General features: G+C 50.6%; 98 protein-coding genes, 3 tRNA genes, 3 rRNA genes and 3 pseudogenes (2 of these 107 only partly in view). 67 read left to right on the top strand and 40 right to left on the bottom strand.

Translation table 11 applies throughout. The annotated features are described in order from the left end of the window. Positions 1 to 883: the 5' end (the start) of a penicillin-binding protein 1B gene (gene mrcB / locus METH11B_RS0107165; protein ID WP_026601437.1), read on the bottom strand. 1445 nt of this gene lie to the left of the window's left edge; only the first 883 of its 2328 coding nucleotides appear in the window; its start codon is at positions 881 to 883; its stop codon lies beyond the left edge, outside the window. Between the two features lie 159 nt (positions 884 to 1042). Between mrcB and METH11B_RS0107160 the strand changes: the two genes are divergently transcribed. Together METH11B_RS0107160 and METH11B_RS0107155 are read left to right on the top strand one after the other, a co-directional pair. Next, on the top strand, positions 1043 to 2284 hold the full coding sequence (locus tag METH11B_RS0107160; protein ID WP_026601436.1) for a glutaredoxin family protein: 1242 nt from the start codon (positions 1043 to 1045) through the stop codon (positions 2282 to 2284). Between the two features lie 86 nt (positions 2285 to 2370). After that, positions 2371 to 2640: a PilZ domain-containing protein gene (locus METH11B_RS0107155; protein WP_026601435.1), complete on the top strand. Its 270-nt coding sequence runs from the start codon at positions 2371 to 2373 to the stop codon at positions 2638 to 2640. On the opposite strand, the gene METH11B_RS0107150 is transcribed toward METH11B_RS0107155, so the two are convergent. Together METH11B_RS0107150 and queG are read right to left on the bottom strand one after the other, a co-directional pair. Next, entirely contained in the window at positions 2641 to 3162 is a 522-nt protein-coding gene (locus METH11B_RS0107150) for a putative metalloprotease CJM1_0395 family protein (RefSeq protein ID WP_026601434.1), read from the bottom strand. 233 nt (positions 3163 to 3395) lie between these two features. Further along, positions 3396 to 4472, bottom strand: a complete 1077-nt coding sequence (gene queG / locus METH11B_RS0107145; RefSeq protein ID WP_036275690.1) for a tRNA epoxyqueuosine(34) reductase QueG — start codon at positions 4470 to 4472, stop codon at positions 3396 to 3398. A gap of 326 nt (positions 4473 to 4798) precedes the next feature. Between queG and METH11B_RS0107140 the strand changes: the two genes are divergently transcribed. The 5 genes and pseudogenes from METH11B_RS0107140 (at position 4799) to METH11B_RS0107110 (ending at position 8780) form a co-directional block, all read left to right on the top strand. Then, complete coding sequence (locus METH11B_RS0107140; RefSeq protein WP_026601432.1) at positions 4799 to 5494, top strand: DUF3047 domain-containing protein; 696 nt, start codon at positions 4799 to 4801, stop codon at positions 5492 to 5494. 2 nt (positions 5495 to 5496) lie between these two features. After that, entirely contained in the window at positions 5497 to 6462 is a 966-nt protein-coding gene (gene arsS / locus METH11B_RS0107135; RefSeq protein ID WP_026601431.1) for an arsenosugar biosynthesis radical SAM (seleno)protein ArsS, read from the top strand. A 157-nt stretch (positions 6463 to 6619) separates the two neighbouring features. Then, positions 6620 to 7784 (top strand): annotated as a pseudogene (locus METH11B_RS26355) (IS3 family transposase); the annotation flags it as partial. A 364-nt stretch (positions 7785 to 8148) separates the two neighbouring features. Next, positions 8149 to 8379 carry a DUF2281 domain-containing protein gene (locus METH11B_RS0107115; protein WP_026601427.1) on the top strand — a complete coding sequence of 77 codons (231 nt, stop codon included), beginning with the start codon at positions 8149 to 8151 and terminating at the stop codon, positions 8377 to 8379. Then, positions 8376 to 8780, top strand: a complete 405-nt coding sequence (locus METH11B_RS0107110) for a type II toxin-antitoxin system VapC family toxin (RefSeq protein ID WP_026601426.1) — start codon at positions 8376 to 8378, stop codon at positions 8778 to 8780. Before METH11B_RS0107115 ends, METH11B_RS0107110 begins: the two co-directional genes overlap by 4 nt. A gap of 298 nt (positions 8781 to 9078) precedes the next feature. Here the strand turns inward: METH11B_RS0107110 and METH11B_RS29060 are convergent, their stop codons facing one another. Further along, complete coding sequence (locus tag METH11B_RS29060; protein ID WP_155931087.1) at positions 9079 to 9252, bottom strand: hypothetical protein; 174 nt, start codon at positions 9250 to 9252, stop codon at positions 9079 to 9081. 225 nt (positions 9253 to 9477) lie between these two features. Here METH11B_RS29060 and METH11B_RS0107095 point away from each other — a divergent pair, with 225 nt between their 5' ends. The 4 genes from METH11B_RS0107095 (at position 9478) to METH11B_RS0107080 (ending at position 13733) form a co-directional block, all read left to right on the top strand. Continuing rightward, positions 9478 to 11628, top strand: a complete 2151-nt coding sequence (locus tag METH11B_RS0107095) for an FAD-dependent oxidoreductase (protein WP_026601424.1) — start codon at positions 9478 to 9480, stop codon at positions 11626 to 11628. 3 nt (positions 11629 to 11631) lie between these two features. Next, positions 11632 to 12309 carry a TIGR04282 family arsenosugar biosynthesis glycosyltransferase gene (locus METH11B_RS0107090; RefSeq protein WP_026601423.1) on the top strand — a complete coding sequence of 226 codons (678 nt, stop codon included), beginning with the start codon at positions 11632 to 11634 and terminating at the stop codon, positions 12307 to 12309. Positions 12310 to 12723: 414 nt separating this feature from the next. After that, the gene (locus METH11B_RS0107085) at positions 12724 to 13059 is read left to right on the top strand and encodes a DUF1508 domain-containing protein (protein ID WP_020482603.1); all 336 of its coding nucleotides are present in this window, start codon (positions 12724 to 12726) and stop codon (positions 13057 to 13059) included. Between the two features lie 56 nt (positions 13060 to 13115). Beyond that, a complete protein-coding gene (locus METH11B_RS0107080) occupies positions 13116 to 13733 on the top strand; it encodes a hypothetical protein (RefSeq protein ID WP_026601422.1) in 618 nt (205 codons plus the stop codon). Between the two features lie 67 nt (positions 13734 to 13800). Here METH11B_RS0107080 and METH11B_RS0107075 read toward each other — a convergent pair whose 3' ends face one another. Continuing rightward, positions 13801 to 14313 carry a YgjV family protein gene (locus METH11B_RS0107075; protein WP_026601421.1) on the bottom strand — a complete coding sequence of 171 codons (513 nt, stop codon included), beginning with the start codon at positions 14311 to 14313 and terminating at the stop codon, positions 13801 to 13803. 43 nt (positions 14314 to 14356) lie between these two features. Beyond that, positions 14357 to 16099, bottom strand: a complete 1743-nt coding sequence (locus METH11B_RS0107070) for an NAD-dependent malic enzyme (RefSeq protein WP_026601420.1) — start codon at positions 16097 to 16099, stop codon at positions 14357 to 14359. Positions 16100 to 16367: 268 nt separating this feature from the next. On the opposite strand from METH11B_RS0107070, the gene METH11B_RS0107065 reads away from it, so the two are divergent. Next, the gene (locus METH11B_RS0107065) at positions 16368 to 17714 is read left to right on the top strand and encodes a peptide MFS transporter (protein WP_026601419.1); all 1347 of its coding nucleotides are present in this window, start codon (positions 16368 to 16370) and stop codon (positions 17712 to 17714) included. 497 nt (positions 17715 to 18211) lie between these two features. Here METH11B_RS0107065 and METH11B_RS0107060 read toward each other — a convergent pair whose 3' ends face one another. Further along, positions 18212 to 19255, bottom strand: a complete 1044-nt coding sequence (locus tag METH11B_RS0107060) for a methyltransferase domain-containing protein (RefSeq protein ID WP_026601418.1) — start codon at positions 19253 to 19255, stop codon at positions 18212 to 18214. A 705-nt stretch (positions 19256 to 19960) separates the two neighbouring features. Continuing rightward, the gene (locus METH11B_RS0107050; RefSeq protein ID WP_026601416.1) at positions 19961 to 20401 is read right to left on the bottom strand and encodes a cupin domain-containing protein; all 441 of its coding nucleotides are present in this window, start codon (positions 20399 to 20401) and stop codon (positions 19961 to 19963) included. Positions 20402 to 20779: 378 nt separating this feature from the next. Here METH11B_RS0107050 and METH11B_RS0107045 point away from each other — a divergent pair, with 378 nt between their 5' ends. Continuing rightward, entirely contained in the window at positions 20780 to 21421 is a 642-nt protein-coding gene (locus METH11B_RS0107045) for a methyltransferase (protein WP_197026934.1), read from the top strand. A gap of 116 nt (positions 21422 to 21537) precedes the next feature. Beyond that, entirely contained in the window at positions 21538 to 22245 is a 708-nt protein-coding gene (locus METH11B_RS0107040) for an endonuclease/exonuclease/phosphatase family protein (RefSeq protein ID WP_020482579.1), read from the top strand. A gap of 95 nt (positions 22246 to 22340) precedes the next feature. Here the strand turns inward: METH11B_RS0107040 and ylqF are convergent, their stop codons facing one another. After that, entirely contained in the window at positions 22341 to 23273 is a 933-nt protein-coding gene (ylqF, locus tag METH11B_RS0107035) for a ribosome biogenesis GTPase YlqF (RefSeq protein WP_026601414.1), read from the bottom strand. A gap of 279 nt (positions 23274 to 23552) precedes the next feature. Here ylqF and gap point away from each other — a divergent pair, with 279 nt between their 5' ends. Further along, positions 23553 to 24566 carry a type I glyceraldehyde-3-phosphate dehydrogenase gene (gap, locus tag METH11B_RS0107030; protein WP_020482577.1) on the top strand — a complete coding sequence of 338 codons (1014 nt, stop codon included), beginning with the start codon at positions 23553 to 23555 and terminating at the stop codon, positions 24564 to 24566. Positions 24567 to 24574: 8 nt separating this feature from the next. After that, positions 24575 to 26008, top strand: a complete 1434-nt coding sequence (pyk, locus tag METH11B_RS0107025; RefSeq protein WP_036275681.1) for a pyruvate kinase — start codon at positions 24575 to 24577, stop codon at positions 26006 to 26008. Between the two features lie 66 nt (positions 26009 to 26074). Here the strand turns inward: pyk and uvrD are convergent, their stop codons facing one another. Beyond that, complete coding sequence (uvrD, locus tag METH11B_RS0107020) at positions 26075 to 28240, bottom strand: DNA helicase II (RefSeq protein ID WP_026601412.1); 2166 nt, start codon at positions 28238 to 28240, stop codon at positions 26075 to 26077. Positions 28241 to 28341: 101 nt separating this feature from the next. Between uvrD and METH11B_RS0107015 the strand changes: the two genes are divergently transcribed. Further along, entirely contained in the window at positions 28342 to 28575 is a 234-nt protein-coding gene (locus METH11B_RS0107015) for a YgaP family membrane protein (protein ID WP_026601411.1), read from the top strand. A 63-nt stretch (positions 28576 to 28638) separates the two neighbouring features. Here METH11B_RS0107015 and METH11B_RS0107010 read toward each other — a convergent pair whose 3' ends face one another. Continuing rightward, a complete protein-coding gene (locus METH11B_RS0107010; protein ID WP_026601410.1) occupies positions 28639 to 29079 on the bottom strand; it encodes an FxsA family protein in 441 nt (146 codons plus the stop codon). A 72-nt stretch (positions 29080 to 29151) separates the two neighbouring features. Between METH11B_RS0107010 and cutA the strand changes: the two genes are divergently transcribed. From cutA to grxD, 19 genes are all read left to right on the top strand, one after another. Next, a complete protein-coding gene (gene cutA / locus METH11B_RS0107005) occupies positions 29152 to 29469 on the top strand; it encodes a divalent-cation tolerance protein CutA (protein ID WP_026601409.1) in 318 nt (105 codons plus the stop codon). Then, on the top strand, positions 29451 to 31667 hold the full coding sequence (locus METH11B_RS0107000; RefSeq protein ID WP_026601408.1) for a protein-disulfide reductase DsbD: 2217 nt from the start codon (positions 29451 to 29453) through the stop codon (positions 31665 to 31667). The genes cutA and METH11B_RS0107000 overlap by 19 nt, the downstream gene beginning before the upstream one ends. Next, positions 31664 to 32191 carry a TlpA family protein disulfide reductase gene (locus METH11B_RS0106995; RefSeq protein ID WP_026601407.1) on the top strand — a complete coding sequence of 176 codons (528 nt, stop codon included), beginning with the start codon at positions 31664 to 31666 and terminating at the stop codon, positions 32189 to 32191. Before METH11B_RS0107000 ends, METH11B_RS0106995 begins: the two co-directional genes overlap by 4 nt. Before the next feature lie 112 nt (positions 32192 to 32303). Beyond that, positions 32304 to 32765 (top strand): type II 3-dehydroquinate dehydratase, encoded by a 462-nt coding sequence (aroQ, locus tag METH11B_RS26350; protein ID WP_036275680.1) that lies wholly within the window; start codon positions 32304 to 32306, stop codon positions 32763 to 32765. Continuing rightward, a complete protein-coding gene (gene accB / locus METH11B_RS0106985; RefSeq protein ID WP_026601405.1) occupies positions 32755 to 33192 on the top strand; it encodes an acetyl-CoA carboxylase biotin carboxyl carrier protein in 438 nt (145 codons plus the stop codon). Before aroQ ends, accB begins: the two co-directional genes overlap by 11 nt. 20 nt (positions 33193 to 33212) lie before the next feature. After that, positions 33213 to 34556, top strand: coding sequence for an acetyl-CoA carboxylase biotin carboxylase subunit (gene accC / locus METH11B_RS0106980; RefSeq protein ID WP_026601404.1), 1344 nt, complete (start codon positions 33213 to 33215; stop codon positions 34554 to 34556). Between the two features lie 65 nt (positions 34557 to 34621). Beyond that, positions 34622 to 35506, top strand: coding sequence for a 50S ribosomal protein L11 methyltransferase (gene prmA / locus METH11B_RS0106975; protein ID WP_026601403.1), 885 nt, complete (start codon positions 34622 to 34624; stop codon positions 35504 to 35506). Between the two features lie 4 nt (positions 35507 to 35510). Further along, positions 35511 to 36155 (top strand): zinc-ribbon and DUF3426 domain-containing protein, encoded by a 645-nt coding sequence (locus METH11B_RS27685; RefSeq protein WP_026601402.1) that lies wholly within the window; start codon positions 35511 to 35513, stop codon positions 36153 to 36155. 6 nt (positions 36156 to 36161) lie between these two features. Further along, positions 36162 to 37358, top strand: coding sequence for a class I SAM-dependent rRNA methyltransferase (locus METH11B_RS0106965; RefSeq protein ID WP_026601401.1), 1197 nt, complete (start codon positions 36162 to 36164; stop codon positions 37356 to 37358). 179 nt (positions 37359 to 37537) lie between these two features. Next, a complete protein-coding gene (locus tag METH11B_RS0106955) occupies positions 37538 to 38065 on the top strand; it encodes a hypothetical protein (RefSeq protein ID WP_020482562.1) in 528 nt (175 codons plus the stop codon). A 187-nt stretch (positions 38066 to 38252) separates the two neighbouring features. Then, a complete protein-coding gene (gene xrtD / locus METH11B_RS0106950; RefSeq protein WP_026601400.1) occupies positions 38253 to 39854 on the top strand; it encodes a VPLPA-CTERM-specific exosortase XrtD in 1602 nt (533 codons plus the stop codon). An 81-nt stretch (positions 39855 to 39935) separates the two neighbouring features. Continuing rightward, a complete protein-coding gene (gene gmd, locus METH11B_RS0106945; protein WP_026601399.1) occupies positions 39936 to 41057 on the top strand; it encodes a GDP-mannose 4,6-dehydratase in 1122 nt (373 codons plus the stop codon). A 4-nt stretch (positions 41058 to 41061) separates the two neighbouring features. Further along, complete coding sequence (gene fcl / locus METH11B_RS0106940) at positions 41062 to 42036, top strand: GDP-L-fucose synthase (protein WP_026601398.1); 975 nt, start codon at positions 41062 to 41064, stop codon at positions 42034 to 42036. A gap of 456 nt (positions 42037 to 42492) precedes the next feature. Further along, positions 42493 to 44026: ribosomal RNA gene (locus METH11B_RS0106935) — 16S ribosomal RNA — on the top strand. Between the two features lie 60 nt (positions 44027 to 44086). Continuing rightward, positions 44087 to 44163: transfer RNA gene (locus METH11B_RS0106930), tRNA-Ile, on the top strand. Positions 44164 to 44281: 118 nt separating this feature from the next. Continuing rightward, a tRNA-Ala gene (locus METH11B_RS0106925) sits at positions 44282 to 44357 on the top strand. A gap of 315 nt (positions 44358 to 44672) precedes the next feature. After that, positions 44673 to 47568, top strand: a 23S ribosomal RNA gene (locus tag METH11B_RS0106920). Positions 47569 to 47721: 153 nt separating this feature from the next. Beyond that, positions 47722 to 47837, top strand: a 5S ribosomal RNA gene (gene rrf / locus METH11B_RS0106915). The 16S, 23S and 5S rRNA genes sit together here with 2 tRNA genes alongside, the layout of an rRNA operon. A gap of 132 nt (positions 47838 to 47969) precedes the next feature. Beyond that, positions 47970 to 48290 carry a Grx4 family monothiol glutaredoxin gene (gene grxD / locus METH11B_RS0106910; protein ID WP_026601397.1) on the top strand — a complete coding sequence of 107 codons (321 nt, stop codon included), beginning with the start codon at positions 47970 to 47972 and terminating at the stop codon, positions 48288 to 48290. Positions 48291 to 48481: 191 nt separating this feature from the next. Here the strand turns inward: grxD and rnt are convergent, their stop codons facing one another. After that, positions 48482 to 49108 carry a ribonuclease T gene (rnt, locus tag METH11B_RS0106905; RefSeq protein ID WP_026601396.1) on the bottom strand — a complete coding sequence of 209 codons (627 nt, stop codon included), beginning with the start codon at positions 49106 to 49108 and terminating at the stop codon, positions 48482 to 48484. A 91-nt stretch (positions 49109 to 49199) separates the two neighbouring features. On the opposite strand from rnt, the gene METH11B_RS0106900 reads away from it, so the two are divergent. Next, complete coding sequence (locus tag METH11B_RS0106900) at positions 49200 to 49982, top strand: MlaA family lipoprotein (RefSeq protein ID WP_036275677.1); 783 nt, start codon at positions 49200 to 49202, stop codon at positions 49980 to 49982. Positions 49983 to 50047: 65 nt separating this feature from the next. Here METH11B_RS0106900 and mtaB read toward each other — a convergent pair whose 3' ends face one another. The 5 genes from mtaB to METH11B_RS0106875 all read right to left on the bottom strand — a co-directional run bounded on the left by mtaB (position 50048) and on the right by METH11B_RS0106875 (position 55612). Next, positions 50048 to 51334 (bottom strand): tRNA (N(6)-L-threonylcarbamoyladenosine(37)-C(2))-methylthiotransferase MtaB, encoded by a 1287-nt coding sequence (gene mtaB, locus METH11B_RS0106895; RefSeq protein WP_026601394.1) that lies wholly within the window; start codon positions 51332 to 51334, stop codon positions 50048 to 50050. Positions 51335 to 51399: 65 nt separating this feature from the next. Continuing rightward, the gene (locus tag METH11B_RS0106890) at positions 51400 to 52629 is read right to left on the bottom strand and encodes a nucleoside recognition domain-containing protein (RefSeq protein WP_026601393.1); all 1230 of its coding nucleotides are present in this window, start codon (positions 52627 to 52629) and stop codon (positions 51400 to 51402) included. 16 nt (positions 52630 to 52645) lie between these two features. Next, complete coding sequence (gene purB, locus METH11B_RS0106885) at positions 52646 to 54004, bottom strand: adenylosuccinate lyase (protein WP_026601392.1); 1359 nt, start codon at positions 54002 to 54004, stop codon at positions 52646 to 52648. A gap of 61 nt (positions 54005 to 54065) precedes the next feature. Next, on the bottom strand, positions 54066 to 55160 hold the full coding sequence (gene mnmA, locus METH11B_RS0106880; RefSeq protein WP_026601391.1) for a tRNA 2-thiouridine(34) synthase MnmA: 1095 nt from the start codon (positions 55158 to 55160) through the stop codon (positions 54066 to 54068). Then, complete coding sequence (locus METH11B_RS0106875; RefSeq protein ID WP_026601390.1) at positions 55157 to 55612, bottom strand: NUDIX hydrolase; 456 nt, start codon at positions 55610 to 55612, stop codon at positions 55157 to 55159. Before METH11B_RS0106875 ends, mnmA begins: the two co-directional genes overlap by 4 nt. A 125-nt stretch (positions 55613 to 55737) precedes the next feature. Here METH11B_RS0106875 and clpS point away from each other — a divergent pair, with 125 nt between their 5' ends. Both clpS and clpA read left to right on the top strand, forming a co-directional pair. Next, positions 55738 to 56061: an ATP-dependent Clp protease adapter ClpS gene (gene clpS, locus METH11B_RS0106870; RefSeq protein ID WP_020482550.1), complete on the top strand. Its 324-nt coding sequence runs from the start codon at positions 55738 to 55740 to the stop codon at positions 56059 to 56061. A 9-nt stretch (positions 56062 to 56070) separates the two neighbouring features. Then, on the top strand, positions 56071 to 58347 hold the full coding sequence (clpA, locus tag METH11B_RS0106865) for an ATP-dependent Clp protease ATP-binding subunit ClpA (protein WP_026601389.1): 2277 nt from the start codon (positions 56071 to 56073) through the stop codon (positions 58345 to 58347). Between the two features lie 33 nt (positions 58348 to 58380). Here clpA and infA read toward each other — a convergent pair whose 3' ends face one another. The 3 genes from infA to METH11B_RS0106850 all read right to left on the bottom strand — a co-directional run bounded on the left by infA (position 58381) and on the right by METH11B_RS0106850 (position 61663). Continuing rightward, complete coding sequence (gene infA, locus METH11B_RS0106860; protein ID WP_013819653.1) at positions 58381 to 58599, bottom strand: translation initiation factor IF-1; 219 nt, start codon at positions 58597 to 58599, stop codon at positions 58381 to 58383. 92 nt (positions 58600 to 58691) lie between these two features. Then, positions 58692 to 60806 carry a RelA/SpoT family protein gene (locus tag METH11B_RS0106855; protein WP_026601388.1) on the bottom strand — a complete coding sequence of 705 codons (2115 nt, stop codon included), beginning with the start codon at positions 60804 to 60806 and terminating at the stop codon, positions 58692 to 58694. 383 nt (positions 60807 to 61189) lie between these two features. Beyond that, positions 61190 to 61663 carry a hypothetical protein gene (locus METH11B_RS0106850; RefSeq protein ID WP_020482547.1) on the bottom strand — a complete coding sequence of 158 codons (474 nt, stop codon included), beginning with the start codon at positions 61661 to 61663 and terminating at the stop codon, positions 61190 to 61192. A 358-nt stretch (positions 61664 to 62021) separates the two neighbouring features. On the opposite strand from METH11B_RS0106850, the gene METH11B_RS0106845 reads away from it, so the two are divergent. The 20 genes from METH11B_RS0106845 (at position 62022) to METH11B_RS0106745 (ending at position 79624) form a co-directional block, all read left to right on the top strand. Further along, a complete protein-coding gene (locus tag METH11B_RS0106845) occupies positions 62022 to 62744 on the top strand; it encodes a hypothetical protein (protein ID WP_026601387.1) in 723 nt (240 codons plus the stop codon). Between the two features lie 58 nt (positions 62745 to 62802). After that, the gene (locus tag METH11B_RS0106840; RefSeq protein WP_026601386.1) at positions 62803 to 64074 is read left to right on the top strand and encodes a cobyrinate a,c-diamide synthase; all 1272 of its coding nucleotides are present in this window, start codon (positions 62803 to 62805) and stop codon (positions 64072 to 64074) included. A gap of 79 nt (positions 64075 to 64153) precedes the next feature. Then, positions 64154 to 65206 carry a recombinase RecA gene (recA, locus tag METH11B_RS0106835; RefSeq protein WP_020482544.1) on the top strand — a complete coding sequence of 351 codons (1053 nt, stop codon included), beginning with the start codon at positions 64154 to 64156 and terminating at the stop codon, positions 65204 to 65206. Further along, positions 65181 to 65672: a regulatory protein RecX gene (locus METH11B_RS0106830; RefSeq protein WP_026601385.1), complete on the top strand. Its 492-nt coding sequence runs from the start codon at positions 65181 to 65183 to the stop codon at positions 65670 to 65672. Before recA ends, METH11B_RS0106830 begins: the two co-directional genes overlap by 26 nt. Positions 65673 to 65734: 62 nt before the next feature. After that, positions 65735 to 66592 (top strand): hypothetical protein, encoded by an 858-nt coding sequence (locus METH11B_RS0106825; RefSeq protein WP_026601384.1) that lies wholly within the window; start codon positions 65735 to 65737, stop codon positions 66590 to 66592. 186 nt (positions 66593 to 66778) lie between these two features. Then, positions 66779 to 66988: a hypothetical protein gene (locus METH11B_RS0106820; protein WP_026601383.1), complete on the top strand. Its 210-nt coding sequence runs from the start codon at positions 66779 to 66781 to the stop codon at positions 66986 to 66988. Then, a complete protein-coding gene (locus tag METH11B_RS30135) occupies positions 66985 to 67251 on the top strand; it encodes a type II toxin-antitoxin system RelE family toxin (protein WP_026601382.1) in 267 nt (88 codons plus the stop codon). The genes METH11B_RS0106820 and METH11B_RS30135 overlap by 4 nt, the downstream gene beginning before the upstream one ends. A gap of 53 nt (positions 67252 to 67304) precedes the next feature. Next, positions 67305 to 69914: an alanine--tRNA ligase gene (gene alaS, locus METH11B_RS0106810; RefSeq protein ID WP_026601381.1), complete on the top strand. Its 2610-nt coding sequence runs from the start codon at positions 67305 to 67307 to the stop codon at positions 69912 to 69914. A 52-nt stretch (positions 69915 to 69966) separates the two neighbouring features. After that, on the top strand, positions 69967 to 70158 hold the full coding sequence (locus METH11B_RS0106805; RefSeq protein WP_026601380.1) for a hypothetical protein: 192 nt from the start codon (positions 69967 to 69969) through the stop codon (positions 70156 to 70158). Beyond that, positions 70158 to 70337, top strand: coding sequence for a type II toxin-antitoxin system HicA family toxin (locus tag METH11B_RS0106800; protein WP_026601379.1), 180 nt, complete (start codon positions 70158 to 70160; stop codon positions 70335 to 70337). Before METH11B_RS0106805 ends, METH11B_RS0106800 begins: the two co-directional genes overlap by 1 nt. A gap of 425 nt (positions 70338 to 70762) precedes the next feature. Beyond that, positions 70763 to 72367: an HNH endonuclease gene (locus tag METH11B_RS0106790; RefSeq protein ID WP_036275675.1), complete on the top strand. Its 1605-nt coding sequence runs from the start codon at positions 70763 to 70765 to the stop codon at positions 72365 to 72367. Positions 72368 to 72694: 327 nt separating this feature from the next. After that, positions 72695 to 72880: a hypothetical protein gene (locus METH11B_RS0106785; protein ID WP_026601376.1), complete on the top strand. Its 186-nt coding sequence runs from the start codon at positions 72695 to 72697 to the stop codon at positions 72878 to 72880. 145 nt (positions 72881 to 73025) lie between these two features. Continuing rightward, complete coding sequence (locus tag METH11B_RS0106780; RefSeq protein ID WP_026601375.1) at positions 73026 to 74246, top strand: aspartate kinase; 1221 nt, start codon at positions 73026 to 73028, stop codon at positions 74244 to 74246. A gap of 276 nt (positions 74247 to 74522) precedes the next feature. Next, on the top strand, positions 74523 to 74732 hold the full coding sequence (locus tag METH11B_RS0106775; protein ID WP_026601374.1) for a hypothetical protein: 210 nt from the start codon (positions 74523 to 74525) through the stop codon (positions 74730 to 74732). Between the two features lie 174 nt (positions 74733 to 74906). Then, entirely contained in the window at positions 74907 to 75092 is a 186-nt protein-coding gene (locus METH11B_RS26335; protein ID WP_036275673.1) for a heavy metal translocating P-type ATPase metal-binding domain-containing protein, read from the top strand. A 63-nt stretch (positions 75093 to 75155) separates the two neighbouring features. After that, positions 75156 to 75407 (top strand): hypothetical protein, encoded by a 252-nt coding sequence (locus tag METH11B_RS26330; protein ID WP_225587427.1) that lies wholly within the window; start codon positions 75156 to 75158, stop codon positions 75405 to 75407. Positions 75408 to 75497: 90 nt separating this feature from the next. Continuing rightward, positions 75498 to 76112, top strand: a complete 615-nt coding sequence (locus METH11B_RS0106760) for a hypothetical protein (protein WP_026601373.1) — start codon at positions 75498 to 75500, stop codon at positions 76110 to 76112. 69 nt (positions 76113 to 76181) lie between these two features. Continuing rightward, the gene (locus METH11B_RS0106755) at positions 76182 to 78632 is read left to right on the top strand and encodes a heavy metal translocating P-type ATPase (protein WP_026601372.1); all 2451 of its coding nucleotides are present in this window, start codon (positions 76182 to 76184) and stop codon (positions 78630 to 78632) included. Beyond that, a complete protein-coding gene (locus tag METH11B_RS0106750) occupies positions 78633 to 79475 on the top strand; it encodes a sulfite exporter TauE/SafE family protein (RefSeq protein WP_026601371.1) in 843 nt (280 codons plus the stop codon). A gap of 73 nt (positions 79476 to 79548) precedes the next feature. Then, positions 79549 to 79624 (top strand) — tRNA-Thr (locus METH11B_RS0106745). 39 nt (positions 79625 to 79663) lie between these two features. Here METH11B_RS0106745 and METH11B_RS0106740 read toward each other — a convergent pair. The 4 genes from METH11B_RS0106740 to METH11B_RS0106730 form a co-directional block, all read right to left on the bottom strand. Next, positions 79664 to 80671 carry a tyrosine-type recombinase/integrase gene (locus METH11B_RS0106740; protein ID WP_442919029.1) on the bottom strand — a complete coding sequence of 336 codons (1008 nt, stop codon included), beginning with the start codon at positions 80669 to 80671 and terminating at the stop codon, positions 79664 to 79666. Beyond that, a complete protein-coding gene (locus METH11B_RS30130; RefSeq protein WP_442919023.1) occupies positions 80572 to 80919 on the bottom strand; it encodes a helix-turn-helix domain-containing protein in 348 nt (115 codons plus the stop codon). Before METH11B_RS30130 ends, METH11B_RS0106740 begins: the two co-directional genes overlap by 100 nt. Further along, a complete protein-coding gene (locus tag METH11B_RS0106735; protein ID WP_026601369.1) occupies positions 80909 to 82306 on the bottom strand; it encodes a hypothetical protein in 1398 nt (465 codons plus the stop codon). Before METH11B_RS0106735 ends, METH11B_RS30130 begins: the two co-directional genes overlap by 11 nt. 88 nt (positions 82307 to 82394) lie before the next feature. Continuing rightward, entirely contained in the window at positions 82395 to 83246 is an 852-nt protein-coding gene (locus tag METH11B_RS0106730) for a hypothetical protein (RefSeq protein WP_026601368.1), read from the bottom strand. A gap of 200 nt (positions 83247 to 83446) precedes the next feature. On the opposite strand from METH11B_RS0106730, the gene METH11B_RS27680 reads away from it, so the two are divergent. After that, a complete protein-coding gene (locus tag METH11B_RS27680; RefSeq protein WP_026601367.1) occupies positions 83447 to 85555 on the top strand; it encodes a tetratricopeptide repeat protein in 2109 nt (702 codons plus the stop codon). Between the two features lie 6 nt (positions 85556 to 85561). On the opposite strand, the gene METH11B_RS0106720 is transcribed toward METH11B_RS27680, so the two are convergent. The 3 genes and pseudogenes from METH11B_RS0106720 to METH11B_RS29395 all read right to left on the bottom strand — a co-directional run bounded on the left by METH11B_RS0106720 (position 85562) and on the right by METH11B_RS29395 (position 88211). Further along, entirely contained in the window at positions 85562 to 86791 is a 1230-nt protein-coding gene (locus METH11B_RS0106720; protein ID WP_026600850.1) for an IS256 family transposase, read from the bottom strand. 449 nt (positions 86792 to 87240) lie between these two features. After that, a pseudogene (locus METH11B_RS30125) lies at positions 87241 to 87849 on the bottom strand (tyrosine-type recombinase/integrase); the annotation flags it as partial. A gap of 200 nt (positions 87850 to 88049) precedes the next feature. Further along, positions 88050 to 88211 carry a hypothetical protein gene (locus METH11B_RS29395; RefSeq protein ID WP_197026933.1) on the bottom strand — a complete coding sequence of 54 codons (162 nt, stop codon included), beginning with the start codon at positions 88209 to 88211 and terminating at the stop codon, positions 88050 to 88052. A 215-nt stretch (positions 88212 to 88426) separates the two neighbouring features. On the opposite strand from METH11B_RS29395, the gene METH11B_RS0106710 reads away from it, so the two are divergent. From METH11B_RS0106710 to METH11B_RS0106700, 3 genes are all read left to right on the top strand, one after another. Next, on the top strand, positions 88427 to 88729 hold the full coding sequence (locus tag METH11B_RS0106710; protein WP_026601365.1) for an integration host factor subunit beta: 303 nt from the start codon (positions 88427 to 88429) through the stop codon (positions 88727 to 88729). A gap of 51 nt (positions 88730 to 88780) precedes the next feature. Then, positions 88781 to 89083, top strand: coding sequence for a hypothetical protein (locus tag METH11B_RS0106705; RefSeq protein ID WP_026601364.1), 303 nt, complete (start codon positions 88781 to 88783; stop codon positions 89081 to 89083). A gap of 484 nt (positions 89084 to 89567) precedes the next feature. Continuing rightward, positions 89568 to 90224, top strand: coding sequence for a hypothetical protein (locus METH11B_RS0106700; protein ID WP_026601363.1), 657 nt, complete (start codon positions 89568 to 89570; stop codon positions 90222 to 90224). Between the two features lie 785 nt (positions 90225 to 91009). Here the strand turns inward: METH11B_RS0106700 and METH11B_RS26310 are convergent. Continuing rightward, positions 91010 to 92159: pseudogene (locus METH11B_RS26310) on the bottom strand (IS3 family transposase). Between the two features lie 515 nt (positions 92160 to 92674). Here METH11B_RS26310 and METH11B_RS0106680 point away from each other — a divergent pair. Next, positions 92675 to 94126: an alkaline phosphatase PhoX gene (locus METH11B_RS0106680; protein ID WP_026601362.1), complete on the top strand. Its 1452-nt coding sequence runs from the start codon at positions 92675 to 92677 to the stop codon at positions 94124 to 94126. A gap of 131 nt (positions 94127 to 94257) precedes the next feature. After that, positions 94258 to 95007, top strand: coding sequence for a PEP-CTERM sorting domain-containing protein (locus METH11B_RS0106675; RefSeq protein WP_026601361.1), 750 nt, complete (start codon positions 94258 to 94260; stop codon positions 95005 to 95007). Between the two features lie 317 nt (positions 95008 to 95324). Here METH11B_RS0106675 and purM read toward each other — a convergent pair whose 3' ends face one another. Further along, the gene (gene purM, locus METH11B_RS0106670; RefSeq protein WP_026601360.1) at positions 95325 to 96368 is read right to left on the bottom strand and encodes a phosphoribosylformylglycinamidine cyclo-ligase; all 1044 of its coding nucleotides are present in this window, start codon (positions 96366 to 96368) and stop codon (positions 95325 to 95327) included. A gap of 96 nt (positions 96369 to 96464) precedes the next feature. Between purM and METH11B_RS0106665 the strand changes: the two genes are divergently transcribed. Further along, positions 96465 to 97280: a DUF2066 domain-containing protein gene (locus METH11B_RS0106665; protein WP_231499593.1), complete on the top strand. Its 816-nt coding sequence runs from the start codon at positions 96465 to 96467 to the stop codon at positions 97278 to 97280. On the opposite strand, the gene METH11B_RS0106660 is transcribed toward METH11B_RS0106665, so the two are convergent. The 9 genes from METH11B_RS0106660 to putA all read right to left on the bottom strand — a co-directional run bounded on the left by METH11B_RS0106660 (position 97266) and on the right by putA (position 111784). Continuing rightward, positions 97266 to 97766 (bottom strand): hypothetical protein, encoded by a 501-nt coding sequence (locus METH11B_RS0106660; RefSeq protein ID WP_026601358.1) that lies wholly within the window; start codon positions 97764 to 97766, stop codon positions 97266 to 97268. The genes METH11B_RS0106665 and METH11B_RS0106660 overlap by 15 nt on opposite strands. A 19-nt stretch (positions 97767 to 97785) precedes the next feature. Next, positions 97786 to 99153: a hypothetical protein gene (locus METH11B_RS0106655; protein WP_026601357.1), complete on the bottom strand. Its 1368-nt coding sequence runs from the start codon at positions 99151 to 99153 to the stop codon at positions 97786 to 97788. A 177-nt stretch (positions 99154 to 99330) separates the two neighbouring features. Next, positions 99331 to 100752 carry a nitrogen regulation protein NR(I) gene (gene ntrC / locus METH11B_RS0106650; RefSeq protein ID WP_026601356.1) on the bottom strand — a complete coding sequence of 474 codons (1422 nt, stop codon included), beginning with the start codon at positions 100750 to 100752 and terminating at the stop codon, positions 99331 to 99333. Then, positions 100739 to 101794 (bottom strand): nitrogen regulation protein NR(II), encoded by a 1056-nt coding sequence (gene glnL / locus METH11B_RS0106645; RefSeq protein ID WP_020482512.1) that lies wholly within the window; start codon positions 101792 to 101794, stop codon positions 100739 to 100741. Before glnL ends, ntrC begins: the two co-directional genes overlap by 14 nt. A gap of 594 nt (positions 101795 to 102388) precedes the next feature. Further along, positions 102389 to 103165, bottom strand: coding sequence for an exodeoxyribonuclease III (locus METH11B_RS0106640; protein WP_026601355.1), 777 nt, complete (start codon positions 103163 to 103165; stop codon positions 102389 to 102391). Between the two features lie 130 nt (positions 103166 to 103295). Further along, on the bottom strand, positions 103296 to 104279 hold the full coding sequence (locus tag METH11B_RS0106635) for an alpha/beta hydrolase (protein ID WP_036276993.1): 984 nt from the start codon (positions 104277 to 104279) through the stop codon (positions 103296 to 103298). A 204-nt stretch (positions 104280 to 104483) separates the two neighbouring features. Further along, complete coding sequence (locus tag METH11B_RS0106630; RefSeq protein ID WP_026601353.1) at positions 104484 to 105278, bottom strand: ParB/RepB/Spo0J family partition protein; 795 nt, start codon at positions 105276 to 105278, stop codon at positions 104484 to 104486. Between the two features lie 167 nt (positions 105279 to 105445). Then, entirely contained in the window at positions 105446 to 108526 is a 3081-nt protein-coding gene (locus tag METH11B_RS0106625) for a hypothetical protein (RefSeq protein WP_026601352.1), read from the bottom strand. 177 nt (positions 108527 to 108703) lie between these two features. Further along, the gene (gene putA / locus METH11B_RS0106620; protein WP_026601351.1) at positions 108704 to 111784 is read right to left on the bottom strand and encodes a bifunctional proline dehydrogenase/L-glutamate gamma-semialdehyde dehydrogenase PutA; all 3081 of its coding nucleotides are present in this window, start codon (positions 111782 to 111784) and stop codon (positions 108704 to 108706) included. 123 nt (positions 111785 to 111907) lie between these two features. Here putA and METH11B_RS0106615 point away from each other — a divergent pair, with 123 nt between their 5' ends. Then, positions 111908 to 113266 carry a type VI secretion system contractile sheath domain-containing protein gene (locus tag METH11B_RS0106615; protein WP_026601350.1) on the top strand — a complete coding sequence of 453 codons (1359 nt, stop codon included), beginning with the start codon at positions 111908 to 111910 and terminating at the stop codon, positions 113264 to 113266. Here the strand turns inward: METH11B_RS0106615 and dctA are convergent. Together dctA and METH11B_RS0106605 are read right to left on the bottom strand one after the other, a co-directional pair. Continuing rightward, positions 113249 to 114559 (bottom strand): C4-dicarboxylate transporter DctA, encoded by a 1311-nt coding sequence (gene dctA / locus METH11B_RS0106610; protein WP_051426994.1) that lies wholly within the window; start codon positions 114557 to 114559, stop codon positions 113249 to 113251. The two genes, METH11B_RS0106615 and dctA, sit on opposite strands and share 18 nt — an antisense overlap. 245 nt (positions 114560 to 114804) lie before the next feature. Further along, positions 114805 to 115343, bottom strand: the 3' portion of a protein-coding gene (locus METH11B_RS0106605; RefSeq protein ID WP_026601348.1) for a hypothetical protein. Its footprint extends 43 nt past the window's final position; only the last 539 of its 582 coding nucleotides appear in the window; its start codon lies off the right edge, out of view — the gene reads right to left on this strand; its stop codon occupies positions 114805 to 114807.

The raw sequence follows: 115343 nt of genomic DNA, 5'->3' as shown, positions 1-115343 counted from the left end.
CGAAATAAAATTCGCTAGCCAAGCCAAAGCCATGCACTGCACTGGCGCCGTCCTGGCCCAGGAAGATTTCGTTCAGATAGGCTTCCAGAATTTCGTCCTTGCTATACCGGTATTCCAGAATAAACGACATCAACGCTTCCTTGAGCTTGCGACGCAAGGTACGTTTGGGATTCAGGAAAAAGTTTTTCACCAACTGTTGGGTGATGGTACTGCCGCCTTGCACCATGCCGCCGGCTTTCACGTTCGACCACATGGCCCGGACGATGCCTTTGGGCGAGATGCCGAAATGGTTGTAAAAATCTTTGTCCTCGGTAGACAGCAGGCCTTGCACCAGGGTTTGCGGCGCTTCGTCCAGTTTGATCAGAATCCGGTCTTCCTTGCGGGTCGGGTAAAAACTGCCGATTTGCACCGGGTCCATGCGCACGATAGCTAAGCTCTCGCCGGTGCCGGAGTCGGTAATACTGCCGATGCCGCCAGTAGTGAAACTAACGCTGATTTTGCGGCTGTCCTGAGGCGTGTTGCCAAAATTGAAGGCGCGGGTACGGATATTGATCTGGCCGCCCTTGATGTAATACGAGCCTTCGCCAGCCAGTTGATTGTCCTGACGGTAATGCAATTCAAGCAATAAGTCTTCCAGGTTTTTGCTGGAGATTTCATAACCGGCGTACAACTCGACCGGGCTGGCATATACGCGGGCTGGAATGGACCAACGCTTGCCCTCGAATTGCTGACGCACCGTGTAATCTAGGTAGCTGACATACACCGCCAATACGAAAGCCCCAATTAGCACCAGCGAAACCAGCGAGCGTTTCAGCCATGATGCTTGGGGTTGCGATTTTCTGCGTCTAACGGTCGATTTGCTGCTTCTGGGTCGTCTAGGCATTAAGTCGGTATCTGATCTCGCCAGCAGCAGTTAGCGGCGGCTGTGTGAATGGGGCGAAAATGGCACCGGCTGGTTCGGCGCAGTTCATTTAACTTGTTATTATCTAATAAAATGCGTACTTCCGCACAGATTGCTGGAGTTATTGAGGAGGATAGGCGAGTGCTGATACTAAAACTGTTTCCGGAGTGCTTGGCTCAGCTACCGTCGATACTGATGCGTTTCGGTTTGGTGCTGCTGCTTGCGTTGGCAACCATGCCGACTGTCGGCGCGGTCGAAAACCGGGTTGATATTGAAGCCTTTGTGCGTAACGGTTGTCCGCATTGCCAACAAGCCGAACAATTTTTGGCGTTGCTGCAAGTCGAGCAACCCGATTTAAGGATCGTTATTCGCAATATCTCTGCCGAGCCGGCCGCTTTGGAACGATTGCAACAGATTGCCGAATCCCGGCAAGCCGGGCCAATCAGATTGCCGACATTTTTGGTGCGTGGCGAATATATCGTCGGTTATTCCGCAGAAGCTGGTAGTAGCGGTTTGATTAGGAATGCCTTGCTTGCCGGTGCGCCGCCGAATGAAGCGTCCGATGCGGAGGCCGGTAGCTGCGAAGTACAGGTCAGCGAGTCGTGCGACGTGCCGGTTAGCCAGCCGGCGCCGCCCGAACCGGAGGTGTTTGCCGTGAATTTGTTCGGCCGGCGGATCGGTCTTGACGAGGTCGGCTTGCCAGCCTTCACGCTAGCCATGGGCTTGCTGGACGGCTTCAATCCCTGTTCGATGTGGGTGTTGATTTTGATGATTTCGATGTTGGCGCCTATGCAAAACCGGCCCAGGATGTTGGCGGTGGCCGGCACGTTCGTTGTGGTCGAAGGGTTGGCTTATTTCGTGTTTATGGCGGCCTGGTTGAATCTGTTTTTGCTGATAGGCTTATCGCGGGCGTCGGAATTGGCTATTGCCGGCATTGCCGTGTTGGCCGGTGCGATCAATCTGAAAGATTTTTGGGCGTTTGGTGTGGGCGTTTCCCTGTCGATTCCCGCCGCCGCCAAACCCGGCATCTACAACCGGATCCGGCGGATCCTGCAAGCCGACAATTTGGCGGGCGCGATGTTGGGTGCCGTGGTGTTGGCTCTGTTGGTACAGATCGTTGAGTTGCTGTGTACCTCCGGATTTCCAGCCCTTTACACGCGCATACTCACCTTGCGGGAATTGAACGGCTTGGACTATTACGGTTATTTATTGTTGTACAATCTGGCCTATATGCTGGATGACGTCGTTGTGCTGGGTGTGGGGGTCGTGACACTGAGTCAGCGCCGCTTGCAGCAAAAAGAAGGTCGTTGGCTGAAATTGCTTAGCGGCTTGGCGATGGTAAGTTTGGGATTGTATTTAATTATGCGCGGTTTAGGCGAGTAGATGGCAGGTTGGCGCGGGTCGCTAATTATCAGCGGTTGCCTTTATCACTACACTTGCGATAGAACCGAAACGAGATAGGAGAATTCGTGATTGATAACAAGCGCCGGCACCCGCGCCTAAAGCATCGTGCCAAAATTAAAATGACGGTGCCGGCTTCAGCGCAGGGTGTGGTTTTGGATATGCGGGATTTTTCCGAAACAGGCTTGTTTTTACTCTGTGCCAACGAATTGATCCCGCCGATAGGCGCGCTAGTGGAAGTGCAAACCACCGAATTCGAAGATGCGCCGGTACAAACCGCAATAGTGGTGAGGGTAGAGCCGGATGTGGGGTTTGGCTTGGAATTTTCGCCGCGTTGATCAGGCCGTGAGGTCGAGGAGTTCGCCGTTACGGCTGGGTTGTTTTTGCGAATTTAACAATTCCCCGCGGGCTTTATTTGCCATTGCCGCAGCCTTGGCGGCGATGCTTTGATCCGGGCCTGATGGACTGGCCGGCGCTAATGCCGCGCGGCGGATAGTTTCCGCTTTACGCAGGGTGGCTTCCGGGTTACCGGAAACCTCCGAGACATCAATACTCACTTCACCGCCGGTAGCGTAACGTTGACCATCCGGCCCCGTCACAAACGTAAAACGCGCCCCGCTGACGGCGATACCGCCGGCGGCACTTAAATGAGCTTGTTCGTGAGCTCTAACTTCCTGGTCGCGGGCTTTAAGCTCGGCAATTTGGCTTAGCTGTTCCGGACTGTATTGGCCGGATTGGGCGCTTCCGCTTTTCGCGGCTTGGGCGAGGGGTTCGGCAGACGCTGGTTCGCCGGTCGCGGCTAGGCTGCGGCCGGTCAGCCGATATAGCGAGGTTTGATTGGAAGAGGCGGTGACCAGCATGTTTGGCCTCGGGCGGATTCTGTTAGCTGGGTCTAAGAATACACCTTGACTTCATTTGACTTCAAGTAATCAAAGCATGTTTAGCCTGAGTTTTTGCGGTAAGGGGCGGCTATCAGTCTGGCTTGTTAATCTCTCGTACTCGCCATTCCGGTGGCTGCGGGCATCCCGTTTGTTAATTGCACTGGGCTCCGGCTTGTGCTGGAAAGACGATTATGAATTATCAGAAGTTCCCGCTAAATGCTCAGACTGGCCAATTTCTGCAAAGCCCATTGTGTATGCTCGCGGACCATCTCCGAATCGTTACTCAATCTGCCGCTCAATGCCGTCTTAGCCGCGTCGGTTGCTTTGCCATTACCCAGTGCCACGGCGATATTGCGCAGCCAACGCTGATGGCCGATGCGGCGAATGGCCGAGCCTTCGGTTTTTTGCAGAAATTCGGCTTCAGTCCAGCTAAATAATTCAAGCAAAGTCGCCTGATCCAAACGATGCCGGGGTTTGAAATCGCTTTCTGTGCTGAGTTTGGCGAAGCGATTCCACGGGCACACCAACTGGCAATCATCGCAACCGTAAATCCGATTGCCCAGCAAAGGCCGCAATTCCACTGGAATACTGCCGTGCAGTTCGATAGTTAAATACGACACGCAACGGCGGGCATCGACCTGATAGGGGCCGACGATGGCCTGCGTCGGGCAAATATCCAAACAAGCCCTGCATTGTCCGCAGTGGTTGCCGACTGGCTGATCGCTAGGTAAGGCCAAGTCGGTATAAATTTCCCCGAGAAAAAACCAGGAGCCGGCGCGGCGATTGATTAGATTGCTGTGCTTGCCTATCCAGCCCAAGCCGGCTTTCTCGGCGATGGCTTTTTCCAAAACCGGTGCGCTGTCGACAAACGCCCGATAGCCGAACGGACCAATCTCCTCGGCGATTTTGTCCGCCAGTTTTTGCAATCTATTCCGCAGCAGTTTGTGGTAATCGCGCCCCAAGGCATACCGGGATACGAAGGCGGCGGCCGGGTCGTCTAATAATTGCTTGCTGGTTGCCGATGCTTCCGGCAAATAATCCATTCGTGCCGAGATAATACTGCGCGTACCTTCCTGTAACAAAGCCGGGCGACTGCGTTTCAAACCGTGTGCGGCCATGTATTGCATCTCGCCGTTAAAGCCCTTATCCAGCCAGTGGTGCAGATGCTCTTCGGCGGTATTCAAATCCGTATCGCTGATACCAATCTGCTGAAATCCCAATTCCTCGCCCCAGTGTTTGATGCGTTCCACAAGTGCTTTAAGATCTTCAGCTGGGGGGGGAGTGTTCAATTAGCAGCGCCTTGGGAAATAGTGGGGGACATTGTCGTGGTCTAATAAGGAAGGGCACCCGAAGAGGTTGATAAGCTAACCTTATCACCCATGAAGATCAACCGCATCGGCGCTAGTTTTCGCTTATTCACCCCGCCCAGAAATAGGGACGGGTGAATAATAGTGTGTCGCGCTCCAAGTGCTACATTACTTAAGTCACTTGCAACGAATCCCCGTCAGTCACGACAGATTGCGTAGAAAAAATAAGTTGGCTTGCCGCGCTCGTTTTATTATTGACTGGAAAGGCGTGGTGACATCCGCATCAAGTAAAACTTGGACGACCGACTATGACAATTCTCCTGTATCCGGCTCATATCAGCGCCAGATTGACATTAGTGATGCATAAACTATTGCTGTGCCTGGCAATTTTGCTGCCGCATCATCCAGTGATTGCCGATAATAAACTACCTATCGGCGAGTTCAGCCAGAATCGCCTGGAGGGTTGGGAACATAAAAGCTTTAAAGGCGAAACCCAATACCGATTGCAAACACTCGACGGCGTGACCGCGCTGGTGGCCGATAGCCACGCCGCCGGTTCCGGCCTGTTCAAGGCGCAACGCATCGACCTAACGCAAACGCCATTCCTGAACTGGTCGTGGCGCATCGGTAATCGTTTATCCGGCTTGAACGAACAAAGTAAGGCTGGTGATGATTATGCGGCGCGGGTGTATGTGGTGGTCAAAGGCGGGTTGGCGTTTTGGCAAACCAAGGCTATCAATTTTGTCTGGGCCGGCAACAGCAAAAAGGACAGTGTCTGGCCTAATGCGTTTGCCGGCGATCATGCGATGATGATGGCTTTACGCGATCAGGAAGCACCGTTGAATGTCTGGGAACACGAAAAACGCAATATTAGGGCCGATTTCAAGCAATTCTTCGGTGAAGACCTCTCCGCCATCGATGCCGTCGCCATCATGACCGATACCGACAACAGCGGCGGCCAAGTCTCCGCCGCTTATGGCGACATCTGGTTTTCCAAGGATTAAGCATGCACGATACGAAACCTTTGCTGGTCAACAGCGATTTTCCGGCCATTTTTCGCAAGCCGTTGGAGATTTTGCAAATCAATCTGGGTTATCGGTGCAACTTGAGCTGTGTGCATTGCCATGTCAACGCCGGCCCCAATCGCATCGAGATGATGAGTCGGGAGACTATAGATGAAGTACTTGCGCTTGCCGAAACAGCCTACATTCATACGCTGGATTTGACCGGCGGCGCACCGGAAATGCATCCGGATTTTCGCTATTTGGTGCGAACTGCGCGTGATCGAGGCATCGAGGTGATTGATCGTTGCAATCTGACCATTCTGGAAGACCCGGAATACGCCGATCTCGCGGCGTTTCTGGCCGCACAGCAGGTCAACATCGTCGCCTCGCTGCCGTGTTATCTGGAAGAAAATGTCGACAAACAACGCGGTAAAGGTGTTTTCAAGGATAGCTTGGCAGCCTTGCAACGCTTGAATCGGCTGGGTTATGGCCAGCCGGACAGCGGATTGGAGTTAAACTTAGTCTTCAACCCGCAAGACGCCGTGTTACCGCCCGACCAGCAGCAACTGGAGCAGGCTTATAAACAGCACTTGCAGCAACATTACGGTATCGTCTTCAACCGTTTGTTTGCCATCGCCAATATGCCGATTCAGCGTTTCGGTAGCACCTTGGTCAGTCATGGTCGCTTCGAATCTTATCTGAGTTTATTGAAAAACAGTTTTCGCGCCGAGAACCTTGAAAACTTGATGTGCCTGAATACTCTCAGCATCGACTGGCAAGGCTATGTCTACGATTGCGATTTCAATCAGATGCTGGATTTGCCCTTGGGCGCCGCAGCCAAACCCAAAATACATATCGGCGAGTTGCGCTTGGAACAACTCAATGATGCACCAATCGCCACCGCAGCCCATTGTTACGGTTGCACGGCCGGCCAAGGCAGCAGTTGCGGCGGGGCTTTGGCCCGATGAATCATTCCTTTTCGGCAATTGCTTGACACATCGGACGGAACTGGCCGCCAAAGTTTTGAATTGTTGACGTCCAAATACCAGCGAAGCAACAAGATGATCTTGCCCGGATTTCACAGACATCCAGTTAAGAGATTATTCTCTGACCCTGAGGAGTCTTATGAAAACGAACAAACCTGAAACTGAATCCACCAAACGCAATCGCTACACCCTTCAGTTTAAAGAGCAAGCCATCGATCGGGCGAAACGAGATGGTGTTCCGCAAGCAGCCAAGGATTTAGGCATTGCTCAATCGATGCTGTATGGCTGGCAATCTAAAAGCCGACAAACAGGCCAATCCTTCGAAGATCAAAAGCTGCAACAAGCTGAACTTGCGCGACTCAAACGTGACATGCGCGCCTGGAAGAAGAAGTCGCTTTTTTAAAAAAGGCGGCGGCGTATTTATGCCCTGTGGGTACTTTGCGAAACAGCCCCGGTGAGGTAAGCCATGATTCAGCAACACGAACAGGAATTTTCGGTGGGTTTGATGTGCCGACTTTTATCGGTTTCCAGGAGCGGTTATTATCAATGGAAAAAGCGCTCACCGTCGAAACGCTACCAATTTCGCGAGGCATTGGCGGTCGAAGTGGAACGTATTTTTGAGGACGAAAAAAACCGTGTCGGTTCGCCCCGAATCGCCAAGCGATTGAACGACGAAGGGCACCGAGCCAGTCGACATGCTGTCGCCAAGATTATGAGAAGGCATGGCTGGCGAGCCAAAGCCGCTTAAAAATACAAAGCCACCACCAACAGCAATCACAGCTTACCGGTGACGCCAAACCTATTGGCGCAGAACTTTGAGGCGACGGCTCCCGATCAAAAATGGGTATCCGATATTTACCTATATCTGGACTGAGGAAGGCTGGCTGTATTTGGCTGTCGTCCTGGAATTGTATTCACGGCGGGTGATCGGTTGGGCCATTGCCGAACGAATGACCGTAACGCTCGTATGTGATGCCTTGACCATGGCGCTCTGGCGACACCATTTGCCCAAGGGCGTTATCGTTCACTCGGATCGCGGAAGTCAGTATTGTTCGGCGGCTTACCAAATACTGCTCAAGAAACACCAGCTGATTTGCAGCATGAGCAAGAAAGGCGATTGTTACTACAATGCCGCAATGGAAAGCTGGTACCACAGCTTAAAAGTCGAGGCGGTTCATGGCGAACGCTTTATGACTCGTGCAGAGGCCAAGCAACAGGTCTTCGACTATATCGAAGTGTATTACAATCGAAAACGGCTTCATTCCAAATTGGGCTATCTATCCCCTGAAGCTTTTGAACTTAAAAATGTCGCTCAGCAATGTGTCTGTGAAAAACGGGCGAGATCAATGGGTTACCGCAACCGATTGCATTATTCCAATCTACCCGGAAAACCGGAGTTTTGGAAAAAGAAACTTGCAGATAATCAGAGCAGAGATAGTAGGAATATTATCGACCTTAAGAAACTAGGTTGGAACGCTTTAGTTATTTGGGAGTGTCGAATTGGAGATTTACAGTCGCTGGCTGAAAACTTGCATTCTTACCTGCAAGCCAAAAATGAATAGTCTTTTTGAGAAAATGTAACTACATTTCTACGCCAACCTTCGGGAATGATAAAAAATTCGAATCCTGCAAACGCCTTATCGTGGCTACCATTAGGAGACCAATCAAATGAACATCGCCGACACCATTTACCAACACGTCAAAACCCTACCCCAAGACAGAGCCTTGGAAGTGCTGCATTTCGTCGAGTTTCTGGAATCAAAATCCGATTCAACAATCGAACCCGGAGCAAACGAGGCTGCGTTGAGTTTCCTGCAAAGTCTGCCGGTCGCCCAACGCAGCGACTCGGAAATTAACGCTGAATTTCACGCCTTACGCGAGGAATGGGACAGGTCATGAAGCTGTTCTTGGATGCTTGCTGCATCATTTATTTGATCGAATCGCAGCAAGAACAAGGTCGGAAAACCCGTGCGCTGGTTCATGAAGCGCTGAAATCGAACGCACAACTGGTCGTATCGCGTTTGTCTTTTCTGGAATGCCGGGTATTGCCGTTGAAATCAAAAAACTCTGCATTGTTGGATTCTTATGACCGTTTTTTTCAGTTGCCGGGCTTGGAAGTGGTCGAACTTGATGCCAACGTTATCGACGTAGCCACCGAGTTGCGCGCCAATCATCCCGGTTCCTTACGCACACCCGATGCCATTCAACTGGCTTGCGCTATAACGTCCGGCGCCGATCAGTTTCTGACGGGCGATAAAAATTTGGCGGCTATTCAGGAAATTAAAGTCACTGTTGTTTGACCATCACCTAAATGCTGAAAATTTGAGCATAGGTTATCCTTTTAAACTTCAAAGACAACCGACAGCTTTTTGGCGATTTGGGCGGTTTTGACAATGTCCGCATTGCCAAATCAGCATATCCGCACGTTCCAGGTCTCGATCCAGTTCCTCCAAATCCTCCAACAATCCCCGTATTCCGGTACGAAAATCAGTCTGGAGCGGCTGCATAACCGCTGATGCTACTTTGCCGGAAGCACATTACCGCCGCGTTTGGTTGAGCTTTTGAGCCGATTACAGTTCGATGGACACGGCCAAGCTGCTAAGCGATAGCCATGCGTTTCAAATCTTTCCGGGCATAAAGACGTGTGCCGCCCTCGTTACGGTCGGGAGCGGCCAGTTCGCCGATTTTAAGAACATCGCGGTGTTTAGGCGGCAGGCGCATAATGAGCGACAAAATATAAGTAGACGTCGTATCGTGTAGGTATTGCGCCAACCGAATACAAATTCCGGCTCCCGGCAACCACTGCCGGTTGCTTGATCTACCGGATGGCGATGTTTATTAAATCAGGGTAAGTAGCGGTTCTGAGGCTTTTGTCAGGCATTACCGGCAAATGCGACTAACAGGCAAGCGCAATTGTATTTAAGGAACACAGATGTTTAGCCATTCGACATGCAAATACCCAACTAAACCTAGCCTGCCCGGAATCGGTAGTTCAGTATGAAAACCCCCAGAACATTATTATTGCTGGGTATTGCCGTATTGGTGGCGACGTTTTTTGCGCTGGATTTGCAGCATTATCTGACGCTGGAACATTTAAAAGCGCGGCAGACCGGTATCGCTTATTACCGTCAGTCTCACCCGGTACTGGCTATGGCACTGTATGCTGCGTTGTATATCGCGGTCACTGCGCTGTCATTACCGGGGGCGACGATATTGACACTGGCCGGCGGCGCGGTCTTCGGTGTGTTATGGGGAACCTTGATCGTCTCGTTTGCCTCCAGCATCGGCGCTACCCTGGCGTTTCTGGCCGCGCGTTTTATGTTGCGCGACTGGGTCAAATCCCGCTTCGGCAACCGCTTGCAGGCCATCGACGACGGCCTGAGCCGTGATGACGCATTCTATTTATTTACCTTGCGCCTGGTGCCTTTGTTTCCGTTTTTCATGATCAATTTGGTTATGGGGTTGACGCCGATCAAGACCCGCACCTTTTACTGGGTCAGCCAGGTCGGGATGTTGGCCGGCACACTGGTTTATGTCAATGCCGGCACCCAGTTGGCGAAAATCGATTCACTCTCCGGCATCCTGTCTCCAGCCTTGCTCGGTTCGTTTGTCTTACTCGGCATGTTTCCATTGGGAGCAAAAAAAATGCTCGAAGTCGTTCAACAACGCAAAGTCTACGCCGGCTGGACTAAACCCGACCGTTTCGACAACAACCTGGTGGTGATCGGCGCGGGCGCCGGCGGCTTGGTATCGGCTTATATCGCCGCAGCCGTCAAAGCCAAAGTCACGTTGATCGAAAAGCACAAAATGGGCGGCGACTGCCTGAACACCGGTTGCGTGCCGTCGAAGGCGCTGATTCGCTCGGCCAAGCTGTTGTCGCAAATCAAGCGCGCCAAGGAATTCGGCATTGCCAAAGCCGAAGCCGAGTTCGATTTCGCCGAAGCGATGGAGCGGGTGCAGCGGGTGATAGAAACGATAGCGCCGCACGATTCCGTGGAGCGTTATACCGCGCTGGGTGTGGAAGTGATCGAAGGCAGTGCCAAAATCGTCTCGCCCTGGGCGGTGGAAGTCACGTCAGCCGACGGCGTCAAAACCATATCCAGCCGCGCTATCGTCATCGCCGTCGGCGCCCGACCGTTTGTGCCGCCGATCCCAGGACTAAAAAATATCGATTACCTAACCTCGGATAACGTCTGGAACTTGCGCGAATTGCCCAAGCGCCTGCTGGTGCTGGGCGGCGGGCCGCTTGGCTGTGAACTAGCGCAAACCTTTAATCGTCTAGGTAGTCAAGTCACGCAGGTGGAAATGACCCCGCGCCTGATGCTACGCGAAGATCCGGAGGTATCAGACATCGTCCATGCCCGTTTTCAGGCAGAAGGCGTGGTGGTCAACGTCAATCACACCGCCAGGGAATTCATCGTCGAAAACGGCGAACACATTCTACTGGCGGAAACTGAAGGGCAAATTGTCAGAATCCCGTTCGACAAAGTGTTGATCGCCATTGGCCGCACCGCCAACGTGGCAGGCTATGGCGTCGACGAACTGGGCCTTGCCTTGTCGCCGCGTCTTACCCTGGAAACCAACCCCTTTCAGCAAACCAATTATCCTAATATCTTCGCCGTCGGCGACGTGGCGGGGCCGTATCAATTTACCCACACCGCCGCGCATCAGGCCTGGTATGCAGCGGTCAACGCCTTGTTTGGCCAATTCAAGAAATTCCGTACCGATTATTCGGTGATCCCCTGTTCGACCTTTACCGACCCGGAAGTGGCCCGCGTGGGTTTGAACGAGCAGGAAGCGCAAGCGCAGAATATCGCTTATGAAGTCTCTCGCTATGGCATGGCCGATCTGGACCGGGCGATTGCCGATAGCGAAGCTCACGGCTTTGTTAAAGTGCTGACCGTGCCCGGCAAGGACAAAATCCTCGGCGTCACCATCGTTGGCGAACATGCTGGCGACTTACTGGCTGAATTTGTGCTGGCGATGAAATACGGTATCGGTTTGAATAAAATCCTTGGCACTATTCATGTCTATCCCACCCTGGCGGAAGCCAATAAATACGCGGCGGGCGTCTGGAAGCGCAATCATGCGCCCAAGACTTTGCTGGCATGGCTGGGGCGTTATCATACTTGGCGGCGCAAGGTTTAAGCCATGCAAACGCTCTGTCCCGACAGCGTACTGCTGATTTTTTGCAAAGCGCCGATTCCCGGCCAAGTCAAAACCCGATTGCAACCGGCCTTAAGCGCCGAACAAGCTGCCGCAGCACACCGGCAATTGACTTATATGACCCTGGATCGCGCCTTCCAGCAGCCTTTGTGTGCGGTTGAGCTGCACTGCGCACCAGACGCCAGCCATAACTTTTTTCAGGATTGTGCGCGGCGTTTTCCGCTGACATTCAAGGTGCAACACGGCGCCGACTTGGGTGAACGCATGCACCGTGCCTTTGCTGATGCGTTGGGCCGATACCGCCATGCCTTGCTGATGGGTTGCGATTGCCCCAGTCTTTCTAGTGACGATTTGCTTCGCGCATTGACGGTGTTACGCGAAGGTCATGATGCGGTTATCGCACCAGCCGACGACGGCGGTTATGTGATGATCGGCTTAAACGAGATACAACCGAGACTGTTCAGCGATATGAGCTGGGGCCATGATCAGGTCATGGCCACCACGCGCAGCCGGGCAAAAGACATCGGTTTGAACCTTTACGAACTGGATAGCCAATGGGATGTGGACACTTACTCCGACTGGCTGCGTTATTCAGCTATGCGTCATACCCGCATGGAAGCGGGTATCCAGTGCCATGGATGGTGGGCTTCGAATCATCCCTGAAGCCTGGATTCGGGCAATCCCTGCCGGAATGACGATCTCTCGGGCGCCAGCTGAAATCAGGAAAAATTATGAGCGGACCCCACCTTGATGCGCATTATTGCCGAGCGGAATTTGTCGGCATTCAGGCATAGGCTGTAAAGCGAATTGGCCGCTACTTGATGAGAACGGTTCACTGGCTATCAGATCGCCCAATGTCGTGTAGCAAAACCGACAATTGAACATCTACTGAGCTGTTTCTGGCTGATTTTTAAGGATTTTTTGTTGGCATAACGCTTGCTTTTGGATTTATAGCCTCTGCCGGTCACGCTTTAGTTCCTCTGCAATCGCGCTTTTCCGATAGCTTGGGAGTAATCGGGAGACTGAAAATTGATCGGCCACGATCTTCCATTCAACTGTTAACTTCCGGGACAGAATATGCCAGCCACTTTTCAACTTAAAGCCAACGACGACAATCAGTATTCCTTTTCTTTTGTGAACAGTAAGGGCGAACTGATTCTGATCAGCGGCGATTACGACAACAAAGAAGAAGCTCTCCAGGGCATTAAAGAAGTGCGAACCGGCTCCTTAATGAGCAACCAGATTGCCGCCAGCAAGGTTCCTGAAGGCGATACTTTTTTTGTGATTAAAGATGCGGCCGGCGCCATCATTGTCAAAAGCGTTTTATTCAACTCGAACATGGTATTCGACAATGCGCTGCACACGGTTAAAGACAATGCCTGCGTTGCCGAAATCGTCGATCTGACGCTGTAAACTTGGGCTGAAAGCGCGGCTTTAATTTTTACATAGCGAAAATAGGTAAAGACAATATGGGTGTCGAGCTAAAAATTGTTCGAGAATTGGCCACGGTATGCGTTACTGCAAGCGAACTGGTGGCAATTGAAAATCTGATTAAAGGCGAACTGGCCAAGCCGGCATTCATCGAGCAATTCGACAAAATGGCAAACTCAATCAAGGAGTGCTACAGCGTAAGCACCGCGAGTTTGCAGACTTGGCTGGCGATGACCACCGAAACCGAATTTTGCGAAAAATTCGATGCCGCCTATGCCCACCACAAAGCCACTTACCTCAGTATTACCAACCGGCCGCGGGTGGCATCGGAGCGGGCTTACCTAGACTACATACTGCTCCGGGAATTTAAGGAAACCCAAACCGCTTATCCGCTACTAAAACTGACCTTTGCACGGCTGGATGAGTTTATCGACAAATGGATTACAAATGATGCCTGGCTGGCGATGTCCATCGAGAATTTGGTAAAAATGCTGTATCGATTTCTGACCGAAGTCGCCGAGCTTAAGCAAAAAGACCCAACCGATGCATTCACTATTTATCAAACGCTGATGGCCGCGTTGCGCCCTTATTGCGCCTTGCTTGAAAATAACTGGAAAGTCCTGGAAGAACCCGTTGCGGAGACAGAAACGGTATAAAGCCATTTCAGAAACGCCGTCACGGGGTAGGGGACGGCTCAAGTGTTTATATTGAAGGGGCGCGTTGTTATTGGGCGAACAGCTTGCGTATCGTCCGCAGATTAAGGCCCAGCGCCACGGTTTCGGCTACAAACGCCGGCCAGGCTTGCCAGATATAATCGTTGCTTATCCATGCCACACTGGAAGCCAACAGCACGACGCGCATGCGGCGATTATCCAGATAAAACAAAGCCAGTGTAGTGTTGATTACCGCAAACGCCGGCAATAAAGAAACCGGGCCTTGCCAAGAGAATGCCGTAAGCCCGCTAAACAAGGCTACGAACCCTGCCGCCGCCCAGTGCCGGTAAAAACCTTTCTCCAGACGGTTGGACAGCAGGGTGCGCAGGGCGGTGCTGGCCATGGTCAAGCCGGCGGTCCAGGCATCCAGCAACAGGTATTGCACGGCCCACAGCACGGCCCCGGCCGCGGACCAGCGCCGAAACGCCAGGCCATCCGGCAGACAATAAGCCCGCCATTCCACCAGAATGCCAATCCCGCCAATCAGGTAAGCGAGATTCAGCAGATTCAAATCTAATTGCAAGTGCTAAGTCTTACCGCTGAGCCTTCTTAGTGGGGAAATTCCATCAATTTGTTACCGCTGCCCCGGCATATTTGCAAGGCAGATACTCGGCTTTCCAGAGATTGGCTTTAACGTAGGCTTCCAGATCAATGCCCACTAAATCCTGCCGCGTCGCGGAGCCGTCTTCCAGGGCTTTAGCCAATACCCGATTAGCCACAAATAAACTGACTTGTTTTAGATCGCCCACCGGCGGGAAGATCAGGCCGGCAGTCAAACAATTCTCCGCGATGTAGTCGGCCAAGGCATAGGCAGACTCCAAGACCATCGCGTCGCTAATCCGGCTGCACTCGCCCAACACCGCGGCAAGGCCCAAGCCAGGAAATATAAAGGCATTATTGCCCTGCCCAATCGGATAACGCCGGCCTTGATATTGTACGTCGGCGAATGGGCTGCCGGTTGCAACCATTGCCGAGCCTTGCGTCCACTCCAAAATGTCTTCCGGCGTGGCTTCGCAATTGGCGGTGGGGTTGGATAAAGGGAAAATAATGGGGTGAGCGTGGTTTGCCGCCATGGTTTTAATCACGGTTTCGGTGAACAATCCCGGCACGCCAGTTAGTCCGAGCAATACGGTGGGCTTGGCATGAGTGACCACTTCCAGCAGGTTGGGTACCCTATCATCGGGAATATCCCAATCGTGATAACTTTCCTGAGTATGCGACAGCGGCAATTTGTAGGCCTCGGTGGTGGCTTCCTTGACCACCAGACCGTGGGCATCGACCACGAAAATCCGCTGCAGAATTTGCTCCATGGTTAATCCTTCGCGCAGCATGCCTTTCTTGATGGTACTGGCCACGCCAAATCCGCCGGCACCGGCGCCTACCACTACCACGGTTTGCTCTGCCAGGGTTTCGCCTTTCTTACGGCAAGCCGACAGCAGGCCAGCCAAGGCCATCGCTCCAGTGCCTTGGATGTCGTCGTTAAAACAGGGCATAACATCTTTGTATTTCGCCAATAAATCGAAGGCCACGTTTTTGGCAAAATCTTCCCATTGGATAATGGCTTTCGGCCAGACTTTCTGTACCGCAGTGACAAATTTATCGACCAATTCGAAATAAGGCTGGTCGTGCAAGCGCTGGGTGTGTGCACCTAAATAAAAAGGATCGTCCAGCAATTCGGCGCGGTTGGTACCCACGTCCAGATTGACCGGCAAGGTTTGAAACGGACACATGCCGCCGCCGACGGTATACAGCCCCAATTTGCCGATGCAAATCGCCAAGCCACCCATGCCTTGGTCGCCGATACCCAGAATCGACGAGGAATCGGTCACCACAATCATGCGAATATCGTGCAAGGGGTAGTTTTGCAAAATGGTTTCGGCCCGGTCAATATTGGCTGCCGAAAAAGTCAATCCGCGTGTGGTGGTAAAGTTGGAGCTGAACTGCTGTACCGCCAAGCCTATCGTTGGGGTGTAGACGATGGGCACCATTTCGTCCAGATGCCGTTCCAACAGCGCGTAAAACAGTACTTCGGTGCGGTCTTGCAGCGCCCGGAGAAATTGATACTTGGAAATATCATCCGCTTGCTTTTGATAATTGGCATATAGCCGGTCGAGCTGCTGCTCCATATCCGTCACTTGCGGCGGCAGTAAGCCGTCCAAGCCCAGTTCGATGCGTTCCTGCACACTAAACGCTGTGCCTTTATTGGTTGCCGGCAACCTGAGTAAAGTCACGCCCCGAATCGAAACTTCTACATATTTGTTACCGTCGGCATCTAGCCGGTAGTCGAAATAATCGCTTAGCGTTGTCATTAAGTTTCCTTGAAAATATTTAATCGAAATCCAGGGGCTAACCAGGAGTTCGAATAGCGCAAACTATGGCGCGTGTTCCCTTTATAACAGCCTAATCGGCGATGCGGTAGCCGAAAACATGCTGAATGGGCACTTTTTTTGTCGCTAATAGTTGCCGTGTTTCAAGGCGGTGCATTTACTGGGGGTTTACCGTAAAAATGCCCCAGATTGGCGCTTGTGAGATGATGTTCAACACGCTTTCCAAAGAAACAAACAACACTTTTCCCACGTGAATCAAAAAAAACTGTTTGGTCATCCCATCGGCTTGTTCGTGCTGTTTTTCACCGAAATGTGGGAGCGATTTTCCTATTACGGGATGCGCGCCTTGCTGGTGTTGTACATGACCCAACATTTAATTCAAGCCGCGCAAACCAATACGTTGGTATTCGGATTTGCGCCGCTACAGACGGGTTTGCAGGGATTGTTCGGGCCTTTGTCCACGCAAGCCTTGGCCTCGCAGATTTACGGTTTATATACCGGCCTGGTGTACTTCACCCCGCTGTTCGGCGGGATTTTGGCCGACCGGGTTTTGGGGCCGCGCAAATGCGTGATAGTAGGTAGCGTGTTGATGGCCATCGGTCATTTCCTGATGGCCTCCGAAGCGTTTTTCCTGTTGGCGCTGCTGTTTTTGATTCTGGGTAATGGCTGTTTCAAGCCCAATATTTCGACCCAAGTGGGTAGTTTATATCCGCCCGGCGATCCGCGACGCGACGGCGCGTTTACGATTTTTTATATGGGCATCAACCTGGGCGCGTTTTTCTCGCCATTGATCTGCGGTACCTTGGGGCAACGCTATGGCTGGCATTACGGCTTCGGCGCCGCCGGCATGGGTATGTTGCTGGGCTTGCTGGTGTATTTGCTTGGGCAAAAGTATTTGGGTGCGGATCAATTTGTTAAACGTGCGACCGACGTGATCAAGCCTGAGCCGCTGACTATCAAGGAGTGGCAGGCCCTAGGTGGATTAATGGCTTTAGCGGTACTGAATATCCTGTTCTGGGCAGTTTATGAGCAACAAGGTAATACTTTGCAACTGTTCGCCGAGCACAATACCGATTGGCATATCCTGGGTTGGGAAATGCCCTCCACCTGGTTTCAATCCCTGAATCCGGCCTTCATATTCCTGTTGGTGCCGCTAATCGACCGAATATCCAGGTACCGTGCCAGCCAGGGCCGGCAAAGTTCCAGTGTCGGCAAAATGGCATTCGGCTCGATATTGTTGGGCGCATCGTTCTTGGTGCTGATTTTCGCGATTAGCGATGTGCAATCCGCCGAAAAAATCAGCTTTCTGTGGTTGGCGCTGTGTACCTTGATTTACACGCTGGGCGAACTTTATTTATCGCCTGTCGGTTTGTCGCTGGTCAGCAAAGTCTCGCCACCACGTTTGGTGGGGATGTTGATGGGCATGTGGTTTTTGTCGACGTTTTTCGGCAATTATTTGTCGGGCTACATCGGCAGTTTTTACGAGCAAATGCCAAGACAGGATTTCTTTCTGCTATTGGCAGCGATGGGCGGTGCTACCGGCTTGGCGATTTTTGCTTTCAAACCGCTGTTAAAAAAGGCGGTCGGGGCGGATTAACTATTGCGGATCAGTGTTGGCTGGACAGTCGCCATTGACAGGTTTGGGGTCAGGCTGCTTTTAGCCGGTACTTGGCAATTATTTTGATTCTTCTCAGAATTCTTTATCCAACCGGTTTTGCAACTGTCGGTATAGCGATGCTCGCCTTATTGCGGCAACTCGAGCACATCATCACATGAACACCAGTCGCTACCCGTTCGCTCAAACAGAGCGGCTTGTCCAAACCCACTGAAACCAGGTCGGTAAAGTTTACTGTTAACCCGGTTCCTGAACTGCAGCCGACAACAAAGCTTCAGCTATAACCTGTTGGGCCGCAAAACCGCCGCCAACAAAACCGGCTCCGCCATCGGCTATATCTGTGGCAACGCCGGCGGCAAACTCCTGGCCTATCTGTATGATCCGGCCGATATCCGCTCCCGCACACCTGGCTGGAAGCCACAGCGTTCCGAGTCGCCGCCAGGCACTACACTCTCACTGTTTGATCGGATGAGCCCATCTCAGCAACAGGCGCTGTCAGTCTTGATGGCTTCGCTGCCGGGTCCGGGCGAGCAATCGAATAAGCCGAAATGCCGGGTCTTGTCGCCCAATACTCGGAAGTGTTCGCCATAGCGGCTACCGGCCAGCATGTCGGCGGTGTTACCGCAGACTCTTAACGGCCGGCCGGTTTCGAAATGATGATGATCGTCCAAGTCGAAACTGTGCGGGTGTTGCTCAATAGTGCCCAAATAAGTCGCGACTTGGCCGAAGTCCTCGCAACGATCTTCCAATGGCATTTTAAAGGCGCGCACTGTCACTGAATCGAACTTGACCATGCCGATTTTTGCGAACACTTCCGGGTCGTCGATGCTGATGGGATTTTGTTTGACCTTGCGGACATCGGGGCAGCCTAAGTCCTGCAAAATGCGCCGGAAGTCTTCCCAATACAAAGCGCCACCCAGGCATTCGCCCAATAAAACCGGGTCTTGGCGCAGTTCGAATGGGATGCGGCGGTCGGCAAATACATCGGAAAAATACAGTTCGCCGCCGGGTTTCAATACCCGGAATATTTCCGCCAGCACACTGGGCTTTTCCGGCGATAGATTGATCACGCAGTTGGAGACTACTACGTCGATACTGTTGTCGGCGATACCCACGGTGTGCAGGTTTTCGATGTGACCGTGCAAAAACTCAACATTGGCAAACCCAAAGCGTTCGGCGTGCCAGTTGCGATGACGCACGGCAACTTCCAATTGCTCGGGTGTCATATCCACGCCAATTACCCGTCCTGTCGCGCCGACCAGTTTCGACAGCAGATAGCAGTCGCGGCCGGTGCCGCAGCCCAAATCCAGCACCGTTTTACCAGTCAACGCGGGGGGTAATGGTGATCCACAGCCGTAAAACCGTTCCAAGATTTCGGGATGCAGGTTGACCAGCAAGGCTTTTAAATAGCTCGGCATGGCGTCGATGCTGCAACAGGCGCTGGTTTTTAGATCGTTGCTGGATTGCAAGACCTGGCCGTAGTAATGGCGGACCGATTCGCTGATTTCGATACTGGTAGTCATGAAAAGCCTCGTATTTTTATTATTGAAGATAAGTGCTAGGCGTATGAAATGGCAGCGGAACAGATAGCCATGCAGGGTAAGGTCAGCAGCCAGGATAAGGCAATCGATGCGATCACTCCAGTATTGGCCTTGCCGCGGCCAAGCCGATACCGAATAAAGAACCCACCGAAACGTGGGGGGGGGGGGGGAAACCGGCATCCCAAATTTGCTGGCGAAAATTACCAATAATGCGCTGACCAGGTTGGCCGGCAAACCTTGAAGTTGTCATGGTCACCGTTAGCATAGGCGTCTGCCGAGTAAGCTTGTGCACAAATCGGCGGTTTAACCGCTAGATTTTTCATCGACTCTGGAAGACGCGATGGGATGAATTCTCAGCGAGGCCTAGCTTAGCAGATACCCGTCGACGTCCCTCCATCCCGACACCGAACGTCCCATCGATTCTCTTTAACTTTACCATACAAGCCTATCGAAGGGCACACCCGCCCGGGCTTCGACGAGCTCAGCCTGAACGGAATGCTCGTGATAAATAGGGCCGGGTTAATACATAGTTAAACCCCCAAGCCATGAATAGATGTGGCTGAGGCGAGATGACAGCATTAAAGCCTTGAGCAACTGGTTATTGCCGGTACAGCCCAATGCCTCAGCAAACGGTAACCGGGTGTGGGGGGCATTGCACAGGTTCAAAATTCCGACATCGCGCGATTTTTATCCCGTTTGCCCGGACTGTGCTTGGTGTAATGCTACGAAGTCGGACATCGCCAGGCTACCGATAACGTTGGCATCGTCGTCCAGTATGTCGTAAAGCACCCCGGTGCCGCGGATGCTGAACAACAGGATGACGTCAATGTCGCCGCCGCCTTCCCGGTGCGGCACGTCGCTGGCCGGGCTGAGGGTGTAGCTGCCGACCGGTCTGATTTCCTTCAATGTGCCGTCGGCGTGGTAGATTCTATGTTCGCCTTGGATGACAAAAATGTGGTTTGGCGCTTTGTGTCGGTGCAGCACTATTTGTTGGCCGGCGGCAAATTTGAACAAGACGTCGGCAATGTTGGCGTCGGCGTCGATGTTCAGAATGAAATAGCGTAAATGCTCAAATCCCTCCAGGGTTTGCCAATCGATACGGCGGTCGTCGAAAAGATATGTGTTCATGGCGATGTTTTCTTTTTGATAGTGGCTGGGTGTGAGACTGATACGCAGGCTGATGTTTGGGCTCTGAATATCGCGAACTGTTGCAGTTTAGGCGAGACGGCGGCTTGGGTAAGCTGATATTTGCCCGAAAAAGTCGGGCAAATTGCCCGCGCTTACGTGGCTGTCGAGCCGCTTGGCCGACATCAAAGGCGGGCAGTTAGCCAACGCTGCGGACCCTGCGCGGCTGGCGATAACGGCATAGGGTTTGGCTGCCAGCGGCTGTTTGTTGTAGGATTTAAGTGTGAACCGGCCAGCCGTTTACGGCAGGCTCCTAAAATAAACGCGTCCATAAGCGTGGCGCAACTCAACTCAACATAGTGAATTATGAAACAGCCGGAGATGAGCATCGATGCTCGCAAGCAGGAATTGGCCCACTATTTGGATAAACAACCTTATATGACGGAGTTGGATGGCATTAACTTGAAGATTGCCAAAAATGTGTTTCCGTCCGATTTTGGACTAACCAGCTCTTTTTTCGGGAATTTCATTCTGCAACAGCCGCCCGCTGAAATGGCTTTGGATATGGGCTGCGGCAGCGGCTATTTCGCGTTTTTGTTAAAAAAAATGGGCTGCGAAAGCGTGATGGGTGTGGACTTTAATCGGGATGCGGTGCATTGCACCTTGGAAAACACGCGTTTGAATCCTGAATTGGCGCCTATCGATTTTCTGCACAGCGATTTATTTGCCGATGTGCCGCACACGCTGTTTGACCTAATTGTTTTTAATTTCAATTATTATCCGTCCGACGGCACCTTCGGGCTGAACGAAGACGGTGGGCGCGATATATTGAAACGGTTTTTCCACCAAGTTAAAGACTACATTAGCGAGCATACGCGGATTTATATTCCCTATTCGGAATTTGTCGGCGAGGAGCACGATCCGAAAAATATCGGCCCGGATTTCGGTTTCTCGGTTACCGTGGAAGAAAGCACCGTTAATCATGCCGGCGCGCATCATATTTATAAAGTCATGAAAGCGTAATTCTTTCGTGACATCTGTAATGTCATTTTCGATGGCACGGGGCCAGCATTTAGCGATAGCGGTTTGCCAGGTGCTTTTAGGAATTCCTTTAACGTCTTTTATCTAATGGTGGAACAATGATTGTCGCTAGCTGGAACATCGAAAAGAACGGGCAGGGCTCGGCAATAGAAAAGCAGGCTTTGGTTTCAGGTTTTATCGACAATATGCTCAAACCTGCGATAGTGGATGTGCTTTTTATTTGCGAGGTGCACGGGGCTCGGGAAGATGCTTATGTCAATTTCCTCGATAAAGTATACAACCAGACCGATTGGCCCAGTTATTGTGTGCAGTGCTTGCACGGTGGGCATAGCAATAGCTATGTTGTGGCGATTCGTCGCAAACCTGGCCTGGACTTTGGCTTTCAGGGGGATTTTCTAGGCCTGAACCGAGGGTTGTTTTCGGTCCACGCACATGCATTCGCTCACTATAACGGTTACCTTCATTTTGGTCACTTCAAGTCCGGTCAAACCGGATTGACAAAGTATCAATTGAAAACAGCCGCAAGTATGCAGGATGCAACCTGGGCGATCACCGGGGATTTGAATTGGGAAATCGGTAACCACGCGAATTTGGACATTCAGGGATCTCATCCACACGATGTCTGGCAGGGGCAAGGTACGCATAAAGCCAATAGCGGATTGGTTAATACCTTAGACTGGGTTTTGGCTAGCAATTTGGTGCGGATTGAGCCGATTCCGCTCGATCCGAGAGTTTATGATATGGATGCGCCCGATCATCGTCCGTTGCTCTTCAATATAACCTCTGCGGACCAAGTTATCTTCTAAAGCACCGGTATCGAAAAATATGCGGCTTGCGGATTCGAGGTGGATAGCTCCCGTTCTCGGCATTAAACATCTTGTGGCCGATTTTTTGAGTGATGCTATGTCGGCGGGGCTAAATGCGGCCCTGCGCCGCGCCGCCTAGCGGCCTGTTTGGCGGCTTTTTGCTCGCGGATGACGGCCAGTTCCAACATTTCCGTTTCTATCATCTCGGGGGTCTCCAGGGTGATTTGGCCCAAGATGCCGGCGCGCAGTTCGTTCATTAATAGCTTGGCGGCTTTGTCCAGTTCGACGATGCCGCCGCTACGCAAACAGCCGCGTTTCGCGCCGATGGCTTCTAGCAGTGCAAGTGGTTCTTCGGGCAAGGGTGTCAAACGATAGCGCTGGCTTAACTGGTCTGGATAGGCTGTACGCAGATATTCCAGTGCATACAGTGCGATGTCGTCGTGTTGGAAAGCCGTATCCTTGATGGCGCCGGTTACCGCTAGTCGGTGGCCACTGTGGCGGTTTTCCACATTGGGCCAGAGTACGCCGGGAGTGTCGGATAGTACGATGTTATTACCCATATTGATGCGTTGCTGCTGCTTGGTGACGGCGGGTTCGTTGCCGGTCTTGGCGATGGTACGCCCGGCCAGCACATTAATAATGGTGGATTTGCCGACGTTAGGGATGCCCATGATCATGGTGCGGATGACCTTGTTGGCGGCGGTTTTCTCCGGCAGCATCTTGGCGCACAAGTCAATAATCTGTTTGATCTTGTCCGGTTGTTGGGTAGTGACGGCCAGGGTTTTGACGGCCTGTTCCCGTTCCAAATAGGCTTGCCATTTTTTAGTCAGTTCAGGATCGGCCAAATCGGTTTTGCTGAGGACGCGGATGGTGGGTTTGTCGCCGCGCAGACTGGCCAGCATGGGGTTTTGGCTGCTGTAAGGAATGCGTGCATCGAGTATTTCAATCAGCAAATCGATGTCGGGCAAGGCGTGCTTGATCTCCTTGCTGGCCTTGTGCATGTGGCCGGGATACCATTGAATCTGCATGGGTTGTGCTGCGGTAAGTGGAAAGTTGACAGCATTGTACCTTTTATTGAGCCGGCGCTATTGATTACTCGTGTGCCTTTAGGGCTTATAGATGCCGGATGGTTAAGCGCCCTTTAACAGGGATAGCGCCCCGCCATGTTTAAAGGCGGGATTTCTGCACGCCGCAGCGCGCCGCGGCGGTAGACGTAGAGGGCCGGTTGTTGCTACAATCCAGTCTATTTTTGGTGCTTTTGGCACATCTCGACGCAAGTCTTTCACACTCATCCCGGAGAAAACTCTATGGCAATTAAAGTTGCAATTAACGGTTATGGTCGTATCGGTCGCAATGTCATGCGCGCTTTGTACGAGTCAGGTCGCACCAACGAGATCCAAGTTGTCGCTATTAACGATTTGGGCGATTCCAAAACCAACGCGCACTTGACCAAATACGATACCGTACATGGTAAATTTCCATTCGATGTGTCTGTCGACGGCGATTACATCGTGATCAACGGCGACAAAATTCGCGTATTTGCCGAAAGAGATCCTGCCAAATTGCCTTGGGCTGAGTTGGGTATTGACGTTGTGCACGAGTGTACCGGTTTCTTTACCAGCAAAGCTAAAGCGTCCGCGCACATCACTGCCGGCGCAAAAAAAGTCATCATTTCTGCTCCTGGCGGCAATGATGTCGATGCAACCATTGTTTACGGTGTTAACCACCAAACCCTGAAAGCATCCGACACCGTTATCTCCAATGCCTCTTGCACCACCAACTGCTTGGCGCCATTAGTCAAGCCTTTGATGGACACCATCGGTGTTGATCACGGTTTGATGACGACCATCCACTCGTATACTAACGACCAAGTGTTGACCGACGTATACCACAGCGACTTGCACCGCGCGCGTTCCGCTACGCAATCCATGATCCCCACCAAAACCGGTGCGGCAGCGGCGGTTGGTTTGGTATTGCCGGAAATGAAAGGCAAACTCGACGGTTTTGCGATGCGTGTACCGACCATCAATGTTTCTGTGGTGGATTTGTGCTTTCAGGCATCACGTAACACTACTAAAGAAGAAATCGACGGCATTTTGCGCGAAGCGGCTGCCGGTCCATTGAAAGGCATTTTGGCGATCAACGACGAGCCATTGGTGTCTATGGACTTCAACCACAACCCACATTCTTCAATCTACGAAGCGGGTCTGACCAAAGTCACCGGCGGCAATTTCGTGAAAGTCCTGTCCTGGTACGACAACGAATGGGGTTTTTCAAACCGTATGCTCGATACCACGGTTGCTTTGTTCAACGCTAAATAAGGGTTTACATGCTGCTACGAAGAACGAAAATCCTGGCTACGCTGGGACCTGCTACGGACAAGCCCGGTGTACTTGAAGAGTTGTTCGAGGCTGGAATCGATGTTGTAAGGCTTAATTTCTCGCACGGTTCGGCGCAGGATCATATTGATCGCGCCAACCGCGTTCGCGAATTAAGCAAGAAAACCGGCCGCAGGGTCGGTATTCTGGCTGATTTGCAAGGTCCCAAAATCCGTATCGAACGCTTCAAAGACAACAAAGTCTGGCTGGAAGAAGGTCAGGATTTTGCCTTGGATATTAATCTGGGCAAACTTGACGGAGATAATACCCAAGTGGGTATCAGCTACGAACCTTTGGCTCGCGAAGTTAAACCCGGTACCCGTTTGTTGCTGGACGATGGCCGGGTAGTCCTGGATGTGGTCGATGTGATCGACAATACCCGCGTCAACACGAAAGTGGTAGTGGGCGGCGATTTGTCCAACAACAAAGGTATCAATTTGTTGGGCGGCGGCTTGTCTGCAGCGGCCTTGACCGATAAGGACAAGGAAGACATCAAAACCATTGCGGTGATTCAAGCCGATTACGTGGCGATCTCCTTCCCGCGCACCGCAGCTGATATGAACGAAGCCCGTGAGCTTTTGCAAGCAGCCGGTTCTTACGCCGGCTTGGTTGCCAAGGTAGAGCGTGCGGAAGCCATGGAAGTTATCGACGAAATCATCTTGGCCTCTGACGCGATCATGGTCGCGCGTGGCGACTTGGGGGTTGAAATCGGCGACGCCAATCTGCCAGCCGCTCAAAAACTGCTGATCAGTCGTTCGCGCGAACTGAACCGGGCCGTGATTACCGCGACACAGATGATGGAATCGATGATCGAGAATCCGATCCCAACCCGTGCGGAAGTATTTGATGTGGCCAACGCTATTGTCGACGGTACCGATGCGATCATGTTGTCCGCGGAAACTGCCTCCGGCAAGCATCCGGTGAAAACCGTGCAAGCCATGGTGCGTATCTGTCTGGAAACGGAAAAGCAACCTAGCGTGACCAAATCCATGCACCGGATGACCGACAAGTTCGAACGGATGGACGAAGCCATTGCGATGTCTGCAATGTATATGGCGAACCATACCAAAATCGCCGGGATAGCGTCTTTGACCGAATCGGGCTCCACGCCGCTATGGATGTCGCGGATTAGCTCGGATATTCCTATCTTTGCCTTCAGCAGCCAGGAACGCACCCTGGGTCGTGTGACCCTTTACAAAGGTGTATTCCCCATTCCGTTTGCCAAAGAGAAGATGGAATCGGTCAGCGTAACCGACAGTCTGATTAAGGCTTTGAAAGTCCGTGGTGTCGTAAAAGCGGGCGATGCGCTGATTCGCACCAAAGGCGATTTGACCGGCGCCAGCGGCGGCACTAACTCCCTGAAAGTTATCATCGTCACCGACTAATTTTTTAGTCGGCTTGCCTTGTTTCGCGGCGTTCGGTTTATCCGGACGCCGCGTCTTCAACCTATTCTAAGCAGCATCCAGTTTGGCATAAGCCAGCATCAGCCATTTGATGCCCGCGTTGCGGAAGTTGATTTGCACCCGTTCCTGTTCGCCTTCGCCTTCCATTTGCAGGACCACGCCTTCGCCGAATTTCTCGTGCCTGACAGGCTGGCCCAGTTTGTAAGTACCCTTGCTGCCCAGGCTTTTGGTTTGCGATGCGCTATTGGTCGCCGGTCTGCTGACGTTGGCGCGTAACCTGATTTCCTGAATTGATTCCTGCGGTAGTTCGCGCAAAAACCGTGAGGCGCGCGGATAGCTGTCTTTGCCGTACAGGCGCCGGGATTCGGCGTGGGTCAGATACAGCTGTTGCATCGCTCGAGTTATGCCGACGTAGCACAGGCGGCGCTCTTCCTGTAACCGGCTGGCGTCGTCCAGCGCTTGCTGAGAAGGGAATAGGCCTTCTTCTAAGCCCACTAGAAATACCAGCTTGAACTCCAAACCCTTGGCCGAATGTAGCGTCATTAACTGCACGCAATCTTCATCGACTTCGCCTTGCATTTCACCGGCTTCCAATGCGGCGTGCGCTAAAAACATGTCCAACTCGCCCATGTTCTCGGCGTTTTCACTATCGTAGTCGAACAAGCGCGCGGCGTTGACCAGTTCCTCCAGGTTTTCTACCCGGGCTTCGCCTTTGTCTTGTTTTTCTTTCTTATAAAGTTCGATCAGGCCGCTGGTCTCGACTACTTGTTTGACGGTTTCATGCAGACTCAGCTCTTTCGTCGTTTCGCCGAGCGCAAGAATCAGGTTTAAAAAGCCGCGCAAAGCATTCGCTGCGCGGGCCGGCAACTGATTTTTCTCCAACATCACCAAGGCTGCTTGCCATAGCGACAGCTGTTGTTCGCGGGCCAGAATCCGCATGTCGTCTAGGGTCTTGGCGCCGATGCCTCGGGTTGGCGTATTCACTACCCGTTCAAAGGAAGGATCGTCGTGTGGATTAGTCGACAAACGCAGATAGGCGAGGGCGTTTTTGATTTCCATGCGCTCGAAAAAGCGTAGGCCGCCGTAAACCCGGTAGGGCGTGGCGGTGGTCATCAAGCGTTCTTCGAATTGCCGCGATTGGGCGTTGGAGCGATACAGAATCGCTGTGTCGCTACGCAAGCCGCCATCCTTAACCCATTGCCGAATTTTCTCGACCACGAAATAGGCTTCGTCTTGCTCGTTAAACGCCGAATATAGAGAAATGGCCTGGCCTTCACCGGCATCGGTCCATAATTCCTTTCCCATCCGGTTGTCGTTGTTGGCGATCAAGGTATTGGCGGCTTTCAGGATATGGCCGCTGGAGCGATAGTTCTGCTCCAGGCGGACGATGCCGTGTTCGGGATAATGCTTTTGGAAATTGAAGATGTTTTCGATTTTGGCACCGCGCCAGCCGTAGATCGATTGATCGTCGTCGCCGACCACGAATAGATTGTTGTTGCCTTCGGTGAGTAAGCGCAGCCAGGCGTATTGAATGGTGTTGGTGTCCTGGAATTCGTCGACATGGACTTGTACGAAGCGCTGCCGATAAAACGCCAATAAATCTTCGTTATCGCGCAGCAATTCGTGAGCTCTGAGCAGTAATTCGGCAAAATCCACCAGGCCGGAGCGTTGGCATACTTCTTCGTACGCCAGATAAACTTGCTTCATCTGCCGGTTATAAAAATCGCCGCTGTCCTGCATGTGCTTGGCGCGGATGCCTTCGTCTTTTTGCGCATTGATAAACCATTGCGCTTGCTTGGGCGGCCATTTGCTGTCGTCCAGATTCAGGTTTTTCATCAGCCGTTTGATGATGCGCAATTGGTCGTCGCTGTCCATTACCTGGAAGGTTTCCGGCAGATTGGCTTGCTTGGCGTGTTGCCGCAGTAAACGGTGAGCCAGGCCGTGGAAAGTGCCTATCCACATGGCGCGGGCTGGAGTCTCCAGTAACTCTTCGATACGGTTGCGCATTTCGTTGGCGGCTTTGTTGGTAAACGTTACCGCCAGGATGTTATAAGGCGAAATCTGGTTGACCTGGATGTGCCAAGCGATGCGATGGACCAGCACCCGGGTTTTGCCGCTACCGGCGCCGGCCAGTACCAGCATGGCTTGCATCGGGGCAGAAACGGCCAGACGTTGATCGTCGTTTAGAGAGGTGATGATAGAAGAGACGTCCATTTTTTATAACTTGCAGATTTTGAAGAGCTGTGTATATTTGCTTGCCTTTAAGGGAAAGCCGTGCGTCGGGACTAATAACTACAACACAGAGAGGATTGGAAATGAGCTTCGATTATAAACGTTTGATCAAATTTGAGCACAACATCGGCGAGAAAGATAAGAAAGTCCGCATGGTTTCAGGGGTGGTACTGCTGAGCGTTTCGCTGTTTACCGCCAGCATATTGATGTTGTTGGTTGGTTTGGCCTTGGTTGCGACCAGTTATTCAGGCTGGTGCCCGGCATATTCGAGTTTGGATAAAAATACCTTGGGTAGCAATACGGCTTCCGAGGGCTAATCAGCCTTAGTTGCTGGCTCCGAATCCGCGATTCCGGCGCGGATTCGGATTCAAGAGACTTTGTTAATCTTGTTTGTTGTATTCGCCTTCGATAATAGTCTGCGAATTGCGTGCTTGTTGAAATACCGGGCCCACCTGGGTTTGCAGCAAATGGTGCTCGATGATGTACTGAGCAATCTTTCTGCGTAAGGTCGGGATTAGGCAAGCGAAGCCGAGCATGTCGGTGAAAAATCCCGGTGTCAATAACAGCGCTCCGCCTACCAGCAAAATGGGGCCTTCGATCATTTCATAAGCCGGAATTTCGCCTTGCGCCAACCCGGACTGGAAGCGCTGCCAGGTGGCGAAGCCTTGACGACGCAGCAGCCAAGCACCCAGTACCGCCGTAAACACCACCAATAGAATAGTGGGGAAGGCGCCGATCAAGCCGCCAACTTGCAATAGCACGTAAATTTCCACAAACGGCACGATCAAAAAAGCGATAAACATAATTTGCATGGTTTTCATGGTCAGCTCGGTTGCGGTAAAAAGCCGCTAATACTAAGAGCATCTTGGTGCAATTTCCAGGATAATATCGCGATGTATCAATTGATTCTTTGTACCTGCCCGGATGTAGAGGTTGCCGACAAGCTTGCCGGCGTTCTCATCAGCCAAAAATTAGCCGCCTGCGTCAATATACTGCCGGGTGTGCGTTCGGTTTATGAGTGGCAGGGCCAAATCGAAACCGCTCAGGAACATTTGCTACTCATCAAAAGTCATCAAGACCGTTATGCGGCGATTGAGGCGACCTTGAAAAGCCTACACCCCTACCAACTCCCGGAAATTATTGCGGTTGCGATAGAACGCGGCTCGCTGGACTATTTGAAATGGATAGACTCATGCCTTGGCATCGACTGATTTTATTATGTTTGTTGGCTGTTTTTTGGCGCACTGCGGCGGCGCTCGATAGTCAGGATTTTTTGCCACCGGAGCAAGCATTTAAGTTAACGGCCACAGCAGGCACCGCCGATAAAGTCGAATTGCACTGGCAGATAGTCGAAGGCTACCACCTGTATCGGGATAAAACCAAGTTTCAATCGCAGACCGAAGCGATTCAACTGGGTCAGGCAGTCATGCCGGATGGACTTGTTGAGCATGATCCGAGTTTGGGCGAAGTGTCGGTCTATCGAAATGCGCTCGACGTGGTGTTGCCGTTGATTAATCCAAACCGTCAAACCCAACTGAAGCTGTTGGTTAAATATCAGGGGTGTGCTGATGCCGGCGTCTGTTATCCCCCGCAAAAAGTGCTGCTGGATGTTGCCTTGCCGTTAGCGCCGCCCGCTGCAAATAGCGGAGCGCTTAATCAATTTGTGAAAGGCTTAAAGGGCTTGACGCCGGGTTTGTTTTCAGAGGAGTTGTTGCCGCCGGAGCAAGCGTTTCAGTTCTTCGCCAGTCTGAAAGATCCAAATACCGTGCAAGCGAGCTGGCAAATAGCCGAAGGTTATTACCTATACAAAGATAAGTTGTCGCTTAAATTGCAGGGTGTTTCGCAGACGCAATTGACGCCTTTGCAGCTTCCGGAAGGGGCCGCCTACCACGATGCGGAATTTGGCCAGGTGCAAATCTACCGCAGTCAGATCAGCATCGACGTACCGCTACTACGCGGAAGCTCGGCGGCCGAAACGATCAAATTGCTGGCAAAGTTTCAAGGTTGTGCCGACCGTGGGGTCTGCTATCCGCCGATGCAAGCCGAAGCGAGTTTGGACTTGCCGGCTGCGGACGCCTTGGCACCAGTCAAGCCGGCTGCGGTAGCCGAGTTGTCGGAGCAGGACAAAATCGTCAATGCTTTGCGACATGATAGTTTAGCGCTGACTTTATTCAGTTTTTTTGGATTCGGTTTGCTGTTGGCCTTTACGCCCTGTGTATTTCCGATGATCCCCATTTTATCCGGGATCATCGTCGGTCACGGCGACCAAATCGGCACCCGTAAGGCATTTTTGTTGTCCTTGAGCTACGTGTTTGCCTCGGCTTTGATGTACACCGTATTTGGTGTGCTGGCAGCCTTGTTCGGCAGCAACCTGCAAGCCACATTTCAAGAGCCTTGGGTGATCGCGGTGTTTTCGGGCTTGTTCGTGCTGTTATCGCTATCAATGTTTGGTTTTTACCATTTGGAGTTGCCCAAGTCCTTGCAATCAGTCTTGCATCACTCTAGCGATAAGCATCGCGACGGCTCTTATCTTGGCGCTGGCATTATGGGGGCGCTATCGTCGCTGATCGTAGGGCCTTGCGTGGCAGCTCCGTTGGCGGCGGCACTGATTTATATCGGTCAGACTGGCGATGTGGTGTTGGGCGGTTCGGCTTTGTTCTTGATGGGGCTTGGCATGGGGGCACCCTTACTGCTGTTGGGAGCGTCTGCCGGCAAGCTGTTGCCAAAAGCCGGGTCTTGGCTGAATTCCACTAAGGCGGTGTTCGGCGTAGCCATGCTGGCCGTGGCGGTGTGGATGCTGTCGCGGATTTTGCCGGCAGCGGTGACGATGTTTTTATGGTCTTTGTTGTTGGTTATTCCGGCTATCTTTCTGGGCGCCATCGATCCTCTGCCGGAATCGGCCTCGGGTTGGCGCAAGCTTTGGAAAGGGCTGGGTATCATCATGCTGGTGTTTGGCGTCTTGCAATTGATCGGCTTGAGTGCTGGAAACAGCAATCCGCTTCAGCCGCTGCAAGGAATGGGCTTTAATGCCCAGGCCCAGCCCGCTGCAGGTCTAAGCTTTCAGCGGGTGGCTTCGGTCGCAGAATTAGAGCAACGCATCCAGCAGGCGTCGGCCAGCGGCAAACCGGTGATGCTGGATTTCTATGCCGACTGGTGTATTTCCTGTAAAGAAATGGAGGCTTATACCTTTACGGATCCACAGGTAAAGCAGCAATTGGCGAACTTCGTGGTGTTGCAGGCCGACGTGACGGCGAATAATGAGGCAGATAAAGCCTTATTAAAACGCTTCGCACTGTTTGGGCCACCTGGCATTATATTTTTCGGCGCCGATGGGCAGGAACGGGCAGGGCAGCGCGTGATTGGCTATCAGGATGCCGCTACTTTTTTAAAAACCTTGCAACAACTATGAATAAGAAAATTATACTTACGGTGGTCGCCATAGCTTTTATTGGTTTAGCGGCGGGTCTGTTTGCCAGACAATATTTTTCTGCTACCGAGACCAGTCAACCGGCGCCGCAACTGAATTTCAGTTTGCCTGATCTGGCGGATCAGCCGCAGTCGGTCTCGCAATGGCAAGGCAAAATTTTAATTATCAATTTTTGGGCAACCTGGTGTCCGCCATGTTTGAAGGAAATTCCCGAGTTCATAAAACTTCAGGACGAGTATAAAGACAAAGGCGTGCAATTTGTCGGCATAGCCATTGAAGAGAAGCAGCCAGTAGAAGATTACCTGAAACGTATCAAGATCAATTATCCGGTATTGATTGGTGGCGAAGGGGCCACGATGTTGGCTCAACAGCTGGGTAATGTAATCAATACTGTGCCGTTCACAGTAATCATTAACCAACAAGGGCAAATTGTGCATCATCAGTTGGGCGAATTGACGCGAGAGAAAGTGTTGGAAGTGATTGGGCCGTTGTTGACGGCAAAATGACTGAAAAATCGGTAAAACGCTGTCTAATGAAGTGAAAAGCGGTTTATCTGGACAAAAACCTACAAATTAGGCAGAATTCCTTTTTGTTTAGTATTTTTGTTCAGCATCGGCAATGGCAAACCTCACTGTTCTCAATGGACCCAATTTAAATCTGTTAGGCATTCGAGAACCAGGGTTATACGGTAATAAAACATTGCAGAGTATCCAGCAGGCAATGGAGCAATTGGCCCAAACCCTTGGGCATCAATTAAGCTTTATGCAAAGCAATGCCGAGCACGAAATTATTGAACACATACATCAAGCTTATCGGCAGGGTGTCGATTTTATCATTATCAATCCTGCCGCATTTACTCATACCAGCGTGGCTATTCGTGATGCCTTGCTGGCAACCAAGATTGCATTCATAGAAGTACATTTATCGAACGTGCATGCCCGTGAGCCTTTCAGGAAGCATTCGTATTTTTCGGATATCGCCGTTGGCGTTATTTGCGGATTGGGGGCGAACGGTTACCAATTGGCTTTGCAAGCCGCTCATCAGATATTACTAGAGAGAACTCAGAACAATGGATATTAGAAAAATAAAAAAACTGATTGATCTTATCGAGGAATCCGATATTGCAGAAATTGAGATTCGTGAGGGCGAAGAATCAGTAAAAATCAGCCGTTATTCGGCGGCTGCGCCCGTGCAATATGCAGCGCCGGTTGCTGCGCCCGTGGCCGCCGCAGCGCCGGTTGTTGCGGCCGCTCCAGTTGAAGAAAAAGTCAGTGGTCATGTGGTTAAGTCGCCCATGGTCGGTACCTTTTACCGTTCGGCGTCGCCCGGTTCTGCGTCGTTTGTCGAGATTGGTCAGTCGGTTAGCAATGGTCAAACCTTGTGCATTATCGAAGCCATGAAAATTTTGAATCAGATCGAAGCGGATAAAAGCGGCAAAATCAAACAAATTCTGGTTGAAAACGGCCATCCGGTCGAATACGGCCAACCTTTGTTCATCATCGAATAACCGACAAAGGGGCTGGACTAATGTTTGAGAAAATTGTTATCGCCAATCGCGGCGAAATTGCTTTGCGTATTTTGCGGGCCTGTCGCGAATTGGGCATCAAAACCGTGGCGGTGTATTCCGAAGCGGACCGCGATTTAAAACACGTAAGATTGGCCGACGAAGCTGTCTGTATTGGGCCTGCCGCGTCCGCCGGCAGCTACTTGAATATCCCGGCAATTATCAGTGCCGCCGAAGTGACAGATGCCGAAGCCATCCATCCCGGTTACGGATTCTTATCCGAAAACGCCGATTTTTCGGAGAAAGTCAGTCAAAGTGGCTTTGTTTTTATCGGTCCGAGGCCTGAAACCATTCGGATGATGGGTGACAAGATCGCCGCAAAAAAAGCCATGCAGGCAGCGGGTATCCCTTGTGTGCCGGGTAACGGCGATCCTTTGGGGGAAGATGATGAAACCAATCTGAAAATGGCGCGGGAAATTGGTTACCCGGTCATTATCAAAGCGGCTGGTGGTGGAGGCGGTCGCGGTATGCGCACTGTGCATACCGAAAGTGCTTTGGTGAATGCGATTGCAATGACCAAGGCTGAAGCCGGTACCGCGTTCGGTAATAGCACCGTCTACATGGAAAAATTTCTGGAAGATCCGCGTCATATCGAATTTCAGGTGTTGGCGGACTCGCACGGCAATGCGATACATTTGGGTGAACGCGATTGCTCAATGCAGCGCCGCCATCAAAAAGTCGTCGAAGAAGCCCCTGCTCCTGGCATTACCGAAGAGCAACGTAAGCAGATGGGTGAGCGTTGCGCGCTGGCTTGTCAGGAAATCGGTTATCTAGGTGCGGGGACTTTCGAGTTTCTCTACGAGAAAGGTCAATTTTATTTCATAGAAATGAACACGCGGGTGCAAGTCGAGCATCCGGTCACCGAGATGATTACCGGTTTCGATATTGTCAAGGAGCAACTTCGGATTGCTGCTGGCGAGCCTTTGTCCATCACGCAAGAGCAGGTGAAGTTTACCGGTCATGCAATCGAATGTCGGCTAAATGCCGAAGATCCGAAAACCTTTATGCCTAGCCCAGGGGTGATCGATCAATTCCATATGCCAGGCGGGCCTGGCATCCGTTGCGAAACGCACATTTATAATGGCTATAAAGTGCCGCCGTATTACGATTCCATGATTGGTAAGTTGATTGCGCACGGCGACGATAGGGCGAGCGCGATCGCCCGGATGAAGACCGCGCTGAGCGAAATGGTGATAGACGGCATCAAAACCAATATCCCATTGCAACAAAGCATCATGGCTGACGCGGCGTTCGCCCAGGGTGGGCAAAATATCCATTATCTGGAAAAGAAATTGGGTATCCATTAATTCGGCTTGGGCGAGGAGATTAATAAAGTGGCGTCTCCTTTCCCAGCTAAAAGCTTTTTATAACTATGGCCTGGCATCAGCTTTCCGTTATCACCGACGAAACCACCGCTCCCGACATATCGGAGTTTTTCAGCGAACTGGGCGCGGTTTCGGTGACTTACAGCGACGCCGATGATGAGCCGGTGTACGAGCCGGCCATCGATCAAACAAAAATCTGGACCCGTACCCGGGTCACCGCCTTGTTCGAGCTCGATACTGATCCGGATATCGTACGCAACTTGCTGTTCAATCAATTCATAGGTCAGCCCTTGCAGGAATGGATAGCTGAGGTTTTGCAGGATCAGGCATGGGAACGGGCGTGGATGGAGCATTTCCAGGCAATGAAGTTTGCCAATCGTTTGTGGATTTGTCCCAGTGGTCAGGAACAGCACGAGCCCGGCACGGTTTGCATGACTTTGGATCCGGGCTTGGCGTTCGGTACTGGAACGCATCCGACTACTGCATTATGTTTGGAGTGGTTGGCCGGTAACGATATTAAAGACAAAGTATTAATCGACTACGGTTGTGGCTCGGGGATTCTTGCCGTGGCCGCGCTGTTATTGGGCGCCAAGCAGGCGCATGCGGTGGATATCGATCCGCAAGCGTTGACCGCCAGTCAATACAACGCCGAAAAAAACCAGGTACAGCAACGAATCGATTATTATCTGCCCGAACAGTTTTCCGCGTTTGCAGCTGATCTGGTACTCGCCAATATTCTCGCTAAACCGCTGATTGAGCTGGCCGCAACTATTGGCGCATTTGTCAGGCCGGGCGGGCAGTTGGTTTTGTCGGGAATTTTGAACGAACAAGCCGAATCTGTAGCAGCAGCTTATCGCGAGCAGGGCTTCGTTGTTGCGCCGCCGGTCAGTCAGGAAGACTGGTGTCGATTGGACGCCTATAAAACTGACTGAATAGATGTATAGCCGATGTCCGCATTGCGCTAAGCAGCACGAAGTTACCGTCGAGCATTTGCGGCAATCGCGTGGGTTGTTGGATTGTAAGGTATGCGGCAATTCTTTCGATGCGTTGCGATTCCTTAGTGAAGATGAGGATGTGGTGCTAGCGGATGAGTCGCCATATCCGGATGATCAAATTTCAGAAAAGCGGCCGCAGACTCCGGCGGTTTGGTTTGTCGCAACCAACTTGGCGTTGCTGTTATTGCTGGCGCAAATCCTGTATTTCGAGGGCTATCGTTTAACTATGCAGCCGCAGTTCAGGGCGGGTTTGGATAAAGTCTGTGCAGCCTTTGCTTGCCGGTTAGCGACGTATAAAAATATTGAGGAATTCAGCGTTTCGCATAGCGATTTGCGGGTTCAGAGCGATAGCAGCTATTTGTTTAGCGCCGTGCTTAGCAATCAGGCACCATTTGCGCAAGTGGCGCCGGATTTGAAGTTGAGTGTGTTGAATTTTAATGGACAGGTTATTGCAGAGCGGGTGTTTCGCACTACAGAGTACCTGTTAAGACCAACGGGACTAGCCCCAGAGCAGACGGTCGAAATCCGTTTGGCTATTGTGGCGCCTGCCGCGTCAATTGGCGGTTACACCTTTACCTTACTTTAGGGCAATATGAGCTACCCGGAACTGTTTCTGAAAAAAAACGAAGACAAACGCCTGCGGCAAGGGCATTTGTGGGTGTTCAGTAACGAGGTTGATAGCCAGCGCAGCCCATTGGAGCATTTTACGGCCGGCGACCTAGTCCTTGTCCACGATTCCGGCGGTAAGGCTTTGGGCATAGCTTATGTCAATCCTCATGCACTCATTTGCGCGCGCTTGTTGACGCGTAAAACCAATATCAAAATCAGTGAAAGTTTTTTTAAAGCGCGCTTGATTCAAGCTTTGGGTTTACGCGAGCGCTTGTTCGATAGACCCTATTATCGCTTGGTGTTTGGCGAAAGCGATGGCCTACCGGGCTTGGTGGTTGACCGCTTCGGCGCTGTGCTTTCCGTGCAAATTACTACTGCGGGAATGGAGCGGTATAAGGATTTGCTGGTCAAGGTTCTACTTGAGCTGCTGGCGCCAACCGCTATTCTGCTGAAAAACGATAATAGTCAGCGCCAGTTGGAAAGTCTGTCCTTGGAACCGGAACTGGCTCACGGTGAATTGCCTGAGCAGTTAATAATCGAAGAAAACGGCCTACGTTTTATAGTCAATGTCGCAGAGGGCCAGAAAACCGGCTGGTTTTACGATCATCGCAACAGCAGGGCGCAGCTTGCGCAAGCTTGTCATGGTTTAAAGGTGTTGGATTTATTCAGTTATGCTGGCGCCTGGGGTATTCCCGCCGCAGTGGCAGGCGCTGCGGAAGTGTGTTGTGTGGATAGTTCAGAGAGCGCGTTGGCTTTAGCCGCGGCTAGTGCCGAGTTGAATCAGGTGCGGGATAAAATGCAATTCGTGCGCAGTGACGTCTTCGAGTTTTTGAAGCAAGCACGTGAACAGCAGCAGCATTACGACGCGATCATACTGGATCCGCCAGCGCTGATTAAACGCAAAAAGGATTTCAAAGCCGGGTATGAAGCCTATCGACGCTTGAATCATTTGGCGCTACAAGTTTTGTCGAATAATGGTATTTTGGTCTCGGCGTCATGTTCGCATCATTTGAGTAGAGATAATCTGCATGAAATTCTGCGCTCTTCGGCGCGCCACATTGATCGACACCTGGTGTTTTTCGGTGCCGGTAGTCAAGGCCCGGATCATCCGATTCATCCCGCCTTGCCGGAGACCGATTATTTGAAAACCTTTTTTTGTGCAGTATCCAGCCGGCTATAGTCAATCATGGTGGATTCCAAGCCCCAATGCGGTTTGTGCGGTCAGCGGGTGTTGATTCCCGGTTTTGAGCTCAATACTTTGCTGGGCGAAAAAAAATTCTGTTGCGAAGGTTGTCGCAGCATTTTTCAACTGCTCAATAGCGAGCAAATAATAATAACGACTCCAGAGGAGAAAGAAACATGAAAGCCTGCGAATCTTGTGCAGACCGCGTCAATATCGGCTGCCATCATAAACAGATGCCGGTAATATCCAGAGCTATCGGTTTGCTGTTTATCTATTTGCCGATTTTGACCTTGCCGTTTGTGATTACCAGTGCTTATTTGACTTATTTCAGTCTGAAATTGGTCGGTGCGGAAAATGTCAAAAAATGGGGAGATTTTTTACCGGCCAGGGCGAGTCACCGGTATGATTTAAAAAATCAGATTACGATGGACGGATCATTCAAATTCAGCATGGCGCAATCGAAATTATTCTGGATTTTGAATTGCACTTGGTATTGTCCGGTGAGCGTGGGCTTATTCGAATGGCATGCTTACTTGGTGAAGGTGGTGGAAAACTGGTGGTGTCCATTTACCCATGACCGTAAAAACAGCTACACAGACGGTGCTATCGATCAATCTTTTTGGCATATTTACCCTGAAGAAAAAGCTAAATTGAATGAAGAAGACAAAAGAAACCCGATTTTCACTGTCGACCCCGATGCCTAAAGGTATGTTATTTGCCCGTAATGATGTGTCACTTGGCTTTAATAAAGCTCGGGGATAATGGTTAGATTTACCGGTCAGCGCTATTGCGATTGCTCGGGTTAGTAAGTAGGACCAAATTTCCATACCGCGTAACAAATAGTGCCGGTATGGGAGAAATTTAAACATCAATTCTTATTTTCGACACGGAATGAATACAGAGAATACGAAACCGGCCATTGTCTGGTCATTATGGGGTGCGGCTTTATTGCTGCTGTGCGTGGTGTTCAGAGATAGCCTTATCGAAATGGCGACGACATGGACTAACGTCGAAGAATACAGCCACGGCTTTTTCATCCCTGTCATCACCATTTATCTGCTGTGGGCGCGGCGCGGCGAACTGGTTTTGGTCGAAGGATTTAATGCATCGCTGCCCGGGCTTGGCATTATAGGCTTAGGATTGATTCTTTTTATTCTGGGCGGGTTGGCAACCATAAAAACCATGGAGCAGTATGCGTTTCTGGTGGTTTTGACGGGGATGTTTGCCAGTGCTTTTGGTCTACGCGGGTTGCGGGTTGGCGCTATCCCCCTGTTGTTTCTAATTTTCATGGTGCCGTTTCCATCCTTCATACTGAATAACTTGTCTTCAAAGCTGCAATTGATTTCGTCCTGGCTGGGCGTGGAATTCATACGGGCTTGCGACATCATGGTTTACCTGGAAGGGAATGTTATCGATTTGGGCAGCTATAAGTTGCAAGTGGTCGATGCCTGTAGCGGATTGCGTTATTTGTTTCCGTTGGCCAGTTTGGCTTTTCTGTGCGCATATTTGTTTAAAGGCCCTTTCTGGCAGAAATTGCTGATTTTTCTGTCCTCGATGCCGTTGACTATTTTCATGAACAGTTTCCGGATAGGTGTCATCGGGGTCCTGGTCGATAACTGGGGTACGGAGATGGCTGAAGGGTTTCTACATGATTTCGAAGGCTGGGCGGTGTTTTTACTCTGCATGCTGCTGCTATTTATCGAGATGTGGGTGTTTAGCCGAATTAGCGGTAGGAAACTGGCAATGGGCGAACTAGTGCAGATTCCGGAAGAATGGAGCCACACGGCAAGTCGAAATATTGCCGCGATATTGAACAAATCGGTTTTCGCTGTGCTGCTATTGCTTTGTATAGGCGCAGGCGCTTCAGAGGTCTTTAAGGGGCGAGAAGACATCATTCCAGCGCGAAAAGCGTTTTTAACATTTCCGACAACGTTGGGAAGTTGGCAAGGACGGAATGACTATTTAACCCAATTTTATCTAAACGAGTTGAAATTGACGGATTATGTCATTGTCAATTTCGTTCAGCCTGAAACCCGGAACAGCGTTAATTTTTACAGCGCGTATTACCAGTCTCAACGTAAGGGCGCCGTGGTGCATTCGCCACGCAGTTGTATTCCTGGAGATGGTTGGCAGATTAGCAGTTTCGAACAGCGAGAGTTCGCTGATTTGCAACTGGATGGCCAGGCATTGCAGCTTAATCGGGCCATCATCCAAAAAGGCGAAAGCAGGCAATTAGTGTATTTTTGGTTTCAACAGCGCGGCCGGATGATAACCAACGAATATATGGTCAAATGGTATTTATTTTATGATGCCATCACTATGAATCGCACCGACGGGGCGTTGATTCGCTTGGTAACCCCTGTGGACAAGGCGGAAGATATTGTCGTCGCCGACAAACGGCTGCATCTATTTTTAAAAGATTTGTTGCCTGAGTTGCCCTCCTATTTGCCGGGTAAGGTCATTGAGCCCGTTTATTCGGCTTTGCCGGGCTAACCAATCAAGACGTCGGTTTAATTGACCGACGACTTTAAGGCCGTTTTACGTCGAATTGACTCAAAAGAAAAGGAGCTGTAAATGAGTAGAAAAAAAGCATTGATCACTGGCATAACCGGGCAAGACGGATCCTATCTTGCCGAGTTTTTGTTGGAAAAAGACTATGAAGTGCATGGCATCAAACGGCGCTCTTCATTATTTAATACCGAGCGCGTCGATCATATCTATCAAGACCCGCATATCAAAGATCCGCAATTTTTTCTTCATTATGGCGATTTGACGGATAGTTCGAATCTCACCCGTATCCTTAGCGAAATTCGTCCGGATGAAGTCTACAACTTGGGTGCCATGAGCCACGTCGCTGTATCGTTCGAATCTCCCGAATATACCGCAGACGTTGATGCTATGGGTACATTACGGCTTTTGGAAGCCATTCGTTTTCTCGGTATGGAGAAAACTACGCGTTTTTACCAGGCATCAACTTCCGAATTGTACGGTTTGGTCCAGGAAATACCGCAAAAAGAGACTACGCCGTTTTATCCCCGTTCGCCTTATGCGGTAGCCAAACTCTACGCCTATTGGATCACCGTTAATTACCGTGAAGCCTACGGTATGTATGCGTGTAACGGTATTTTGTTCAACCACGAATCGCCGCGCCGAGGCGAAACTTTCGTGACACGTAAGATTACTCGCGGTCTCAGCAACATCGCTATTGGCTTGGACAAATGTCTGTATATGGGCAATATGGATTCGCTCAGGGATTGGGGGCATGCCAAGGATTATGTACGGATGCAATGGATGATGTTGCAGCAAGACCAGCCCGAGGATTTTGTGATAGCCACTGGCGTGCAGTATTCGGTAAGACAATTTATCGAAATGTCGGCTAAAGAATTGGGTGTGTCTATTCGTTGGGAAGGCGTGGGAGTAGACGAAAAGGGTTATATCGATGCTATTGCCGGTGACAAAGCGCCTGGAATGGCGGTTGGTCAAAACATCGTCGCTATCGATCCGCGCTATTTTAGACCGGCCGAAGTGGAAACGCTGTTGGGTGACCCTAGTAATGCTAAGAACAAATTAGGTTGGGTACCGCAAATTACCTTACAGGAAATGGTATCCGAAATGGTGGCTTATGATCTTGAGCAAGCGCAGAAGCATGCTTTGCTGAAAAATCAGGGCTATAACGTGGCGGTCAGTAGGGAGTAACGGTATGCTCGATAAGCAAGATAAAATTTATCTAGCGGGCCATCGAGGTATGGTAGGTTCGGCTATTTATCGGCAATTGATTGAGGCCGGTTATCAAAATATTGTGGTGCGTACGCATGCTGAATTGGATTTGACCGATCAAACGGCTGTGCGGGTCTTCATGGAACAAGAACGTCCGGATCAGGTGATTCTCGCGGCGGCCAAGGTCGGCGGTATTCATGCAAACAATGAATATCCTGCCGAATTTATCTATCAAAATCTGATGATGGAAGCCAATGTGGTTCATCAGACTTGGCGGGTTGGATGCAAGCAACTGCTGTTTTTGGGTAGCTCTTGTATCTATCCGAAATTCGCTGAGCAGCCGATGCGAGAAAGTGCGCTGTTGACAGGCGTTTTAGAGTCGACCAATGAGCCCTATGCAATTTCCAAGATTGCCGGGATTAAGTTGTGTGAGTCATATAACCGGCAGTACGGCGTAGATTATCGGTCGGTGATGCCGACCAATTTGTATGGTGAAAACGATAATTTTCACTTGCAAAATAGCCATGTTATCCCGGCATTAATCAGAAAGTTTCATGATGCCAAGATTAGTAATTCTCCGACTGTCACCGTGTGGGGAACCGGCAAGGCTATGCGCGAATTTTTGCACGTCGAGGATATGGCGGCTGCTTGTCTGCACGTGATGGCCTTGGGCAAAGAGCAATATCAATCTTGCACTGAACCCATGCTGTCGCATTTGAATGTTGGAACGGGCGATGATGTAACTGTTCGCGAATTGGCTGAAACGGTCAAAGCTGTTGTTAGTTATCAAGGTCAAATTAGCTGGGACAGTACCAAGCCGGATGGTACTCCGCGAAAACTGATGGATGTCTCAAAGCTTAAATCTTTGGGTTGGCAACCAAAGATACCACTGAAAAAAGGTTTGGAGCTTACCTATCAATGGTTTATAGAGCATCAAGGCCAGTTTAAGGCAGAATAGTCTTGCCCAAATCCCTGCGCCGGCCACGCATGTTTATCAGGTAGGCAAAAGAAAATTTGCGCGGATAGAAATAATATCTTGACGCGGGGTGTATGGGTGATTAAAATGCGCGGCTCTTCACTGCTTTAGCTTTTTGGGTTTGGCGGTGAAGGAGTCGGCTGGGTTCGGCGGGTTTAAGGTTGTGAGTGGCGGGTTTGTTTTGAGTGTTTCGGTTTTTGAAATGGCTTAAAAATAAATTTGACAGGAACTGAAAACGCTGTAGAATATGTCGGCTCAACAGGGCGAAATGCTCTGGCTCTTTAACAAACGAAATCGAAATAATTTGTGTGGGTATGTGTAGCGACTATGTGCTGTTTAAAAATAGTCGACACAGAAACCACGTCAATTCGCAAGAAAAGATGTTCTGTAGTCGAGCCAAGATTGGTCACTAATCTTATTTAGTGACAAGTTAAAATTAAACTGAAGAGTTTGATCATGGCTCAGATTGAACGCTGGCGGTATGCTTAACACATGCAAGTCGAACGGTAGCAGGCCTTCGGGCGCTGACGAGTGGCGGACGGGTGAGTAATGCATAGGAATCTGCCTATTAGTGGGGGACAACGTGGGGAAACTCACGCTAATACCGCATACGCCCTACGGGGGAAAGCTGGGGATCTTCGGACCTGGCGCTAATAGATGAGCCTATGTTGGATTAGCTAGTTGGTAGGGTAAAGGCCTACCAAGGCGACGATCCATAGCTGGTCTGAGAGGATGATCAGCCACACTGGGACTGAGACACGGCCCAGACTCCTACGGGAGGCAGCAGTGGGGAATATTGGACAATGGGCGAAAGCCTGATCCAGCAATACCGCGTGTGTGAAGAAGGCCTGAGGGTTGTAAAGCACTTTCAATAGGAAGGAATACCTGCCGGTTAATACCCGGTAGACTGACATTACCTATACAAGAAGCACCGGCTAACTCCGTGCCAGCAGCCGCGGTAATACGGAGGGTGCAAGCGTTAATCGGAATTACTGGGCGTAAAGCGTGCGTAGGCGGTTGTTTAAGTCAGATGTGAAAGCCCTGGGCTTAACCTGGGAACTGCATTTGATACTGGGCAACTAGAGTTTAGTAGAGGGGAGTGGAATTTCAGGTGTAGCGGTGAAATGCGTAGAGATCTGAAGGAACACCAGTGGCGAAGGCGGCTCCCTGGACTAAAACTGACGCTGAGGTACGAAAGCGTGGGTAGCAAACAGGATTAGATACCCTGGTAGTCCACGCCGTAAACGATGTCAACTAACTGTTGGGTTCTTAAAGAACTTAGTAGTGGAGCTAACGTATTAAGTTGACCGCCTGGGGAGTACGGCCGCAAGGCTAAAACTCAAATGAATTGACGGGGGCCCGCACAAGCGGTGGAGCATGTGGTTTAATTCGATGCAACGCGAAGAACCTTACCTACCCTTGACATCCAGAGAATCTGTTAGAGATAGCGGAGTGCCTTCGGGAGCTCTGAGACAGGTGCTGCATGGCTGTCGTCAGCTCGTGTTGTGAAATGTTGGGTTAAGTCCCGTAACGAGCGCAACCCTTATCCTTAGTTGCCAGCGGGTCATGCCGGGAACTCTAGGGAGACTGCCGGTGATAAACCGGAGGAAGGTGGGGACGACGTCAAGTCATCATGGCCCTTATGGGTAGGGCTACACACGTGCTACAATGGCCGGTACAGAGGGCTGCGAACTCGCGAGAGTAAGCGAATCCCAAAAAGCCGGTCCCAGTCCGGATCGCAGTCTGCAACTCGACTGCGTGAAGTCGGAATCGCTAGTAATCGCGGATCAGAATGCCGCGGTGAATACGTTCCCGGGCCTTGTACACACCGCCCGTCACACCATGGGAGTGGGTTGCAAAAGAAGTAGGTAGTTTAACCTTCGGGAGGGCGCTTACCACTTTGTGATTCATGACTGGGGTGAAGTCGTAACAAGGTAGCCCTAGGGGAACCTGGGGCTGGATCACCTCCTTACAAAGACGGCACACCGTTACACGTACTCACAACAAATTATTTCGATTGAAAGACGCACCTGGGTCTGTAGCTCAGTTGGTTAGAGCGCACCCCTGATAAGGGTGAGGTCGGAGGTTCAACTCCTCCCAGACCCACCAACGCATAAAAGGCGAAAGCAATAAGGCGGAAAACGATCAGACAACACTCCTGGTTAGAAATGGGTAGGGTTGTGCATAGTTGGATTCCGGCTTGAGTCTTGGTCTTTAGTCTGTTTTAGGGGCCATAGCTCAGCTGGGAGAGCGCCTGCCTTGCACGCAGGAGGTCGGGAGTTCGATCCTCCCTGGCTCCACCATCACGCTGAACGCTGAGGGTAAACCAGTTCGTCAAATGTAAGCACTTGGATGTGGACATCAGCGCTATACGGTTTTATCGCATGATAAAGACTGTATAGCATTGGTATTCGTACCGATAGCTCTTTAACAATATGGAAATCTGTAACTATAGTAACGATCAGCAATGATCGAAACTGAAACGAGTTGCGGTTTGAATGAAGTCAATGTCGAAAGATAAAGATGGAAAGCAAGCAGCATGTCGTTCTCAAGCAGAAAAAATCAGCGAAAATGTCAGCTGACAGTATAACCAAAGTACAGACGTATTCGGGTTATATGGTCAAGTGAATAAGCGCATACGGTGAATGCCTAGGCAGTAAGAGGCGATGAAGGACGTTGTAGCATGCGAAAAGCTTTGGGGAGCCTGCAAACCGGCTGTGATCCAGAGATGTCCGAATGGGGAAACCCGGCGTGCATCAGCACGTCATCTTTGAGTGAATACATAGCTCACTGAAGCGAACCCGGAGAACTGAAACATCTAAGTACCCGGAGGAAAAGAAATCAACCGAGATTCCCTAAGTAGTGGCGAGCGAACGGGGACTAGCCCTTAAGCTAGGATAAGGTTAGTGGAACGGTCTGGAAAGTCCGGCGATACAGGGTGATAGCCCCGTACACGAAAACCTTTTTTTAGTGAAATCGAGTAGGTCGGAGCACGTGAAACTTTGACTGAATATGGGGGGACCATCCTCCAAGGCTAAATACTCCTTACTGACCGATAGTGAACTAGTACCGTGAGGGAAAGGCGAAAAGAACCGCGGAGAGCGGAGTGAAATAGAACCTGAAACCGTATGCGTACAAGCAGTGGGAGCCCCTTCGTGGGGTGACTGCGTACCTTTTGTATAATGGGTCAGCGACTTACATTTTGTGGCAAGCTTAACCGAATAGGGGAGGCGTAGCGAAAGCGAGTCTTAATAGGGCGTTTAGTCGCAAGGTGTAGACCCGAAACCGGGCGATCTATCCATGGCCAGGCTGAAGGTTGGGTAATACTAACTGGAGGGCCGAACCCACGTCTGTTGAAAAAGACGGGGATGAGCTGTGGATCGGAGTGAAAGGCTAATCAAGCTCGGAGATAGCTGGTTCTCCTCGAAAGCTATTTAGGTAGCGCCTCGTGTATCACTGCTGGGGGTAGAGCACTGTTTCGGCTAGGGGGTCATCCCGACTTACCAACCCGATGCAAACTCCGAATACCAGCAAGTGCAAGCACGGGAGACACACGGCGGGTGATAAGGTCCGTCGTGAAAAGGGAAACAGCCCAGACCGTCAGCTAAGGTCCCCAAATCTATGCTCAGTGGGAAACGATGTGGAAAGGCACAGACAGCCAGGAGGTTGGCTTAGAAGCAGCCATCCTTTAAAGAAAGCGTAATAGCTCACTGGTCGAGTCGGTCTGCGCGGAAGATTTACCGGGGCTAAGCATAGTACCGAAGCTACGGATTTACGCGTTAAGCGTGAGTGGTAGAGGAGCGTTCCGTACGCCTGCGAAGGTTCATTGAGAAGTGGGCTGGAGGTATCGGAAGTGCGAATGCTGACATAAGTAACGATAAAGGGGGTGAAAAACCCCCTCGCCGAAAACCCAAGGTTTCCTGCGCAACGTTAATCGACGCAGGGTTAGTCGGCACCTAAGGCGAGGCTGAAAAGCGTAGTCGATGGAAAACAGGTTAATATTCCTGTACCAGTAGTAACTGCGATGGGGTGACGGAGAAGGCTATATCAGCTGTCGGTTGGAAGTGGCAGTTTAAGCAGGTAGGCATGCATCTTAGGCAAATCCGGGGTGCTTTATGCCGAGACGTGATGACGAGCGGTTCGAAAGAACAGCGAAGTGATAGATGCCCTGCTTCCAGGAAAAACCTCTAAGCTTCAGGTTACTAGTGGCCGTACCCTAAACCGACACAGGTGGGTGGGATGAAAATTCTAAGGCGCTTGAGAGAACCCAGGTGAAGGAACTAGGCAAAATGATACCGTAACTTCGGGAGAAGGTATGCCCTCATTACGTGAAGGTCCTCGCGACTGGAGCGGAAGGGGGTTGCAAAAAATCGGTGGCTGCGACTGTTTAGCAAAAACATAGCACTCTGCAAACACGAAAGTGGACGTATAGGGTGTGACGCCTGCCCGGTGCTGGAAGGTTAATTGATGGGGTTATCTTCGGAGAAGCTCTTGATCGAAGCCCCAGTAAACGGCGGCCGTAACTATAACGGTCCTAAGGTAGCGAAATTCCTTGTCGGGTAAGTTCCGACCTGCACGAATGGCGTAACGATGGCCACACTGTCTCCACCTGGGACTCAGTGAAATTGAAATCGCTGTGAAGATGCAGTGTACCCGCGGCTAGACGGAAAGACCCCGTGCACCTTTACTATAGCTTGACACTGGACTTTGAACCTACTTGTGTAGGATAGGTGGGAGGCTTTGAAGCGGGAACGCCAGTTCTCGTGGAGCCAACCTTGAAATACCACCCTGGTATGTTTGGAGTTCTAACCTCGACCCGTTATCCGGGTTAGGGACAGTGTCTGGTGGGTAGTTTGACTGGGGCGGTCTCCTCCTAAAGAGTAACGGAGGAGCACGAAGGTACCCTCAGCCTGGTCGGAAATCAGGCAATGAGTGCAAAGGCATAAGGGTGCTTGACTGCGAGACGGACAAGTCGAGCAGGTACGAAAGTAGGTCTTAGTGATCCGGTGGTTCTGTATGGAAGGGCCATCGCTCAACGGATAAAAGGTACGCCGGGGATAACAGGCTGATACCGCCCAAGAGTTCATATCGACGGCGGTGTTTGGCACCTCGATGTCGGCTCATCACATCCTGGGGCTGAAGCAGGTCCCAAGGGTATGGCTGTTCGCCATTTAAAGTGGTACGCGAGCTGGGTTCAGAACGTCGTGAGACAGTTCGGTCCCTATCTGCCGTGGGCGTTTGAGATTTGAGGGAAGCTGCTCCTAGTACGAGAGGACCGGAGTGGACGAACCTCTGGTGTTCCGGTTGTCATGCCAATGGCATTGCCGGGTAGCCACGTTCGGACAGGATAACCGCTGAAAGCATCTAAGCGGGAAGCCCCTCCCAAGATGAGATCTCACTGGGACTTTAAGTCCCCTGAAGGGCCGTCGGAGACTACGACGTTGATAGGCACGGTGTGGAAGCGCAGTAATGTGTGAAGCTAACGTGTACTAATTGCCCGTGAGGCTTGACCATATAACACCCAATGCGTTTGGGTAAAGTCAAAAGACAACAGTAGCTGAACACGCAAGAGAACGACAAACTCAATACAGATTTCCATGAAAGCAGGTCAAAGCGAAACGCTTAAAACCTGCGCATGACGGCTGCAACAACAGCCTAACCAGTTTGCTTGGTGAACATAGCAAGCGTGAACCACCCGATCCCATCCCGAACTCGGAAGTGAAACCGCTTAGCGCCGATGATAGTGTGGCAGGTTGCCATGTGAAAGTAGGTCATCGCCAAGCGCCTATCCCAAAAGCCCTGCTAGTAATAGCAGGGCTTTTTTTTGTATTAAAATCCCATTCAGATAATCACGCTTCAAATTTGCAGTAGTGGTTGTTAGAATCCCATCTCATCAATGTCTAGCGAGAAAAATCATGAGTGCAATAGACCGAATCCAAGCTCAATTAGCCAGTCATCCCGTCGTCTTGTACATGAAAGGCACCCCTGATTTCCCCCAATGCGGCTTTTCCAGTCGGGTGGTGCAGGCGTTGGAAGCCTGCAATGCCGATTATGCTCATATCAATATCTTCGAAGACCCTGAAGTCCGTGAGGCCCTGAAAGAATACTCGCACTGGCCTACCTATCCCCAACTCTACATCAACGGCGAATTAGTCGGTGGTTGCGATATCGTCCTCGATCTATTCAATAAAGGCGAATTGAATAATATGCTAACTAACGTGGCCTCTAAACTTTAATCGAGCAGGAAATCTTGGGATAAAGCCAAGTGGGGCGATAAACGAAATTTCGGTTAGACGCTTTTCGCTTGTTCTGTAAACTCGGTTAATGATCCCCTGAATTACAATATCTGAGAGTTGGTTTGGATGCATATGTTCATCGCTCGCCTTATTTAGAAACTAATGTGCTCTAGGTCGCTAATTGAGTAGATTTATGTCGCTTCATACTCGCTTAATTTTTTCCACCGGTTGATAATCAGGCAAAACAACTCGGCAGTTTGTTCGGCGTCGTAAAGCGCTGAATGTGCTTTCTCGTTATCCCAGATAATTCCGGCGGCTTGAGCAATTTTTGCTAAGACTGTTTGGCCGTACATTAGTCCACCTAGTGTGGCTGTGTCGAAGCTACTGAATGGATGAAACGGGCTTCGTTTGTAGTTGGTACGTTCAATCGCGGCGTTCAAAAAATTGATATCGAAAGCCGGGTTGTGACCAACCAAAATGGCCCGCTTGCATTCGTTACGTTTTACAGCGGCTTTGATAGGGGTAAACAGCTTGGTAAGTGCATCCTTCTCTTCTATAGCCATGCGGAAAGGATGATATGGGTCGATGCCGGTAAATTTGAGTGCAGCATCATCCAACTCGGAATTTTTGAAAGGAATAATATTGCAATGATGTTTTTCGGTGATATGTAACCAACCATCGGTGTCTGGTTCGACTATCACGGCGGCGATTTCCAATAGTGGGTTTTTTTTCGAATTAAAGCCAGCGGTCTCTATATCGACAATAACAGGAAGGTAACCTCTGAAACGGTTGCCTAACGGATTTAGGTTTATTTCCATTGAGTTGTGGTTGGCTAGAAAAGTCGGTTGTGCGTTATGTTACGTGAGTTTTGGATAGGTATAAACAATATTCAATTGGAGAGGTGAAGTTATGCTAGACGGGAAAAAAAGTTGGGTTATCTTAGGGTTACTGACTGTATTAAGCGGCTGTGCCACAACCCGCGGTGTTGATCCTAAAGATCCATGGGAGGGCTGGAATAGAGGAGTGCAATCGTTTAATGACGGTGTGGACGATTATGTCATGAAACCGGTTGCGAAAGGCTACGATTGGGTTATGCCTGATTTTGCGGACCAAGCCGTTACTAATTTTTTCAGCAATGTCGATGACATAGGTGTTTGTACCAACGATGTTTTACAGGGAAAACTACTGCAATCGGGTCAGGACGGTGCGCGTTTCTTGGTGAACAGCACAATCGGTGTTGCCGGTCTTATAGATGTTGGGACGATGATCGATTTGCCGAAGCATAATGAAGACTTTGATCAAACCTTAGGCTATTGGGGAATACCTACCGGTCCTTACTTGGTGCTACCGTTTTTCGGACCTAGTTCGCCGCGTGGTGTGTTCGGATTGGTTGGCGATGCCGCGATGAATCCGTTTACTTATGCCGGTATCTATATAAATCCAAATTGGATTGGCGCGGCTGTTTCAATTGGACCTGGCGCATTGAAAGTCATCGATGCACGTTCAGATTTATTGGGCATGGAAAAAGTTGCCACCGAAGCAGCACTGGATCGTTACGAGTTTTTCAAAAACGCCTATCTTTCCAGACGTAATTATCTAATTCATGATGGTAAGGTTCCGGACGAAGATGTCTTGAAATTCGATGAAATGCAGGGCGGCGGGCGAGGGCCGCTTGATCCGAATCCGTATTGATTTAAACTGTCCGCTCTTATGGGAAAAAGCCGCCAAGCAAACAGCTTTGCGGCTTTTTTATGGCGTCAAGTCAAACGTACCAGCACGAAATCCTGTTTAGCTTCGATTAATTCTCCCGCCACCATCCTATTTTCCAGAATGAGGTCAGGCGCCACGTCGCACGCTACCCTTAGATAATTCGGCGTGTAACCGAAATGGCGGATAGTGCCATTACTCTGCGCCTCTTTTTGCCCTTCCCATAAAATATTGGCCTGCTCGCCGAGGTTTTCGGCAATGAACCTGCGCTTCATTGTGGCGGCTAATTCATGCAATTGCTTGCTGCGCTGTTTCTTAGTGTTCTGATCGATTTGATCCGGCAAGCCCGCGGCTTTGGTACCTTCGCGAGGCGAATAGCTAAAAATGTGAATATGACCAAACCCCAGGCTTTTGATGTAATCAAAACTTTCCTGCCATTCCAATTCGGTTTCGCCGGGAAAGCCGACTATGATGTCGGTAGTGATATTGAAATGCGTGATCGTCGCGCGGGCCAGTTTAACGATCTGGCCGAATTCCTCCGTTTTACAGCGTCTGGCCATGCGTCTTAAGACGCTGTCGCTGCCGCTTTGTAATGGCAGATGTAGGTGAGGCATCAGTCTTGGATTTTTGAACAGTTCGAAAAAACCGTTTGGCAGCTCCCAAGGTTCCAAAGAACCCATGCGCAAGCGAGGAATCTCAGTCTTATTTAGAATTTCGGTGATCAATTCGACCAGATTGCTGTTGATGTCACTGCCGTAACCGCCTAAATGCACACCGGTGATGATGATTTCCTGTATACCTTGAGCGTGCAACTCGTTAATCTCGTCAATGACCGCTTGAATGGACCGGCTGCTTTCTTCGCCGCGAGCAACGGTGACGATGCAGAAGGTGCAGCGGTAGCGGCAGCCGTCCTGGACCTTGACGAAGGCGCGCTGACGGCCACGGCTGAACAAAGACACTTCGCCGGGTTCGGTCGACATGGCCGGCATGCTGTCCAGATTCAGCTCGGCCAGGGTTTTTTCCACCAGCTGGTTTTTATCCTGGTTGCCGACGATCAAGTCCACGCCCATTAATTGCGCGGCTTCTGTTTCGTTCAGGGTCGCGTAACAGCCGCTGACCACTAGTTTGGCTTGCGGATTGTCACGGTGGATGCGGCGTATCATTTGCTTGGATTTTTTCACCGCATCTTGCGTGACCGCGCAGGAATTGATAATGACCAATTGTGCGTCATTCAGATTGCGAGTAATACCGTGGCCTTTGGCCTGAAACGCCTGTGCCCAAGTTTCCAATTCAGCTTCATTCAGGCGGCAGCCAAGGGTTTTTAAATGTATTTGCATGTCTGTATCCAAAAAACGTAGGGGCGAATTTACTTGTACCCTTTAGGGTTTTCGCCCTGTCGGCCTTAGCCGAAAAACCAATAAGTCACAAAAATAGCGGTAAGGATGCCGCCGAAGTCGGCAATGATGCCGCAGGCTGCGGCATGACGTATCTGCTTGATGTTCACCGCGCCGAAATACACCGCCAACACATAAAACGTGGTCTCGGTGCTGCCTTGCACCACCGACGCCAGCCGCCCGGCAAATGAATCGGCGCCGTGGGTCTGCATGGTGTCTATCATCATCGCCCGCGCACCGCTGCCGCTGAACGGCTTCATCAGCGCGGTGGGCAGGCCGTCGATGAAGCGGTTGTCGATGCCTGCAACATTGACCATTAGCCTTACGCCATCGGTGATCAATTCCAGCGCGCCGCTGGCCCGAAATACTCCGAAGGCCACCAGCATCGCCACCAGATAGGGAATGATGGTGATGGCGGTCTGAAAACCGTGCTTTGCGCCTTCGACAAACAGTTCGTAGGCGTTCAAGCGTTTGTAAGCGGCGGCAATGATGAATGAAATCACCAAACTGAACAAAATGACATGGCTGACCAGTGCCGATTGCTTCAACATTTCGGCTTGATCCAACCCTGCGAAATAGGCCAAGATGCCGGCGACCAAGGCAGTGATGCCGCCCAGATAGGCTAATACCACCTTGTCCAGCAGATTGATCTTTTGCATGGCGGCGACGGCCAGTAAGCCGGTAAACGTCGACATATAGGTGGCGATCAAAATCGGGATGAACACGTCGGTGGGATTAGCCGCGCCGAGTTGGGCTCGATAAGCGAAAATCGTCACCGGGAACAGCGTCACAGAGGCAGTGTTGATTACCAGAAACAGAATCTGCGCATCGGTGGCTCGTTCGGGATGCGGATTCAGAGTTTGCATTTCCTGCATAGCTTTGATGCCCATCGGCGTCGCCGCGTTATCCAGACCCAGCATGTTGGCGGCAATGTTCATCACCATCGCGCCCAACGCCGGATGATCCTTCGGGATTTCAGGCATCAAGCGGCTGAATAATGGATTGAGCGCCTTGGTCAACAAATCGATGAAGCCGCTATGCTCGCCGATTTTCATGATGCCCAGCCACAAGGCCAGCACGCCGCTCAGTCCCAGCGAAATCTCGAACGCGGTCTTAGCCAGGCTGAACATCGCATTCATCAAGTCGGAAAACACCTTGGTGTCGCCCAGCACCAGCAGCTTGAAGGCGGCGGTGGCGAATGCGCTCAGGAAGAAGAATATCCAGATGAAGTTCAGCAACTACCTGTCCTGAGGGTTAGCCGATTTTCTTGGCTAAATCTGCCGCGTAACCGGTGTAGCTGTGCGGTGTGAGTGCAAGCAGTTCGGCTTTGGCTTGGGTTGGAATCTCCAGTTTCTCGACGAAAGCGCGCATGCCCTCGCCGGTGACACGATTGCCGCGGGTCAATTCTTTTAATTTTTCGTAAGGCTTTTCGATCCCGTAACGGCGCATTACGGTCTGGATTGGTTCCGCCAGTACTTCCCAGTTCTGATCCAGATCCTGGTCGATCAAAGCAGGGTTGATTTCCAGTTTGGAAATGCCTTTCAAGGTCGACTGGATGGCGATGCTGGTGTGGGCGATGCCGACGCCGATGTTGCGCAACACGGTGGAATCGGTCAAATCCCGCTGCCAGCGCGATACCGGCAGTTTGTCGGCCAGGAAGCCGAAAATCGCATTGGCTAATCCCAGATTGCCTTCGGAATTTTCGAAGTCGATCGGGTTGACCTTGTGTGGCATCGTCGAGGAACCTACTTCGCCGGCCACGGTTTTTTGTTTGAAATAACCCAGCGAGATATAGCCCCAGACGTCGCGGTCGAAATCCAACAGGATAGTGTTGAAGCGCGACAGGGCGTGGAAAAACTCGGCCATGTAATCATGAGGTTCAATCTGTATCGTGTAAGGGTTGAAGGCCAAACCTAGCGACTCAACGAAGTTTTGCGAGAATTGCGCCCAATCAACATCCGGATAGGCGACGCTGTGCGCATTGTAATTGCCGACCGCACCGTTGATCTTGCCCAGTAGCTCTACCTTGGCCAATTGCTCGCGCTGGCGTTGTATGCGGGCGACGACGTTAGCGAATTCCTTGCCGACCGTGGTCGGTGTTGCCGATTGGCCGTGAGTGCGAGACAGCATAGGCTGATCGGCGCTAGCCAAAGCCAGTTTTTTGATGGCGTCTATGGTGGCGTCTATTTCGGCCAGAATCAGGCTGCGGCCTTCCTTCAACATTAAGGCGTAAGACAGATTGTTAATGTCTTCCGAGGTGCAGGCGAAGTGGATGAACTCGTTGACGGCATGCAGTTCGGCGTTACCTTTGATCTTTTCTTTCAGAAAATACTCGACCGCCTTGACGTCATGGTTGGTGGTCTTCTCGATGTCTTTTACGGCTTGGGCGTCGGCTTCGGAGAAATTGCTGACGATGCCGTTCAATACCGCAATTGCATCGGCCGACAAAGCCGGTACTTCGACGATCTTGGCTTCCGCGGCCAACGCTTGCAGCCAGCGTACTTCTACTTTTACGCGATAGCGGATCAAACCGTATTCGCTGAAAATGGGGCGCAAAGCGTCAACTTTGCCGGCATAGCGGCCGTCGATGGGGGAGATGGCAGTGAGTGTCATGATGGTTTCCTGTCTTAAGTATGGGATGGACTTAATTTTATTCAGCCCATCCGGCATGGAGTTATCGGTTGTATTTGGATTCGATGATGCCACCACCCAAGCAAATTTCGCCGGCATAAAATACGACGGACTGGCCTGGCGTTATTGCACGTTGCGGTTCGTCGAAGCGGACTTTGACGCGGATGCCGCCGGTTATGGGTTCGACGACGCAATCCTGATCGGGCTGGCGGTAACGTGTCTTGGCAGCGCAACGTAGCGGTTCGGTCAAGGGTTGGTTGCTACACCAGTCCAATTGTCCGGCTTCCAGCATGTTGTGCAGCATCAAGGGATGGTCGTGGCCTTGGCCGACGATCAGCACGTTGTTGTCCAGGTCTTTTTCCAGCACGAACCAGGGTTCGTCCGGGGCATCTTTGACGCCGCCTATACCCAAGCCTTGGCGTTGGCCGAGGGTGTAGTACATCAGACCGTGGTGTTTGCCGATATATTGGCCTTCGGGGGTGCGCATTTCGCCGGGTTGGTGGGGCAGGTAGCGTTGCAGAAATTCCTTGAACTTGCGTTCGCCTATAAAGCAGATGCCAGTGCTGTCTTTCTTGCGACTGTTGGCAAAACCGGCCTTATCGGCCAGCGCGCGAATTTCCGGTTTGTGCAGGTGGCCGATCGGGAACAGGGTTCGAGATAAAGCTTTCTGGCCCATCGCATATAAAAAATAGCTTTGCTCCTTGTTGGGGTCTAAGCCTTTTAATAATCTAAATTCGCCGTTGTGCTGATCGACGCGGGCATAGTGGCCGGTGGCGATGTATTCGGCGCCCAGATCTTCGGTGGCATAGTCCAAAAAGGCTTTAAATTTGACGTGTTTGTTACAAAGGATGTCGGGATTGGGGGTCCGACCGGCTTTAAACTCCGACAAGAATACTTCGAACACGTCGTCCCAGTATTCGGCGGCAAAGTTGACAGTCTTCAGCTCTATGCCCAGTTTGTCGCAAACCTGCTGTGCGTCGGCCAGGTCTTCCATTGCCGTGCAATATTCGGTGCCGTCGTCTTCTTCCCAATTTTTCATGAACAAACCGGTGACCTTATGGCCTTGTTCTTGCAGGATTAATGCAGTGACGGACGAGTCGACGCCGCCGGACATGCCGACGATGATGTGTTTACTCATTCTAAATCGATAAAAGACTGTAAGATGGTAAGCGGGTAACGGTGACCTTTCAGGTATTCGTCCACAGTGGTTAAAACCAAAGGGCTGCGCAATTGTTGGCGTTTTGCGTAAATTTCATTGCGGCTTAACCAGTGAGTGTCGATAATGCCGTCATCGAGAGGTTGTTCTGTGTTGTGGTTGTTGACCGTGCCGGAAAAACAGAAGCGAACAAAACTGGGCATATGTGGATTTCTGCGCCATAGTTGTGTGGCGATTAATGCCTCCGGTTCAAATTGCCAAGCTGTTTCCTCGCAAACTTCGCGTTTGACGGCACTGATTAAATCTTCACCTTCTTCCAAATGACCTGCGGGTTGATTGAACGCAAGGCCTCGTGCCGTTGTCTCTTCAACCAGCAGAAAGCGACCGTCTTTTTCAATCACGGCGGCGACGGTGACGTGAGGTTTCCAAACCATGATGTAGATAGAAAACGGTAAAAGGCGCGCATTTTACTCGAAATGTTTTTTATATGCCCAAAGATTGAAATTTAATGTTGAAGACGCTATTTTTAAGACCACAATGATTCACAGCACCAAAGCTTATGTCAGATTTTGAACCCTTGAAAGATGGCGACGGTAACACCGCGCTGCAAGAAGCCAAGCCGCAGCTGAAAAGACCGCCACTGTATAAGGTTATGTTGCTTAACGACGACTTTACGCCGATGGATTTTGTCGTCGAAATATTGACTGATTTTTTTAACATGAGCCAAGAGAAAGCCACTCAGGTGATGTTACAAGTGCATACACAGGGCGTCGGTGTTTGCGGTACCTATACTAAAGACGTTGCTGAAACGAAAGTACATATTGTTAATGAATATTCCCGCGAGCATCATCACCCGCTGATGTGCACGATGGAAGAGGCGTGAGGGGTAACCATGCTAAGTAAAGAACTTGAAGTGACATTGAACGCTGCTTTTACTGGAGCTCATGCCAAAAGACACGAATTCATCACGGTCGAGCATTTGTTGCTGGCCTTGCTGGATAACGTCACGACGATACCGATTTTGATTGCTTGCGGCTGCAATGTTAATGCGTTGCGGGCCGAATTAACCCGGTTTATAGACGAAACCATTTCCCTGATTCCAGAAGGCATACAGCGAGAAACCCAGCCCACTTTAGGTTTTCAGCGCGTTTTACAGCGTGCGGTGTTTCATGTACAGGCTTCCGACAAAAAAGAAGTGACCGGCGCCAATCTGTTTGTGGCCTTGTTTAGTGAACAGGATTCACACGCGGTTTATCTGTTGAACAAACAAGACATCACCCGCTTGGACGTGGTCAATTACCTGGCGCATGGGGTTTCCAAAATCGAGCAGTTCAGAAAAGAGAGTAGTGAAGAGCCGGAAGCCGACCGTGGCAGCAATGAAGCTTTGTCCAGCCCATTGGAAAAATACGCAACCAACTTGAACGAAGAAGCCCTGAAAGGCAACATCGATCCTTTAATTGGCCGCGAGCTGGAAGTGGAAAGAACGATTCAGGTGCTTTGCCGCCGCCGCAAAAATAATCCTTTATTGGTAGGGGAAGCGGGGGTTGGTAAAACCGCTATTGCCGAAGGTTTGGCGAAACGAATTGTCGAAGAACAAGTGCCGGATATATTGTTGAATAGTGTCATTTATTCCTTGGACATGGGCGCACTGGTTGCCGGTACCAAATATCGCGGCGATTTTGAAAAACGACTAAAGGCTTTAATTAGCCAGCTTAAAAAAGAACCCGACTCAATTTTATTTATCGACGAAATTCATACCATTATTGGCGCGGGTTCCGCTTCCGGTGGGGTGATGGATGCGTCCAACTTGATCAAACCGGTGTTGGCATCCGGACAATTGCGTTGCATTGGGTCCACTACTTATCAAGAATATCGTGGTATTTTCGAAAAAGACCATGCTCTAGCGCGGCGCTTCCAGAAAATCGATGTGATAGAGCCATCGATAGAAGATACCGTATTAATCTTGAAGGGCTTGAAGTCACGCTTTGAAGAGCATCATGGCCTGAAATATACCCAAGAAGCGTTGCGACTGGCGGTGGAATTATCAGCACGCTATATCACCGACAGACATTTGCCGGACAAGGCCATTGATGTAATCGACGAGGCTGGGGCCAGGCAGCGTTTGTTTGCCGGTATTGACCGCAAAGATCTAATTGATACCGCAGAGATTGAAGAAATCGTCGCCAAAATTGCCAGAGTGCCGGCCCAATCGGTATCGTCCAACGATATTGATAAACTATCCAACTTGGAAAAAAATCTGAAAATGCTGGTTTTCGGTCAAGACGAGGCTATTTCAGAGTTAGCGTCAGCGATCAAATTATCACGGGCGGGTTTACGCGATACCACTAAGACCATCGGTTCATTCCTGTTTGCCGGCCCTACCGGTGTCGGTAAAACCGAAGTGACCCGTCAGCTGGCTAAAGTACTAGGCATAGAATTGATTCGTTTCGATATGTCCGAATACATGGAGCGGCATACCGTATCGCGTTTAATCGGTGCGCCTCCGGGTTATGTTGGGTTCGATCAGGGCGGATTACTGACCGAAGCGGTGACCAAGCATCCCCATGCAGTATTGTTGTTGGATGAATTGGAAAAAGCCCATCCGGATGTGTTCAATCTATTGCTACAGGTGATGGATCACGGCACCTTGACCGACAATAACGGTCGTAAAGCCGATTTCAGAAACATCATTCTAATTATGACTACCAACGCCGGCGCGGAGGAAAGCAGCCGGGCCTCTATTGGCTTCACTCAGCAAAATCATGCTTCCGATAGTATGAAAGTGATCGAGCGCGGTTTTTCGCCGGAATTTAGAAATCGTCTGGATGCCATCGTGCAATTCAAACCGCTGGATATGGCGGTGGTCGGTAGTGTGGTCGATAAGTTTATTTTCGAGCTGGAAGCCATATTGGCCGATAAGAACGTTACATTGACTTTGGAACCTGCCGCGCGGTCTTGGCTGGCCGAGCACGGTTGCGATCCGAAAATGGGCGCAAGGCCAATGGCGCGTTTGATTCAGGAAAAGATCAAAAAACCGTTGGCGGAAGATTTGTTGTTTGGTCGTTTAGCGAATGGCGGTCACGTACGAGTACATGTCGAGAACGATGCGTTGGCTTTTGCCATCGAGAGCAAACAACTTATCGTTTCGGAATTAAATCAAGTCGTGTAGAACGAGGGAAGCAATCGCTTTCCCGGAGACGGGTTAGCGATTGCGGAAAGTGATACGGCCTTTAGTTAGGTCGTAGGGAGTCATTTCTACGCGGACTTTATCGCCAGTTAGGATGCGGATATAGTGCTTGCGCATTTTGCCGGAGATATGGGCGGTAACGATGTGACCGTTTTCTAGCTCGACGCGAAACATAGTATTGGGCAGGGTGTCGATGACCTTGCCATCCATTTCAATCTGATCTTCTTTTGCCATAGTTAAAGCTCTAAATTTAAAACGGCTATGTTAGCATGAATCGTCTGCCGAGCCGCTAAAAAAGTCTTCCGGATAGTCGAAGTTACGATGATTCAGACTTTCCTCCTCACTTCAATAATATTCGGCAAATGACTGATACGTGTCAGCACCAAACTGAGCTGCTCGGTATTTTCAATTTGAATGGTCATAGTCAGAATGGCGGACAAGTCGTCGTGGGTCTTCAATGACGCATTGCTGATATGTACTTTCCCGGCGGCTAGTACCTGAGAAACGTCGTTCAGCAAATTTTGCGCATTAAAGGCGTGAATCAAAATCGGCACGCTGTGATGTACGGTTTGTTGACCACTCCAATCGGCTTTCAACAATTGCAGTTGCTGTTCTGGTGATAAATGCCGGATATTCTCGCAATCGCGGCGATGAATAGTGATGCCGCGCTTATGCGAGATAAAACCGATTATCTCGTCGCCTTTTACCGGCGAGCAACAATGCGCCAGCGTGGTGACCACGTTATCGATATCGTCGATAGTGATCGCCGATTGGGTCGGGGATTTGCTTGGCACCAACTTAATCGGCGTAGGTTCCAATTCCGGAATTTTCAGCGCGCCGGCCAATTGCCTGTTGTTGATGTCGCCGTGTCCTAGCGCTTCGTAAAAATGTTCTATGTCCGAGAATTTAAAATGCCTTAAAAGCTCGTTGATATCGACGGTTTTTAATCCCAGCCGCTTACTCTCCTTATCCAGCAGCAATTTGCCGGCGGCGACATTTTCGGCCTGCTGTTGTTGCTTGAACCAGCTTTTTACCTTACTGATCGCGCGGGGGGTCTTTAAGTAACCGAGGTTGGGATTCAGCCAGTTGTGATTGGGCTGGCCGTTTTTGACAGTGATAATTTCCACCTGCTCCCCGGAACAAAGCTTGTAGGTCAGTGGCTTGATCTGACCGTTAACCTTGGCACCGCGGCAGCTATGGCCGACTTCGGTATGAATTGCATAGGCAAAATCCAGTGGAGTAGCGCCCTTGACCAAGTCGATCAGCTTACCGGCCGGGGTGAGTACGAATACCCGATCAGAAAATAGCTCGGTATGAAAGTTTTCCAGTAAGCTGTCGGCGTTATCCTTGTCTTCCAGCAGTTGTCGGAGCGACGCGATGTTCTTCTCGGTGGCAGCGTTGAACTTGCTGCCTTCCTTATAGCGCCAGTGTGCTGCTACCCCCAATTCGGCGAAGTCGTGCATGGCTTTGGTACGGATTTGAATTTCGATACGGTTGCCGTCTTCATCCAAAACCACGGTATGCAGCGATTGATAACCGTTTTCCTTGGGGTTGGCGATGTAATCGTCGAATTCGCGTGGAATATGTTGCCATTGGCTGTGCGCCAAGCCCAGCACCATGTAGCAGGCAGACAAACTGTCCACCACCACCCGCACTGCCAATAAGTCGTAAAGCTCATTTATCGCCAGCTGCTTGCGGTGCATCTTGTTCCAGATGCTATAGATGTGCTTGGGTCTGCCGTAGACCTTGGCCTGTATGCCTTCCTGTTTTAAACGGTCGTTAAGGGTCGTTACAAAGCGTTCGATAAAGGCTTGGCGTTGTTCGCGATTGACCGCCAATGATTCGGTAACGAAGCGGTAATGCTCCGGATCGGCATAGCGAAACGCTAGATCTTCCAATTCCCATTTAAATTGATTAATGCCCAGGCGATTGGCGAGAGGCGCATAAATATCCAGAGTTTCCCTGGCAATAAAGCGGCGGATATTTTCTTGCTCGTGTTGTAGTCCGCGCAGCCGTTGAATGCGGAAAGCCAATTTAATCAGCACCGCTCGCACGTCGTGGGTCATCGCCAGCAGCATGCGCCGCAAGATCTCGGCTTGATTGGGCTGGTTTGCCATGTCGGTACTGTAAATGCTGACATGATTCAGCCAGCTCACATCCTTAACCAAGTCGGCGACCACCGGCCCGAATTGCTCTCGTATTGCCGAGTCGCTAAGTTTGCCGGCAACGCGTGAATCGCTGAGCAGCGCCGCCAGAATAGTTTCCAGGTCGATATGCACACTCATTAAAATCGCTGCGACATCGACGCCTTTGGGGCGGACGGTGTCGTGGTAGTCCACCGAAAGTTGCTCGACCAGCTTCAGTGCTTGGCCTATCTGTAAGCTATCAGCGTCTGAAAAGCCGGGAAACAGTTTGGCGATGGAAGAATTATTTTGAGTCATACCGATATTGTAAGACCAGCAAGGTGGGGCGGAAAATAGCGGATTTGCTGTGAATTGGATTTTGAATCCAGGAATCAGAGTAAACGGCTAGCGATGTGCTTTACTCTGTCCGCTTCCTCCGCGTGTCGATGGTGCTGCCGTTAGTAGTACCGGGCGTCGGCAAAGGCAGTCGGCTTAGAGATAAGAAAAACACTGATGAGAATGGCCGGAATTTACTAACCCGGCCCTCAATATCGTCGCTCCCGCGTAGCGCGTAGGCGGGAGACCATTTTTCACGCTGGATTCCCGCTTACGCGGGAATGACGGAACCAGGGAATTTAAGAGCCCGGTTAATGGGTCGGAAGTCCTAGGATTCCGGAATAACATGCGTGGAGAGTGAGTGTTTAGTAGGCATCTTTGTCCGTGATTTTGCCTTTGTCGTTGACCGCAACTTTCCATTTGCTGCCGCCCACTTCGATAAACAATTCGTATTCTTCGCCCACGCCGTTCGGGTTAATCACCAATTCCGCCTTATGCAGCTTATAGCCGGGGAAGTTATCGGCCAGCACTTTGGTCACATCAGGCGATATTTCCAGGCCGTTTGCCAACAGGATTTCGTTCGCAAACAACGCGCCGTCCGCTCTAAATAACTCATGCTTCAGTTCGTCTTCAGTATCTTTAAAGCTGACTTCCAGCAGCTGTTGACCAAAGTGGGTTTCCTGAGTCGCTTTCAGGTCCTGTGCTTGCGGGTGTCGTTTCAAAATATTGGCCCTGACTTTATCCGGGACTGCCACGCTAGCGGAATCTTGGGCTTGAGCTGTTGATAAGCTGCTGTAAAAGGCGGTAGCGGCAAGTAAGGAAAGTAATAATGTGCGCATGTGTGCTCCTGCTGTGTTGGATTTCCCAATGACTTAAATCGCTGGGGATAGTTTCATCGTTATTTTTGCGGTGTTAGCAAAGGGTGGACGTTGGAAAATTCATTCAAAACCAGAACGTGCTCCCTGATAGCTTGGAGCATTCTTGGCGCTTAACCGTGGTCGATTATGCGATAAAAATAAAAATCGCCGGTAGGATTTTTCCGCGAACTTGGCATAGATCAATATTTGCATATCGATTATTCTAAAAGCCATTTGATGCCATTGAGTAGCTGGGGAGCCGCTCTGGCTTGTTAGAGGCTTCCTCAGCGCCAGTCTAGCACCATGGATCGTGCCCACTTTGTCTTTTTCTTAGTCGCCTATGCCCAAACAATATCGCCGTTTTCGAGATATTTCCACCAGTGAGAAAATATTAAACACCGTATTCCTGTTGACCATCGGCTTAGGCTATCTGATGGCTTTGGTGAATTTGTATTACACCCATCAAGGCCGCGACGGCAAGCGCGGGTTGTCAATCGACGATATCGTCATTATGTACCACGGTTCCACCACTCAATCGCGACTGGGCGCGGCGATCAACGGCATCATGGAGCCCAATCTGAAATACAAAAGCGATAAAGAAGTTATTTTGAAATGGATTCAGGATGGCGCTGAGCAACAGCCTTACGAGCAACAGATTGCGCCGATTTTGAGCCGTGATTGTATTCATTGTCACAATCCGGCGGCCAACCCGAGTCTGCCTAATCTGACCCATTATGAAGGTGTTGCCGAAGTCGCGCATAAGGGCGGGGCGTCGACGCCGGCGCTGGTAAGGGTGTCGCACATTCATTTGTTCGGCATTGCTTTCATCCTGTTTTTTATAGGCAAAATTTTTCTGCTCTGCGACATGAATATTTACGTCAAACGGGTGGCGCTGGTGATTCCGTTTTTTGCGATGCTATTGGACGTGGTGTCCTGGTTTGTGACCAAGCATATTTCTGAATTTGCCTATGTGGTAGTCCTCAGTGGTGCGTTGATGGGCTTATCGATGGGCGTGCAAATATTAATGAGTGTTTATCAAATGTGGTTTTACCAAAAGGACTGATATTTTGACTGTTTCTCCCGTTTTATCCACGACTACCGACCCGTGTAATTGTCCGGCTATGTTGATCAGCGCTCCGGCTTCCGGGCAAGGCAAAACTACCGTCACCGCCGCGCTGGCTTATCACCATAGGCAGCAAGGCCGCCGGGTAAGGGTGTTCAAAACCGGCCCGGATTTCATCGATCCGCAAATTTTGGCTTTCGCTTGCGGACAGCCTGTTTACCAGCTGGATTTATGGATGATGGGCGAGGCGCATTGCCGCGAGTTGTTGTACCGAGCCGCAGGCGAAGCGGATTTGATATTGATCGAAGGGGTGATGGGTTTGTTCGACGGCGATAGCAGTAGCGCCGATCTGGCCCAGGCCTTGGCGATGCCTGTCGCGGCGGTGATCGACGCGCAAGGCATGGCGCAAACCTTTGCTGCCGTGGCTTACGGCTTAGCCAATTACCGGCCTGGTTTGCCGTTTGCCGGCGCGATAGCCAACAAGGTCGGCAGTGCCGGTCATGCCAGGATGCTTCAGGAAGCCTTGCCGGCGGGCATGCCTTTGTTGGCGGCAATCAGTCGAGACGACGCGGTGGGTTTGCCGTCCCGTCATTTGGGTTTGCTGCAAGCCGATGAAATTGGCGATCTGGATGCCCGGCTGGCGCGCGCCGCGGAATTATTAAACAGCTTTACGTCCTGTGTTTTGCCGGCCCCAGTCGCGTTTGCCAACGTTTCCGCCAATCCGCCGCCGCGCTTGCTGGCAGGTAAACGCATCGCGGTGGCGCGCGATGCGGCGTTTTCGTTTATCTACCAAGCCAATCTGGATTGTTTGCGAGCGATGGGTGCCGAGTTGGCATTCTTCTCGCCGCTGGCCGATAGTGTCTTGCCGGCGGTCGATAGCGTTTATTTGCCGGGCGGCTACCCTGAACTGCATCTGCAAGCGTTGGCAGGCAACGTGGCGATGAAGCAGGCTTTAGCTGCGCATCATCGCGCTGGTAAAGCCATCTATGCCGAATGCGGCGGTTTTTTGTATTTGCTGGATAGTCTGGCGGACAAGGAAGGCCAGCGAGCGGCGATGGTAGGTTTGTTATCCGGTAGCGCCGCCATGCAAACTAGGTTAGCCAACCTCGGTATGCATAGTCTGCAATTGGAGCAGGGCGAGATTCGCGGCCACAGCTTTCATTTTTCCAAACTGGAAACCGCTCTGGAACCGTTCGCTACCTCCACCGCGCAACGCAGCTTTGGGCATGGCGAAGGCTTTTTCCGCTGCGGCTCCTTACAAGCCTCATATCTGCACTTGTATTTTCCTTTCAACCCGCAACTCGCTGCCGGCTTTTTCTACGGTTTGTAGAGCGATTAAAACTGTTTCACAGCCAGGGTCTATGGGATAATGCGCGGCTTTCACCGGCCAGACAACAGCAGGTACTAAAATGGACGAAAACAAGAAAAAGGCGCTGGGCGCCGCGTTGATGCAGATCGAAAAGCAATTCGGCAAAGGCTCCGTGATGCGGATGGGCGACGTCGCCGCCAGTCGCGATATCGAAGTGGTGTCCACCGGTTCGCTGTCCTTGGATATTGCCCTGGGTGTCGGTGGTTTACCTCGCGGTCGGGTCATCGAAATTTACGGACCGGAATCGTCCGGTAAAACCACATTAACGCTGCAAACCATCGCGCAAATGCAAAAACTGGGCGGCACGGCGGCGTTTGTCGATGCCGAGCACGCGCTGGACCCGGTTTATGCGCAAAAGATCGGCGTCAATATCGAAGACCTGCTGGTGTCGCAGCCCGATACCGGCGAGCAAGCCCTGGAAATCACCGACATGCTGGTGCGCTCCGGCGCGGTAGACATTGTCGTCATCGACTCGGTGGCAGCCTTAACCCCAAAAGCCGAGATAGAAGGCGACATGGGTGACTCGCATATGGGCTTGCAGGCGCGATTAATGTCGCAAGCCTTGCGTAAACTCACCGCCAACATCAAACGTTCCAATACGCTGGTGATTTTTATCAACCAATTGCGGATGAAAATTGGGGTGATGTTCGGCAACCCGGAAACCACCACCGGCGGCAATGCCTTGAAGTTTTATGCCTCGGTGCGTCTGGATATTCGCCGCATCGGTTCGATCAAGAAAGGCGACGAGGTAATCGGCAACGAAACGCGCGTCAAAGTGGTTAAAAACAAAGTCGCACCGCCGTTTAAACAAGCCGACTTCGAAATTCTGTACGGCGAAGGCGTGTCTTTCTTCGGCGAGTTGGTGGATTTAGGTGTGGAGTTTGGCTTCGTGCAAAAGTCCGGTTCCTGGTATGCCTACAATAACGAGAAAATCGGCCAAGGCAAGGACAATGCCAAGCAGTTCTTACGGGATAATCCGGACAAAGCCGCCGAATTGGAAAAAGCTATCCGCGAAAAAGCCTTTGCCAAGTTAGCGGCCGCACCGGCAGCAGTCAGTGAAGACGACGATGCCGAGTTTGTCGACGGCGATTGAGCGTCGGCAACAAATTGAAGCAGTCTGCCTAAGGTTGTTGTCCCGGCGCGAACATAGCCGCCGGGAATTACTGGACAAATTGGCTTTGCGTGGATTTAACCGCGATGAAGCTGAGCCGGTCATCGATGGGATGGCCGAGCTGAATTGGCAAAACGACGAACGCTACACCGAATGTTATGTTCGGCAGCGTATCCGTAGCGGATACGGGCCAGTGCGAATTCGTTATGAGCTACAACAGCGCGGTATCAACGATGTCGATCTGGATGCGCATGCCGAGGAGCTGGGCGGATGGCAAACCGTGCTGCTGGAGGTGTATTCGCGTAAATACGACGACGAAAAATTGCGGAGCCAAAATGAATGGTTGAAGCGTAGTCGCTTTTTACAGCAACGCGGTTTCAGCGGCGAGATGATTAAACGCTTGTTTGCGGAATTGAAGATTAAGTTGCGTAGGGCTGACGCCAGTTAGGCGAACAGCCGAATGATGAAATATAGTTACCCAATCAATCTGCCGTCATCAATATAAATAAAATGCGCAATTTTTTCTTAGTAACGCTTGCCATTATTTTTTCAGTGAATGCTTGGGGCGATATTAATATTGTTCCGATTGAAACGGTATTTAATGTTAAAAATGCGATTTACGCTGGAAACGACATATTAAAAATTGAAAATACGGAAAAAACATACGTTATAAAAAGTATCAGAGCGGACAGGAAAATTTTGGACGCAAGATTTGTTGTGTTAAGTAGCGTTAATAGCAAAATTGCGTATTTAATGGATGAATCGTATGTGTTTTACGATAAAAATGTTGCCGATCTTGGCGACGGAAGAGTTATTTTAGTGTTGCAATCTGGTGGCAATCACTGCTGTAGCGCTTTTGTGTCTTTAATTAAAAACGAAGTCTCAGGGGAATTAGGCTTAGGTGGTGCCAGAATGGTTGATCAACCTGAAGGAGCTATTCTGAAAGATAATTTACGTTTGGATTCCGAAGGAAATATTTTTATCGCAGTATCCGGATTTACAGATCATGTTGAAGATGACGCCAATGGATTGAGGTATTACCCAAATTTTAGGTACTTTATAAAAACCTCTAAAGATGGTGGCATCGCGGTAGACAGAAATGTCGGTAACTATGAGTCCATTATCAATGGCTTAAAGATTCAGTTGTCTGAGAGATACGATTTTGAAAAATATATAGAACTGATATTCATCAATCGTTTGTTGGCATTAGGTCTTTCGGAAGATTTTTACTTAAGAAACGCTTCTGAAAATGAAGTTAACTTTGCGCAAAAACAAATTAAGTGGTTTTTTGAAGAGCTGAATTTCTTTAAATCAATTGATGATAATGATTTTGTTATAAAAAAATTAACTAACAAATTTGGCATGTAGGTTTAATCACGCTACATTAATTCAGCCACTCTTGCATAATGAATAAAAAACAACCGAAGACTGATGCGTCTCCTTACGCCGGTACATCCTACAAACATTTGTTAAAACAAAAAAATTGAAGCCAGCTCCGAATAGCGAAGCGTATTCGGAGGAAAAAAGTCATCAAATAGGTAGGAGAATAAGTTTATGGAATTATCAATAAGCGACGAAAAAACCAAAGAGTTACTCACCGAGGTGATGATCGACTTACTCAAAACCAAGCGAGATATATTGTACGACGTGGTTTTGGAGGCCTTGGAGGAAGTTGGATTAGCTAATGCTATTGCCGAGGGTAGAAAAGATCAATTTGTATCCGAAGATGAGATTTTTTCTATTCTCGATAATGGCGCAAAATGAAAGTCCGGTTCGAAGCCAAATTTGCTAAAGACTTACGGAATATCAAAGACGATAAATTGCTGGCAAAGGTTAAGGAGCTCATTATTGATTGTCAAAAAGCCGAGTCGTTGGTCGAGCTAAATCATGTCAAAAAACTTCAAGGCTATGAGAGCTTTTATCGGATACGGATTGGCGATTTCAGAATCGGACTGGAGTTTGTGAGCGGCGAGCTAATTTTTACCCGTTGCTTACACAGAAAAGATATTTATAAATACTTTCCATAGGCGCCGACCTTGGAAAGGTAGTGAATTTAAATTGCAACATACGACTAAGCACAATGAAAAAAATGACCAGCGCCGAATTGCGGGCCGCCTTTTTGGAATTCTTTCGCCAACACGGCCATGCCGTGCAACCGTCTAGCACTTTGGTGCCTGGCAACGATCCCACGCTGTTGTTCACCAATGCCGGGATGGTGCAGTTTAAAGATGTATTTCTTGGGCGGGAGAAACTGGGTTTTACCCGCGCGGCTACCAGTCAGCGTTGCGTGCGGGCCGGCGGCAAGCATAACGATTTGGAAAATGTCGGCTACACCGCGCGCCATCACACCTTCTTCGAGATGCTCGGCAATTTCAGCTTTGGCGATTATTTCAAACGCGATGCGATTCATTTTGCCTGGGACTTCTTAACCAAAGAGCTGGGTATTCCTAAGGAAAAACTGTGGGTCACGGTGTTTGATGAAGATTCCGAAGCTGAAGCGATTTGGCTGGAAGATGTCAAACACGACCCCAAGCGCTTCTCACGGATTGGCGCTAAAGATAATTTCTGGTCGATGGGCGATGTGGGTCCGTGCGGTCCTTGCACCGAGATTTTCTACGATCACGGCGAACATGTAGCTGGTGGGCCTCCCGGTAGCCCCGACGAAGACGGCGACCGTTACATCGAAATCTGGAACTTGGTGTTCATGCAATACGATCGAGACAAGGACGGTCACTTGACGCCCTTGCCAGCGCCATCGGTCGATACCGGCATGGGCCTGGAGCGGATTTCGGCGGTGATGCAAGGTGTGCATAGCAACTATGAAATCGACCTGTTCCAAAACCTGTTAAAAGTTGCCGCCCAGCTAGCTAGCACCAACGATTTGGCGAATAGTTCGTTGCGGGTAATTGCCGACCATATTCGTTCCTGTGCGTTTTTGGTGGCCGATGGCGTATTGCCTTCTAACGAAGGCCGCGGCTATGTATTGCGCCGCATCGTGCGCCGGGCGATTCGCCACGGGTACCGCTTGGGTATTCAAGACACCTTCTTCTACAAGCTAGTTGCGCCGCTGGTCGCTGAAATGGGCACGGCTTATCCCGAGTTGGCTAAGGCGCAGGAACAAGTTGAACGTGTGCTAAAAAAAGAAGAAGAGCGCTTCGCGGAAACCCTGGAGCAGGGCATGAAAATTCTGGAAGCCTGTGCCGCTAAGTTGGACGGTCATGTCATCCCCGGCGACGTGGTGTTCTTGTTGTATGACACTTACGGCTTCCCGGTGGATTTGACCGCCGATTTTGCCCGCGAACACCAACTCAGTGTGGATCATGCCGGTTTCGAAGTTGAAATGGCCGCACAGCGCGATCGGGCGAGGGCTGGCGGTAGCTTCGCAGCCGATTACGATCAAGACATCAAACACGACAGCAGTACCGAATTTACCGGCTATTTCCATCTGGACGGCTCGGTGCAAATTCTGGGCTTGTTCAAGCAAGGCCAGCCGGTCGATGCTTTGGAAGCCGGTGACGAAGGCGTGGTGATTTTGGATCAAACTCCGTTCTATGCCGAGTCCGGCGGCCAAGTCGGCGACACCGGCCGCATCGAATGTGGTGACGCGGTTTTCGAAGTTCTAGATACCCAAAAACAGGGCGGCAAACTATTCCTGCATAAAGGTAAAGTGTTGCGCGGCACCCTCAGCGAAGGCCAAGCTTGTGAAGTCAGCGTCGATGCCGAGATTCGTAAAGCTACCGAACGCAACCATTCCGCCACGCATTTATTGCATGCCGCGTTGCGGGCGACCTTGGGTGAGCATGTGGCGCAAAAGGGGTCGCAAGTTAATTCCGAGCGCTTGCGTTTCGACTTCTCCCATTTCGAACCGATGACGCCGACGGAAATTGCTACCGTCGAACGTTTGGTAAATGAACAAATTCGTTTGAATAACCCGGTCGCTGCCGAAATCATGGCGAAAGACGATGCCGTGAAAGCCGGCGCGATGGCCTTGTTCGGCGAGAAATACGGCGACGAAGTAAGGGTGCTTAAAATCGGCGATTTCTCCACCGAGTTATGCGGCGGAACGCACGTTGATAGAGCCGGCGACATCGGCTTGTTCAAAATCGTCGGCGAAACCGGCGTCGCTGCCGGCGTCCGCCGTCTGGAAGCCGTCACCGGTCAAGGCGCATTGGAATGGATCGATCAACGTGAAAAAGCTCTACTCAGCATTGCCGGCTTACTGAAAGCCGCGCCGGATAAGGCTGCCGATAAAGTCCATCAACTGATGGAAAAAACCCGTGGCCTGGAAAAAGAGCTGGAAAAATTGAAGGCTAAATTAGCCAGCTCGGCGGGCGATGAAATGACCAGCCAAGCGGTGGATGTCAACGGCGTGAAAGTACTAGCTGTGAAGCTCGACGACGTCGATCCCAAGGCTTTACGCGATCTGGCTGACCAGTTAAAAAACAAATTAGGCAGTGCGGCTTTAGTATTAGCGGCGGTCAGCGGCGATAAAGTCAGTCTGATCGCCAGTGTGTCGAAAGATGCGATGGATAAAGTCAAAGCCGGGGAATTGGTGAATTTTGTCGCCACCCAAGTCGGCGGCAAAGGCGGTGGTCGGCCGGATATGGCGCAGGCTGGCGGGAATGATCCTGCCGGATTGCCGGCGGCGCTGGCGGCTGTGCCGGAGTGGGTGAGGGAGCGGCTGAGTTAATCGTTACGGTGGGGGTTATCGTCTACCGTAAAGCTTTTGTTGGGAGATGACAATGAAAACGGTTGAATATACTTGCTGGAAAGACGGCGATTTTTATTTGGGTTTTCTGAATGAATATCCTGATTATTTAACGCAAGGCGAATCCAAGCAAGAATTGCAGGAAAACTTGTTGGATTTGTTTAAGGACTTTGAAACGCAGGAGATTCCTTTTCTTCGTAAAGTGGAGACTTTGCAGGTCGCCTGATGAAAAGACGGGATTTGCTAAAAATTCTTGAAGAAATGGGTTGTCGTTTATCCAGGCATGGTGGCAATCACGATTGGTATACCAACGAAGAAACGCGGCAATCTCAGGCTGTGCCGAGACATAACGAAATTAACGATTATCTGGCGAAAACTATTATCAAGAAATTGAGTGGTAAATAGGCTGTTGGTTTAGTTGTGTCGCTATGGCGACGGTTTTTTGATGTCGGGTCTCGGCCCGACAGCCGAGATACTTTTCTTTGCTTGTCCAAAGAAAAGTATCCAAAAGAAAAGACACCCGGACGCCGCTTGTTTCCTGCGCTCCTCGCCTTTAACGGGGGTTGCCGAAGGGGCTTCCTGCCCCTTCGGCAACGCGATGCATCCATGCATCGCCCCTACGGGCTGATCCCGCCAAAAGCTCCGGTGCTCGGCGCGGCATACGGGATAAAACCCTCCCCAATGTAGGTTGGGTTAGCGATAGAGTAACCAAATATTTCGGAGCAGCAGTAGTTTGGTTATGGCTAATATCTAATCCAACCTATGAGACTAATTTTGAATATTTGTCGAACTGTCAGTGTCAACAAAAATAATTTGGAAGGGAAAATCTAGTGGCATCTTTATTTTTAAATCGATTGAGTACAGACGACAGGCAGGTATTAGAAATTAAACTGCATCGCATCCAAGGAGGGAATTGCTTTATATGTGAGCAGGCAATCGATTTGCAAGTACACAAAGGAGCGGTAGATATTGACCATGTTGTTCCTTTGAAACTTGGCGGTAAAGACGATGAAGATAATTTTGCTTTAGCTCACGCAAGTTGCAATAGAAGTAAACAAGCTTCTAACCTCAAAGTTGCGAGAGTGCTTCAACGTTTCGCGCGATTAAAAGAAATTTTGGAACCAGAAAATCGTAGCCCAAACCTTGGCGACATTCTCAAACAGGTTGGGGGTGGATGTCATGAGCTGGGTTTCAACCTAGCTGATGGGGTCTTTACCTACAGTCTGAGTGAATTAGGAAATAATACCCTCTTCAACGTGCCGGTGTATGAAGATGAGATGAGTGGTTTTCGGTATTTCTTCGCCAGAATCCCAATTGAATATCTTGCGCATGACAACCATATCAATCCACGGTCAATTGGTCCTAACATCTCAAAACTTATAGAAGAGTTTTATCAGAAGCGTCCACAATTACATGTGCCATTGGGTTGGATTCGGTCAGATGACAACAAATGTGCAATCCACATCTTTGATGGTCAACATAAGGCCGCTGCTCAAATCATGCTGGGTGCACGATACTTACCCGTTCGAGTATTCATCGACCCTGATCCAGACACGCTGATTACGACGAACACCAACGCGGGAACAACTCTCAAGCAAGTAGCATTTGATAAATCAGTACAAAGACATCTTGGTAGTTCGCTATATCACGACCGCATAGCCCGTTTTCAAAAGGAAACGGGGCGTAGTGAAGATGATCTTGGATTTTCGGAACGGGACCTGGTGAATCACTTCAAAGGACAGTCTAGGGAAATTAAACGCTATATCCTTGATGCGTTGCGTGATGGTGTAATTTCTGATCCAGATAATAAGCTACGAGACTACATCGATTTTGGCGGTCGAGGAAAAGAGCGTCCACTGTCATACAGTACCATCGAGAAGACCTTTTACTCGTTCTTCGTTTATCAGGAAGTATTGGAGACACCTATAAATTTTCATCTTGAAGAAGGTTCCAATCCACGACAACTGGAGCGAGAGCAAATTCTCAGATTGATGAATCTGGCGGCTGAGGAAATTTACGTTGATAAATTTGATCCAGAGATTGGTACAGATAAAATCGAAAACCGATTGCAAAATGGTGAATCATTTGCTCATGATCATTTGCGGGCTTTTCGCATGAGCAAGGAGGAGATCGTATATAACTGGCTGCAATATTCTGGTCAGATTGCTAGACAGTATTTCATTATGCAAGGTCGTCCCGATCCGCAAGGACGACTTTTTCAATATCCGTTTCCAGAGCAGGTTTGGGAAAATATGCGCAAGTTTCTACAGAACCTGGCTTCCCTTCCGCTTTGGGTGAATACTGATCTTTCCGCCACAGTATTTGGTGGAAAACAAAACAATAGTTTCTGGAAGACCGTTTTTGAGACTGGAAGAACGCCGCAAGGCATGGAAGTGCTAGCAAGGCCACTCAACTTAATTGAGATGATCAAATAAACGAACGTAAATTGCATTCATTTTAGATCTTGAATTTTGGGATGGTTTACATCCCGTATGCCGCGCCGAGCACCGGAGCTTTTGGCGGGATTAGCCCGAAGGGGCGATGCAGGGATGCATCGCGTTGCCGAAGGGGCAGGAAGCCCCTTTCGGCAACCCCCGCCAAAAGCGAGGAGCGCAGGGAATAAGCGGCGTCCGGGTGTCTTTTCTTTTGGATACTTTTCTTTGGACAAGCAAAGAAAAGTATCTCGCCTGTCGGTGCGAGAACCGACATTAAAATAACCTGTCGCGATAGCGACACTAAAATTAACGAACATTGAAAATCAAGTGATTACCAAACACGATCTGCTTGAGCTCGAAACCGATCTACGTCGGGACATTAAGCAATCTGAATTACAGCTTCAAGCCAAAATGTCGGAAAATAAAGCCGAAATGGTACGCTGGGTTGTCGGTGTCGGTATGCTGCAAATTATGCTGATTACGGCGTTATTGTTGCGCCTTCTGCCGGGATAGGCTAAATCATTTATATCGTTTGTCGGTGTATGCCGGCATTAAAAAATCAGTCGCGATAGCGACACATTATTCCCCTCACCCTAACCCTCTCCCTGAGGGAGAGGGAATTTAGGGGCGTTAGAAAGCCTAGAAGGTCAATAAAAACATGGCATTGTACGTCTATAAATTTGGCGGCACTTCCGTTGGTACGGTGGAACGTATCAAGGCGGTCGCCGAGAAAGTGAAAAAAGCCCGCGATGCGGGCGATCAAATTGTGGTAGTGGTGTCCGCGATGAGCGGGGAGACCAATCGCCTCGTGGCCTTGGCAAAAGAGTTGCAGCCGCAGCCGACCGACCGGGAGTTGGACGTGTTGTTGTCCACCGGCGAGCAAGTCACCATCGCTTTACTGTCGATGGCTTTGCATCAGTTGGGTTGCGAGGCGCGCTCTTATACCGGCGCGCAAGTGCGGATTCTCACCGATAGCGCGCATACCAAGGCGCGGATACGGGAGATCGACGAAGCTAATATGCGTGCTGATCTCGATGCCGGTCGGGTGGTGGTGGTGGCCGGATTCCAGGGCGTGGACGAGCACGGCAATATTACGACCTTGGGACGCGGCGGCTCGGATACCACGGGCGTGGCGTTGGCGGCGGCCTTGAAGGCTGACGAATGCCATATCTACACCGACGTGGACGGTGTGTATACCACCGATCCGCGCGTGGTGCCGAAAGCCCGCCGCCTGGATCACATCACTTTTGAGGAAATGCTGGAAATGGCCAGCTTGGGCTCGAAAGTCTTACAAATCCGTTCGGTCGAGTTCGCCGGCAAATACAATGTCAAATTGCGCGTGTTGTCTTCGTTTATGGAAGGCAACGGCACCCTTATTACCTACGAGGAATCAGAAATGGAAAGAGCGTTAATTTCAGGCATCGCGTTTAACCGGGACGAGGCCAAGCTGACCTTGACCGGCGTGCCTGATCTGCCGGGCGTGGCGTCGAAAATCCTGGGACCGATCGCCGCCGAGAATATCGAGGTGGACATGATCGTGCAGAACATTTCCGCACATGGCACGACCGATTTCACCTTTACGGTGAATCGCAACGACTTTGCCCGCGCGCAGAAAGTGTTGGAAGGTTTGCGCGCCGACTTGGGCGGTAACACGACCATCATTGGCGATAACAGTATCGTCAAAGTGTCGATTGTCGGCGTCGGTATGCGTTCGCACGCGGGCATCGCCAGCACCATGTTCAAAGTATTGGCCGACGAAGGTATCAATATCCAGATGATCTCGACATCCGAAATCAAGATTTCCGTGGTGGTTGACGAGAAGTACCTGGAGCTGGCGGTGCGCGCACTGCACAAAGCGTTTGGCCTTGATCAGGAGTAGTTCTGACACGCTGATTTTTGCTCGTTGCGAGCGCTAGACAATCAATAGTCCCCGGTTTTTGTATCGCATTCAGATACAAGGCTGGGGATTTTTTTTGAATGCTCTTTACAAAAACTATGTTAAATAACTTAAAAATAACGAGGCATTTCCCTTGTTTTTGCTGGTTTTTTAAAACGTTTTTACTTTTAGTCAATATAATCAAATGATTATATTTTGGCATCTTTTATGCTCTTTACCTCCGGTGGATTTTTAATTTTTTCTGCGTGAGGTATGTTAATGGCTCAAGAATTAATTGTTGTAAATCAAGAAGTCGTGGCACAGCAAATCAATACTGCCGGCTTGGTGCTGGGGGCAGGTTTGGCGGTGGCGTCAATGATATTGGTACCTGCCTTGGCGATGCGTCTTGGTTTGAGCGCAAGTTTGACTGGTGCCCTGAGAATTGCGTTGATGAAGGCATCTAGCCGAGCCGCACACGGCAAACGATGACCGCACAGATGTATCTACCTGTTACTGGCTTGGTAAGCGTTAGGGCTATCGATAATTTCCTATTTTTACAGGTCTTGGCGGTGCTTGTTTTGTTTTTGCGCCTGGTGTTTACCAGGTTTATTTAGGCGCTATAATCCTGCAATGTGCACAGGTAATAAGTGAGTTCGTGTAACAATGGATGATAATAAGAAAAGCTGCGATCTTTGCGGGTTAGCCGTTGAAGTGGAAGGGTTTAGATTAAAAACCCTGCAAGGCGACAAGCGCTTTTGCTGCGAGGGCTGCAAGGGGATCTACCAAATGTTGCACGAAGCACAGGTTTTACCTGAAGACGCCGACGATTCAAACCAGCCCCGGTCTTAACCAGCAACGAGGACGCATATGGCCCATGTTCACAATTCAAAGAAGAGCTCGAACGATTCATCCATGACTAAGCAGGTGGTGGCTGGTACACTAGCCACTGCAACTGTAAACACTGGAGGAAAATTGATGACTAAATTAGCGAAGCACCCTCTATTGGTGTTCGGTGCAGGCATGGTGGCGGGCTATTTTGTTTACAAATACAGAAAGGAAATTATTTCCAGCGCCACAAAAACGATTGATGCCGGCAAGGATTTTGTGTTGCATCAAAAAGAAAATCTCGAAGACATCGTTGCCGAAGCGAAAGAAGGCAATTAACCCCGTTCGATTCTTGGACATTTGGCTGTAACTTGAAACGGGTGGTCGCTGCTAAAGCAGGGCCGCCCGTTTTACTTTCCCCTGTTGACTATGGCTATCCAAAAAGAATTTGTACTACGTTACCGCCATGACGGTCATGTGCGTTTTCAGGTGCCCACGCAAGCTTGTCAACCGACGGTGGCAACATTGATAAGCACCAAGCTTGGTGCGATCAACGGCGTCCAATCCGTGAGCCTGTATCGCAGGCAGGGCAAATTATCAATCAGATACGATGAGGCTATCTGTGGCTTTACCAGTGTAGCGGCACAGCTGTTTCAAATTCTTGCCGAACTGGAGCAGCAAGAGTTTTTCGAAAGTAAACCGCTGGCTGAGAAGGCTAAAAAGTCTGTTCTCGGCATCAAAAAGCGATTGAAAGGTACCCGGATTGGCGGGTGGTTCAATGATAAATATCAAGCCGGCAAGGAAACGGTACAGGCGGCCAAAATTATCGGTAAGGTCAGTACCAAAGGCCCGAAAGCTCTGTTTAAAGATCCCGAAAAAGCCACGATAGATTTTTTGAACGATGTGCTGGTCTTGTATTTGATAAAAACTCACTGGACCCGCATCACGCAAGAGTGGTTGGTCAAACCCATCGTGCATCGTTACGAGTGGATGGCGGTGTTTTATATGTTTTTCTTATTAGTGCGTTCGCGCCGGCCCAAGTAGAGATTGTCAACGCCAATCCTATGATTTCCATAGGATTGGCTCGCTAGCCCATCAAATCCTCAGTCGCCCATGGAAACCGATACTCTAAATTACGTGCATTTTTCCGTTCGACATCAGCTAAAAAGTCGTATCCGGATCATTACGCCGGTGTTACTTAACGACCCTGAACGCAGCTATATCCTGGAAATACTGCTGAAAAAGCGCCCGGAAATTAAAAGTGTGCGCTCGGTATTTGAAATCGGTTCAGTGGTGATTGAATTCGATTCCAATCGTTTACCGGCAAAAAACTTGCTGATCATGTTGGACGCTGTGTTGGGTAATATCGCGTTAAAGCAGACTGAGTTTAAAAAAGACAAGAAAAAAGCATTCGACGGGCCCCTGCAAGAAGTTGATTTAGCCGTGCAAGGCATGAGTTGCGCGTCCTGCGCGCTATTGATCGAAATGGTGTTAAACCGCGACGAACGGGTTAAAAAAGCCGGCGTCAATTTTGCCACCGAAACCGTTACGGTGCAGGGCCAGATCAGCAAGGCAGAGGTGATCGATAAAATCGAAAAACTGGGTTATAGCGCCATGCCCATTGATACGCTCTCGCAGCGGAAAAAGCTTATCGAAAAGGAGTTGCAACGAATTGACGTAGCCCGGCGTCGATTTGTATGGGCAGGGCTGTTAACCACTCCGGTGGTGACGATTGCCATGACGATGGGCGGCCGCTCCTGGATGCATTGGTTGCAGTTTGCGCTGACCACGCAGGTGGTATTCGGCACCGGCAGCCAGTTTTTCAGCAAGGCCTATAGGCTGGCCAAACAGCGCGCGGCTAATATGGACAGCTTGATTGCGCTGGGCGTGGGCTCTGCTTACGGCTACAGCATTCCATCTCTGTTCCGGCGGCGCGGCCATGTGTATTTCGAAGCGGCGGCGGCGATTATCACTTTTGTACTGCTGGGTCGCTATCTGGAAGAGCGGGCCAGGGGCAAGGCCGGCGAAGCGATCCGTAAATTGGTCGATCTGCAACCGCAAACCGCGACATTGTTGCTGGATGACGGTAGCGAACGTATTGTCGATGTTGACGACATCAAGATCGAAGATGTGATGCTGGTCAGGCCCGGTGAAAAAATCCCAACCGACGGCGTGGTGATCGCGGGTCTTTCCACGGTCGATGAAGCGATGATCACCGGGGAGAGTATGCCGGTGGTGAAGAACATCGGCCATCAAGTGATCGGCGGTTGTGTCAACGGCAACGGCGTGTTGCAAATCAAGGCCACGGCGATAGGCATGGATACCGTGCTGGCGGGCATCGTGCATATGGTCGATCAAGCCCAGGCCGCCAAACTGCCGATTCAAAAACAGGTCGATAAAATTTCGGCGGTATTCGTGCCGGCGGTGATGGCTATTTCCGGCGCGACGCTGGTGGGTTGGCTGCTGGCCGGCGCGCCGTTCGCGTTTGCTTTCGGCAATGCCATCACGGTTTTGTTGATCGCTTGTCCCTGCGCGCTTGGACTGGCGACACCGGCGGCAATCATGGTCGGCACCGGCCAAGCCGCCAAGCAGGGCGTGTATATCCGCAACGGCGAAAGCCTGGAGATTGCCAGTAAACTGAATGCTATCGTCTTCGATAAGACCGGCACCATCACCGAGGGTAAGCCCAGGGTGAGCAAGGTCTACAAATTATCCCGTCTGGTAGAGAATAAACTAGTGATGTTGGCGGCATCCGCCGAGAACAATTCCGAACATTTTCTCGGCAAAGCCGTGGTGGCATTCGCCCGCGACGCGGGTGTCGAGTTGCAGGATTGCGCTTATTTTTACAGCGAAACCGGCCACGGCATTCGTGCCGAGGTGGACGGTTACAAATTGCTGCTGGGAAATCGGGGGTGGCTGGAGAATCAGCAAGTTGATGTAAGCCGCTTAGTGGAGCAGGCCGACAATTTTGCCGATCAAGGGCAAACCCCGGTGTACATGGCGATCAACGGCAAGGAGGCTGCGGTTTTTGCAATCGCCGACAATCCGCGTCCGGAAGCTGCGGCAGCTATAGCGCGTCTGCATGAACTGGGCATCAAAACCATGATGGTGACCGGCGACACCGAAAGGACCGCTCATTATATTGCGGAAAAAGTCGGGATAGCCGATGTGGTCGCCAACGCCAAGCCTGAGCAAAAGCTGCAAATCATTCGCCAGTTGCAGGATGAAGGACACAATGTCGGCATGATCGGCGACGGCATCAATGATGCGCCGGCGCTGGCCGCTGCCAATGTTGGTTTTGCAGTAGGTAGCGGTACCGATATTGCCATCGAATCCGCCGATCTGACCCTGGTGCAAGGCGATATCGGTAAGGTCACCGATACCATCGAACTTAGCGCGTTTACCATCCGCGTCATCAAGCAAAATCTATTCTGGGCGTTCGGTTACAACACTATAGCGATTCCGGTGGCGGCGCTGGGCAAGCTCAATCCGATGATCGCCTCCGCGGCGATGGCTTTGAGTTCTGTGTCGGTCATCGTCAACTCACTTCGATTGAACAAATAAATGGAACACAATATGGAAGGTATGGATCATGCCATGCACGGCATGACCGAAATGGCTGCGGCCACGGGATTCGATTACTCCCTGGCGTTCGTTGCCGGATTCTTGGGCAGCGGGCACTGCTTGGGGATGTGTGGGGCGCTAGTATCCGGTTATTTCATGCGGGCCGGGAAAAGCCGCAGTTATCTACCTTATATAGCTTATCAAGCCGCGCGAATTTCCGTGTATACCTTGATCGGCGTATTAGCTGCTTCTTTGGGCGTGGTGCTGGTATCCAGCGGCTTGTTCGGCAAGATCCAGAGTATCCTACAAATGTTGATGGGCGCGGTCGTCATTGTGTTGGCACTGGGTGTATTGGGCTGGATACCCTGGCAAGGCTCGATACGCTTGATTCCCATGCAAGTGTTACGCAAAGGTTATGCTGCGGCTAATCAAAAAGGACCATTGCTAGGTTCAGTTATCGCTGGCCTGTTGAATGGTTTGATGCCATGTATGTTGACGTTTGCTATGGCTGTGAAAGCCACCACTGCTGCTACGTTGCTTGAGGGTGGGGCGTTGATGTTGGCATTTGGCGCAGGGACTTTACCGATGATGCTGTTTATCAGCGTCGCCTTCGGCAAAATGAGTGTGAAACTACGCGGTTTAATGTTGAAAGCTGCGGCATTCATCATGTTGTTGATGGGGGCCAATACCATTAACAACGGTTTGAGTTTTTACCAAGATCAAAACTTCAACCACAGTCATTTCCTGGTGTTTGTGCAAGATAAACTGGATGAGCTAATTGTTTTTCTGCATGAAACGCTCAATTACATTGGCAGTATGCTGAGCAGTATTCAAGGGGTGTGACTGCAATTCGACGAGCCAACTAAACTTAATGCTGGAAAAGTTCGAAATTACAGGTATAATGCGCAAATCATTTGCTGGTGTAGCTCAGTTGGTAGAGCAGCTGATTTGTAATCAGCCGGTCGCGGGTTCGAGTCCCATCGCCAGCTCCATATATATCAAAGGCTTAGGTTGAAAAACCTAGGCCTTTTTTATTGCCTTCCGGCTTGCTGTGCCAAATTTGTGTCAGGGACTGCTTGAAGCTGACACAGACTTTCGGCATAACTTGCCAGATGATTTTGCCCCAGGTGCGCATAGCGCCGTACCATTTCCACCGATTCCCAAGCCCCCAGTTCCTGAAGCACATGCAGCGGCGTACCGTTTTGCACATGCCAGGACGCCCAGGTATGCCGCAGATCATGCCAGCGAAAATCCTCGATCCCGACCCGCTTTAACGCATGCCGCCAAGCTTTGGTATTCACATCGATCACCGGCTTACCCTGATAGGTGAAAACCCGCGCTTGATGTTTGCCTAGTTGCCGCCTAAGCACTAAAACCGCCTCAGCATTCAACGGCACCGAAATCGCTTTCCGTGCCTTCGCTTGATCAGCATGAATCCAGGCGACCCGCCTTTCCAGATCGACTTGCGACCATTCCAAGTGGGTGACGTTGGCTTGCCTCAACCCTGTCGCCAGGGAGAAGCGCACCATTTCCGCCAGATGTTCCGGCAAATCCTCGATCAAAGCCGCCGCTTCCTCGCGAGTGATCCAGCGAATGCGCCGTTTCGGTTCCGGCAGCAGCTTGATTCGAGGTATCTTGTCGATCCATTCCCAATCCAAGGATGCTCGCCTGAGAATCGCCCGAATCACTGCCAACATTCGATTGACGGTGGCATTGCTGACACCTTCGCTTTTACGCCGGGCAATCAGTTGATCAATGCGATCACGGGTAATATTGTTCAGGCTTAACGCCCCCAGATAAGGATCGAGCCAGCGCAAATGATGAATATCATCGTGCTGGGAAGCCTTGTGGCTGGTTTCATCCAACCACCGCATGACGGCATCTTGCCAACTGCGTTCAGGCTTTTCCCCCAGCTTTTGCACGTCCCAATATTTCGCCTTTAGCCGGTCGTGGTACTCCTGGGCTTGCTTGCGGTCGTCAGTCCCAGTCGATTCGCGTATGCGCTCGCCGTTGGGTGTTGTGAACCGCGTCCACCAGATATTGCCGCGTTTAAAGAGTGACATAGTTTTACCTCCCTTGGTAAACCACTCTGCGGCGCTTGCCCAGCACCAAGATATAACGAGCGCAAATAATCGGCAAGATCATCTTGCAGAAACACCCAACATTTGCCCGGCTTGGCACCCTTAACCAAACCGGCTTTGGCCTTCTGGCGCAAAACAGCAGGCGACATATGCAAAAACTCGGCAGCCTGTTCCAGATCAAGTGTGACATGGCGATTAGTCTCCATCTTTGACCTTCTTATAATTTCGGGCTTGCTCGCGTTTGCGTTCCTCATCCTCGCGGCGCGTATCGCTGGATTCATTCTTGAGGGTGTTATATTTTCGGGCTTTGGCCTTTACCTTGTCGGAGACATAACCGATAAAGGTTTTGCCGGTGGTGCGTTCCCGGTTACTGTGAAAGCGATTCGCATGGGCAAGGAATTCACCAAAGCCTTCACCCAAGTCGGTCATGCCATGAGCCGCCATAAACGAGGTCAAGCCGCCCAGACCATTGACGAACAGTGATTCATCGGAGGGGAGTCGTTCCTTGCGCAATCTCGACAGCGGCAAAGAAACGCCATCAGCCCAGGGAACCGCAACCAGGGAATCCCATAAGGGGTGATTCGGCCAACGGCTTTGGTTTTCGTCGTCAGGGTTGGGGATAGTCAGTCGTAGCCAAGAGACGGTCGCATAAGCCCATAACCCCTGCAGAGACGCCAGCAACTGATCGACGGAGGAAACCCCCAGTTCTTTCAAGGCATCGCGCTTAAATTCGAATTCCAATCGCCAAACGCTTTGGCCTTCTTGCCAGCCCATCGCCGACCATAACGGCTTCAGACAATCCTTTTTGCTTTTTTCCAGTTCCAGCGTTTTGTTATAGAGCCGACAGCCCATCACACCGCCCAGGCCGATACTCCAGCCGGTAAACTGGCGTTTTTCGTAATGAATCCAGATTTTGGCCGCGCGAGTAATCCAGCTAGCTTGCGCCCAGGAATCCATCGCAACAGTTGAAAGAAAATCGGCAAACAAATCGGCGCGACTGATTTGGGCTTCGCCTTTAACTTGGCCGAGAGTGTTGATGATATAGCGCAGCCGTTCTTCGGCTTCGGTGACTGATAAGGCCGTCAGCATTTCACTGGAAACCTGCACATAAGCCAAGGGCAGTGAGCTAGTGTTTCCGGTGGAGAGCTGGATATGGAAACAGTTATCGACTAACACATAGGCAAAGCGACCTTTGCCCTTATCCCGCACTTCGAACAGATGCTCACCGATCCTAACTTGTGCGTTCGAGCGTTCGCCTTCTTCGGTGGATTGCGCTGCCCGTTTTAATCCTTCTAGGCGCTGATCCCAGCCGGAAGCCAACTCACCCCGGTAGGACAGATACAAACTATCAACGCCACAGCGTAATAATTGAAAACCAGGTTTGTCCTGTGTAGTTGTGTCTGTAATGTAATTTGCAGGTGCTGTGTTACTAGGCGGCGCACCTGTCCCCAGGCTTTCCCGATCTTCAGTGTTGCCGCCGCATCGCGCGGTTTGCGGCTGGCCGCCGCAAATCCGCGTCTCGCTGGCGGCTGCGCTTCCTTGCTTCAGGTTATCGGGAGTTGCGAATCTTGGTTGATCATCTTTATTTCTCATTTATAGCCCCTTGGTTAACGCAAGACAGCCAATCCGTCTTGCTATGGGGCAGATAAATTATGCGCGAATGATTAAGAAGGGAAAGACGTCAAAAATATTTTGAGTTCCTCTGGAGCTTCCGATAGTCGCTAAGCCTTTTTCGTAGATGCCCGACGTCCTCGACGCCAAAGTCTTTTCCATAGACGCCAACCTCCTCACAAATATTTAACAATTCATCGTGGGAAAGCGTGGTCAAAAAACCATCATCTTCCAAAATGGCAAATGTTAGGAGTAATGTCTTGTATTTGATTTTTGCTTGAAGAATGGGCGCCTTGATTCGATAACTGAGTTTATCCAGAAAATCCTGATCACCGGAAAACTGAGCGCGTAACAAACGCCCTTGGAAATAATCTAGTCTTAGCACTGACCTATCAATCTGTACTGCGCAACGGTACGCAGTGTCATCACCGTTCTTTGCGTCGGCGACTAATTGGCACATGCTTCTACCATGAACCATTAGGGCCAGATAGTTAAAGGTGACGGACAAAAGGCCCAGTACTAATTTGCAAAAGGGCTTCAGTAGCTCCGCTTGCTCATCCTTGGAGGCAGAATTTACCTGATCCCAAAATTCTTTCCCTTCTGCATCAGTGGGTTCCGGCATATCATCAACCGCCTCTAAATAATCACCAAATACATGGTAAATGGTATCTTTTGGATTATTCTCAAAGAGCTCCTTAGCTTCTTGATTATCAAGAAGCATTGTCGCCCCAAGTGCCTTTAACTTCTGTTCGTCCTCATAAAGCTGCCACCAGTTGAATTTCCACTGAATTAACAAATCAATGACTTTTTCGGGTAACTTTATCCATCCTCCATTTTTATCCATGTTAGAGAGCTCTACATGGACATCAGGCATCAGTAAGCTAAGCAAACGAATGATTGTTGATTTTTTTACCTGTTCCATTCTGAAAAAATATTGTTATCGTTCGTGTATGATATGTTAATCACGATAATAATTTATGCGGATTGAGCGTCGGGGTTTAAAACTTACTTTTTTCAAGAAGTATAAAATTTTTATGGCTTATTTAAAATATAAACTCAATATTTATAACTATGAATTATTCTTAACATATTCAACAATCTTGTCATGATGGTGCATTAAACATGTTTGAGTCAATAACAGACTTTAAATCATTAGACGAATTGATAGAGAGTATTCAAAGTCAGATTATACAGCACTGGGGTTGGGCTGGAGTTGCTGTCATCACACTATGCTATTTATGGTGGAACTGGAAAGAAATAAAAGAAAAACCATTCATCGAATCGTTTATAACTTATTTAAAATTTAGAAACAAAAAGCCACCGCTTCCTGTCAAGGGTTATTTTAATATAGCTATTACTAGGCTTAATAACGATCATGACGATGATATCCGCACTAATTTAATCATCGAGCTACAAAGGTTTGCCAATGAATTTAATGAGCTCGGAACTAAAAGGAATAGATATGTAAATATTGTTCCGGTATCTTACAGTGTCGATTTATACAGTGAGGCTGATGGTGCAAGCGTGGAATGCGCTCACAAAATGGCGTGTAAGTTTCTAAAAAAATATGGCTACGATGTTCTTATTTGGGGAGCAGTCCGAGAAAAACGGGCTGCGTCACCCACGTTATTTTGGACAACCTTGGCTCATCAGGATGCATACCAAAATTATCATTTATCAAACAAAGATGAAAAGCTCCCTGAGCTAGCCGCTAGAGATCTTATAATAGTTTTGCGCGCTTTGATTGTAGCACGGAGCCAAACATTTCAAGAACTAGAAGGTCATTACGTTGCCGATATACTTCATCCATTTATTGAAGCACTTCGACGACTAATTCAAACGAGCAAGAAACGAGGGTGGAGTAATAAAGCCCTCGAAGATACTAAGTATGTGTTGGCTGATATGCTTCAAACGCTCGGGGAGCAGACTGGTCGCAATGAACCGTTGGATGAATCAATCAGACTATATAAGGCAATTTTAAAATCCGCCACAAGTAGTCTAGATAAATTATATTCTGCTCGAATTGGAAATAAACTTGGTGTAGCGCATTGGACTTTGGGAAAGCGGGAGTCTGGATCATCCAACTTAGAGGAAGCTGCCAGTTGTTTTCGTTCAGCTCTCGAAAAAATTAACCGTAAAAATACTCCTGCATTGTGGGCCGGTGTCCATAACAATCTCGGTTTAGCACTTTATAGATTGGGAGAGAGGGAAACTGGAAGTGCTCGTCTCGAAGAAGCTGTGTTTGAATATCGTGAGGCACTGAAGGAGTGGACTAGAGACAGAATGCCGTTAGATTGGGCTCATGCCCAAAACAATCTAGGTAACGCTTTGAAGATGCTAGGTGATCGGGATTTAAATCAAGATCAATTAAATGCGGCAATCGTAGCATTTCGAGAAGCCTTAAAGGAATGGAGAAGGGAAAACAAGCCCCTTTACTGGGCAACTCTTCAGAACAACTTAGGTACTGCCTTGAAATCCTTAGGGGAAAGTAAATGCAGTATTGATCTTTTGGAGGAAGCGCTCCAAGCATATCGCGAAGCATTGAAGGAAAGGACTCGCGAAAAAGTCCCTCTGGACTGGGCTGCAACACAGACGAATCTTGGTCTTGTACTGACTAGAATTGGTGAATTGGAGTCTAATGGAAAGCGTTTGGAAGAAGCAGTAATTGCTCAACACAATGCGCTTCTAGAATTTACATATGACCATGGTCCTGTTTACTGGGCGACCTCTCAGAACAATTTAGGCTCAGCTTTGCTAGCTCTTGGTAAGCAAAATGCTAGTGTCATAGTATTCGAAGAAGCCATGAATGCATACCTAGAGGCTTTGAAAGTACGTAATCGAAAGAGCTTTCCTTTGCATTGGGCGCAAACCAAGGGCAATTTAGCGCTTGCACTCCAAAGATTAGGAGAAATCAGGTCTGATACGGGTAGGCTCGAAGAGGCAGCTAAGACCTACCGCGAGGCCCTGTCAGAAAAACGTTTAGATATGCCAACTGTATTTTTGGCTACAACCTATAGAAACCTCGGGGATACGTTGCGAACACTAGGAAATATGAACTGCGGAACTAATTGTTTAGAAGAAGCAATCGAAGCATACAGTATGGCCCTTGAGGTTTGTGTTCAAGTGTTCTGCCCAGAAAATTGGAAATTAGAGTTAAATGAGAAAATAAAAACCACACAAGCCGAAATTTCAAATAGAACGGGAGTGTCCCAAATTTTGTGTAAACGGTAGTTTGGTTTAATGGCTAGGGAAGCGATCTTCGAACTGAATACTAAACCGATTCAAAGCGGCTTTCCAATCGTAGACGGGCATGGTCCAATTTTGGCTGATATTGCGCAACGCCAAATAGAGCAGTTTGGACAAGGCGTCATCACTGGGGAAGACCGCGCGGTTTTTCATGATTTTTCTCAGACTTCGATTCACCGATTCGATGGTATTGGTGGTGTAGATCACCTTGCGAATCTCGGGCGGATAGTCAAAAAAAGGGATGATGTGCCCCCAGTTTCGTCGCCAGATGGGGGCGATCGTGGGATAGGTCTCCAGCCAGTTGGCCTCGAATTCGGTCAGCTTTTGCTCGGCTTCCCTCGCCGTTGCGGCTCGATAAATCTGCTTGAGGTCGTCGGCAACCGACTGGCGCCTTTTGTAGCTGACATAGTTGAGGCTATGACGGACCAAGTGGACAATACACAGTTGAACGGCCGCTTTGGGAAACACGGTTTCGATAGCCTCCGGAAATCCCTTCAGACCATCGACACAGGCGATAAAGATGTCGTTGACGCCACGGTTCTTGAGCTCGGTGACCACTTGCAACCAAAATTTGGCGCCTTCGCTTTGGGCAATCCACAGCCCCAGCACTTCTTTGTGGCCGTCCAGATTGACACCGATGGCCAGATAGACGGCCTTGACCCGCACGCTGCCACTATCGCGCACTTTGGTATGCAGACAGTCGAGGTACACAATCGGGTAAATCGGATCCAGCGGGCGGCTTTGCCAGACGCCCACCTCTTCGAGTACCGCGTCGGTCACCGAGGAAATCAAGGTGGGGGATACCTCGGTGCCGTAAAGCTCGAATAAATGGGCTTGGATTTCCCGTACCGTCAGTCCTCGGGCATATAACGAAATGATCTTATCGTCGAAACCGGTCCAGCGCCGTTGATGCTTAGGAATGATCTGCGGTTCGAATTCGCCATGACGGTCGCGGGGAATCTCGATAGGCAAGTCGCCGAAGTCACCTTTCAGCGTTTTCCGGCTTTTGCCGTTTCGGGCATTGCTGCTGGCGTTGGTCACCGCCTCATGCTTACCGTGGCCCAAGTGCGCGGTCATTTCCGCTTCCAGGGCCCGTTCGACTATCGCTTTGGTCAACTGCTTCAGCAGACCATTGGCACCGATCAGGTCCTCGGGTTTTTGATAGTGCGACATCAAGGCGTCGAGTAGGTCATCCGGTATGGCTTTTGATGATACGGTCATGGTTTCCTCCTTGTCAGGATCGGTAGTTTCCTACCTCAGGGCCGTTTACACAAAAATTCTTACACCCTCAATAGAACAAGAGGTATAAACATTGGAGTTCAGTAACCAAGCTTTATTCCCCATGTGAAAGTGTTACTAAACTCTGGGCGAGCAGGATCCAAAGAATTATGGATTCTTATTAGATGGAAACGAAAAACGGGACTAGATTAGCTAGTTCTGTAGCTGTGTCAGATTTGTGTCACTTGTATGTATATTGATTTGCAAGTGTTTGATAATTCAACTATGGAATAACAATGGCAAGCGCTTTAGATGGTTGATTTTTAAAGATTTACAAATTTCGCCTTTGGTTTGTAATCAGCCGGTCGCGGGTTCGAGTCCCATCGCCAGCTCCATATTTAATTAAGGGAATCAATGACATATAACATCATTGATTCCCTTTTTTATTGCCCCTAATTTTCCGTTGCGTGAATTTTGCGTGACTTGGTTATGCAGACTTTTTCCGCCGCAGCGATCAAGTTGGCTAGTTCTGCCGACGAATAGTGATCGGTGATACGGCTGGATTTATGACCCAACAAATCCTGCCGGTCTTCAAACGATACATTCGCCGCCCTTAAACGTCGCCCGAAGGTGTGCTTCAGGTCGTGAATTCTGACCTGTTGCAAACCCACGCGTTGTCGTTGCGTTTTCACTGTGCGGCGGTCATACAAGGCCGTGGTTTGCAAGTGCTCATGGCCGGCCAATTGCCGAGTAGTGTTAAAGTCCACACCTTGTTCCAACAACTTGCTGATAAACGTGCGACGTAAATCGTGCGGTGAACAGGGCTTGAGCTTCGCCTGCCGGCAACGCCGCCTGAGCAGTGCATACACTTGATGGGCGTTGATCGGTTCGGTCGGTAAACAACCCTGACGGCTTCGGTTTCGCTGGACATGATCTTGATCAGAACAGCGCTGGGTTTTCGCCAATTGGCAAAACAACGGCCCCGGCATTCCTCCGCGTCCATGCAACCAGCGCTTTAATGCCTGTTTGGCCTGGGTCGGCAACAGCAATTCACGCGGCTTCTGCCCTTTTAGTCAACGTGGCCGTTACGTGATTTATTCTGCGCTGGTCCATTGGCGACTGTGGGTCTAATCGTTATTTAAAATGGGTTGCCACTGATTCTAGCAGACACAAAAAAAGCCCCTACAGTAATTAGCTGTAGAGGCTATTGAGTGTTGCGGCTAGGAGGAGCCGCGAAGTACAACGAGGGAGGTTACAAAAATTAAATACGAGCAGGCATCGCCAAGTTCAGATTACTAGCTAACGATGCGGCACCAAACAACAGCGTGGAGAGGATAAACTGACCTGACATAAAGCTCAGTACACCGGTTGCAAAAAACAATCCGGTCATTACATCTTTGTGTAAGCTTTTTGAAGTATTCATCTGGTTCACCTTGTCTGTGTTTGGTCGCTTTGTAAGTACGACTTAACTATATACCTATTCAATTAATAAACAATAAGGTATTTATTGTTTTATTTGTTTATTTTATGGAAACAATACAGATGGGCTTTTGCAAGAAGCACAGCAGTATTACAATAATTAGCTGTCTATACTGAATGACTTACGCCGTTACTGCCCTAGTTCACTAACGAACTACCATGACCAAATCCGAACTGATTGCCGCCATTTCCGATAAACAACCCCATCTGCTGCAAACAGATGTCGAGCTAGCGATTAACAATATTCTGGATGTATTGACGACCACTTTAGCCAATGGCGAAAGGATTGAAATTCGTGGCTTCGGTGGATTTTCAATGGTTCGACGTGACCCACGCACCGGGCGTAATCCCAAAACCGGTGAGAGGGTCAGCGTCCCGCAACGAGCAGCACTGCATTTCAAGCCAGGACTCGATCTGCGCCAGAAAGTGGATGCCTCGCGACTTACTTCGACAATGCGCTAAACGTTACTAGCTGATGGACTTTGCGGCAATCGCATAACACCGGAGTTATTTATGGTCGTTAGAGAAGTTTTATTTACAACGCTATTACTGTTTGTAACAACGGGCCTTGCAGCCATAGGCGATGGTGACAGATTTGATTTTCTTCCGGTCCCAGGCGAATTCTGCAATTCAGCGAGTGACCAAAAGCAGCGAGACCTATTTAAACACTACCCCGATGATGAAGGCATCATCAACCTTTACGCGCATTATTTAGGCTTATGCCAATTGGTACAGGACGGCAGCATTACCGAACAGGCTGCAAGCGTTTTATGGTTAGAGCAACGTAACAGCCTGATTGAAAAGCGCAAGAAATAAGCGGTTACAAATCGTTAGCGTCGGTTAGGCGAAACCCGATAGTAGACACCTACAGGCTAAACGATTTATCTCGCCTGGCAGAGCAACTACGGCCAATTCCTGACACAGGACAGTCCTTTGTCAACGACTGCAAACTGGCTCATGACCGCCAACGATTTGAATTGGGTCAAAAATTCAGCGGGCTTTTAGCTTCTTTAATCGTCACACTGAGCGCCGTTTGGGTGTTGAACGTCTGACTCAGGGATGCGGGAACAGTCAACATGACACCCTCCAATTTCACCTATTGCTTCAGTTTGGATGATATACGGAGGGGAAAAATCCTTGTAGTTCACAAATTTATTGTTGCGACCCAAGTTTAGTGGTAGATATACTGTTGACAGCTTAATAACTAGTTCAGCCACATGTCGCTGAAGTACGTCCGATTCCAGGATCGTCCTCAATCGGCGGAGGTCCCTAATGTCCTGAGCAACAGAGGAGGATATAAGTGCCAAGAATTTACCTGTACTTCCCATTTACGAACTGGGAAGAAGATAGTGTCCTGAAGAACGATGTCAAGGGATTCAAGAAAGTCGGCCTCGAATTCGAACTGGCAGAACGTTCCACCGAGAAATGTCTCGCGCCCGTCAATGACGATGACCTCCTGATCATCTCTGGACACGGCGGCGTGGGGAGTGCCAACATCTCCATGGTCGGCGCTACCGGCCGCGTCCGCCTGCCGGCAAGCAGTTTGGCTGATCTGCTCGCGACTGATGGCCTACCAAAGACGCATCAGAGTATCTTGCTAATCACGTGCTATGGGGGCGGGATGTCGAGCATCACGTCCGCGGAAGGTAACGCAGATCTGTCAGGTTCCGAGCAGTCCAGCGTCCCATCCAAGGCCGCCTCAACCCGAGTCGCCGCGAAGAACCTCGAGTTGATAAGCAACAAGGCAGGCGAGTGCCTTGCATCGATCCTCGCCAAGGGCCTTGGTATGAAGGGTTACTACAGCATCTTGGTCGGCGGATGGCCAGGTGCCTTCGCGACTGCATCATCGGCGACTTCGGGGACGGCCTCCGTTTTCAAGGCAGGTCCCGACAAAACGCCGGTATTGGCACAACTCGATCACATTCAGTGGTACGATGCCCGCGGCAATCTCCAGTGAGGGGATCGCCGCGGGCAGGGTCGGCGAGTAGGCCGAACCATCCGCTGCAGCAAACCTGGCCCGCCACTTCGGTTCTGCGGACGTGTAAGCCGCGTAGGGTACGCACCGCGTACCATTTTCAACGCTTTCCGATGAGTCAAGCCTTCGAAAGGTACCCGGTGCGTATCCTACATGGCTGTTTTTGTTTGGGCCATTAAATCGGCTCCTAAACCGTGATTCAAAATGTTTTTTTAGCGGCAGGTTGGCCTTCCTTGGGCGTTATCCTCGGCCTAACAAAACGGTCAAAGGGACGCGCCGCTCTGATGCGGTTTTGAAGGTTGGCTTTTTAATCAGGTTCTGCGGCTTCGCTCGGCTTCTTGGAGCGGCGCGCCCCTTACCTTTACGTTGAATGACTGCTAATTCAAGCCCTCCTGACATTGAGCATAAGGGTTCGAATGTCAACTATGGGTCGGCATCTGCCTTCTGTCGAATCAATGACAGCGCTAATCCAGTGGTTGTGCACTGTACCAAAATTGTACCAGCGCATGTTGTTCGAGTCCTGCAACTTAAGTATGAATGGGGTAGGTTTGGTATAAGCGAAGCCGGCAAGTTATTGATATACAAGGTTATCGCCTTTATTGTCAGGCTTTGTAATCAGCCGGTCGCGGGTTCGAGTCCCATCGCCAGCTCCATATTTAATTAAGGGAATCAATGACATATAACATCATTGATTCCCTTTTTTATAGAGGTGGCCCCAAACCTTTAAACAGCAATTCCCAAAATTAAAGTGAAATCCCTGCTGTTGGTTAGGCTGCCATTTTGACCGGTGGCAGCAAATCGGTATAGGCCTGATGAGGCTTTTTTCGGTTCAAGCTGGAATGGGGTCGCTTGTGGTTATACCACTCGAAATAATCCAGAATCGAGGCTCTGGCTTGGCCGACGGAATCGTACGCATGTAGGTAAACCCGCTCGTATTTGACCGATCGCCACAATCGCTCGACGAAAACATTATCTCGCCAGGCGCCCCGTCCGTCCATGCTCAACTGGCAACCCTGATTTTTCACGGCATCGACAAACGCCTTGGCGGTGAATTGGCTACCCTGGTCGGTATTAACGATCTCCGGTTTACCATACAGCCGAAACGCCTGTTCCAGCACATCGACGGCATGACAGGCTTCCAGTGTAATCGCGACCTTGGCTGCCAAGACCTTCCGACTGGCCCAATCCACAACCGCAGTCAGGTAAACAAAGCCTTTTGCCATCGGAATATAGGTCGTATCCAGGGCCCAAACCTGATTGGCTCGGTTGATGGTCATGCCGCGCAGCAAGTAGGGAAAGATTTCGTGCCCTGGCGTTTTCTTGCTCGTATTAGGCTTGCAATACACGGCTTCGATGCCCATCCGCTTCACTTGTGCCCTGTGGGTATCAAGGTTTTCACATGCTTACGGCCAGTGGTGATCCCTTGTTCATTCAACTGATCTCGCAATTGCCGGGCGCCCATGAAGGGATGTTTCATGTGCAATCGATCCAGGCGTTTCATGATGTCCAGATCGCGCGCTGATAACGGCTTGGGCAGGTAGTAAACGCTACCTCGACTGATCCCCAACAGGTGCGCTTGCTGGCCAATCGACAGTTTGGATTCACGGTCTATCATCGTTTTGCGCTCAGCAATCCCGCCTTGGTGAGCGCGTTCCCTAAAAAATCGTTTTCCAAGGTCAGTTGGCCGATTTTCGCATGCAGGGCTAGCAGGTCGACTGGCGGTGATTCGGGCTCCGCGGGTTTCCCAAACACCTCGGCAGCCCGTTCGGTCAGCTGTTTCTTCCAGTCGACAATCTGGTTTTGATGAATCTCAAACTCCTGGGTCAACTGCGCCAGGGTTTTATCACCCGTCAAAGCGGCCAAGGCGACTTTGGCCTTGAAGGCCGGCGAATGTTTTCTTCTCGGTTTTTTGGACATCTTCTGCTCCATTGTTTTGTCCTTACGGACGTTCAAAAGTAGCAGGGATTTTCACTTAACCGGCTGTTCAATTTTTCGGGGCCAGCTCTGTCTTCTGTGACATTCGCGCCCAGTTTTCGACCGCGACCTTATTGCTCTAAAGCTTAAGAATCAGTACTGGTTTTGTTACGCCAAACTTTTGGTAGAGACAGGATTGCAAATATCCGCTATCGAGCGTCTTGTTGCCTAATTGCCATGCTGAGTCCCTGATGTGCATGGCTTTTGTCGACGGGTATCGTTGGGGATTGGATATTTGCTAGGTTGAAGGCAGGGGGGCTGCAAGCGAGAGTAGATAAGTTGATTTTAGTCGCGGCAAGCTGGGTTCTAGAGGCGTATTACATGTCACGAAAACTTAACAGAACTGCAACTTTAATTTCTTGAGCGCTGGTTAACATTCTTTCTGCAAATTCTGTGAGGCAGATTTTTGCGGAAGACCAAAAACAATTAACCGACTTTGCTTTAGGAATGTTTATTTTATGAAAGCTTTTAAATTAACTCTGATCGCAGCGGCAGTAGCCTCTGTTGTTTCGCCTTTGACCGCTCACGCGGCAGACACTTGGTTTGATAATTTTACTCCGCTGACAAGCTCGGCTGGTCCGACCGCTAACGAAGCAACCCCAATTACTTTGTCAAACCCAGGCTTTACTCAAGTCACCATCGCTGATCGTGCCACGCAAAACACCTTGGTACCTGGCTCAAATTCAGGCAACTGGGACATGATCACTGCTAACGAAACCGGCGCTAACGCGGGTCGTTATTTGTTCATGCCGTTTGAAACTGGCACCGGTGGCGTACAACGTATCGATTTGCAAGACAGCAACTACAATACTCGCACTACTACTATCGTTGCACCAGGTACTCAAGGCTTTGTATCAGGTGATGCGTCACGCTGGACACCTTGGGGTAGTTATTTAACTGCCGAAGAATCTTGGGGCGCAAACAGCAGCAAAGGTCGTTTGTTCGAAGTGACCAACGCTACGACTGCAGCAGCCAATGGCGGTAACTTCATTCAACGTTCTGTGGTACCGCACGTTTCTCACGAAGGTCTGGCTTTCGACAGCAGCAACAGCATGTATTTTATCGACGAGTTGAATGGCGGTTCGATTTTTAAATACGTGTCAGCAAATCCGTTAGCAACCACTGGCGACGACTTTTTCGCCGCAGGCCAAACTTTCGCCATGAAAGTGGGTGCTGGTAGCCAGTTCGAAGGTAACAACGGTCCAGCTATTACGGGTGGTTTTACTTGGGAAGCTATCACAAACACTAGCGGTAGCGCGTTAACTGGTGTTTCTGTTCTGGCTAAAGACGGAAATATCGATGGCCGCGCTTCAGCTACAGCAGTGAGTGCTACCGGCTACAACCGTCCGGAAGATTTGGAAGTTCAAAATTTGGGCGGCAATCAGTTGATTTATTTTGCTACTACAGATTCTGACACCAACGCCAATACTACAGATGGCCGTAGCCGCATTTATAACTTCAATGTAGCTACAAACACCGTTAGCCTGTTTGCCGATTCCAACACCATTGATTTGGCAACCGGTTTGGCGGTGGGTGGCGGCTTGAGAAATGCCGATAACTTGGCAATCGATGCCGAAGGCAATATGTACATCATCGAAGACCGCGATGGTGCTATCGACGACGATATTTGGTTTGCCAAAGACATCAATAAAGACGGTGATTTGTTGGACGCAGGCGAAGGTCTGGCTCGTTGGGCTTCTAACGGCACTGTAGGTTCCGAGTTCACTGGCTTGTACTTCGATAAATTCAACGCAAACGTCGCTTACGTCAACATTCAACATCCTAACAGCGGTGTTGATCGCACGATGAGGATCACCGCAACGCCAGCGGCTGTGCCAGTACCTGGCGCGGTTTGGTTGTTCGGTTCAGCATTAGCTGGCTTCGTTGGCATGCGTCGCCGCAAAGCTTAATTGCTTAGGGAGGCAGGAACGCCTCCAATTTTAATGAGGGCTCGGCATTTGCCGGGCCTTTTTTGTATTTCTGAATGACTAGCCGACTTGCCTTTGTTAGGCAAGCGAGCACTCAAAAACTGGAGAATCTCATGTTACGCAAAGTTTTAGCTGCGGCAGTGCTGATGGCCGCTGGCGTTAATGCGCACGCTGCTTTATCAACTGGCGACATCGCATTTACTTCCTTTAACGCTGATGAAGATGGTTTTTCATTCGTGACTTTCGTTGATCTTGGTGCCAACACCGTGATTCACTTCAACGACAATGAGTGGAACGGCAGCGCGATTGGTGCGGGCGGTGCTTTCAATACCGGCGAAGGTATTATGTCCTGGAACAGTGGCGCTTCGACCATTGCTGCCGGAACTGTCGTGCGTTTCAGCAAATATGATCAACTATCGCGCTCAGTATCGGCGGGTTCTTTGTTCGGTGCGTCCGGCGACAATGGTATGAACGCCACTAACGAAACGATTTATGCCCTATTAGGCTCAACTGCGAATGCACCAACGACATTCTTGGCTGCGGTTTCTAATGGAGGGTTTGGCAGTAACGGTACTTTGACAAATACTGGTTTGGCGGTAGGTACTAGCGCAGTCCAATTGAACAGCAGCACCGACTATGCCGGGTATAACGGCGTACGCAGCGGAAAAGCCACTTTCGCAGAATACAAAGCTTTGGTGAATACTAACGCGAATTGGACTAACCTGGGTGACGGTGTTTTCGCAGCGCAAGTTCCAAATACCACTAACTTCACGGTCACCGCTGCTCCTGTGCCAGTCCCTGGCGCCGTCTGGTTGTTCGGTTCCGCATTGTTAGGTTTTTTGGGCGTTCGTCGTAAAGCTTAAGTTATCAGCGGATTCAAGCAAGCTTTGAACCGGTTGATTCCGATTGAGGTTAGGCAAACTTACCAAGAACGGAATCAACAACATACCTTTCGTTTTATACCCTTGTGGGTATTGAGTCTGTCACAGAACTAAATCACCGTAGTTCAAGATCTTGGCAATTTCTTTGGAAATGGCGATTTGAGGTGGCTTGCTTCAAATCAGTTGGCAACTGACTGATCAGGAAATGACTTTATTGGTGTTGAATTGATCGCAGGTGAAACTGAAGACTTTTTAACGCCGTGCCTGTGAATTCAGGCACGGCGGAGATAGTTTGAGAGTTAGGAGTAGATTACGTGAGGTTTACCGTCACCGGCGACGATTTCGCCGATGCTGAATGCGGTTTCGCCTTGCTGTGTCAATATTTCCAGCGTGGCGGCTTCATCTTCCGCCGCGACGCAGACAATCATGCCGATGCCGCAGTTGAAAGTGACCAGCATGTCGGCCAGTTCCACGTTACCTTGTTGTTGCAGCCAGACGAAAATCTCCGGCAATTGCCAGGCCGATAGTTGCACATTGGCGTTCAGACCGTTGGGTAACACGCGCGGCAGGTTTTCGGTAATGCCGCCGCCGGTGATATGGGCCATTGCATGCACCGGCACGGTTTTTAGCAGTTCCAACAGTGGTTTGACGTAGATGCGAGTCGGAGTTAGCAGGGTCTCGCCGAGTGGTTTGCCGTTGACGCTATCGGTCCAGGCCAGACCACTACGAGCGACGATTTTGCGAATCAAGGAATAGCCGTTGGAATGCGGGCCGGACGAGGCCAGAGCGATCAGTTTGTCGCCGGCTTGCACTTTGCTACCGTCGATGATGTGGCCTTTTTCGACGATACCGACGCAAAAGCCGGCCAAGTCGTAATCGCCATCCGCGTACATGCCGGGCATTTCCGCAGTTTCACCACCAACTAATGCCGCGCCGGACTGTTCGCAGCCTTTACCAATGCCTTCGATGACACTGGCGGCGGTGTCGACTTCCAGCTTGCCGGTGGCGAAATAATCCAGGAAAAACAGCGGCTCGGCGCCCTGGACGATAATGTCGTTAACGCACATGGCTACTAGGTCGATACCGACGCTGTTGTGGATGTTTAAATCCAGCGCCAGCTTTAATTTGGTGCCGACGCCATCGGTGCCGGATACGAGTACTGGGTGTTTGTAACGATCCAGCGGTAATTCGAACAGCGAACCGAAGCCGCCTAAACCGGCCATGACGCCCGCATTACGGGTTTTGGCCGCGATGGGTTTGATGCGTTCGACTAAAGCGTTGCCGGCTTCAATATCGACGCCCGCGCTTTTATAATTCAGGCGGTCTTGTTGTTGTTCGCTCAATGTCAGTCTCTCGTTAAAGTTAAGGTTGAAACGGGCGATATTGTACTATAGTTCCCATTAATGCACTGTCAGGGTAGGCTTGTGGTCAAGGTTTTTATGAAGGGTAAATCCGGGTTTTTAAGGCTGTGTTTGTGGGGATTGTTGTGCAATTGCCCATTAGCAGAGGCTGTCGAGGTAAAAGGCTTGTATGAGATTGAGCTGATAGCCAATAGTCAGTCCGCCGAGGATAGAACGCAAGCGATCAAGCAGGCCATGTATGCCGTTCTAAGTCGGGTCTTGGTGTCGGAGGATATTTCCAAAATTCCGGTGGTGCAGCAGGCTTTGTCCAGTGCGCAGAACTACGTCAAGCAATCGCAATTTTCCTTGATTTCCGCCGACGAACTGCCCGACACCGACGCGCGTTTACTCAGAGTGCAGTTTGATGAAGACCAATTGATGGAAGTCATGCGCAAAAGCCAAGTAGGCATTTGGAGCGAGATCAGGCCGGAAACCCTGGTGTGGCTGGTCGTCGATGACGAAGAGGGGCGGCGGTTTTACAACGCTGACAGCATGCCGGAATTGGAAAGCGCATTGGCGTTTGCGTCGAAAATTAAAGGCGTGCCGATGATATTTCCGATGTTGGATTTGGAAGAACAGCAAAAAATCTCGCTGAGCGAAGTGCTAAGCGCTGATTCACGCAATTTACTAGCGGTATCTGCCCGCTACGAAGTGACGTCGGTGATGGCCGGTCGCATTGCTAAGAAAGGCGATTGCTGGCAGGGGGAATGGGCGTTTTATTTTGACGGCAAGATCAAGCAATGGAGCGGGGCTTGTTTACCTTTAAAAGCGGCAGCGGTTGTGGGTGTGCAAGGTGCCTACGACGTGCTGTCCAATTATTACGGCGTTAAACCGGAAGCCTCAGCCGCCCACTAGGCTGTAGATGCCGTAAGCGCCGCCGTAAGTGGTTAAAAAATAAAACAAAGATACCACCAGGCTGGCTGGTGTATTCACTTGCAATACGTCCTTAAAGATCCGCGCGACGATTGCCATGTCCCATAGGAAAAACAAAGCCAAGGTTGCATAGCTGGGCGTATCTTCCGCCACGGTTACCCAAAACACGATAGGGATCAGAAAGATCGCGACGACATTTTCACAAAACAAAATGGCCGACGCGACTTGTATGAAGGTATAAAAGGTTTTATTCAGTACTAACACCAGCGCGATAAAGCCCAGGGTTAGCAATACTTCCAAGGCTACCTCGAAGATTGCGTCGATGTCGTCAGACATGTTGAATTGAATAAAAAACACGGCGATAAAATAAAAAATCGCATTGTTTTTAAAAAAGCGCGTCGATCTGGGCAGGTCCAAGACCGAGACATTGAACCAGCACAGCGGGAAATAATGTCTGAAGATTTCCATTACGATGCACGCTACTTAATCAGTTTTCCTCAGAGTCGGCATAAGGATACGCGTCGTATTGGCTGCGATATTCCGGTTGCTGACTATGGCTGAACTGGTCGTTCAGAGCTTGCACCAAATCTTTGCTTTGCTCGATAAGACCGTTTAGCTTTTTACGGTTTTTCTTGGTTTTACCGACCGGGTCGGTGATCGGCATCAAAATTCGCCAGAAGCTCAGGCTTTTTTCAAACAACCCCGCCAAATCTTCGCTGAGATTTAACTGTTTTTGCCGCTTGTGCAATTGCTTGATCAGGAATTTGGCATGCACCCGGCTGACGACTATATGTAGCGGCGTCAACACGCCGATCAACACCGCGAGAATGGCTGGGCCTATCAGCGGATCGATCAGTAATTCGAGGATGCCCACGGCGATTTCTGCAAATAACATCAACATCACCACAAAACCCAGCACGATTAAGGTGGAGGCGTTGCATCTATCTTTCCAGGTGGTCAAGGCTTCTTCCACTTCCGGGAAAATGGTGTCGTCAATTGCGCGGATACTGTTTTCTAGTGTGCCGAGTATGCGGTATGAGCGATCATTATTAATGTTGTTGAAGCGCTGATCGAACAGCGAGGTATCGCCGGATTGCGATAACACAATGAATTGGCCGGTGTGGATGCCCAGTTCGGCCAGGCGGCGTTGCCAGGATGCGGCGATTTCCTGGCTTTTCAGCGCATCGATAGTGATTTCGGAATGATCGATGACGAATATAAATTTGTTGGCATCCTGGTGGGCAACGATCTCTGCCAGGGTGTCCTTGATCAAATCGGCGTCGGCTTCGAATAAGTCGTTAAATACCAGTACCAGATCGGAGATGCCTATTACGTATTTCCGCAGTAGGCCGGACACCGGATTTTCCGCCGCCGGATTTAATACCGGAGTGTCGATCAACAGCTTATTTTTCAATTTGCCGCTATTGACGGTGACCAGTTCCAGATAACCGTTAAGTTTGCTGCCTTCGCCGTTGGCGGCCAAATCGATTTGACGGCTGATTTGATAAAACGGCAAGCGGTGGTCGGCGTCCAATGCGGTACCGGGTAGGGTAGCGGTATTGGTTTGCGGTGTATATTGCAGTACGGTGAATTTATGGCGGGCGGTGTGCAGTTGTACGCCCAGGTAGCGATTGACAAAGTCTGATTTGGCTGGTGAGTAACCGCCCAAGGTGCTGACAATTGGCCACCAACTGGTTTTGCGCGCGGTAGTCTCGTCGTTATCGATCAAACCCAGTTCAAACTCGATTTCATCGAGATCCTGAAATATCTTGGCGGTTTTTTGCAAAACCGGATCGTTCGCCGCGAACTGTCTTTCAAGATTGGTCAGGTGTTTACTTACCGTTTTATCCGCCATTAGATATAAACCTTCTCTGCTTGTTATTGAGGTTAATCAGACGGCGGGAGTATACACCGAAGGCATTTAAACGGATAAAAAAACCTGCCGGTTTTTGCCGGCCAAAATGCCTCAGCAAACGGCTATCGAGGACGCCCCGCTGTGCAGGAAATGGCGGTTTCCCGGCAGCGGGGGCGCTTATTCTTTAATATCTAGCTCCTTGATTTTGCGGGTCAAGGTATTACGACCATAGCCCAGCAACAGTGCTGCTTCGTGTTTGCGACCATGCGTATGATTCAAAGCCGCTTCAATCAACAGAGTTTCTAAGGTGGGAATAGCCTGTTTGGCGATGTCCACTTTGCCGGTCGTTAATTGTTGCTTGACCCAGTTTTTAAACTGGCTTTCCCAATCTCCCGGTGTTGTTTCGCCGGATGCGGAATCGCCGCTATTGTGGGTCAGTTCCGGCGGTAAATCTTCCAGATGAATTTCCCGGCCGGAGGCCATCACCGTCAGCCAGCGGCAGATATTTTCCAGTTGCCGCACATTACCAGGCCACTTCAAACCGCTTAAAAATGCCTCGGTTTCCGGCTTTAACAGTTTGATCTCGGTATTCAGTTCCTTCGCGCTTTGATACAGATAATGCCGCATCAACAAGCCTATATCCTGCCTGCGTTCGCGCAATGGCGGAATATGAATCCGAATCACGTTCAGTCGGTGAAACAAGTCTTCCCGAAACCGGCCCTGGGCCACCAGCGCTTCCAGGTCCTGGTGGGTGGCGGCGATGATGCGCACGTTCACTCTTACCGAGGTGTGAGCACCTACGGGATAAAACTCATTGTCCGCCAGTACCCGCAGCAAGCGGGTTTGCAATTCGGCGGGCATGTCGCCGATTTCATCCAGAAACAATGTGCCGTTGTTGGCTTGTTCGAATCGACCGATACGCCGGGCTTGGGCACCGGTAAACGCACCTTTTTCATGGCCGAATAGTTCGGATTCCATCAAGTCTTTAGGAATGGCCGCCATATTCAGGGCTATGAACGGTTGCTCGGCGCGCGGACTGTGGCGATGCAGGGCCTTGGCGACCAGTTCCTTACCTGTGCCGGATTCGCCGTTAATCAGTACGGTGATGTGCGAGCGCGCCAGACGGCCTATCGCCCGAAACACTTCTTGCATGGCCGGCGCTTCGCCGATGATTTCCGGAGTTTCCTCCACGGTCGGCGGGGCTTGCACAATGTCGCTTTGCCGTTGTTTGCTGTGAGCGCAGGCGCGTTGTACGGTTTCGACGACTTCGGTGACATCGAAGGGTTTAGGCAGGTATTCGAACGCCCCGCCGTGAAACGCCGACACCGCGCTTTCCAGGTCGGAATGAGCGGTCATCACGATCACCGGTAAATCCGGATAACTGTTTTGAATGTTCCGCAACAACTCGAAGCCGTCCATGCCCGGCATGCGAATATCGGTGATCAATACTTGCGGTAGCCCGCCAGGTAGTGATTTCAACAATTCGTTGGCGCTGGCGAAGCTTTGCGTATGCACGCCGGCTTTTTGCAAGGCTTTTTCAAGTACCCAGCGGATGGATTTGTCATCATCGACAATCCAGACCTTGTCAGGTATTTGCATGATTCGTCTCCAAAGGTAGGTAGATGGAAAATACGGTGTTGCCCGGCTCGCTTTCGCATTCAATCAAGCCGTTATGCTGGTTGATCAAAGATTGCGCAATAGATAGGCCAAGTCCGGTGCCCTCGGCACGGCCGGTAATCATTGGATAAAAAATCTGTCCCATCAGCTCGGGTTTGATACCCGGGCCGTTATCGATAATGTCGATTTTGACGGTCAGCTTGTAGCGTTTGCGCCCTATGGTCATATGCCGTTGCACCCGGGTTTTCATGGTAATCACACCGTGGTTCTGCACGGCTTGCACAGCATTGCGGACGATATTCAGAATGGCCTGGATCAGCTGGTTTTTGTCGGCGAAAATCTCCGGGATGCTCGGGTCGTAATTGGTATGCAGCATAATGCCGTGGGCGGCTTCTACCGTGACCAGATGTCGGACGCGTTCCAGTACTTCGTGAATATTCAGCTGGCTTTTATGCGCGGGTTTGTTGGGGCCGAGCATTTTGTCCATTAGATCCTGCAAGCGGTCGGACTCGGCGATAATGATTTGCGTATATTCCTTTAATTCAGGATCTTGCAGTTCCAGGTCCAGCAATTGCGCCGCGCCGCGCAAACCGCCCAGCGGATTCTTGATTTCATGCGCCAAGCCGCGCACCAGCATGCGGCTGGTGTTTTGTTGGGCCAGCAATTGTTCTTCCTTGGTAATGCGTAAATGCCGGTCTACTTGTTGCAGTTCGATCAGGATTTCGCTTAATTTTCCATCCTCGAGCAACGGTGTGGCGCTTAGGTTAACCGTAATCGATTGACTTAGCCGCTCTAGGATTAATTCTCTATCGACCAGCGGCTCCAGCAAATACAAACGCGGCAGCAAATCGTTAAATAGGGTGTTATGCGCGGTTTTGAATAGTTTGTGCGCCGTTTGGCCAAGCAAATGTTTAGCGCTGTCGGCAAGCAGCATCTCGCCGGCGGGATTGATATAGGTCAGGCGCAAGTCCTTGTCAAACAGCAGGATTGCTTCGTTTAAGTGATCCAGTATCTTTTTGTGCACGGGTTAATTTAAGTTTTAAGGGTTATAGTGAATAAGCAATTTGTACGCCAAGCCTAAAGTTGCCTTATCGGCCCATTTACCGGGTAAAAAACAGCTCGAATGCACAATATTAGTGCGTTCGCCCGAATTGATGGCTCATGTTAGTGCAAAGGTGGGCTAGGGCTGGGGTTTTTATCACTATCCCGGCTTTAAGCCTTATGCGCTGGTATAGGATCAATATCCATCACGGCGGCAAAAATGTTTGAGAAGCCTATCAGCAAACTCGGATGCTCGGCTGTGCGCTATATGTATGCACCATATTGGTGCTAGTGAGTTTAAATTGAGTCAAGCGAAGTTACGGGGTGATAGCGGTCAAGTCTAGCCGTTTGCATCAAGTATGCTGGCCCCTGTGTCTGCGGAAATGACCGCACCATGGGTTGAGGGAGCTGGTTAATAAACCGGTTGGGGCGCTTGGGTGATAAGATTTTTTATAGGGTATTTCCCTGTCGATGACAAACTTTGATCTGAATTGGTGCGCCTGTCAGCACGAGTAACCAGGCTGGTGCGTCAATCGAACAGCTGTGTCGCTAATTCGGTGCACTTGTCGATTGGCGACTAGTCAGCGTAATCGACGATCAACGGCGCATGGTCGCTGAAGCGTTGCTCTTTAAAAATGCTGGTTGACTGCGCTCGGCTGGCAATGCCCGGCGTGGCGACTTGATAATCGATGCGCCAACCGACATTCTTGGCCCAAGCCTGGCCGCGATTGCTCCACCAGGTGTAGCAGGTGTCGGTAGCGTCTGGATGCAGACGGCGATAGACGTCCACCCAGCCCAACTCATCGTAAACTTGGGTCATCCAGGCCCTTTCCGCCGGTAAAAAACCGGAGTTTTTCTGATTGCCGCGCCAGTTTTTCAAATCGGCTTCTTTGTGGGCGATATTCCAGTCACCGCAAATTACTACTTCCCGACCGCTGGCTTTCAGTTCGGCAAGATGCGGGTTGAAGCGCTCCATCACGCTGTATTTGACAGTTTGCCGCTCCTCGCTGCTGGAGCCGGACGGTAGGTATAGGGAAATGACCGATAGATTACCGACTTGCACTTCCAGATAGCGGCCCTCGCTATCGATGTCGGCATGCCCTAAGCCTGCTATTACTGCATCTGCCGGCTGTTTGCTGTAGATGCCTACGCCGCTGTAGCCTTTCTTTTCAGCATAATGAAAATAACCGTGTAGACCTTTCGGAGCCAGCATCTCGGCTGTCATATCGCTGGCCTGGGCTTTGAGTTCCTGTAGGCAGACGAAGTCTGGATTTTGGGTGTCTAACCAGTCGTAAAAACCTTTTCTGGTTGCCGAACGAATGCCGTTTAGATTGACGGAGATGATGCGGAGCATGGATAGTGGGGGATCTAAGGGTTAGGTTAATAAACTGCGTCGCAGTTTAACAGTTTCGATGCCATCGCCCCAAAAGCGCTTACTGACTTTTGGCCGACACACTCCGCGCGCGTCTGCCGGTAAAAAGGCTTTAGCCCTTACTCAACAATTGCCGGGCGCGGCTATCCGCACCGGAAGGCAGCTGGTTCGGGCCGGATTTAATCCAGGCGACGATGTCTTGCCAGGCGGTAGGGGCTTGCAGATCGCGGAGCAGCATGTGGTAACCGTTCTGGTAAATAGCCACGGTTTTTTCCGCTGTATCGGTGGTGTTCAGCATTTGTTGCAAGAAAGCGTAGGTGGGTTCCTTGGGGATGACTTCGTCTTTCTCGCCGTACAGCATTAGCGTATGCGCCCGAAGCGAGCCGGCGCTGTCGAACGCGGCGTCCATCAGGTTGGTTAAGCCGTATACCGTTTCCACGCGGGTGGCCTTGATCACCATCGGATCGCGGCCCATCGCCCGCAGCATGTCGATATTATCCGACGGCATGATCTCCAGCCCGCTACCGGTCAAGGTTAGCCAGGGTAGACTATGCGCCAGCGTCCATAACAAACTGGTTTGATACCAAGGCATGGTCGACCTGGCCCATAGCGCCGGCGCGGCGAGGATGATGCCGGCCACATCCGGCATATCGTCCTGCTGTACGGCGGTAATCACAATCGCGCCGCCCATGCTTTCGCCCAGTAGGTAAAGTGGTTTGTTCGGGTAGCGCTGTTTCAGCAGGCGGGTTAATTGTTTTAAATCCTGTGCGTAAGCCTCGCTGCCCGCCCACAAGCCGCGCTGTGGTGCTGCGCCAAAACCGCGTTGGTCGTAAGCGAAACAGGCGATGCCGAGTTTGCTGAAATAGTTGCCCGGCGCATCGAAGAAGTGGCTGTAATCGTTAAAGCCGTGCAGCGCGATGATCACTGCATTGGGTTCGGTGTCGGGCAGCCAGCGGCGTAGCGGTAGACTGGCGCCGTCTTCGGTTAGAAAAGTATTCTCGCCCAGCTGCGCGGTATTGGTCTTAGCGCCGGGTGGATAGCTCATCGGCATACAGCCGCTCAGCGAGAGCAGCAATACGCCAGCCAACGGCGGCATGCGTTTCCGATACGGTTTGCGAGCGTTCACTATTTTCAAAATAAGATTTTTCATTGCTAACACATTATTTCAGCATTGAATTTCCCAAAGTTTCCCCCGCTTATGATTCGCTAAGCGGAGGATTGTTCCAGTCAAACTTATCTTAGCTGACGCGGGCGAATGGTTTTATGACAATTCAGGAATGGCTAGTTTCCGGTTATCGAACTATTCATCGTCCCACAAAATAGGAAAGGCTTTACGCACCCGTTCGATGGCCTCCTGATCGACGTTTTTGCCGCGCAAGGTCAGCACCAAGGCGTAAATATCCTGGGTGCTGACTTTAAACGTGCGTTTGGGATCGGCTTTAACCGAGCTGGATAAACGTTTGATCGTTGTATGGAAGGGTAGGGGTTTGGCAACGGGCTGCGCGGGTCGGGACAGTTCGCTTTCGATAATGTCTTTTTCGTTGCCGGGCGGTGCGTTTAAGGCTTTACGCAAGATGTCGCGTGCCCTGGCCCAGGACAACTCGCCGCCGGCCAGTTTTTCGCGCATTGCTTCCGTGGTCAGCGGGGCGTAGCGAATGATGTCGTCGATCCAGCTGATGCTTTTGTCGAAGAATTCGGCGATGCGCTCTCTGGACCAGTTGGCATTGTTCAAGTAAATCACGGTCTGGAAATAATCGGTGATGCGGGTGTCGACGCGGTCGGAATTCAGTTTTAGATTCAGCGCCTTGATTTCATCCGGGTCGCCGGTGACGATTCTGACGTCCACTCTATCGAAATAGCCGGGATTGGCGCGGCGGATGCCTTGAATGGCCTCCATGCGATGAAAGCCGCCGACCAGATAATATTCGCGGTTGTTACGCTCCCAAACCACCAGTGGCTCGAACAGGCCATTGACCACGATGTCTTTTTCCAGATGCGCGACCTTGGCCCGATCTAGTTCTCTATGGTTGGTGAGCGTGTGATGAAATTCGATTTGTTCGATGGGTAAATATTCGTAGCGTTTGGTAGCGAGCATAGGCTTTCTCTGGGTTGTCAGGTGTCTATAAAAAGACTTAAGCGAGCTTAAGCCAATATCTTACTAACGCAGGATTTACGGTACCACCATCGCATTTTTTTATACGAAATTCAATCGCCTAAGTCCTCTTTCCGGAGATGCTAACGGCCTAAAATGGAATTGCCCTGTTAGCCAAGCACCTTCAGCACGATCGATAAGTAGTCGGTGTAGCCGATGGCGGCGGCCATAATGATTAACAACACGCCCTGAAAAATGGGGCGTTGTACAAAAGGCTTATAAGTGTCCTCGGCATAGCGTTCAGCCAAGTCAGACAGACTTCCCAGTTTGCCGGCTAGTGGAGGGTTGTCGGCGTTACCTTGATTGGCTATGGACAGGCGGCGCAGATTTTTCAGAGATTCGTGTTCGGTTTTATCCGCCACTGCTTTTAGGCGAAAATCACAATAGAACAAATAGGCGATGCAAACGCCGATCACGATCAACAATCCGGGCGGTGTATGCCAGTTATCAAAATAACTCATTCGTGCCAACACCATAAGGGCCGCAGCGAATAGCGGGTAAGAGATCAGGCGGCTGGCTTGTTGCGTCATATCACCCACTAGGCGGATCGTCACCCAATCCTGAAGGTAAGCGTTATCGATATTCAGCGTGGCGCGATATTCTTCCGTCATCGATACCGGCCAGGGCTCGGCACGTGGGATGGAGCGGATAAACTGGATGATCGCTTGCGCTGCTTCGGTGACGCTAATCATCAAAAACAAATAGGTCGGGACTAACACCAATCGTAACAATATAAAGTCAAGGTGATAGACAAACTCGCCACGATAAGGTGTAACCGGTACGCCCAGTGACAGAATTATGGCAAAGGTGAGTAGCCAGGCTGCTAGCGTCAAGATGCCAACTCTACCCATACTCAAGTTTCGTTCAAGTCGTCTTTGTAATGATTGATCATGCGCATGGCAACGATTATCAGCAGACACACCAAACTTACCGCTGAAATTCAGCCGTTCCCAAAATAACCGCGGAAACTTGACGGTTTCGATTACCCAAAACACCGTAGCCACCAGCGCCGCGAATCGGACCGCCTCAGTTGACCACATGCTGACACCCTCTATTAGCGCTATAGGTTCGGTCTGTTCAGTGTTCAGCACGAATGCCGTTAATCCGCAACCCACTAACAGACAAAACAGCAGCCAAGTTCGTTGCAAACTTAGTACGCTGACTTCTACCGGCAGTTTGGCAGCATCCGCGATTGTTATTTTGCGATGAAAATAAAGCCATAGGCAGGCAAACAACAAGGCGCAGATTAGAATTTTCAGCGCGATGCGGAAAAACTTTAAAAAGGGTTGATCCGCTAATAATGGTTGCTGCTCGATGTCCATTCTTCGGGCCTTATCCCTAGTGTTGTCGGCTGCCTGGATAAATCTGGCCATAGGGCCAAGCACCTTGCAATCCTTACGTCTGGTTTGAGGTTCGGAATTCGCATGGCTGAGCGGGAACGCCTTGGTACGACCGATTTCGTGTATCGCTGGGTGGCTGAACACTGTTTGGTCTAATAGGCTTTGACTGTCTATTGTATTGCATACTTCCGTTACCGACGTCGGCTCAGAGGAAGCGGGATTGGAGTCCCATAATGCCATTTGCGCGGCTAAAAAATAGGCGGTTTGGTAACTGTCGCGGAATGGCGGAATGCCGTGTTGCAATTCCTGTGGCAGTTGTAAGCCGAAACTGGATACCACAATCAGGTTCCGCGCCCACTCGTTTTGATCTGGGTGTAAAAACCGGGCATCCATGACGTTCGTGAAATACCAAATGTCAGGAAACTTCGCATGTAGTGCTTGCAGTACCAATAGTTTGTCATAGACATCGCTACCTAGGACGCCGATGGCGCCAATGCTGTGGTTGCTGTCTTCAAGCTTCTCTTCTATGTCTTGGATCTGATTGGTCAGCCGGCGCATGTAGTCGAATTGACTATCGCCGTCGGCATGTTCCATGGCTTTCGATGCCTCGGAGGAATTACTGGATTCATTGTCGCCGGACTTAGTAGCGGTAATCGGTGAGCTTTGGCCTCGCAGAGTTTTGCCGTCCAATCCGCGAAAATAAGTGTATTGGTGTACGTATTGGCGTAGGCAGTCTGATTTTGGAGTTAATTGCCCATCGCAATCCGTAGCCGGATTTTCCCCGTTCATAGCGGTTTTGACTAAGGCATCTGCAAATGTGGTGCCAATATGGTAGGCATACAATGATTCGGTTTCGGAAATCAATACCACGTGCTTAGTGGAATTAGCCAACTTGGCGCGGTTGCCGATTCGGACGCCGCGTAGTGCCAATTCCTTACTCAAGGCCGTGGCTAACTGGCTGTCGGTAGCGGTTGTACGAATAAAAGGCAGGCCAGCTCCGAAATGCTCGGTCAAATTGGTTGGTTCATTCCTATCTGGGGTTCTAGTGCCAAACAGTAATTTACCTTCATCGACTGTGGCGCGAGGCGAATATATTCGAAATAAGGGCTTTCCATCGGATTTAGCGGCCGGTTTGACCGCCCGAGCCATGTTTTGCAATTCATCAGAAGTCGCCGGCCCCAGCACATTGAATTCCAGATTGAATTGACTGTTTTTCAGATAAATCTTGCGGAGATTCTCGAACAAGTCGTGCAGCGGCTGATAGCCGAACAGTTTGTTGTCCAGGTATAACACTAAGATCGGCGGATGTTTATCGTCATCCCGAAGTGAGTACACAGGATTGGGTTTCCACACCAGAGATTCGAAGGCGATTAAGGTACTGGTATCGTTAAGCCGGTAATTGACGTAGCCAATATGCTCCGGGTCACTAGGCGCATACTCGTTGTTTTGGTCGGCTGTCAGTCCGGACAGCACCGCATAGCGGATACGCCGGCGGGTTTCTACGTCTTCCTGATAGTGACCATTCGGCATCAGAGTGGCCATCACAATTTGCCGCGTGTCGCGTAATTCACCCAATTGCTTTTGAACAGTTTTTATCACTTCTTCAGTGTTTTTATATTGCTGATAATTCTCGCGGTTTAAATTTTGGTTGGCGATGGCTTCGAATGGGTCTTGCCACAAACGCGCGTCCACGTCTGATTTAAACCCGGCTTGCTGCTGCGGTATCGGTGCTTTGTTAGGTCTGGAATCGTTGAAGGGGCTTTGACCGACGAACAGGCTGCCACCCAGAATGATCAAGAGCAAACTTAATACGTTTGGCGAAATCAGCGAGGATTTGTTTTCTTTGGACATAAGCGCCAAGCTTTGATTGATATGGAGAGATAGTGGGACATACCCGGTTGTGCTACTAGACTAACACTAGAAGTTTTCGGCTTCAAAGGCAGAAACTAACAACGATTTTTGTAAAATTACACTATCTAGCAGGGTGCGGAATCCAAATTTCGCGAACCGAGGCCATAAAATCCACGTTTATTTCCGCAACAACCAAGGATTGCCGCCGATGGCGGTGAGGTTGGTGGTGACGGTTTGTTCGTTGGCGAAGCGTTGCAAGTAGTGGGGGCCGCCGGCTTTCGGGCCGGTGCCGGATAAGCCCATGCCGCCGAACGGCTGCACGCCGACTACTGCGCCTATCATATTGCGATTGATGTAAATGTTGCCGACCCGCGCGTGTTGCTGGATGTAACGCATATTGGCGTTGATGCGGCTGTGAATACCCAGCGTCAAGCCGTAGCCGCTGGCATTGATGGCTTCGACCAATTTTGCCCGCTCGTTGGCTTGGTAACGGACAATATGCAGGATGGGGCCGAACACTTCGTGGTCAAGGAAGGATAGTGCCGGTATTTCCGCCAACGTGGGTGGAAAAAAGCAGCCGTCTGCCAGATTGGGAGGGATGGGCAATTGATATAACAGCTTGGCTTCGCGTTTAAGCTTTTCGATGTGGTTCAGTAGTTTGGCTAAGGCGTGTCTATCAATGATAGGGCCTACGTCGGTGGCTATAGCCATTGGCGAGCCAAGCCGCAGCAAGCGCATCGCACCAATCAAACGCGCGACGATGCTGTCGGCGATAGCCTCCGGCAGAAACAACACCCGCAACGCCGAGCAACGTTGGCCGGCGCTGTTAAACGCCGATAGCAAGGCGTCCGCAACCAGTTGTTCCTGATGCGCGGAGCTATCGGCGATCATCACGTTTTGCCCACCGGTTTCGGCAATCAGAGTGGCGATGGCGCCGTGTCGATCAGCCAGTCGCCGGTTGATCAGCTGTGCGGTAGCCCCAGAGCCGGTAAACGCGACGCCGGAGACGCGTTCGTCACTCAACAAGTGCCGGCCAATCTCAGCGCCGTCGCCGGGTAAAAACTGCAATACCTGTTCCGGGACCCCGGCGCTATGTAACAGGCGAACGCAAGCCATGCCTGTTAACGAAGTCTGCAAAGCCGGTTTGGCGATCACGGTATTGCCGGCCGCCAGCGCAGCGGCGATTTGGCCGATGAAAATTGCAATCGGAAAATTCCATGGGCTAATACAGACAAACACGCCGCGCCCGACCTGAAATAATTGATTATCTTCGCCAGTGGGTCCGGGCAGTTGCTGGGGCTGAGCGAATTGCTCGACTGCACAGGCCGCGTAGTAACGGCATAGATCGACCGCTTCGCGCACCTCTGCCAGCGCGTCGCGCAGGGTTCGACCGCCTTCGCGGATGCACAGCGCCACCATTTCCAGGCGCTGCTGTTCCAATAAGTCCGCTGCTTTACGCAGATACCCGGCGCGGGTTGCGACTGGGCATAAACGCCAGTCATTGAACGCGCTGGCTGCTTGTTGCAAGGCTTGTTCTATATCACTTTGGGAACTGAATACCACTTCGCCAACCAGTCTATGTCGGTCATGCGGACTATAAACAGGATGCGGTTCGCCAGGAGTTTGCCGACCGGCGACCATTGGCGCAGCTTGCAATTTGTGGTCGGACATTGCGGCCAAGTCCTGTTGCAACTGCTGCAATACCTCAGGATTACTCAAATTCAGCCCCTGCGAATTCCGGCGTTGCGCGCCAAATAACTCGCTGGGTACAGCCAACGGTTCAGAGTCGACTTGATTTAACTGGACCAATGGGTCGCCGGACAGATTAGCGGCGCTGATCTGCTGATTTTCGATTTGGTTGATGAACGAGGTATTCGCGCCGTTTTCCAATAAGCGTCTGACCAGATAAGGCAACAATTCCCGGTAGCCGCCTACCGGGGCATACACTCGGCAGTTGATCGGCTGTTGATGGAGCAACTCATCGTACAACGCACTACCCATTCCATGCAGGCGTTGGAATTCAAATCCCGGATGGCCTTTGCCAAACTCGCAAATCGCCGCCACGCTGTGGGCATTATGTGTGGCGAATTGCGGATAAAAGATTTGCGGGCGAGACAGGATCAGCCGGGCGCAAGCCAGATAAGACAAGTCCGTGGCAGCTTTGCGGGTAAACACCGGGTAGTCGTCCCAGCCGTTTTCCTGGGCGCGCTTGATTTCGCTATCCCAGTACGCGCCTTTTACCAAGCGGATTGGAATCAGCCGGTGTTGCTGTTCGGCTAACACCGCCAGCCATTCGATCACTGCTACAGCGCGTTTTTGGTAAGCCTGCACCGCCAGACCGAAACCAGGCCACCCGGCCAGTGCGGTATCGTTAAGCACTGCCGCAAAAATATCCAAGGACAGGTCCAGCCGTTCGGCTTCTTCCGCATCCACGGTCACGGAAATATTCGCGGCGCGGGCCAGCTTGACCAAGGCCAACAGCTTGCTGCTGATGGCCGGCACCGCGTAGCGATGCTGCAAGGGTTCGTAACGCGGATAAAGCGCCGAGAGCTTGATCGAAATGCCGGGGTTGGTAAATAAATCCGCGTTAGCAGATTCGGCCAGCGTTTCAATTGCCTGGCGATAGGCCGCGAAATAGCGCTCAGCATCCTCTTCGGTCAAGGCCGCTTCGCCGAGCATATCGAAGGAATAGCGGTAGGCAGGGTTGCGGCTCGCTTGTTCGATAGCCATTGTTATATCTTCAGCGATGACGAAATGCTCGGCCATTTGCTGCATGGCTTGCTTGATGGCTGTGCGGATCAGCGGCTCGCCCAGCCGGCTTAACAAGCTAGCGAAAACCCGCTGCCGAATCAACGCTTCCATTTTGCCGCTCACCCACAACGCGCTGCTAGCCAGATTGACCGCTACTGAATCGCTGTGTAGCCAGTGGCTATACCAGTCGGCATCTGCCAATTTGTCACGCAGGAACAGGTTTTGCGTGGCGCTATCCGGTATCCGCAACAAGGCTTCGGCAATGCTCATCAACACGATGCCTTCATCGCTACTCAGCCTGTATTCATGCAAGAAAGCTTCGAAAATGCTCGGCTGTTTGTGTTTAGTGCGCACCGCTTCTATCAATGCCTGCGAAGATACGCCGATGGCCTGACTATCGTAATTTCCCAACCTGGCGATTAGGCCGGAGATTGCTTGCGGCTCGGCTTGGGTAAATGCCTGATGGATGCGCTGGCGCAGTTCGGATAAACGGTTTGCGTGGCTCATTGCTATCACCTGTTGGACAGACACTTATAAGCATACCGCTATCCGGAAAAACTGGCTGGCTTGTTGGACCGGGTTTGCTCTGCTACTGTTGACGGTAAAGCGTTTAATGCGCGAGGAGAAAACATGTCAGGCAGAATTGATTTTACGATGGGTTTTAACGCGGGAAATGCGGCTAGAGCGGGCAATGGGGATAGCAGCTACCGGGTTTATGTGTTCGGAAATTTTTCCGGTGCCGCCGCACCCTGGGAGCAAAGTAAAATCCGCAAAATCGATGTGGATAACTTCGAGCAAGTGATGGCGCAAATCCTGCCGACGCTGGAAGTCAGCCCCGGTATCAGCTTGCAATTTCCGACGCTGGACGATTTTCACCCCGATGCCTGGCTGGGGGAAATCAAGCTGCTGGCTGATTTGCGGACCTTAAAGTCCGAATTGGGCAATCCCAATACCGCGGCACAGGCGGCGGCAAAAATTCAGGCGTTTTTTCCGGCGGTAGCTGTGGTCGATCCGGTCGCACCTGCTCCTGCCACGGAAAGCCAGGACGATATGCTGGAGCGTTTGTTGGGTAAAAAGCCGGAAGGCGCAGTCGCTGCGTCCGACTCTTTGGATAGTTTGTTGAAACAAATTGTGGAACCGCATGTCGCCAAGGACGCCAACCCGCAGCATCGGGCTTTAATCGATTTGATCGACACCGCGACGGCGCAGCTTGTGAAAGCCTTATTGCACCGGCAGGACTTTCAAGCACTGGAAGCCTTGTGGCGAGCAACAGATGGCTTGGTGCACGAAGAAGCCGCCGACGCACAACAAATTTATTTACTGGATATTAGCCAAGCCCAGTTGCTGACAGAGCTGGAAAAGGGTAGCGATAGTGTGGTCCAGCGTTTGCAACAACATATGCAAACAGGCGACGGAGAGCAGGACGTATTGTTCGTGGCTGATTATGTGTTTTCCGACAATGCGGAGGACAAGGCTTTGCTGGGTTTTTGTGCCGAATTAGCTGCAAAATGTGGAGCGGGTTTTCTGGCCTCCGCTGGAAACGGTTTGGTGGTCGGGGCTTTGCAGAACGCGTCGGATTGGTTGGCATATCGTCAGGAAATCGCGGCAGACAGCGTAATTCTGGTTTATCCGCGTGTGCTGATGCGTTTGCCTTACGGCAGCAAACGCGAACCGCTGGAAACCTTTGCGTTTGAAGAATGCGACACTGTTCCGCAGACCGATGAATTGCTATGGGGGAATCCGGCCTTTTTGGCGACTAGGGTTTTGTTGAGAGCTGCTCAGGATGAAGCGACAGCAGAGCAATTCTTTTTTGCCGATGTGCCGGCGTTTAGCTACGATTTGGACGGCGAGCAGGTATTACAGGCGGCTACGGAAGTAGTGTTGAACGAAGCGCAAGCAAACAATCTTTTGGCACAAAACATCATGCCGGTGATTGGCTATCGGCAGCGTCAAGGCTTACGCTTGCTGGGTTTAGAAACCTTGAGTTGACAGATCTGGCCGCAACTGTGCCTGCATTTTTTCCCTATCCAGCTCGCCTTCCGAATGCGACACCACAATAGTTGCCACTGCATTACCGACGATGTTGGTTAAGGCCCGCGCTTCGGACATAAAGCGGTCTATCCCCAGGATTAACGAAAGAGCCGCGACCGGCACTGCCGGCACCACCGCTAGGGTTGCCGCCAGCGTGATAAAGCCAGCGCCGGTGACGCCAGAAGCACCTTTGCTAGTCAACATCGCTACCAATAACAGTGTCAATTGCTGGCTCAGGCTTAAATCGACATTCAAGGCCTGAGCGACGAACAGCGCGGCCATGGTCAGATAGATATTGGTGCCGTCCAGATTGAACGAGTAGCCGGACGGAATCACTAAACCCACCACCGAGCGGGAACAGCCCAGTTTTTCCAGCTTATTCATCAGCGGCACCAGCGCCGATTCGGACGACGAGGTGCCCAGTACCAAGAGCATTTCTTCCTTGATATAACGCAGCAGTCTAAAAATATTAAAGCCGGTCAGCGCGGCTATGCTGCCCAGTATCAAGACGATGAACAAAGCGCAGGTCAGATAAAAACTACCCATCAGCGCAGCCAGCGGTTTTAATGCGGCGACGCCGTATTTGCCTATGGTAAACGCCATCGCCGCGCCGGCGCCGAACGGCGCCAGTTTCATGATCACATTCATCATTGCAAAAAAGATATGTGAGCATTCCTCTATAAACACATACACCGATCTGCCGGCGCTGCCCATTTGTTGCAGGGCAAAGCCGAAAAGTACCGCTACCAGCAATACTTGCAGCAAATCGCCGGAACCGGTGAAGGCATCGGTGAAGGTTTTGGGGATGATGTGCAGCAGAAAATCGGCGGTACTTTGCTGGTTGGCTTGTTTCACGTAGCCGGACACCGCCTGCGCATCCAGCGTGGCCGGATCGACGTTAAAGCCTTGGCCAGGCTTGAGCAGATTGGCCACCAGCACGCCCAGCGCCAGCGCGAAAGTCGAGACAATCTCGAAATACAGCAAGGCTTTTACCCCAACTCGCCCGGCTTTTTTCATGTCATCGGCGCCAGCGACGCCCAGCACGATGGTGCAAAATACCACTGGTCCTATCAGCATTTTGATCAGGCTGATAAAGCCGTCGCCGATGGGTTTTAGCGTCACGGCATGTTCGGCGTCCAGATAACCAAACACGCCGCCGGCAACGATAGCCAACAACACCCACAGATAAAGCCGGGCAGAGAGAGTCGCTGATTTCGGCGGGAGTGGTTTGTTGAGGTTTTCCGAGTTCATGGTTTAGCGCGTGGCTTTTAAGATTTAGCGCAGGTATTGAGTGCAATATCGTTTAAAAGCTACGCATAACGCAAGGATAGTTTACGAGTCCAACAGCCCGGCTTACGATGGCAGTGAACCAGTCGCCGACATCTGTTTCCAACTTAAACTACGAGGCTATGGCGGGCTCAAATGGTGGTGGATCCCGATTAAAAGGCTACCGGAATCTTTTCAACTTCGACAAAGCGGCGGTTAGCGCCTTCCGCTTATTTTTCTTCCTTTTTGTCAAACACCCCGCTAAAACTAAAGCCAATATCGATTTTGCCGATTTCTTCGATCACTTTCTGACTCAATTCAGCCACCGGCTTATCGGAAAAAACTGCGTAGCGCATCAGGTTTTCCGTGTAGGTTTGCTTGTCTTTATATTGGCTGTAAAACGCGAACATCAACGCCGCGATGCCGGTAACGGTGGTTTGCACAATCGCCGATTTATACCATTCGCGCTCGCCCAGGCGGTCTTTCATCAACACCCCTAGCGACGGCCACAGAAATACCGCCACCGCGGAAATCAGCGAGAGCCAGAAAAATACTTTATTTAAAATCGCATAGCTTCTGGCTTTGGCATACAGATCATAAATCAACACTAGCTTGCGTTCTTCGTCTACTGTTGTAGGCTTTGTCGTGCCAGTTGAATCGGTCTTACAGATGGCGGTTTTGGCGTAATCCATCAGCAATTTCGCACTGGTTTGATTGGGATTAAGGATGTTGATGACATCCTTATCGCAGGATTCCGATGCGCACCCGC

Origin of the sequence: Methylomonas sp. 11b (assembly GCF_000515215.1) — a bacterium.
Classification (GTDB): domain Bacteria; phylum Pseudomonadota; class Gammaproteobacteria; order Methylococcales; family Methylomonadaceae; genus Methylomonas.
Note: the sequence above shows the minus strand (reverse complement) of the source record. Positions and strands in the feature narration are given on the sequence as shown.

What these genes read in the sequence shown, in the direction of transcription:
- METH11B_RS0107150 (WP_026601434.1), bottom strand. Translation starts at nt 3,162, where the DNA reads ATGCTGGTCACCGCCTCTTCCAATCAAACCTCGCTATATCGGCTGACC.
- METH11B_RS0107140 (WP_026601432.1), top strand. Translation starts at nt 4,799, where the DNA reads ATGACAATTCTCCTGTATCCGGCTCATATCAGCGCCAGATTGACATTA.
- arsS (WP_026601431.1), top strand. Translation starts at nt 5,497, where the DNA reads ATGCACGATACGAAACCTTTGCTGGTCAACAGCGATTTTCCGGCCATT.
- METH11B_RS0107115 (WP_026601427.1), top strand. Translation starts at nt 8,149, where the DNA reads ATGAACATCGCCGACACCATTTACCAACACGTCAAAACCCTACCCCAA.
- METH11B_RS0107110 (WP_026601426.1), top strand. Translation starts at nt 8,376, where the DNA reads ATGAAGCTGTTCTTGGATGCTTGCTGCATCATTTATTTGATCGAATCG.
- METH11B_RS0107095 (WP_026601424.1), top strand. Translation starts at nt 9,478, where the DNA reads ATGAAAACCCCCAGAACATTATTATTGCTGGGTATTGCCGTATTGGTG.
- METH11B_RS0107090 (WP_026601423.1), top strand. Translation starts at nt 11,632, where the DNA reads ATGCAAACGCTCTGTCCCGACAGCGTACTGCTGATTTTTTGCAAAGCG.
- METH11B_RS0107085 (WP_020482603.1), top strand. Translation starts at nt 12,724, where the DNA reads ATGCCAGCCACTTTTCAACTTAAAGCCAACGACGACAATCAGTATTCC.
- METH11B_RS0107080 (WP_026601422.1), top strand. Translation starts at nt 13,116, where the DNA reads ATGGGTGTCGAGCTAAAAATTGTTCGAGAATTGGCCACGGTATGCGTT.
- METH11B_RS0107070 (WP_026601420.1), bottom strand. Translation starts at nt 16,099, where the DNA reads ATGACAACGCTAAGCGATTATTTCGACTACCGGCTAGATGCCGACGGT.
- METH11B_RS0107060 (WP_026601418.1), bottom strand. Translation starts at nt 19,255, where the DNA reads ATGACTACCAGTATCGAAATCAGCGAATCGGTCCGCCATTACTACGGC.
- METH11B_RS0107050 (WP_026601416.1), bottom strand. Translation starts at nt 20,401, where the DNA reads ATGAACACATATCTTTTCGACGACCGCCGTATCGATTGGCAAACCCTG.
- METH11B_RS0107045 (WP_197026934.1), top strand. Translation starts at nt 20,780, where the DNA reads ATGAGCATCGATGCTCGCAAGCAGGAATTGGCCCACTATTTGGATAAA.
- METH11B_RS0107040 (WP_020482579.1), top strand. Translation starts at nt 21,538, where the DNA reads ATGATTGTCGCTAGCTGGAACATCGAAAAGAACGGGCAGGGCTCGGCA.
- ylqF (WP_026601414.1), bottom strand. Translation starts at nt 23,273, where the DNA reads ATGCAGATTCAATGGTATCCCGGCCACATGCACAAGGCCAGCAAGGAG.
- gap (WP_020482577.1), top strand. Translation starts at nt 23,553, where the DNA reads ATGGCAATTAAAGTTGCAATTAACGGTTATGGTCGTATCGGTCGCAAT.
- pyk (WP_036275681.1), top strand. Translation starts at nt 24,575, where the DNA reads ATGCTGCTACGAAGAACGAAAATCCTGGCTACGCTGGGACCTGCTACG.
- uvrD (WP_026601412.1), bottom strand. Translation starts at nt 28,240, where the DNA reads ATGGACGTCTCTTCTATCATCACCTCTCTAAACGACGATCAACGTCTG.
- METH11B_RS0107015 (WP_026601411.1), top strand. Translation starts at nt 28,342, where the DNA reads ATGAGCTTCGATTATAAACGTTTGATCAAATTTGAGCACAACATCGGC.
- METH11B_RS0107010 (WP_026601410.1), bottom strand. Translation starts at nt 29,079, where the DNA reads ATGAAAACCATGCAAATTATGTTTATCGCTTTTTTGATCGTGCCGTTT.
- cutA (WP_026601409.1), top strand. Translation starts at nt 29,152, where the DNA reads ATGTATCAATTGATTCTTTGTACCTGCCCGGATGTAGAGGTTGCCGAC.
- METH11B_RS0107000 (WP_026601408.1), top strand. Translation starts at nt 29,451, where the DNA reads ATGCCTTGGCATCGACTGATTTTATTATGTTTGTTGGCTGTTTTTTGG.
- METH11B_RS0106995 (WP_026601407.1), top strand. Translation starts at nt 31,664, where the DNA reads ATGAATAAGAAAATTATACTTACGGTGGTCGCCATAGCTTTTATTGGT.
- aroQ (WP_036275680.1), top strand. Translation starts at nt 32,304, where the DNA reads ATGGCAAACCTCACTGTTCTCAATGGACCCAATTTAAATCTGTTAGGC.
- accB (WP_026601405.1), top strand. Translation starts at nt 32,755, where the DNA reads ATGGATATTAGAAAAATAAAAAAACTGATTGATCTTATCGAGGAATCC.
- accC (WP_026601404.1), top strand. Translation starts at nt 33,213, where the DNA reads ATGTTTGAGAAAATTGTTATCGCCAATCGCGGCGAAATTGCTTTGCGT.
- prmA (WP_026601403.1), top strand. Translation starts at nt 34,622, where the DNA reads ATGGCCTGGCATCAGCTTTCCGTTATCACCGACGAAACCACCGCTCCC.
- METH11B_RS27685 (WP_026601402.1), top strand. Translation starts at nt 35,511, where the DNA reads ATGTATAGCCGATGTCCGCATTGCGCTAAGCAGCACGAAGTTACCGTC.
- METH11B_RS0106965 (WP_026601401.1), top strand. Translation starts at nt 36,162, where the DNA reads ATGAGCTACCCGGAACTGTTTCTGAAAAAAAACGAAGACAAACGCCTG.
- METH11B_RS0106955 (WP_020482562.1), top strand. Translation starts at nt 37,538, where the DNA reads ATGAAAGCCTGCGAATCTTGTGCAGACCGCGTCAATATCGGCTGCCAT.
- xrtD (WP_026601400.1), top strand. Translation starts at nt 38,253, where the DNA reads ATGAATACAGAGAATACGAAACCGGCCATTGTCTGGTCATTATGGGGT.
- gmd (WP_026601399.1), top strand. Translation starts at nt 39,936, where the DNA reads ATGAGTAGAAAAAAAGCATTGATCACTGGCATAACCGGGCAAGACGGA.
- fcl (WP_026601398.1), top strand. Translation starts at nt 41,062, where the DNA reads ATGCTCGATAAGCAAGATAAAATTTATCTAGCGGGCCATCGAGGTATG.
- grxD (WP_026601397.1), top strand. Translation starts at nt 47,970, where the DNA reads ATGAGTGCAATAGACCGAATCCAAGCTCAATTAGCCAGTCATCCCGTC.
- rnt (WP_026601396.1), bottom strand. Translation starts at nt 49,108, where the DNA reads ATGGAAATAAACCTAAATCCGTTAGGCAACCGTTTCAGAGGTTACCTT.
- METH11B_RS0106900 (WP_036275677.1), top strand. Translation starts at nt 49,200, where the DNA reads ATGCTAGACGGGAAAAAAAGTTGGGTTATCTTAGGGTTACTGACTGTA.
- mtaB (WP_026601394.1), bottom strand. Translation starts at nt 51,334, where the DNA reads ATGCAAATACATTTAAAAACCCTTGGCTGCCGCCTGAATGAAGCTGAA.
- purB (WP_026601392.1), bottom strand. Translation starts at nt 54,004, where the DNA reads ATGACACTCACTGCCATCTCCCCCATCGACGGCCGCTATGCCGGCAAA.
- mnmA (WP_026601391.1), bottom strand. Translation starts at nt 55,160, where the DNA reads ATGAGTAAACACATCATCGTCGGCATGTCCGGCGGCGTCGACTCGTCC.
- METH11B_RS0106875 (WP_026601390.1), bottom strand. Translation starts at nt 55,612, where the DNA reads ATGGTTTGGAAACCTCACGTCACCGTCGCCGCCGTGATTGAAAAAGAC.
- clpS (WP_020482550.1), top strand. Translation starts at nt 55,738, where the DNA reads ATGTCAGATTTTGAACCCTTGAAAGATGGCGACGGTAACACCGCGCTG.
- clpA (WP_026601389.1), top strand. Translation starts at nt 56,071, where the DNA reads ATGCTAAGTAAAGAACTTGAAGTGACATTGAACGCTGCTTTTACTGGA.
- infA (WP_013819653.1), bottom strand. Translation starts at nt 58,599, where the DNA reads ATGGCAAAAGAAGATCAGATTGAAATGGATGGCAAGGTCATCGACACC.
- METH11B_RS0106855 (WP_026601388.1), bottom strand. Translation starts at nt 60,806, where the DNA reads ATGACTCAAAATAATTCTTCCATCGCCAAACTGTTTCCCGGCTTTTCA.
- METH11B_RS0106850 (WP_020482547.1), bottom strand. Translation starts at nt 61,663, where the DNA reads ATGCGCACATTATTACTTTCCTTACTTGCCGCTACCGCCTTTTACAGC.
- METH11B_RS0106845 (WP_026601387.1), top strand. Translation starts at nt 62,022, where the DNA reads ATGCCCAAACAATATCGCCGTTTTCGAGATATTTCCACCAGTGAGAAA.
- METH11B_RS0106840 (WP_026601386.1), top strand. Translation starts at nt 62,803, where the DNA reads ATGTTGATCAGCGCTCCGGCTTCCGGGCAAGGCAAAACTACCGTCACC.
- recA (WP_020482544.1), top strand. Translation starts at nt 64,154, where the DNA reads ATGGACGAAAACAAGAAAAAGGCGCTGGGCGCCGCGTTGATGCAGATC.
- METH11B_RS0106830 (WP_026601385.1), top strand. Translation starts at nt 65,181, where the DNA reads ATGCCGAGTTTGTCGACGGCGATTGAGCGTCGGCAACAAATTGAAGCA.
- METH11B_RS0106825 (WP_026601384.1), top strand. Translation starts at nt 65,735, where the DNA reads ATGCGCAATTTTTTCTTAGTAACGCTTGCCATTATTTTTTCAGTGAAT.
- METH11B_RS0106820 (WP_026601383.1), top strand. Translation starts at nt 66,779, where the DNA reads ATGGAATTATCAATAAGCGACGAAAAAACCAAAGAGTTACTCACCGAG.
- METH11B_RS30135 (WP_026601382.1), top strand. Translation starts at nt 66,985, where the DNA reads ATGAAAGTCCGGTTCGAAGCCAAATTTGCTAAAGACTTACGGAATATC.
- alaS (WP_026601381.1), top strand. Translation starts at nt 67,305, where the DNA reads ATGAAAAAAATGACCAGCGCCGAATTGCGGGCCGCCTTTTTGGAATTC.
- METH11B_RS0106805 (WP_026601380.1), top strand. Translation starts at nt 69,967, where the DNA reads ATGAAAACGGTTGAATATACTTGCTGGAAAGACGGCGATTTTTATTTG.
- METH11B_RS0106800 (WP_026601379.1), top strand. Translation starts at nt 70,158, where the DNA reads ATGAAAAGACGGGATTTGCTAAAAATTCTTGAAGAAATGGGTTGTCGT.
- METH11B_RS0106780 (WP_026601375.1), top strand. Translation starts at nt 73,026, where the DNA reads ATGGCATTGTACGTCTATAAATTTGGCGGCACTTCCGTTGGTACGGTG.
- METH11B_RS0106775 (WP_026601374.1), top strand. Translation starts at nt 74,523, where the DNA reads ATGGCTCAAGAATTAATTGTTGTAAATCAAGAAGTCGTGGCACAGCAA.
- METH11B_RS26335 (WP_036275673.1), top strand. Translation starts at nt 74,907, where the DNA reads ATGGATGATAATAAGAAAAGCTGCGATCTTTGCGGGTTAGCCGTTGAA.
- METH11B_RS26330 (WP_225587427.1), top strand. Translation starts at nt 75,156, where the DNA reads ATGACTAAGCAGGTGGTGGCTGGTACACTAGCCACTGCAACTGTAAAC.
- METH11B_RS0106760 (WP_026601373.1), top strand. Translation starts at nt 75,498, where the DNA reads ATGGCTATCCAAAAAGAATTTGTACTACGTTACCGCCATGACGGTCAT.
- METH11B_RS0106755 (WP_026601372.1), top strand. Translation starts at nt 76,182, where the DNA reads ATGGAAACCGATACTCTAAATTACGTGCATTTTTCCGTTCGACATCAG.
- METH11B_RS0106750 (WP_026601371.1), top strand. Translation starts at nt 78,633, where the DNA reads ATGGAACACAATATGGAAGGTATGGATCATGCCATGCACGGCATGACC.
- METH11B_RS30130 (WP_442919023.1), bottom strand. Translation starts at nt 80,919, where the DNA reads ATGGAGACTAATCGCCATGTCACACTTGATCTGGAACAGGCTGCCGAG.
- METH11B_RS0106735 (WP_026601369.1), bottom strand. Translation starts at nt 82,306, where the DNA reads ATGAGAAATAAAGATGATCAACCAAGATTCGCAACTCCCGATAACCTG.
- METH11B_RS0106730 (WP_026601368.1), bottom strand. Translation starts at nt 83,246, where the DNA reads ATGGAACAGGTAAAAAAATCAACAATCATTCGTTTGCTTAGCTTACTG.
- METH11B_RS27680 (WP_026601367.1), top strand. Translation starts at nt 83,447, where the DNA reads ATGTTTGAGTCAATAACAGACTTTAAATCATTAGACGAATTGATAGAG.
- METH11B_RS0106720 (WP_026600850.1), bottom strand. Translation starts at nt 86,791, where the DNA reads ATGACCGTATCATCAAAAGCCATACCGGATGACCTACTCGACGCCTTG.
- METH11B_RS29395 (WP_197026933.1), bottom strand. Translation starts at nt 88,211, where the DNA reads ATGAATACTTCAAAAAGCTTACACAAAGATGTAATGACCGGATTGTTT.
- METH11B_RS0106710 (WP_026601365.1), top strand. Translation starts at nt 88,427, where the DNA reads ATGACCAAATCCGAACTGATTGCCGCCATTTCCGATAAACAACCCCAT.
- METH11B_RS0106705 (WP_026601364.1), top strand. Translation starts at nt 88,781, where the DNA reads ATGGTCGTTAGAGAAGTTTTATTTACAACGCTATTACTGTTTGTAACA.
- METH11B_RS0106680 (WP_026601362.1), top strand. Translation starts at nt 92,675, where the DNA reads ATGAAAGCTTTTAAATTAACTCTGATCGCAGCGGCAGTAGCCTCTGTT.
- METH11B_RS0106675 (WP_026601361.1), top strand. Translation starts at nt 94,258, where the DNA reads ATGTTACGCAAAGTTTTAGCTGCGGCAGTGCTGATGGCCGCTGGCGTT.
- METH11B_RS0106665 (WP_231499593.1), top strand. Translation starts at nt 96,465, where the DNA reads ATGAAGGGTAAATCCGGGTTTTTAAGGCTGTGTTTGTGGGGATTGTTG.
- METH11B_RS0106660 (WP_026601358.1), bottom strand. Translation starts at nt 97,766, where the DNA reads ATGGAAATCTTCAGACATTATTTCCCGCTGTGCTGGTTCAATGTCTCG.
- METH11B_RS0106655 (WP_026601357.1), bottom strand. Translation starts at nt 99,153, where the DNA reads ATGGCGGATAAAACGGTAAGTAAACACCTGACCAATCTTGAAAGACAG.
- ntrC (WP_026601356.1), bottom strand. Translation starts at nt 100,752, where the DNA reads ATGCAAATACCTGACAAGGTCTGGATTGTCGATGATGACAAATCCATC.
- METH11B_RS0106640 (WP_026601355.1), bottom strand. Translation starts at nt 103,165, where the DNA reads ATGCTCCGCATCATCTCCGTCAATCTAAACGGCATTCGTTCGGCAACC.
- METH11B_RS0106635 (WP_036276993.1), bottom strand. Translation starts at nt 104,279, where the DNA reads ATGCCGCCGTTGGCTGGCGTATTGCTGCTCTCGCTGAGCGGCTGTATG.
- METH11B_RS0106630 (WP_026601353.1), bottom strand. Translation starts at nt 105,278, where the DNA reads ATGCTCGCTACCAAACGCTACGAATATTTACCCATCGAACAAATCGAA.
- METH11B_RS0106625 (WP_026601352.1), bottom strand. Translation starts at nt 108,526, where the DNA reads ATGTCCAAAGAAAACAAATCCTCGCTGATTTCGCCAAACGTATTAAGT.
- putA (WP_026601351.1), bottom strand. Translation starts at nt 111,784, where the DNA reads ATGAGCCACGCAAACCGTTTATCCGAACTGCGCCAGCGCATCCATCAG.
- METH11B_RS0106615 (WP_026601350.1), top strand. Translation starts at nt 111,908, where the DNA reads ATGTCAGGCAGAATTGATTTTACGATGGGTTTTAACGCGGGAAATGCG.
- dctA (WP_051426994.1), bottom strand. Translation starts at nt 114,559, where the DNA reads ATGAACTCGGAAAACCTCAACAAACCACTCCCGCCGAAATCAGCGACT.